This window comes from Paraburkholderia sp. J8-2, assembly GCF_905220195.1.
In the GTDB taxonomy this organism is placed as follows: Bacteria; Pseudomonadota; Gammaproteobacteria; order Burkholderiales; family Burkholderiaceae; genus Paraburkholderia.
On sequence record NZ_CAJMZA010000028.1, the window covers coordinates 1 to 96,889 of the forward strand.

A 96,889-nucleotide genomic window follows, 5' to 3' on the forward strand; every position below is an offset into this window, starting at 1 on the left:
CTCGTGAAATCCGGAGAAACGCGTAAGTGCAATCGCCTCAAACGTGGCGTTGCATGACGCGTTCGACGAGCTGCAGATAGTGGTCGAGGCCCGGCGTCGGTTTGCCGGCCACCTTCGCGAGATCGTCCCAGCGGCGCAGGCGCACCGCGTCCTCCGCGTGAGGGCGCGCAGCGAAATCGCGCGCCTCATCTGCACTGAAGATGCCGCCCTGCAATTCGAGGCTGCGCACCGAATCTGCCGAGAGGCAGCCGAAATACGCTTCATCGACTGCGCAAAGATAGCGCTTCGCATCGACGTGCAGGCGGATCGGCTCCAGCACGCTATCTGGCAACACGGGCCGCAGGAACGGCAGCGCATAGTACTGGTGCAGATCGTCGATGCCGCGTTCGGTCGGCGTTTCGCCCTGACGATTGAGCAGGTGACCCAGATCGTGCAGGAAGGCCGCCGCGGTCAGCTCTTCGCTCGCCCCGTCTTCTTCCGCCAGCGCGCCGCTTTGCAGCGCGTGCTCGAGTTGCGTGACCGGCTCGCCGCTATAGGCCAGCGCGCCGTACGTCTCGAACAGCCCACGAATGTCCGCGAGGCTCAGTGCCATCTTCTACTCCTCAACTATGTGAATGCGGCGACGGCCCGCACCGGGCCGCCACTCATCGTTCCTGCCGCGCTCAGTCGCCACAGGATTCGCGCATGCGATTGGCCGATTCATCGGCGGCGCGCGAGGCGAGCGCGCTCAACAGCGCCCGATGCCCCGCGTACGATGCGTCCATTGCGCTGTGCGCCGGCGCGGCACACTGCAACGAGAGCCGCAATTCGCTCACGGTGCGCTCATAGGTCTCGCGCAACCTGGCGTTGCCAGCCGCCGTGACGAGCGACCCGCGAAACGCGTCGCGCGCTTGCAGGAAGGCCTCCGCCTTCTCGGCGACCACCGCGTCCCGCATCGCGTTCAGGTGCTCGCGCAACTCGGCGACCTGCGCCGCGTCGATGCGCGGCGCGAGCATCCGGCACGCCGCTTCGCGCAATGCCGCGCACACCTCACCCAACTCCTGGGCCTCCGCCGCGCCAACGCTGCGCACGAACACGCCACGATGCTTCTCGTTGCGCACGAGGCCCGCCTGCTCGAGCGCGCGGAACGCCTCGCGCACGGGTCCGCGCGATACGGCCAGACGAGCCGCCCAGTCGGCTTCATTGAGTTTGTCGCCGGGCGCCAGCACGCCTGCCGCGATGCGCCGCTCGATCTCGTCGCGCACCAGCGCCGTGAGCGAATGCTGGCGCACCATCGCAAGCGGCGTCGTGTCGGACAACGCCTGAGGATCGCGGCCCATATCGCCCGCAGCGCCACTCCCCTGCTCATTGGTCATCGAATCTTGCACGTCCCGCCTTGCACGTCTGTTACGCGCCTGCGGCGCATGGAACCGCATGGCATCCACCCACTCAGTCCGGCCGCCGGCGCGGCGCACGCGCTGCGATGAGCAGCAGCGCCGCCAGCGAAACGAGCAACAGGACCAGCGAGAGCGCCGAAGCCGGCAGGTAGTACCCACGCTCGACCGCGCCCACCACGACGATCGGCACCGTCGCAAAGCCCGGCGGATACACCGTGAGCGTTGCGCCCAGTTCGCCGAGCGACAGCGCGAAACCGAGCGCGAGACTCGCACGGATGGCCGGCACGAGTTGCGGCAGCACCACGCGGCGCAGCACCATCGAAGGCGGCGCGCCGAGACTCGCTGCCGCTTCGCGCAGCACGGTCAGCTCGGGCCGCAGCGCTGCGGCCGCACATCGATAGCAAAACGGCAGTACAAGTGCGAGCTGCACGAACACGACGATCGCAGCCGAACTCGACAGATCCACCGGTGCCTTGTGATAAGCGATCAGCACCGCGAGGCCAAGCACCACGCTCGGCACGCCGTTGGGCACCATCGCAAGCGTGTCGACGACCGCGCCCAGACCCCGCCGGTCGCGCCCTTCGAGCGCGAGTGCGAGCCACAGCCCGAGCGCCGTGCCGAGCACTGCGACGCCGAAGCCGATTTCGAGACTCGTTGCGAGCGCATCGAAGTCGGAGGAGCCGAGGCGCTCAAACCAGCGCGTGCTGAAGCCATCGGGCAAGATCGTGCCCGACCAGTGCGATGCGACGCTCGACAACGCGACGACGATCACCGGCAACACGAAGAGCCAGAAGCACAACAGCGCCGCGAAGCCAAGCAATGCCGCGCTAGCAAAACGCGCAAAGAGGCTGCGCTCCACGGGCCGCGCACGAAGATGCTTGGGCGGCAGCGCGATGCGTTCGGAACCGGCGGCAGGATTAGTTGACATTGCGCGCGCCTCCATGACTGCGGCGATTCACGCGCCGATACAGCGCATACAGGGAAAGCGACATGGCAAGCATGACCACGGCGCCAGCCGCGGCCGTCGGCAGATCGAGATCGACCGTGGCCGAGCTGTAGATCGCCACCGGCAGCGTGATGAGGTGCGCGCTGCCGAGCACGAGCAAAATGCCGAACTCGTTGAACGTCAGCAGGAAACACAGGATCGTGCCCGCGGCGATGCCCGGCCACGCGAGCGGCAGGATCACGCGCAGGGCGACCATCCGTGTGTTCGCGCCGAGACTGCGTGCGGCTTCGATCAGGCGCATGTCGAGCAGCGCGAACGCAGCGAGCGTCGGGCGCACGACAAATGGCGCGTAAAACACCACTTCGGCGAGCACGACCCCGCCGATGCCGAACAGGAAGTCGAGCGGCGGCGCCTGCAAATGAAAGAGCCGCTGCAGTCCGATGCTTACGGAGCCCTGCGAGCCATACAGAAAGATCAGCGTGAAGGCGACGAGAAACGACGGGAACGCCACGAACAGTTCCAGAAAGCGCGTGACGAGCCCTGCGCCCGGAAATGGCTTGAAGAACAGCAGCGCCGCAAGTGCGACACCAAGCACGGAAGCGAGACCGGCACTCAGAAACAGAATCCACAAGGTCGTGGCGATCACGCCGCGCGAATCGGGATTGCCGAAGAACGTCTCGTACGCGTGGAAGCTCAGGCCGTGCGCGCCCGAAAGACTCAGCAGCACGAGGCGCACGAGCGGATAGACGACGAGCGGCCCGAGCACGAACACGAGCAGAAACGCGATATGCCATTGCGCGCGCCGTTCGCGGCGGCGCACGGCGGCCGCGTGCGCTTCGGCGCCGGGCAGCGCCAGGGAGGAATCAGGGGTTGATAAGGACGACATCGTCAGCCTCGTAACGCAGGGACACACGCATGCCTTTCGCCGGCGTCATGCCGTGGCCGCGCTGCATGGTGACGAGCACCGGTTCGTTCGGCATCGCGTCGAGCAGCACCGGCACCGAAAGCACGGAGCCATACCATTCGACCGATTCGATCGTGCCGTGCAGCGAGCCTTCGCCGAGCGGCACGACGCGCAGGCTTTCAGGCCGCAGGCACGCGAGCTTGTCGCGCACGCCGTGGCGCGCGTCACCCACCGGGAACGCGACGTTCGGCGGCAGCAGGTTCGCCGCGCCGAGATAACGCGCCACGTAAGCGTCGTTGGGCGTGTCGTAGAGTTCCTGCGGCGTGCCGAGCTGCGCGATGTGACCATCGCGCATCAAGAGCGTGCGGTCGGAGAGCACGAGCGCGTCGTCCTGATCGTGCGTTACGCACACGATCGTCAGATCGGGCAAGCGCTCGTGCAGCGCCTTCAATTCGGAGCGCACCGAAGCACGCAGATTGGCGTCGAGCGCCGAGAGCGGTTCGTCGAGCAGGAGCACGTCCGGCTCGATCACGAGCGCTCGCGCGAGCGCCACGCGCTGCTGCATGCCGCCCGAGAGCTGCGCGGGCATGATGTGCCCCGCGTCGCCGAGCTGCACGAGCTTGAGGGCCTCAGCCACGCGGCGCGCGATGTCGCGCGACGGCACGCGGCGCGCCTTCAAGCCGAACGCGACGTTCTCGAACACCGAGAGATGCGGAAAGAGCGCATAGCTCTGGAACAGCAGACCCAGGTTGCGCTGATGCGGCGGCACATGGGTCAGGTCGCGGCCCGCCACGGTGAGCGAGCCCGCGAGTCCATCGGCTTCGATGAACCCGGCGATGAAACGCAGCAAGGTCGTCTTGCCGCAGCCGCTGCGGCCCAGCACGGTCAGCAGTTCGCCGCGGCGGATCGTGAGCGACAGATCGTCGAGGACAGTGCGCGCGCCGAAGCGCACGCTCAGGTGGTCGATCTGCACGCCCGCGGCGCCGGGCGCGTCCGTGGCATCAGTCAGTCCGGACGCATCCGGCAGCGCGCGGGCCATGCCGGCCGGCGCGAGGCTTGCGGTATTCACCGGGTTCATCTCCTGCAAGTACGGTTGCTTACTTCGGCTTCACGACTTCGAGCTGCTTGTCCGACGAGCCGATCACTTCGCTCTTCCAGCGCGCCGTCCAGTCGGCCTTCTTCGCCATCACCTGGTTCCAGTCCACCGGAATGAGCTTCACACCCTTGATGGCCTGCTTGACCGCTTCGCCGTTCTTGCCCGTGAGCGGCACGTCCGTGCGGCCCGGAATGCCGAAGATGTCCGGGACCTTCGACTGCACTTCCGTCGACATCAGGTAGTCGATCAGCTTCTTGCCTTCCGCCTGGTTCGGGCCGTTCTTGATCAGGCCGATGGCGTACGGCAGCTGGAACGTCGTGGGATGACCGCCAGCGTCGGCCGCGAGGAAGATCGGCTTGAGCGAGAGGCCGCCGTTGGCTGCGTCGTCGAGATCCATCTGCAGGTCGCCGTTGGCCACTGAGATTTCGTTGCGCGAGAGCAGCACGTCGAGGTAGCCCGTGCCCTTGGTGTGGAACTTCGCGCTCTGTTCGAGCTTCTTGAGGTAGTCGAACGCCTTGTCTTCGCCCATCAGCGAGGTCGTGAGGATGATCACGGCCATGCCGTCGCCAGCCGTGGCCGGGTTCGAGTACGCGACCTTGCCCGAGTAGTCCGGGTGCAGCAGGTCAGCAAACGTCTTGGGCTCGTTCTTCACGACATCGGGATTGATCGCGAACGAGAAGTAGTTGTTCACGAATGTGGCCCACGAACCGTCCGTCGCCTTCGCGATCGCCGGCACGTTCTTGTAGTTCACGCTCTGGTACGGCTGCAGCAGGCCGCTTTGCTGCGCCGTCTGGATGAACGGCGGCAGCGTGACGATCACGTCGGCCTTCGGCGAGTCCTTCTCGACGTTCGCGCGGTTCACCACTTCGCCGCTGCCCGCCGTCACGATGTTGACCTTCACGCCTTCCTTCTTTTCGAAGGCCGGCAGCACGTCCTTGTAGAGATTTTCGAGGCCGTCGGCCGTGTACAGCACGACGGCGTCGGCGGCGTGCGCGCTCGCGGCTGCGCCCAGCAGCGCCGCGGCGGCCGCGATCGGCAACAGCTTGCGTGCAAAACCCGCGCGATGGGAATTCGTGTGGTTCATGTCACTCTCCGAAGGCAAAACCAGATGCTCGGGATACCCGATGCGTTTGTGATTGAATGGATCGAACTGAGCTGAACAATCCGAACTTCGGCGGACTGCGCCGCCTGTCATTGCCCGCCTCCCGGTGGTCTCGCGTCGCGGATTGCAGATTGTCTACAATCCGACACTTTCCACCTGAACCAGCTGGCCTGGCGAAGGCTTGGCGTTGCCGCTCGCCTCGCTGACCGGCCCATCTGGACGGGCCCCGCAAGAATCACAGGTTTTGATGACACGCGCATGACGATTGTGGCGTTTGTCAAAAAATTCCACAATTCGCCAATATTCGACAAGCCACATAGCCGAGCAGATTCCGCCGCTCGCGCGTTGGTGGCTGGCATAGGCTTTGTCTACATGTGCAAAAACAAACGCGGCGCGCGCGGCGCCGCAAGAAAACTCAGGCGATGACGAGTTCGGGCCCGCGCGCCGTGATGGCGCGAGCGACGCTCTTTTCGGGCGCCAGCTCGGTGATGACGTAGCGCGCCTGCTCGAAGCCGTTGATGCGCACGGGCGTCACGCGCCCGAACTTCGAATGGTCGGCGACGACGATCGCGCAGGCCGTGGCCGCCAGCATGCGGCTGCGCACCTCGGCGACCATGCGCGAGTAATCGGTGAGCCAGCCGTCGGCGGTGATGCCGCCCGCGCCGACGAACGCGAAATCGGCGTGGTACTGGGCGAGCTGCTGAACGGTGTCGAGACCGAAGGTCGCTTCCTCGTGATCGGACAGCTCGCCGCCGAGCAGCGTGACGCGGTTCTCGTTGCGGCGGCCGAGCAGGAGCGCAATGCGCCAGTCGTTGGTGTAGACCGTGAGCCGATGACGGTCGGTGAGCGCACGCGCGAGCGCATGCGTGGTGCTGCCCGAATCGATGATGACCGAGGCGCCGTCGGGCACGAACTCCGCCGCCCGTTCGCCGATCGCGCGCTTGGCGCTCGCGTTGGCGGCTTCGCGCACGTCGAGATCGGGCTCGCGGCGGTCGCTGGAGAGCGCGCCGCCATGAGTCGTGACGAGCAGTCCGCGCTCCGCGAGCGTGTTGAGGTCGCGCCGGATCGTCTCGCGGGAAACGCGCAGTTCGCGCACGAGATCCGCCACGGAAAGCGCCCCCGTCCGGTTCACTTGCGAGAGGATGTATTGGTGACGTTGTTCAGCGAGCATCTCGGTGGGCGCGGGTCGTGCGTGGATAAAGACGCGGGTAATCAAGTGAATCCGGCGTGCATTCGAAGTGCATCCGACGCGAATCCGGAAAAGCCGCCGTATTGTATTACGCATGCGCGCAACGAGCCTGCGCTGCCATCCCGCGAGCATCCCTGCTAATCTCGTGGAGACCGCGCGCTCACGCGACGCCCGCTTTGCCGACCATTGGAATTCATGCGTTCACGACTTCGTCAATTGCGTCTGCTGTTTTGTGCACTGCGTTATGGCTTCAGGCTGATCTGGCTCGCAGCGCCGGAGCATCACAAGCTGCACTGGTTCCTCACGCTCGCCTCGAGCCTGCACGGCGACCCGCGTCTCGCCTCGCGCCTGCATGGTTCGCTGCCGCGTCTCGCCCCGCTCGCCACGGCCTTCGCGCAAACGCTCGCCACGCGCCCCGAACTCGCGGGCGCGACCTTGCATGACGCGATCGACGCCATCGAGCATTTCGAAGAACCCCTCGCGGGCGAGGCGCTCAACACCACGCTGCGCGCCGCGCTCGGCAAGCCGCCTGAAACAGTGCTCACGTGGATCGACCCCGCGCCGGCCCACAACGGCTGGTGCGAGCAGACGCACCTCGCGCGGCTCGCGCTGCCGGTGAACGGCCACCAGACCATCACGCTACGCGTGCTGCGCACGAAACAGGTCCAGGAAGTCGACGATGACGCCGCGCTCCTGTGCGGCGTAGCCCGCTGGATCGAGCGCTTTTCGCGCGCCGCGCGCAAGCTGCAGCTGCACGCGCTCGCGCAGGCGCTGCGCGAGGATCTGCAGCGGCGCTTCGATCTGCGCGCCCAGGCCGCGAACCTGAGCCAGAGCGGCCACCAGCTCGGCGACGACCCGCGTATCGTCGTGCCCGACGTGATCTGGGACCTCTGCACCCCGCAGACGCTCGCGGTGCAGCACATCGACACCGTGCGCGCGACCGATATCGCCGGGCTTGCCGAGCATCACATCAACGTCACGCAGGTGGCGGCGCATCTGATCGAAGTGGTCACGCGCCAGGCGTTCGAACACGGCTTCTTTCATGCGGCCCTCGACGCGAGGCGGGTCGCGGTGAGCGTCGAGCCGCAGACGCGCGGGCGCCTCGTGCTCGCGGGCGCGGCGCTGATGACGAGCCTTTCCTCACCAGAGCGCGAATTCTTCGTGCACGGCGCAACCGCGCTGTTCGAACAGGACTATGGCCGGCTCGCGACGCTGCATCACGTGGCGGGCCACGTGCCCACGCACGCGCGCACCGAACAGATCGAGGCGGAATTGCGTACGCGCAGCGAAGCGCATTTCGCGAGCGACACCGACGAGCGCAGCGCGGGCGCGCTGTTCCATCATCTGCTGCATTCCGTGCAGCCGTTCGGAGGCGAAGTCTCACCGCGACTCGTGGCGGCGCAGCGCGCGTTCGGCCAGGCGGAGGAACTGGCGCGCTCGATTCATCCAGGCGTGGATGCGTGGGGCATTGCACGTCACACGCTCGCCGACATCGCGCGCCAGGATCTCGGTCATCACGGCTGGATCCGGCGGCTCTCACAGGAGTTGCCACACCTCGCACAAATTGCACCTCGCGTGCCGCAGATGGTGTTCCGCTTCCTCGAGCACCACGCGAAGCCCGGGCACGGCAGCGCTTCGGGACACGCCGCGCAGCAGGCCGCGTTGCTCGATGCGTGGCGCCGCGAGCATCGGCGCACGCGCGCACTGCTGCTCGCCTGCGCGGTCTGCGGCGGCTTGATTGGCGTGACGGCGGTGTTGTTTGGAAGCTAGTTGCTGCTAGCGTGTCCGGTTACGCGTGGTTTGCGTTCGCGGTTGCCGATCGGGCCAGGCGGTTAGTTGCATTCGATACATCGATCGGCACGCCCCCAAGCGAGTGCAGTCCTGAACAAGACTGCAACCTGCGCATCGCGCGATACTCCGGGCCTTTCGTGTTTCTCAGGCGTTGCGCCAGCGCGCCCTTTTCGACACCGATGCTCGCCACTCTTGCCCCTGCCCTTTTCGTCGTCCTGTGGTCGACGGGTTTCGTCGTCGCGCGCGCCATTGCGCCCTACGCCGATCCCAACCTCTTCCTGCTGGCGCGCTTCACCGGCACGGCAGCGCTGTTTGCGATCGTCGCGCTGGCGATGCGCGCGCCCTGGCCGCGCGGACGCGAAATCGGCAAGCATCTCTTCGCTGGCGCGCTGCTGCAAGGCGTGTATCTGGGCGCGGGCTACTGGGCGGTCGCACAGGGCTTGAGCGCGGGCGTGATGGCGCTCCTCGGCGCGCTCCAGCCGCTCCTGACGGCCGCCATCGCGGCGCGCATGTTCGGCGAGCGCCTGCCGCCGCGGCGCTGGTCGGGCATGTCGCTCGGCCTCGCAGGCGTCGTGCTCGTGCTGAGCCCGAAGCTGTATGCCGCCATGCACGCGGCCGGTGGCGCGATCGCCGACGCCGCTGCGGCTGCCGCCGCCACGCCGTCCCACACTCACGTGAATCCGCTGCTCGTGGTGGTGGTCGCGGTGGTATCGGTCGGATCGATCACGGCGGGCACGCTTTACCAGAAGACCTCGCTCGCGCAAGCCGACATTCGCAGCGCAAGCGCCGTGCAGAACCTGGGCGCGGCCATTGTGGCCGCGGTGCTCGCGCTCGTGCTCGGCGAGACGCGCTGGATCGCCACGCCGACGCTGTGGTTCTCGCTGGCGTGGGGCATTGCGATGCTTTCCGGCGCGGGCGTGACGTTGCTCGTGTGGATGGTGCGCCACGGCGACGCCGCCCGCGCCACGGCGCTGCTCTTTCTCGCGCCGCCGCTCGCGGCGCTCGAAAGCTGGCTGCTGTTCGGCGAAACGCTCACGCCCATGCAGATAGCGGGCTTCGGCATCGCGCTCGCAGGCGTGCTGATTGCGCGGCGCGCCTAGCGCGCTTCAATCGTGCGCGGGGGCCGCGCCCCCGCCGGATCGCGCGCTCAGTCTGCGGTGTCGGCGCCGGCCGGCACCTTCGCGCGCGCCTTGCCGCCTGGCGCGGGCGACCACGCCGGGCGCGTCTTGCGCTCCGAATCGACCACGACGATAAAGCGTCCCGCCCACGGCGTGATCTCGCGATCCGAGTGGAGCACCCATAGCGACTTGCCCGAGTCGACCAGCGCCTGGTATTCGGCGTCGATGATCCCGTTGTGGTCGATGAACGCATTGAGTGTGGCCGGAATCCGCACGCAGCCCTTCGAGTGGCGGATGCCGAGCAGCGGCTCGAGGCGGTCGGGGTCGGTGGCGTGCATCTGGAAGCGCATCTGCGAATAGCCGCCCTTGCCCCAACCGCGTTCGCCGTCCACCCAGCCGAGGTCATAGATGCGCATGTCGCGCCGGCCGTACCCGCGTATGTTGTTCTGGTTCATGGTGCCTTCCGCGCGGAAGTCCATGTTCTGCGGGGTGTGCTCGAACACGCCGAGCGGCGTGAGGAAGTGGTCGAACTCGCCGGGACGTCCGGTCGCGACCGGCGACGCGCCAATCATGAGCCAAGGCTCGTTGGGCATGGCCCGGAAGTAGATGAAGAGCGCCTGCACATTCGCGCTGCGATCGACGAGGATGACGAACTCGCCCGCCAGCGCGCCGAGGTCCTTCTCTTCGAGCGCCGCCTGCAAACGCTGGCCGTAGGCGCGCTGGTCGGCGAGCGGCACACGCAGACGCCGGTTGACGTCGCGCGCGAAGCGCTTGCGCATTTCGAGCGCACCGCGGGTTTCTTCGGCGGCCTCCTCTGGCGTGAGCGTCCGGTGAACGGGTAGCACGAGCGCGGGCGGAGCGGATGCAGCTAACGCGGCGGAAGCCGAGGAAGCAGAAGACGCGGTCGACGCCCCCGAAGCGCCCGAGGCTGCCAATGCGGGCGCTGGCCCCGAAGCGGCGGAAGCGGCTTGGGCAACAGGCCGAGCCGCAGACGCGCCCGACGCTGCGGATGCGCCCGAAGCGACAGGCTTCGACGCTTCCCGCACCGGCGCGCTATGCAAGGCGCCGGAAGCAACGTGCGTGCTGGAGGCCGTCACGCCGTCGGCGGCGTAAGCCGTGCTTGCCGCCCACACAACGCAAAACGAGGCGCAGAGCGCGGCCACCACTGCGCGGTGCGCCTGCGCGCCAAACCACTGCGTTCTATGATGGGGAAGGTTCGAGGCGTCGCCCCGGACGCCGTCTCGCAAGCGAGCGCCCATGCGCCGCAAAAATTCGTCGTTCATCGTGAGTCCGGCTGATTGTGCGTCTTCTATGAAGTCGGATACGTCGAGCGCCGTGCTATGCGGCGTCGCTGACAGCGCCACGACGACCCGACATTAAACCAGACAACGCAGACAGCGCGCGCAAGTCGCGTGCGCAGCCAATTGAGGAACCGCCCATGGCCGCCAAACCGGATGCCCAACCGGACACCAATGCCGAAGCCGACCGCCTCGCCCGCCAGCAACGCATCATCGCCGAACTGGACGTCGCGGAGCATTTCGACGCGCAAGCCGAAATCGGGCGCCGCGTGCGTTTTCTCGCGCAGCGCCTTCAAGCGAGCGGACTGCAGACGTTCGTGCTCGGCATCAGCGGCGGCATCGACTCCGCGACGGCGGGCCGCCTTGCGCAACTGAGCGTGGAAAGCCTGCGTGCGCAGGGCCAGACGGCGGCACGCTTCATCGCCATGCGTCTGCCCTACGGCACGCAACGCGATGAAGCGGACGCGGCCGCCGCGCTTGCCTTCGTCGCCGCCGACGAAACCCTGACCGTCGACATGCGCCCCGCCGCCGACGCGATGCTCGCCTCGCTCGCGGCGAGCGGTCTCGCGTTCGCCGACGAGAGCGCGCAGGACAAGGTTCACGGCAACATCAAGGCACGCGAGCGGATGATCGCGCAGTACGCGGTGGCAGGCGCGCGCGCGGGACTCGTGATCGGCACGGATCACGCGGCGGAATCGTTGATGGGCTTTTTCACGAAGTTCGGCGACGGCGGCGCTGACGTGCTGCCGCTCGCGGGCCTGAACAAGCGACGCGTGCGTGCGCTCGCGCGTTTGCTCGGCGCACCGGCCACGCTGGTGGACAAAACGCCCACTGCGGATCTGGAAACGTTGCGCCCGCTGCATCCTGACGAAGACGCCTACGGGATCGGCTATGACGAGATCGATGACTTTCTGGAAGGCAAGCCGGTGAGCGAACACGCGTACGAGACGATCTTTCGCTTCTACGAGGCGACGCGCCACAAGCGCTCGCTGCCCTACACGCCGTACGAGGCGCGCTGAAGCTCAGTTGCGGGGGCGATCAGTTGCGTGGGTGTTTCGGCGGCTCGTCGTCTTCGAACGGCGGCGCGCTCACCTTTAGCGCGACGCCTGCGAGGCGGCGGGATTGAAGTTCGTGCGCCACGGCGTCGGCCACATAGGGCAGGTCGGAGTCAAGTTCGAGGTCCGCGTGCGCGTTCGGCGTGCCCGCGTCATAAACGGTAATGCCCTTGGCGTACTTGCCGAGTTCGCGCTCGAAAAAACTGCGCACGTCCTGCTCGCTGCAGGATTCGGGAACATTCCAGACGGTCACGTGCATGGCGGCCTACCTCGCGAGAACTTCGGACCTGGCGTGCCGCGCTCAGCGGAACCGGCGCGGTTGCGACGCGCGAACGCGTACGGGCTGCAGGCTCGCGCGAGCGCGCGAACGGGTCCACGCCACCTGGCCGAGCACGGCAGCGACGCCAAGCAGCAAAAGGCTGGAAGTAAGCATTGTTGTGACTCCCTTTTTTGTTGATGAATGTCAGCATAGTCGCATTTGCTGAGCGGTGTGCTGCGGCATATTGTCTGGCAGCGGACGAGCAACGGATTGCCCACCGCGCACGCCCGACCCGGTTCGCAATCAGCGTGCCCGAGGAGGCGCTGATCGCGAACCGGTTTGGCGCTTCAGGACCCGTCGTCGCGGCTCGCCGAGGTCGTGTCGTCGGCGGATCCGCCGCAGTCCATGCGGGTGAGGCGATCGTACTGGTGCACCCAGTTGCCGGTGATTGCAGCCTGCGCCTCGGCGAGCGTCATGCGCCCCGCGCACACGCAACGCTTCAGGCGTACGGTCAGCAGCGACTTGCGCCGCTCGCCGGTATGGCCGCCCCACGGAATCAGGTCGAAATTGGCCGTGGCGTCCGGTGACCCGCCAAGGACGATCGGCACATGCCGGTCGAGCGCGTAGCCCACGCCGTCGTCGGCGTCGATGCCGCGCGCGGCGAGCATGCGGTCCTTCAGCGCCATGGTCTGGTCGAACGGCGGCGCCACGGTGTCAGCATAGCCCGGGCGGCAGATCGTGTCAGTCACCGACTCTTGCGTGACACGTGTATCGAGAAGCCGTGGATCTTGCGCGAATGCGCCCTGCGCCACGCTGCCCGTTGCGAGCGCCAGCAGCGTAATGCGCAGCACTCGAGTGCGCCACTGCGGCGCGCCAGTGCGACAAACAATGCCTTCTGCCATGCGGCGCGCGATGCGGCGTATTGCTGCCTTTTCTGCGTTCATGGTTGAGCGCATCGTGCTGCACGATGCGGAAAGGATGGTTGGTCCGGGGTTATTAGACCACAATCAATATTTATCGGGGCAATTGCGCACATCGGCAAAGAGGCGCGCAGTGTCGCGCGTCGCGCGACGGCTCGCACGCCCTCCCCGCGAGCGCTCGCAAACTCAACGCTTCACAAGAAATTTTTGATCTGTAATCCCAGGTAATCTATGCGACCGGCGAAGATGCCCTGGCCGTTAGGCCGATGGCAGCACGCGACGCGATAGCGCATAATGGGCCGCCCGGTCAGCTCCAAAGCGGAGCGCATCGCGCGCATTCGAAGAAACGAGGAAACCCCATGTCCATTTCCATGTATCAAGCATCGGTGCCCGTGCTCGTGCGCGGCCTCACCAATCTGCAGAACATCATCGGCAAGGCGCAGGCACACGCGGCGGAAAAGCAGATCGACCCCTCCGTGCTGACGGGCGCACGGCTCTTCCCCGACATGCTGCCGCTCACGCGCCAGATCTACATCGCCACCGACACGGCAAAGGGCTGCGCCGCGCGCCTCGCCGGTGTGGAGCCCCCGAAGTTCGAAGATGTCGAAGTCACGTTCGACGAGTTGCACGCGCGTATCCAGAAGACCATCGACTATCTGAATACGTTCAAGCCGGAGCAGATCGACGGCACGGAAGCGCGCAGCATCACGCTTAAAATGCGCACCGGTCCGATCGAATTCACGGGCCAGAGCTATCTGCTGGGCTTCGTGCTGCCCAACTTCTTCTTCCATGTCACCACGGCCTACGACATCCTGCGCCACAACGGCGTGGAGCTGGGCAAGCTCGACTACCTGGGCGCGCGCTAACGCGCGGCGCTAAAACGCGAGCCATAAAAAAGCGTGCGGCGCCTTGCGCGCCGCACGCCTTCACACGACCGTCCTGCACGCCAGAAGCATCAATCGAGCGAGAGCCGCAGCGCGAAGCCGATCAACGCGGACGAGAACGCCCACTTCTGGACCGTTTGCGCGAGCGGATGGCGGCGCAGCCATACGGCGATGCGCGCGGCGCCCAGCACGTAGATCACGTCGAAGAGCGCACATACGGCCACCAGCAACACGCCCAGCACCGAAACCTGCAGCCAGACCGAGCCCGCCTCCGGCCGGATGAACTGCGGCAGCAACACCGAGCAGAACAGCAGCGCCTTCGGGTTCAGCAGGTTCGTTAGCAACCCCTTGGTGAAATCGGCACGGCGCGGCCGCGCCACGGCCACCCCTTCCTGTTCCGGCATGGCGAACGCCGGCGCGCGGAAGATCTGCACGGCGATCCATGTGAGATACGCCGCGCCCACGTAGCGCACCACTTCATAAAGCCACGGCGCGTTGCGCAGCAAGGCCGCGAGGCCGCAGGCGGAAAGCGTCACGTGGGTCGCGCGTGCGAGCGCGAGGCCGCAGGCCGCCGCGAAGCCGCTGCGCGTGCCGCGGCTCATGCTGGTCTGCATCACGAGCGCCATGTCGGCGCCGGGCAGCGCGCAGACAATAATCAGGGCGACGATGAACATCAACAGCAGGTGGGCGGAAATCATGTTTGCCTCGCGTGAAAGAGGCTCTATCTTGCCGCTACATGCAGAGCGATTTCTGGCGTTTTTCATTCCGTACACACCAGAGATTGGCGGAATACGCTAAGATTTCCGAATCCTCATCAGAACTCCCCTCCCCGCCATGAGCGACCTCGACAAACTCGACCGGGCGATACTCGGCGCGCTGCAAACCGACGGTCGCATGCCGAACGCGCGGCTCGCCGAAACCGTCGGCCTGAGCGAAACGCCCTGCGCGCGGCGCCTCAAGCGTCTCGAACAGGACGGCTATATCGAGCGTTACCGGGCCGTGCTCTCGCGCCGTGCGCTCGGCTACGGCGTGGTGGGATTCGTCTCGGTGCGCTTTGCCGTGCACGACCGCGCGCTTGCCGACCGCTTCGAGCGCGAGGTGCTGGCGATCGAGCGCATTCTGTCGTGCCACAACGTATCCGGCACGGCGGACTATATTTTGCAGGTGGTGGCCCGCGATCTCGACGACTACGGCACCTTCATGCGCGACCAGTTGCGCAGCTTGCCCGGCGTCACGTCGGTCGAATCGGCGCTGTCGCTGCGCGAAGTGAAGGCGGAGGGCGGACTGCCCCTGCCCTGAACACACCCAACATCAAACACGTAAGAACGGAGCTTTCGATGAACCCAGAACAGGCACGAGCCGAAGAAGCCGCCGCCATGGAGCGCGTGCTGACCGCGACCCAGCGCGTGAAGTCGGCGTTTACCTCGCTGCAGTCGCAGTTTCCGCCGGAAGGCGACGGCCGTCCGTCGCAATTCGCGCTGCAGACCTTCGACATGGCGCTCCAGGAACTGGAAGACGCCCAGGCCGCCTTCGACGAAATGCTCAACGACCTGCTCGACGGCGAGCGTTGAATCGGCACGGGTTCGCTGCGCGCCCCGCAAGTTTGACGAGTGCGCAGCGAACGATCGATTTCCCCAACAATTCGGATTCCCAATCAATATCCGCAGAACATGACTGATGACATCGGCGTTGCCGTCACCGTGCTCGGCGTGGGCGTCGTCGTACGCAACGGCGATGCGTGGCTGCTCGGCCTGCGCAAAAGCACATGGGGACGCGACACGTGGGCCTTCCCGGGCGGCAAGGTCGACCCCGGCGAAGATCCGCTCGCCGCGGCCGCGCGCGAGCTGCGCGAGGAAACCGGCCTGGAACTGATCGAGGCGCACGCAGCGGGCTGGGCCAGCGGCTGGCTCGAAGCCGGCCGCGTGCGCCATGTGACACTGTTCGTCGAGGCTGCCGCGGCGGGCACGCCGGCTGTCGCCGAGCCCGATAAGTGCGCGCGGTGGGCGTGGTTCACGCGTGACGCGTTGCCTGCCGAACTATTCGAGCCCACCCGCCTGTACTTTGAAACCCGCTGCGAAGCCCGCTAGCGCGCCGCGGCGGCAGCGCGCTCCTGCACAAAGGCCGCAATACGCTCACAGGCCTCGACGAGCCTCGCTTCGTCCACGACGAAACCCAGCCGCACATAGCCGTTTGCGGTTTCCCCGAACGCGCTCGCGTCGAGCACGGACACCTTCTGCGCCTCGAAAAGCTGCCAGGTGAACGCCTGCGTGTCGAGGCCCGTGCCGCGAATGTCGATCATCATGAACATGCCCGCTTCCGGCAACAGGCACTTGAGTCCCGGCACGCCCGCCAGCCGCTCGTAGACGATGTCGCGCCGGCGGCGATAGATCTCGCGCATCTGCGCGACAATCTGCGCACGGTTGTCGAGCGCCGTGATTGCCGCCTCCTGAATGAAGCCGGGCAGCCCGTACAGCATGCAGAGCGCGAGCCGCGCCAGATGCGCGATCATCGTTTCCGGCGCGATCACCCAACCAAGGCGCCAGCCCGGCATGGCATGCGACTTCGAGAGGCTGCCGAGCGTGACCGTACGCTCCGCCATGCCGTCGAGCGCGGCGATGCTCACGTGCTCGCGCTCGAACGTGAGGTCGGCATAAACCTCGTCGGAGAGCACCCACAGGTCGTGCCGCCGGGCTAATTGCGCGACGCGTTCGAGGTGCGCGCGCGGCATCACCGCGCCGGTGGGGTTGCACGGCGTCGCGAAGAAGATCGCGCGAGTGCGCGTCGTGACGGCGGCCTCGAGTCCGTCGCAGTCGAGATGAAAGCCGGTCTCCGGATCGACGGGCACCGGCACGAGCGTGGCGCCCGACGCGCGAATCGCGGCCTCGTAGGTCAAGTACATCGGCTCGGGCACGAGCACTTCGTCGCCGGCTTCCAGCAAACAGAGCGACGAGGCGAACAAACCGTTCTGCGCCCCCGCGCAGAGAATCACGTTCTGCGCACCGACCGCGCGCCCGCTTTGCAGTGCGTGCTCGCGCGCAATCGCCTCGCGCAGCGGCTCGCGGCCCATGATGGCCGAGTAGTGCGTATCGCCTTCGCGCAGCGCGGCCACGGCGCGCTCGACGATGGGCGCGGGCGTGCCGAAGTCGGGGTCGCCCACGCTCAGCACGATCACGTCCTCGCCCCGCGCAGCGGCCTGCACCGCCGCGTGATGGATCTCCCACGCCGTCGTGCGACGGCCCTGCAACCGCTCGACCAGATTCGAATACTTCATCTTCCGCGACTCTCCCGAACATGCGGCGCGCATCGCGCGCCTGGGCATTCAAACCGTTCCTGTTGATTCGTGTGTGCAACGCGTCTGCAACGATACCAAGGAACGATGCCGCTGAGAAATGTCGACGCGCTCATGCACGTGTCCAACGTGATGTTAGTATTTCCAGCCTGCTGGATGATCTTATTTGCGGCGCGCAGCTCCATGTCCTCACCTTACGAAGTCCCGGCGCTGCGGCGCATACACGATATTCTCGACGTGCTCGCGCACGCAAAAGGCCCGATGCGCGCGGCGGCCATCGCGCAGGCCACCGGCCTTTCGCGCAGCACGCTCTACCTGATGCTCGACTCGCTCGAACGCCGGCGCTGGATCGAAAAACGCGCCGACGGCTATATCGTCGGCCTCACGCTGTTCGAACTCGGCAGCGCCTACGTGCGGCACGACCGGCTCCAGGAAGTGTTCCGCCAGGAGGCGACCGTGTTCGTCGCGACGCATAACGAAGTCGTTCAGCTTGCCGTGCTGGATGGCGCCGAAGTCGTGTATCTCGCGCGCGAAGACCCCGCGCGGCCCGTACGTCTCATCTCCGATCTCGGCTCGCGGCTGCCCGCGCACTGCTGCGCGCTGGGCAAGGCGCTGCTCGCCAGCCTGCCAGATGAAGAGGTCGGCGCGATCCTGCCGCGCCAGCTTCCCGCCGTGACGGCCAACACCATCACGCGCAAGCCGGACCTGCTTGCGGCGCTCGCCGCGATACGCCGCTCCGGCCTTGCGCACGAGCGGGAAGAAGTGACGGCGGGGATTGCGTGTTTCGCGGCGTTCGTGGGCGTGACGGCGCTCGGCAAGCGCGTGGCGGTCAGCGCGAGCCTGCCGCTGGAGCGGCTTGATACGCACCGCGAAAAGCGCCTGGCCATCGCGGTGGTCGAGATGGCGCAGCGCATCGCCAAGGGGCTGTGACGACGCTAACGCTGCCGCGCGCTCGCGTGCTCAAGCGCTCTGGCGCGGCACGACCGTGTATTGAATGCGCGTTTTCACGGGATGCTGCGCGCTCGCACCGTCCGCTGCCGCGAGGGCGGCGACGATCGCCTCGCCCGTGCGCTGGCCAATGCCGTAGGCATCGACCGAAATCGTGGTGATCGCCGGATAGCAGCACTCCGCGATCTCGAAGTTGCCGAAGCCCGCGACCGCCATATCGCGGGGCACGCTCAGGCCGCGCCGCTGGCACTCCATAATCGCGCCGAACGCCGACATGTCGCTCACGCACATCACGGCCTCTGTGTCGGGCCAACGCTCGAGCAGCTCGGCCATGGCAGGCGCGCCGTGGCTCATCGTGACCGGCGAGCCGCCCAGTTGCACGACGCGGTGCCTGTCGAGCCCGAGCGCCTTCATCTCCATCTGATAGCCCTTGAGGCGGTCGAGGCCGCGCCGGTCCAGATCGCCCGCGCCACCAAGAAAACCAATGCGGCGATGGCCCTTGTCCGCGAGATAGCGCACCATCTCGCGCGCCGCGCTCACGTTGGAAAAGCCCACGGCCATGTCGATCGGCTCCGCGGGCAAGTCCCACATCTCGACGACCGGCACGCCCGAGCGCTGCAGCAGCGTGCGCGTGGCGTCCGTATGCTGCGCGCCCGTGAGCGCAATGCAGCGCGGCTGGTGGCGCAGCATCTGGCGCACGAGTCGTTCCTCGCGGTCGAGGAAGTAGTCGGTGTCGCCGATCAGCAGTTCGAGCCCCTGCGGCTCGAGCACGGCCGTAAGGCCGCTCACGGTGTCCGAGAAGTTGGAACTCGAAAGCGACGGCACGAGCACGGCGACAAACGACGAGCGCCCAGAGGAGAGCGCGCCGGCCGCCGCGTCGGCCACGTAACCCAGTTCGTCGATGGCGCGCTGCACGCGCTCGCGTGTCGCCTCCGACGCGCTGCGCCCAGCCATCACGCGGGACACCGTCATCTTCGAAACGCCCGCAAGACGGGCGACATCGGACATGCGGGGCGGCGAGGCTTTCGGAGCGCTGGTTTTGGACATCGCGGCTGGACGGCAAAATAAAAAGAACGCATATCATAACGGCTGCGCCTTTCTTTTCCTCGTTTCGCGCCGCTGAATGTGATCGTTTTCGTAGGCGTTCATTTAATTCGCCATCCTGATCTTTACACGAACTTGCTGTGCAAGCGTGTGCCGCCCGACTCGGAAATCCGTAAATTCGGTCACAATCGAAGACCGGCGCGACAGAATGCGCATTCCCGCGCACACGCCCGCCGCCCACCACGAGCCAGGAGGAGACTTGCCATGTCAGGACCCGCCCGCACCATTGCCGAGAAACGCGCCGAATTTCGCGCACTCCATGCCGCCGGTTGCTTCGTACTGCCGAACCCGTGGGACGTGGGCAGCGCGCGCTACCTCCAGGGCCTCGGCTTCAAGGCGCTCGCGACCACCAGCTCCGGGTTCGCATGGTCGCGCGGCCATGCCGACAACACCCTGCCGCGCGACGCGATCCTCGCGCACCTGCGCGAGATCGTCGCGGCCACCGACCTGCCTGTGAACGCCGACTTCGAAAGCGGCTTCGGCGCAGATCCCGCAGGCGTCGAAACAAGCGTGGGCCTCGCCGTCGAGACCGGTGTCGCCGGGCTTTCCGTGGAAGACTCGACTGGCGACGACGCAGCACCGCTGCTGCCGATCGAGGTGGCTGTCGAGCGCATGCGGGCCGCTCGCCGCGCTATCGATGCGCGTGGCGGCGACACCTTGCTCGTTGGCCGCGCCGAGAACTTCGTGGCGGGCGTGCCCGACCTCGACGACGCCATCGCGCGCTTGCAGGCGTATGCAGCGGCGGGCGCGGACTGCCTCTACGCGCCCGGCATCCAGACACGCGAGCAGATCGTGGCCGTCGTGAGCGCAGTCGCGCCGAAGCCGGTGAACGTGCTGATCGGTGCGAAGTCGGCCTTCACGCTGGACGATCTCGCCGCACTCGGCGTGCGCCGCGTGAGCGTAGGCGGTGCGCTCGCCCGCACCGCATGGGGCGCTTTCATGCACGCGGCTCAACGGCTCACCGAAGGGCGTTTCGACGGCTTCGAAGGCGCGGCGCCCGGCGCGACGCTCAACGCCGCCTTCCGCAGCGAGGCCTGACTACGCTGCGTGCGCGATGTGGGCGATGTGGGCTATGCACGCGGCTTGCGCGCGGAACGACGAACGCGAGGTGACACCGGCGCCGCCCGCGTGCCGGTGACGTTGCCCGCCCCGCCAAAGCACGCCAGCGCCCACGCCACGAACGCGCGCTGCTTGGGCGCCTGCGCGCGGCGATCCGCGTAAAGCAGATGCATGGGCCGCACCGGCGCGGCGTACGCCTCGAGCAGCGGCACGAGCCGCCCCGCCGCCACCGAAGGCGCCAGGTTCGGCTCGCCCGCGAGCACGATGCCCACGCCTGCTTCCGCCGCCGCGATCAGCGCGCGCGTGTCGTTGCTGCGCAGCTGGCCGCGCGGCTCGACTTCGATCTGCGTGTCGCCGTCCTTGAAGATCCACGTTTGGGGCGCCGGAAAGCTGTCGAACGCGTAATCGAGGCACACGTGCTGCGCGAGTTCGCGCGGATGCGCCGGCGTGCCATGCGCGGCGAGATAGGACGGCGCGGCGCACGGCACGAGCCGATAGGGCGCGAGCGCTCGCGCGACCAGTTGCGAATCGGGCAGCGCGCCAATGCGAAACGCGACATCGAACCCGTCCTGCAAGAGATCGAACTGCCGGTCACTCAGCACGAGATCGACTTTCACGTCCGGGCAATCCGCGAGAAAGGCCTTGATTTCATGCGCAAGCCGAAAAGCGCCGAACGAAACGGGCGCCGTCACGCGCAGCGTGCCTTGCGGGTGGGCGGTTTGCGCGAGCGCGACGGCATCCGCCGCCGCCGCCTCGTCGAGCACACGCCGGCAGGCTTCGAAATAGGCGCGGCCCGCTTCCGTGAGTGCGTGCTTGCGCGTCGAGCGCTGGAGCAGGCGCACGCCTAACGTCTTTTCCAGCGCGTCGACGTGCTTGCCCGCCATCTGCGGCGTCATCGCGAGCATGCGCGCCGCCGCCGTGAACGAACCGGATTCGGCCGTCTTCACGAACACGGTCATGCTGGTCAATTTGTCCACGATTAGAAACCCGCCATTTCAAGTGTTTCGCCTGGATAGCCGATTATCGCACGGGAGTTTCGGCGCTACGCTGAGGTCTCCATGACGAAACTCGGGGATTCCCATGAACGAACATCGTGAACATCGATTGGCTGTCGGCATTCTCGGCGCGGGCGAGATCGGCTCGACGCTAGGCAAACTGCTCGTGCAGGCGGGGCATGAGGTCATGCTCTCGTCGCGTCATCCCGAGGCGCGCACGGAAGAGGCGGCAGCGCTGGGTTGCCGTATCGGCACGCTGGAGGAGGCCACTGCCTTCGGCGAGATCGTGATCGTGGCGCTGCCGCTGTCCGCGCTCGGCGAGATACCGGTCGAAACACTCGCCGGTAAAGTCGTCATCGACACCATGAACTACTACCCGGCGCGCGACGGCGCCATCGCCGCGTTCGACGAATACCGCGCCGCCACGAGCGAGCACGTTGCGCAGCACCTGAATGGCGCACGTGTGGTCAAGGCGTTCAATGCGATTCTCGCGTACGACCTGCCGCGCGAAGAGCGGCCGCCTGTCGAGGGCGGGCGCCGCGCGCTGCCCGTTGCCGGAGACGATGGGCAGGCGAAGGCGCTCGTGGCCGCGTTGCATGCGCAGCTCGATTTCGACGCGCTCGACACGGGTGCGCTCGCCGACAGCTGGCGCTTCGAGCGCGCCAAACCGGCTTATTGCATTCCACTGAACCGCACGCAACTGCGCGCCGCGCTTGCCGCCGCCGAGCGCGACAAGGAACTGCCGCATGGCTCATGGCGACGCAAACCGCGGCCGGAATGACGCATGCTGAAGTCTTGACGATTGCCTGGCATAACGAATCAAATGGCACGAAGGCGTCATCACCCGGCATGCGGATGACGTCAGGCTCAAGCCAAGAGGAAGTGACGCGCGGGCCAGAACGGCCCGGCGTGCGCCACCGGATGCGGCGGCGCGAAACAACGAGGCGCAGCAGCCGCTGCGCCTTGCAAGCTGTGCTTAGTCGTAGTGACGGTGCTTGTGGCGCTTGCCGTGATAGCCGCGCGAATAGTCGTCGGCGTAGGAGTTCGAACGCGAGATATTGCCGCCGAGCGCCGAACCTGCGCCGCCGCCCACCGCTGCGCCAATCAGGCCGCCGGTGCGGCCGCCCATGGCGTTGCCCGCCGCCGTGCCCGCGCCGCCGCCGAGCGCGCCGCCGATGATGGCGCCCGTGCGCTCGCGACGATTCGAAGTGACCGCGCCACCCGCGCCGCCACCCACCGCGCCGCCGATCACGGCGCCGGTGCTGCCGCCCACTGCGCCACCCAAAGCCGCGCCGGCGACGCCGCCAAGCGCGCCACCCAGTGCGTTGTTCATATCGCCGGCCAGCGCCGGCAGCGAGGCCGCAGCAGTCAGCGCAGCAACGGCAACCATCTGGATGAGTTTCTTCGACATAGTTGTTCTCTTACGTTTTTGAGACGGAACCGAGTATAGCGGCCAATGTGAAAGGTCTTTGTAACGCCACTGGCCAAGCGCCGTAAGAGGTGTAACAAAATAGTCCGACGGAACGGACCCCTGCTCGAACTTCGCGGTCGCGCCCCGAAAATGCGACGCGATGTGGCACTCAATCGAGCCTGAACACCTGGACCGCGCTGGCGAGGAGTTCGGTCTGGCGATGCTGCTGCCTGACCTGCTCGACGGTGTCGGCAACGTGCGCCGCGTTCTCGCGTATCGCCACGTCGATACCGGCGATGTTCTCGCCCATCTGGTCGATGCCCGCGCGCTGCGCGCCGGCGGCAGTCGCCATCTCGTGAACGATGGACGACAGCCGTGTGACGCCCTCGAGCACCTGGCCCACCGTGTTGCCCGCGCTTTCGACGAGGCCATTGCCCGTGCGCGCGCGCTCGACCGACTCGCCAATCAGCGCCCGGATCTCCTTCGCGGCGGCGGCGCTGCGCTGAGCCAGCGTGCGGACCTCCTCCGCCACCACGCCGAACCCTCGCCCCTGATCGCCCGCGCGCGCGGCCTCGACCGACGCGTTGAGCGCAAGAATGTTGGTCTGGAACGCGATGCCGTCGATCACGCCGATGATGTCGGTAATGCGGTCGCACGAGCGATAAATGTCGCCCATCGTATCGATCACCGCCTTGATCGCCCCGCGCCCGCGGGACGCGACCTCGCTCGCCGAGTCCGCCAGCGCGCTGGCCGCCATGGCGTGATCGACGCTCTCGTGCACGCTTTGCTTGAGCTGCTCCATGGCCGCGACCATGCTTTCGAGCGAACGGCGCTGCTGCTCGGTCCGATCCGAAAGCACGGCATTGCGCGCGCTGGTGCCGGCTACCGACTCCGAAACCTCACCCACGCTGTCACGCACCTGCAGCAGCGTCTTGCGCACGGCCGCCAGCGTGGCGTGAAAAGCGCCGGCCACGTCGCTCGACGGCCGGCTCGCTTGCTCGCCCAGCGTGATGTAGCCCGACGCCTGCCCGATCCCCTCCGACATGGCCGCGAGTTCGCCCGCGATATTGGCGTCGCGCTCCTGGCGCGCCGAAATCGCCGCGATAAACAAGGTTTGAAGCCAGAGAAACGCCCAGTGCTGCGCCACGACGTCGAAACCCGTTTGCGAAAAGACCCTGACGGGCCAGCCCCACGCCTGCAAGTAGTTGAACGCGAGTTGCTGAACGGAGATGAAAGCGGTCGCGAGCAGGACGACCTGCACGTCGCGATACGCGAGCAGCAGCGAAAGGAGGATGAACGCCACGAAGTGAAACTCGTCCTGCCCGCCTCCCACGTCGATCAACAGGGCCGCGCCGCCCATGAAGGTCAGTGCGGAACCCATTCTGGTGATCTTGAGGCCTGGCACGGCAAGCGCGAGCACGGTGGAAACGAGCGCGAGCGGCAGCCCGACGACGAGCACGGGCGCGAGTGCGTTGAAGTGCCAGCCGACACCCAAGGCCCCCGCCAGAAGAATCCAGTTGACCAGCGCGCAAGCGCGATCGGCGCGTTTGCGCGCATTCATGAGCGGGCTCTCGACGACCGCTGCCCGGCGGGCGGCACTGGCCGGAGCGTACGCCCCGTCGAACGGGGCTTCTGCGAAACTGCTGGACATGGGATTTCCGACTCCTGATTGACAATTCAACTTACGACTGGGGCGCAGCAGACAGATCGAATCACATCCTCGCAGTTATCGGCTGGCTAATTGATGTCTACATAAGGGAAATCCATTGAGCATTTATGGTTGACTTATCATCTACATTCATTTTTGAAGGCCGGCGTTGTAACGAGGCCTAACAAAACCGCACTCGCGGGAGACGCTCCGCAGCGGCATTTTTGTGGCAGGCTTTGTCGATCCGACCTTTAAAAGGCCTCGACCATGTCCCGAACTCCGCACTCTGTTTCTGCGTTTTCCTTCGCAGCCCCGGCATACAGCCTGACGCTGCGCGTGCTGCATTGGCTGACCGCGCTTTGCATGTTCGTGGTGATCCCGGTGGCGTGGTACATGACGACGATGGACCGCCACGACCCGTCGCGCGGCAGTTGGATGACTTTCCACAAATCGATTGGCATGACCGTCCTGCTGCTCACGCTGATCCGCGTGGTGACGCGGCTTTCGGGCACCGCACCGCCGCTGCCGCAGCGCATTCCGACCTTCGAGCGGAAGCTCGCGCATATTGGCCATGGCTTGCTGTATTTGATTCTCTTAGCCATGCCGATCAGTGGATATCTCAACTCGTATGGCGGCGGCCATCCGGTGAACTGGTTCTGGCTGTTTCAGGTGCCCGCCGTCGTGCCGGCAGACAAGGCACTCGGCCATCTCGGCTCGAAGGTTCACTACTGGCTCGCGTATCTCACGTACGTGCTGATCGCCGGGCACGTGCTAGCGGTGATTTACCATCAACTGGTGCAGCGCGTGGACATCCTAGGCCGCATGACGGGGCGCGCCGGAAAGCGCTGATGCCCCGAGTCCTCACAGCGCTTGTTCGATCGCCGCGATCAACGCGCTTAGCACACCTTCGACAGGGCGTGATAACCGCCGCTCGCGCATCGTCATCACGCACAGATTGCGCTGGTTGAGCGTCGGCTCGTCGAAGCGCTTCGCCACGAGCGAAAGATCGTCCGCGAGGCCCGCAAGCGAAAGCCGGCTGCCGAGCGTGATCGCACCGGCCAGCGCCGCGAACGCATGTAAGGCGCTCGAATTGTTGCTCGTGAGAATGGGCTCGAGCTTGATGCCATGGCGCGCGCAGCACTCGTCGAATAGCTGCCGCGCCGTGTTGCCGCGTTCGAGCAGCGCGACGGGATACTCGCGCAGGTCCGCGAGCGTCAGCGAGTCGCGTTGCGCGAGCGGATGCCCCGGATCGAGCAGCGCACAGACCGGCGCCTGCGCGCTGTACTGCACGTAGACCTTCGCCGGATCGCCGCTCGAAAACGCGAGCCCCAGATCGGCCTCGCCCATGGCGACCCACTGCTCGACCTGCGACGGCGTGCCCGAGCGCAGATTGAAATGCACGTGCGGCGCCGTGGCGTGATGTTGCGCGAGCACGTGGGGCAGGAACGAGCGCGTAAAGCCCTCCGTGCAGCCGATGCGCACGATGCCGTGCCCGAGCGCCTTGGCCGTGGCGATCTCGGCGAGCACCGCGTCGCCCTCCAGCAGCGCGCGCCGCGCGTGCTCGGCCAGCCGTTCGCCCGATTCGGTCAGCACCATGCCGCGCGGCATGCGCTCGAAGAGCGCCGTGCCCACGTCCTCCTCCAGCTTGCTGATCTGGCGGCTGATCGCCGAAACGGCGACGTGCAGGTTTTCCGAAGCCGCCGCCAGCGACCCCGTGCGCGCGACCTCGACGAAGTAGCGCAAGGCGATTCCATGAAGCATCGGCTTATCCGTTCAGTGCTCGTTGCGTTGCCATTTTGGCAATGCTATCCGCAAATTTTGAAATTGTTGCGAATTTTTGGCGTTCCTAGACTGCTTTCATTCCCCGCACCCAGGCATGAGAGGAGCCCTTTTGAACGAGACCCGACAAACCGCCATCGACCGCGCCTTGCGCGCTTACGACTCCGGCGCGTTCTTCACCGACCTCCAGCGCCGCGTGGGCTTTCGCACCGAAAGCCAGAATCCCGAGCAGGCCCGTGCGCTCGTCGCCTATCTCGCGGACGAGGTAATGCCTTCCCTCACGCCGCTCGGCTTCACTTGCCGCGTGGTCGAGAATCCCGCCAGTTCGCGCGCGCCGTTTCTGATCGCCGAGCGCATCGAAGACCCCGCGCTGCCGAGCGTGCTGACCTACGGCCACGGCGACGTCGTGCGCGGCTACGACGAACAGTGGCGCGAAGGTCTCGCGCCCTGGAGCGTCACCGTGGAAGGCGACCGCTGGTATGGTCGCGGCACAGCCGACAACAAGGGCCAGCACTCGGTGAACTTCGCGGCCCTCGCCGCGGTGCTGGACGCGCGCGGCGGCAAGCTCGGCTACAACGTGAAGCTGATCTTCGAAACCGGCGAGGAAATCGGCTCGCCGGGTCTCGACGCCGTGTGCGCCGCCAATCGCGAAGCACTCGCGGCAGACGTGTTCATCGCCTCGGACGGCCCGCGCGTGCTGGCCGAGCGGCCCACGCTCTTCCTCGGCTCGCGCGGCGGCGTGACGTTCGAACTGCTTGTCGATCTGCGCAAGGGCGCGCATCACTCGGGCAACTGGGGCGGCGCGCTGCGCAATCCGGGTGTCGTGCTCTCGCACGCGATCGCGAGCCTTGTCGACCGGCGCGGCGCCATCGTCGTGGACGGGTTGCGTCCGCCGCCGGTGCCGGCCAGCGTGCGCGAAGCACTCGCCGACATTGTGCTCGGCGGCGACGACGACGCCCCCGCGATCGATCCCAACTGGGGCGAGCCCGGCCTCACGCCCACCGAGCGCGTGATCGCCTGGAACACGCTCGAAGTGCTTGCGTTCAAGACCGGCAATCCCGATGCGCCCGTCAACGCGATCCCACCCACGGCCAAGGCCACCTGCCAGTTGCGCTTCGTGGTGGGCACGGACGCCGCGCGCGTGGGCGAGCATCTCGAAGCGCACTTCGCGCGGCTTGGTTTTGACGACGTGCAAGTGCGTGTCACGCAGACCTCCGCTGCCACGCGGCTCGACCCCGACGACGCCTGGGTGCACTGGGCGCTCGACTCGCTGCGCGCGTCGACGGGCAAGAAGCCCGCGCTGTTGCCGAACCTCGGCGGCACGGTGCCCAACGACGTCTTCGCGTACACGCTCGGACTGCCGACGCTGTGGGTCCCGCACTCGTATCCGGCTTGCGCGCAGCACGCGCCGAACGAACACCTGCTCGGCTCCGTCGCGCGCGAGGCGCTCGCGGTGATGGCCGGACTCTGGTGGGACCTGGGCGACGACGCCGCGCGTCTCGCCAGGACGCGCGCATCGACGCAACCCACCGACGCCCTCGCCTGAAGACCACATAAAGGTGCCCGCCGCCATGTCAGCAAAGCAACCCGTGAGCCTTGCGAGGCTCGTCATCGCCACCTCCGCCGGCAACGCGCTCGAATGGTTCGACATCGCCATTTACGGGTTCTTCGCGGCGTACATCGGCAAGCACTTCTTTCCGGCCGTCAACGAAACCGTGTCGATGCTGCTCACGTTCGGCACGTTCGGCGCGTCGTATCTCGTGCGCCCGCTTGGCGGCGCGGTGCTCGGCGCCTATGCCGACCGCCGCGGACGCAAGGCCGCGCTGATGCTCTCGGTCAGCCTCATGATGGTCGGCACGGCGATCATCGCGCTGATACCCGGCTACGAAACGATCGGCGTGACCGCGCCGCTCGCGGTGTTTGCCGCGCGGCTCATCCAGGGCTTTTCGGCGGGCGGCGAGTTTGGCGCCTCCACGGCCATGCTGATCGAGCATGCGCCACACCGGCGCGGCTTTCTCGCCAGCTGGCAGTTCGCCACGCAAGGGCTCGCCACGCTGCTCGCGGCCTCGTTCGGCTATGGTCTCGCCCGCCTCATGGCGCCTGCCGACCTCGCAGCCTGGGGGTGGCGTCTGCCGTTCTTCTTCGGACTGCTGATTGGCCCGGCGGGTCTCTACCTGCGCCGCTACATTGAAGACGCCGAGGACTTCAAGCACGCCGAGCGTACCGAAACGCCCGTGCGAGAAGTACTGGGTCACCAAAAGCGGCTCGTGCTCACGGCAATCGGCTTGATGACGGTCTCGACAGCGGTCAACTACCTGCTGCAGTACATTCCCACGTTCGCCATCCGCCAGTTGCATCTGCCTGCGGCAACCGGATTCGCGGCGACTATGGCTGGCGGCGTGATTCTCACGGTCGTCACGCCGTTCGCGGGGCATCTTTCCGACCGTATCGGACGGCGCACACAGATGACCTGCGTCGCGCTCCTCTTTCTCGTGAGCGCCTACCCGGGCTTCGCCTGGGCGACCAGCCACGCGAGTGCGGTGCCGCTCTTCGTACTGATTGCGTGGCTGGCGCTGCTGAAGTCGATCTATTTCGGCGCCGTGCCCGCACTCATGGCGGAGATTTTCCCAGCCGCGACGCGCGCCACCGGCATGTCGATCGGCTACAACATCGGCGTGACCGTATTCGGCGGCTTCACGCCGGCCATCGTCACGTGGATGCTGAGTGCGACCGGCGACAAGAGCGCGCCGAGCTACTGGCTGATCGCGACCGCCATGATCAGTTTGTCCGCGCTGGCGTACGTGAGCCGCGTGAAGGTCGCGGCCACGGTTGCACAGCGGGCGACCGCGTAAAAAGCGCTACGCGCGCGCGATATGCTCGACAAGCCGCGCCAGCATCGCATCGCAGCGGCCGAGTTGATCGACGCTCACGAACTCGTCGGGCTTGTGGCCTTGCTCCATGCTGCCAGGCCCGCATACGACGGTGGGAATGCCCGCGCGCGTAAATAATCCGCCCTCGGTGCCGAACGCAACCGTGCCGAAGTCGCGCAGCTCGCTGATCACGGCGAGCAGCTGCGCCGCCTCGCTATCCGGCGGTGTTGCCAGGCCAGGATAAGCGTTCAAGGGCTCGAAGCGGATATCGGTATCGGCGTGCACCTTGCGCATTTTCGGCAGCAGTTCCGCCTGCGCATACGACTCGATCCGCTCAGCCACCGTTTGCGCCTCGAAGCCCGGCACCGAGCGCACTTCGAAATCGAACTCGCACTCGGCAGGCACGATATTCAGCGCGCGTCCGCCCGTGACGACGCCCGTTTGCACCGTCGAATACGGCGGATCGAAACGTTCGTCGTGATGTTCGGGCTGGGCGAGTTCTTCGCCGATATTCTCCAGCCGATTGATGAGTCGGGCCGCGTATTGAATGGCATTCACGCCATACGGCGCGTACGCCGAGTGACACGCCGCGCCCTTCACGCGGCAGCGCATGGCGAGCTTCCCCTTGTGGCCGAGCACAGGCTTCATTTCCGTCGGCTCGCCGATGATGCACAAACGCGGCTTGTGAGCGCGCTTTTCGAGCTCCGCGAGCATCGGGCGCACACCGAGGCAGCCCACTTCTTCGTCGTATGAAAACGCGATATGGACCGGCACGTTCAGCTTGCGCTCGGCGAACCTGGGGACCGCCGCGAGCACGCATGCCAGAAAGCCCTTCATATCCGCGCTGCCGCGCCCGTAAAGCCGTCCGTTCTTTTCTGTGAGGCGGAACGGGTCGACGGTCCATGCCTGGCCCTCGACGGGCACGACGTCTGTATGACCCGACAGCACGACGCCGCCCTTGTCGCGCTGACCGATAGTCGCATAGAGGCTGGCTTTCGTGCGCTCGGCGTTATGAAACAGCTCGCATTCGACACCAAGATCCGCGAGATAGCGCTGCACGAACGCGATCAGTTCGAGATTCGATTCGCGGCTGACGGTCTCGAAGCCGATCAGCCGTTCAAGCAGCGCGCGGCTGGAGCGATCACTCATCGCCTGGCACTCCATAGCTTGGGGCCGCGGTCGGGTTCAACGCGCGCGTGACGTAGTCCTGCATCTGCGGGAGATACGCTTTCCACAGCTGCGCGAGTTGGCCGATGGGATCGTCGTCGGCCCAATCGACTCGCAAATCCACGATTGGCCAGACCTGCGTGTCGACGACCTTGAGCGCGGCCGAATGGACCGGGCCCGCTTCGCCGCCCGCCTCCACCGCGGCATGCATTGCAGCGAGCAGACGCTCGGCAAGCAGCCCTTGAGTGCGCTCGAATGTACGCACCATCGCATCAATGACTTGCGGCGCGGCGAGCATATTGCCCGCTGCAACACATTGATCACCGGCCGAAGCATGATGCACCCCGAGCGCGTTCTCGCCTGTGAAGTACGCGGTGCGGCCCTGCGCGTCGATCACCGTGACTTGCCGATACGCGTTGAACGCATCGGCATCGCGGGCCTGCTTCAACGCGATATGCGGCGCAAGCTCCTGCCGCTCCATCAGATCGAGGATTCGGGGCCCAAGCGCGGGCAGCGTGACATTCTGCGTCGCGACCGCGCCGACGCCTGCTCGCACCCAGGGGCAACGCGCGCCCACGGCAATACTCGAGGAACTGATGGCAATACCCAGTTGGCCGGTTTCCCGGCAACGTCCGACGATCGAGAATGTCATGCGCCGCTCCTTATGCCTCGCGAGGCGTCCAGTTCTCGGGAATCACCGCGATCACGTCGATCTCCATCAGCCATTGCGGCTGGCCGAGCGCACTCACGCACAAGCCAGTCGAAATCGGGTACACGCCTTTGAGCCACTTGCCGACTTCCTGATAGACCGGTTCGCGATAGCGCGGATCGATGATATAGGTCGTCGTCTTGACGATGTGCGACAGGTCGCTGCCCGCTTCTTCGAGCAACTGCTTGACGTTCTTCATCGCCTGCTCGGCCTGCGCGCGCGGGTCGCCGAGGCCGATCAGCTTGCCGTCGAAGTCGGTGCCGACCTGACCGCGCACGTAGACGGTGTTGCCCGCGCGTACGGCCTGACACAGATCGTTGTCGAGCGTCTGGTTTGGATAGGTGTCCTTCGTGTTGAACATGCGGATGCGGGTATGGGTAGGCATCAGTTCACTCCGATTTCGTTGAGGGTGCTTGCGTGCGATTCGTCGCACGCCTTGTTCGTGGCGAGCGCCACGCGTTCGCGTTGGGCTGCATCGCGATAGTCGAGGTACTTGCGCTGCGTGCCGATGTGATCGGCAATGTGCTTCGCGTCGTGCCACACGCCCCAGATGAACGACGAGCCTCGCCGCGACAGCCACGGCAAGCCGAGAAAATAAACACCCGGCTCCGTCGAGACGCCGCGCTGATGCTTCGGCTTGCCTTGCTCATCGAACGCGTCGACATGCAGCCAGCTGTAATCGACGGCATAGCCGGTTGCCCAGATGATCGTCGTCACGCCGGCCGCGGCGAGATCCAGTTCGCGCAGTGGATGCGCAACGCACTCGGGATCGGCCGGGATGTGGCGTGCCTCAGGATCGTTCGGCAGGTCGATGCCGTTGCGCTCGACATAAGCATCGGCAGCGTCGAGCAGCGACATCAGGTTCTCGTCGCCGCGCTTGAGATTGGCCACCAGATCCTGCTCGAACGTCACGACGCCGTTGTCGAACGATTTCGTGACGCCGACGAGCGTCATGCCTTCATGCGCGAGCCGGCGAAAATCGATGGTCTGGCCGCCATATGCGCCGCTCACGGCAATCGTCACGTGCTCGCGCCCGGGCCCTGCCACCTCCTTGTCCCATTCGCCGAGCACGCCGAGCCACCAGCAGAAGTCGCGGTTGCGATAAGCGCGCGGCGGCCGATCGTGCGGCCCGACCGACAGGTACACCGTGCGGCCCGAACGACGCAGTTCGTCGGCGATCTGCGTACCCGACGAACCTGCACCTACCACCAGCACCGCGCCGGCGGGCAACTGCGCCGGATTGCGATAGTCGGCCGAGTGCATCTGCGTGAGACGTGGGTCCTTCGGTGCGATGGCGGGAATCACCGGGCGCTGAAACGGCCCCGTGGCCACGACAACCCGATTCGCTTCGAACGTGCCGCTATTCGTCTGCACTGCGAAGCCCGGGCGTCCCTGAAGGCGTTCGACGCGCGTCACCTCCACGCCCGTGCGGATGGGCGCATTGAACTTCCTGGCATACGCGACGAAGTAATCGGCGACCTGCTCCTTGCCCGCGAACGCGTCGGGGTCCAATCCTTCGAATTCCATGCCGGGAAAACGGTCGTGCCAGGCGGGACCGTTGGCGACCAGCGAATCCCAGCGGCCCGTGCGCCAGCGCTCCGCAATGCGATCGCGCTCCAGCACGAGATGCGGCACGCCCGACTTGCTGAGATGCTCGCTCATCGCCACGCCCGCCTGACCGGCGCCGATGACCAGTGTGTCGATGGACACGTTGTCAGCCTTCATGGCTGTTCTCCTTCAAATTTGCGAATGACGTCCTGCTCGTCGAAACAAACTCTACGCGCGACGCAGGATAGGAAAAACTATTAAAATAAAATCCTCTGCATCGGATTTACCTATGCAACCGGGTGTGAACTATCGGCCGCCCAGGTTGCGCCTTTACGAGAGATTCCTTGAAATGGACGGCGTATCGATTCGCTACTCACTGCGCCAGTTGCGCTATTTCATCGCGACTGCGGAAACCCTTTCGTTCACCGCTGCGGCGAAGCGCCTGCACATCTCGCAGCCTTCGATCTCGACCGCGCTGGCCGAACTAGAGTCGTCGTTCGGCGTGCAATTGTTCATCCGCCATCACGCAAGCGGGCTCTCGCTCACCCAACCGGGCCGCGATCTGCTCGTGCATGCGCGCAGCCTCCTCAAGAGCGCCGAGGAACTGCAACTCACGGCACAAGAGCTCGACGGCGGCGTATCCGGCACCGTCTCGCTCGGCTGCCTCGTTTCGCTTGCGCCGCCGCTCATGCCGTCGCTCATCAGCGCGTTCCTGCGCGAACATGCGTCGATCACGTTCATCACGAAGGAAGCGCATCAGGACGGCCTGCTGAGCGGGCTCAGCGACGGCTCGCTGGATATCGCACTCACGTATAGCCTCGACATTGCGGAAGGCATCGCCTTCGTGCCCGTCGTCTCGCTGCCGCCTTACGTGATCCTGCCGAAAAATCACCGGCTCGCACGCGCAGCGAAGGTCTCGCTGAAGGACTTGCTGCCGGAGCCTTACGTGATGCTCGATCTTCCGCACAGCCGCGAATACTTCTCGACGCTTTTCGACGCGGCAGGCAGCCGCCCGGTCGCCGCGTTCCGCTCCGCGCAGCCCGAAGTCGTGCGCGGCATGGTGGCGAACGGTCTGGGCTACAGCATTCTCAACTTCCCGCTAGAGTCGTGCCGCACCGTGGATGGCGAGGAATTCGTCGTCAAGCGCTTCAAGGAGGCCGTTCCCGCAACGACGCTCGGCATTGCAACGTCGAGCACCGTGCGGCAACGCGAAGTGGTGAAGCGCTTCGCCGCGTTCTGCGAAAGCTATATCCGGCGCTTGCGCTTCAAACATTGATCAGTCGAAGGCGGCGATCCGCGCGATTTACTGCACCTGCGCGGACGGCTGGTTGAGCCGGCGGCGGTACGCCGTGTCGCGCGTGGCGAGCCACAAGTAAAGCGGCGTCGTGACGATGATGCCGACGAGCCAGGACAGGTCCGCGCCGTCCAGATGCGCCGAGAAAGAACCCACGTACATCGGCGTATTCATGAACGGGATCTGCACGAGAATCCCGACGGCATAGGCGATCAGCGCTTGCGGATTGAACCGCCCGTAAATGCCGCCATCGACGCGGAAGATCGACTGAACGTCGTAGTCGCCCTTGTGAATCACATAGAAGTCGATCAGATTGATTGCCGTCCACGGCACGAGCACGACGAGCAGCGCGAGCACGAGATCGACGAAATGCCCGACGAAGTCCTTCGACGCGCCCACCGCCGCAAAGCAGCACGCGGTCAGGATGATGATCGAGAGCACCGCGCGCGACTTCGCGGTAGGAATCCAGCGATATGCGAACGTCTGCAGCGACGTGATGACCGAAAGCACGGCGCCGTACAAATTCAACGCGTTGTGACTAATCACGCTCAGCAGGAACAACACGAGCATGAACGGGCCGATAGCGCCGGTCGAGGCCTTCACCGCATCCATCGTGTCGGCGCCGGCCGGAACCGCGAGCACGGCCACCGCGCCGAATACGAACGCGAGCGTCGAGCCGAGCACGCAGCCGAGGTACGTTGCCCAGAACGTCGACGCGACGCCCACATTCTTCGGCAGGTAGCGCGAATAGTCGGAGACATACGGCGCGAACGCGATTTGCCACAGCGCGGAGAGCGACACCGTCGCGAGCCAGCCGGCAAAGTTGAAGCCGCCGCGCGTGAGGAAATCCGTCGATTGCACGTGCGTGACGATATAGCCGAAGCCCACGGCGATCCCGATGCCGAGCACCCACGTGCCGATGCGATTCAGCACGTGTATGAAGCGGTATCCGATGATGCCGATGAGCCCCGACCCGAGCGCGCCGATCACGATGCCGGCGGGCACGGGAATCGACGATTGAATGCCGTGCAGCGACTTGCCTGCCAGCACGATATTCGAGGCGAAGAAGCCGACGTACATGATGCCGGCGATGACCGTGACGAGCAGCGCGCCGCGCGAGCCGAACTGCGCGCGGCTCTGGATCATTTGCGGAATGCCCATTTGCGGGCCTTGTGCCGAATGCAGCGCCATGAGAATGCCGCCCAGCGCCTGGCCGACGATGATCGCGACAATGCCCCACATGAGATTGAGGTGATAAAGCTGCACGCCGAGCGCGCCGGTGACGATCGGCAGCGGCGCGATATTGCCGCCGAACCAAAGCGTGAAGAGATCGCGAACCTTGCCGTGCCGCTCGTTCTCGGGCACGTAGCCGATCGTGTGCTTCTCGATCAGGGGAACCGCGTTGCGGTTGTCTGCCATAACAATCTCCATTGGCTCGCCTGCGTGTTTATGAAATCGGCACGCGCGACGAAGGTGCAAAACAAGTGCAGGGCCAGGGCGAAACGACCGCCCCACTCGAAACGTTGAGCGCATTAACTGACGACAAATTTCGACTGCCAAGCATTGTTTCCCGATGTTTTGCATAGGCCAAAGCTATGCAAAAGCGGGGAAGGAGAGCGCGATGTACAGCGACAACCCTATTGAAAAGAGTGTCATCGCCCATATCGTATAATTCCGATATATGATTCGGACAGTTACGATGCAACCGCAATGAAGAACCGCACAACCCCTGCACCCCTGGATGTCGACGCGATCTGCAAGGCGCTCTCCAATCCCGTGCGCCGCGAGATCCTCGCGAGCCTGCGTGAGCCGCAGGTGCATTTCGGCGACCAGGAGCTGCCGCTCGAAAACGGTGTCTGCGCAGGCAAGATCGACGCGCATTGCCAGCTTTCGCAATCCACGGTGTCCGCGCATCTGGCCGTGTTGCAGAAGGCCGGGCTCGTCACGTCCAAACGCGTGGGGCAGTGGGTGTTCTTCAAGCGCAACGAGCCGGTCATCGAGGCGTTTATCGCCCATATGAACGCGCAGTTGTGACGCCGCGGTTGTGATGCTTCAGCGACCAACATCCGCTGAAGCCGCATCGTCCGTTTCGATTCCTGTATCGCTTTTCAGCCCGCGGGCCGCGCCCGCAGACAAGGTGACCCTACATGGCAACGCTTTTCGACCCCATCCAGATCGGCGACCTCACGCTGCCGAACCGCATCATCATGGCCCCGCTCACGCGTCAACGCGCGGGCGAAGTACGCGTGCCCAACGCACTCATGGCGAAGTACTACGCCGAGCGCGCGACGGCCGGCCTCATCATCAGCGAAGCGACCTCGGTCACGCCGCAAGGCGTCGGCTATGCCGAAACGCCGGGCATCTGGTCGCAAGAGCAGGTGGAAGGCTGGAAGATCGTGACCGACGCGGTGCACGCCGCGGGCGGCCGCATCTTCATGCAACTGTGGCACGTGGGCCGTGTGTCCGACCCCGTGTTCCTGAACGGCGATCTGCCGGTGGCGCCGAGCGCCATCGCGCCGCAAGGCAACGTGAGCCTCGTGCGTCCGCAACGCGGCTTCGTCACGCCGCGCGCGCTCGCAACCGAAGAAATCGCCGGTGTGATCGCCGCGTTCCGCCAGGGCGCGGTCAACGCGAAGGCGGCCGGTTTCGACGGCGTGGAAATTCACGGCGCGAATGGTTATTTGATTGACCAGTTCCTGCAAGACAGCACCAACCAACGCACGGACGCCTATGGCGGCTCGATCGAGAATCGCGCGCGCCTGCTGCTCGAAATCACCGACGCGTGTATCGACGTGTGGGGCGCGAATCGCGTGGGCATGCATATCGCACCGCGCGGCGACGCGCACACGATGGGCGATTCGAATCCGGCGGCGACGTTCGGTTATGTGGCGCGCGAACTCGGCAAGCGCAAGATCGCGTTCGTCTTTGCGCGCGAATCGCTTGGCGATAACCGTCTCGGGCCACAACTGAAGGCCGAATTCGGCGGTCCGTTCATCGCGAACGAAAAGTTCTCGCTGGAATCGGCTCAGGCCGTGCTCGCGGCAGGCGAAGCCGACGCGGTCGCGTGGGGCCAGCTCTTCATCGCGAACCCCGATCTGGCGCGCCGTTTCGAATTGAACGCGCCGCTCAACGCGCCGAATCCCTCGACGTATTACGCGCGTGGCGAAACGGGCTACACGGACTATCCGTCGCTCGAAAGCGCAGCGTAAACATGGCATGTGTGCGGCTCATGGCCGCACGCTAACTGGCGGCCACGGCGCAGGCATTCCGCCTCGCGGTGGCCGTTTTTTACTGGAAGGCCTGAAAATGCGGGAGCGCGCGCAAGCCGCCGGTAAAGTTCACACAGATCCCTGAGTCGACACACCCGCGACACTAGCGCCCGATAGGCGGATTCAATTGGTATCCCGCGCGCGGATATCCTTGAATTCAAACCCTGCCTGCCAACCCCTCCTCGCTGACCGGAGCCAAGTCATGACGAAGACCGCCGATGTTGCCGAGATCGTTCATACCATCGCCGAAGAAACCAACACGCCGGAGGAAACGGTCGCGCGCATCTACGCCGACACGCTCAATGAATATCGCGCGCAAGCACGCATCCAGGACTATCTGCCGCTGTTCGCCGCGCGCAAGACGCGAGCGACGCTCCGGCAAAATGGCACGAAGCACTAGTCGCCCATACTAGCGGCGTGCACTGGCTGCCCGCGCTAGCCACCGTCTTTCAGATTGTCTTTACGCCGGGCGAGCGAGGCCGGCTGCTCCACCCGCGTCTTTCTGAGCGGTGCGCGCCCACAGCGGGCACGCACCGCTGCCCCCATTGGCCCTACCCGCCGCACTCGTCGCTCAGCGCCATCTCTTAAGGTTGGTTTAATTCTTTGCTGCAACCATAGGCTCAACCCCTGTTGAGCCGCCGGAACATCGGCGGCGTTTTTTTGTGCGGCAAGCCTAGGAGGAGCGAGGTCATGGTTGAAGACGATGTACTGGTGCACCTGCAGTCCCTGCTGCGCGACGGCGCGGCTTCGACGGTGGCGTCATGCCGGGTCTCCACACCGCTGCAGCATCCGTGGGGCCGCGCCTACCGGCTCGTCGAATGGACGACGCCGCTCGACGACAGCGCGCGCCGCCAGGTCGTGCCCGCCGAGAGCACAGCGCTCGATATCGCTCGCCTCGTCGCGCAGCACGTGCCCGGCCGCCGCATTCTGCTGAACGGCGAACCCGCTGCAGTCGAACGGCCGCGCACGCGCCGCCGCCGAGCATCGAGCGCCACGAACGCACGCGCGGCGCGCTAGAAGCGCCGCTTTCGGGCGGCGCGCACGCCGCATCTCATCTCGTCACGCCGCCGTCCCGCATGGACAGTGCCGCACGGGAAGTGCCGCACGGGAAGTGTCAAATCACGAGCCGCGCGAGCGACTCCTCCAGTTCCCCGCTCACGCGCGTCATCGGCGCGCGCAGTTCATTGCGGATCAACCCGCACGCTGCGAGCCCCGCTTTCACCGGCCCCGGATTCGGCTCCGCGAACGCCGCGCGCACGAGCGGCACAAGCGTGTGCCAGATCGCGCGCGCATCGGCGAGACGCCCTTCCTGCAACGCGCGCGCCATCGCCACGAAACGCTCCGGCCGCCAATGCGCCGACGCCGCGATCGCCCCGCTCGCGCCCGCGCACATCGCGCCGAACATGTCGATGTCCTCGCCGCAGAGCACCTGCAAACGGCCGTCGAGAATCAGCGCGAGGGTCTTGTCGAGCGAGCCGCCACAGTCCTTCACCGCGACGATACGCTCGTGCGCCGCGAGTTCGAGCAGGCTCGGCAACTCGATGCGCACGCCCGTGCGCGCGGGGATGTCGTAAATGATCAGGGGCTTGCGGCTCGCATCGGCGAGCGCGGCGAAGTGGCCGATCACGCCCGCCTGCGCCGGACGGATGTAGTAAGGCGCCGCCGCCAGCACGCCCGCGATGGGCCGCTCATTGAGCGCTGCGATGCGTTCGCACACCGCCGCCGTGTGATTGCCGCTCACGCCCGCCACGACCGGCAGGCCGCCGGCCGAGGCCAGCACGGTGGCGAGTACGTCGTCGGCTTCTGCGTCGCTTAGGGCGGCGGGTTCACCGGTCGTGCCGAGCGCGACAAAGCCGGCCACGCCGGCTTCGACGTAATGGCGCACGAGCGTGTCGAGCGCAGCATGATCGACCGCGCCGGCGTTGAACGGCGTAATGAGCGGAATCCAGATACCCGAAAACTCAGACATGACTTTCCTTTGAACTCGACCGTATGGAAGGTCCGCTCAGCGGTGCGCAGGAGGGAAGCAAGCCGGGAGTGAGGCGGAAGGCCGGGCGCCTTCGACTGGCTGTTCCGTCGCACATCTGACGGAACAGCAGACTCCGGTCAGATGAGCGGCTGTTTTTTGGATTTGGCTTTCAGCCACACCGATGCGGCCTGCGCGAGCGACGACACCGCGCGCGTGGCGGCGGTGACATTCGGCAGATCGTGACGGAGCGGGTGACGTGGCATGTCGCGCAGTGTAACCGAGATCGCGCATTTGCGGGCGCGCGGTTCGTACTCACTCGCGCTCACTCGCGCTCACTCGCGCTTACTCGCGCGGCAGGACCTCGAACTGGGGCGAATCGAGCAGCAGGCTCTGCATGTCGCCGCTATCGCTGCTACTGCCGGGATCGCGCTTGGTGAGCTTGCCGTCCACCGAAGCGCCGCAGTCCATCTGCAACTGCTGGTAGTAGATGTTGCCGACCACGTGCGCGTTCGGTTGCAGTTCGACGAAGTGATCGGCGATCACGTCGCCCTCTATGCGCCCGTTCACCACGATGTCGTAGCCGTGCACGTTGCCCTCGATCGCGCCGCGCTCGCTCAACACGAGCAACGTTTTCGCGCCGGGCTTGCTGGACACGTTGCCGTGCACGCGGCCGTCGAGGCGCAGCCCGTCGGCGTATTCGAGGTCGCCCGTGATCGCGATGTCCTGTGCGATCAGCGTCGCCAGCTTGGTTTGCTCGATGCCGGCTTGCGGCTTTTTCTTGTTGCTGAACATGGAAAGCTACCGTGTGGTGTGAGTGTCGATGAAGATGTGCGGCGCTCGTCGAGGCTCAGCGCGAACCGGCGCCATGGTTTCGCAGGAACACGAGTTCGGCCTGCAGCTTCGCGATGGTGGCCTGCGCGCCTTGCGCCGTGGTTTGCAGCGCGGCGCGCGCGGCGCGCTCCTGCTCGAGCCGCAATTGCGTGTCGCCGAGTTCGCGGCTCAAGGCGTCGGGCGCGACCACGGGGCAACTCGGCTCGGCTTGCGGCTTGAGCAGCCACGCCGTCACGCCCGCACCGGCCGTCGCGGCGAGCACGGCCCAAAGCGTCGCGCCACCCACGCGCCACGCCAGCGAGCGCACCGGCTGCAATTCGTAAGCGCGATCGGCATTCGTATGCGTGCGCGGGGTACGTCGCGGATCAGCCATTGATGGGCGCAACGAAGAGTGCAAGATAGTCGGCGGGATTGACGGGCTGCCCGTGCACGAGCACTTCGAAGTGCAGATGCGGGCCCGTCGAGCGGCCCGTCGAGCCCACGTCGGCGATATGCTCCTCGGGCAGCACGATCTGGCCCACCCGCACGTCGATCTTCGAGGCATGGCCGTAACGCGTGACGAAGCCGTTGCCGTGGTCGATCTCGACGGCATTGCCGTAGCCCGCTTTCGGACCCGCGAAGATCACGCGGCCGCCCGCCGCGGCGAGGATCGGCGTGCCAGTCGGCGCAACGAGGTCCATGCCCGGATGAAAGCTTAGACGCTGCGTGAACGGATCGATGCGATTGCCGAACGGCGAGCCGTTGCGGCCGCCATCGAGCGGGCGGCGGCCCGGGAACGCGTCCCATGCCGCCTCGTGCTCGGCGGCGGCCTGCTCGAGTGCGGAGAGCGTCGCGGCCATGCAGTCGATTGCGCCGTTGACGGCCTTGGCGTTCGCCTGCGCGGCGGACGCCTCCACGCAGCGGCGCGGCGCGAGCGCGGGGCCGCCCTCACCGTCGGCGTCGTTGCCTTCGTCGCCCGAGCGCGCGGGCGCGGGTGCCGTTGCAGCGCCGCGAGCCGGTTGCGCGCGCAGCCGCTGGTCGAACTGGCGCAATTGCGCGAGTTCTGCCGCGAGCCGCTCGATGCGCGGATCGAGCAAGGCGATGGAGGCGTCCATGCGCCCGATTTCACCGACCACGTAGTGATGCTGATTCGCCCCGGCGGGACCGGACGCGACCGGAGCGCGCGCGAAATGGCCGATGGCCACGCCGCCGGCGAGCGCAAGCACGGCCGCCGCGCACGCCGAGGCGATCGCAGCGCGCCGCGCTGTCTCATGCGTGACGAAGCGGACGTCGCCCTTGGTGAGATCACCGGCAGAGCTGGACCACGGCAATTTCATGGCTGGCTCCGTGAGGACCGTGCGAGTCGCACGCTCGCACAGCGGGAGCGCAATGCGGGAGGTAAAGCGGACATCTTTGGCTGCCACGGCCGGCGGACGCCGGCCCGGAAAAATTCAAAACGTCGATTATCGTGGCGTCGCAAAAAGCGCTATCCCAAATTAAGGGCCACACGGCTTGACCGGCGATTTTGCGGGCGCGGCAACGCCCCTCGAGCGCTCTTCCGACAAAAGAACTTGACTTCTCGCACCGCCGAACTAATATACGCACCGCGTACATCAACCAGAACTCACGGGTGCCAGCATGAGCGTTCCGCAACAAGCCTTCCTCCGTGACGCCATGCGGCGTCTGAACATGACCCGCGACGCATTCGCGAGCCGCATCGGCGTATCGCGTCGCGCGCTCGACACCTGGCTCTTGCCCGAGGAGTCGCAGGAATCGCGCGCCATGCCGGAGATCGTCGAGCGCTTCGTTTCGGAAATCGTCGGCAACGGCGAGCCGCGCGAAGACTATACGCAAAGCGTAGATTCGCGTTCGCTCGCGAGCCAGATGCAGTTCGAAGGCAAGCCGCAGCTGCTTTCCGTGGACCAGTTCTCGCGCGACTCCGTCGAAGCCCTGTTCCGCGTGGCCGACATCATGCAGCCCATCGCGCGCCGCCGGAAAATCTCGCGCGTGCTCGAAGGCGCGGTGCTCGGCAACCTGTTCTTCGAAGCCAGCACGCGTACGCGCGTGAGCTTTGGCGCCGCGTTCTGCCGCCTGGGCGGCTCGGTGTGCGACACGACCGGCTTCACGTTCTCCTCGATGGCCAAGGGCGAATCGATTTACGACACGAGCCGCGTGATGGCCGGCTACGTGGACGCGATGGTGATTCGGCATCCTGATCAAGGCTCGGTGGCCGAATTCGCGCGCGCGGTGAACATTCCCGTGATCAATGGCGGCGACGGTCCCGGCGAACACCCGAGCCAGGCGCTGCTCGACCTCTACACGATCCAGCGCGAGTTCTCGCGTCTGGGCAAGATCGTCGACGGCGCGCATATCGCGCTCGTGGGCGACCTCAAGTACGGCCGTACGGTGCACTCGCTCGTGAAGCTGCTCGCACTGTATCGCGGCATCAAGTTCACGCTCATTTCGCCGCCGCAGCTCGAAATGCCGGCGTACATCGTCGACAAGATCTCGACCAATGGACACGTGGTCGAGCAAACGCACGACCTGCGCGCAGGTCTGCGCGGCGCGGACGTGGTGTACGCCACACGCATCCAGAAGGAGCGCTTCGCCGACGAGTCGTTCGAAGGCTACACGCCCGAATTCCAGATCAACCAGGCAACCATGGACGAGTGCTGCAGCCCCGAAACGCTCGTGATGCACCCGCTGCCGCGCGACAGCCGCCCGGGCGCCAACGATCTTTCGACCGATCTGAACCACGATCCGCGCCTCGCGATCTTCCGCCAGACCGACAACGGCATTCCGGTGCGCATGGCGATCTTCGCGGTGCTGCTGGGCGTGGAAAATCTCGTGCAGCACTCGATGCGCGACGCAGTGTGGCGTCCGCCCGCCTACCTCGGCCCGGACGACGCCGTGTTCCACGGCATCGACTAACACTCGTTGCACTCGCAACGAAATCGGCCCGCAAGCGTCAGTCGCGCTTGCGGGCCGATTGGCTTTGGGAGCGTGTGCGCTTTACGACGTGCACACCGCAACGCACGTGAGCCCTTCGGCCTTTTCCGCCGCGTCGATCGCGGTCTCCAGCGCATCGAACGCGTGGCGCTCCACTTCGATCGCATCGAGCGGCAACTGGCCCGACTGCACGAGCGCGATCAGCGCGCGGTAGTCCGCGCCGCTGTACATGAAGTGACCCATCAACTCCCAGTTGTTGAGCATCATCTCCCCATACTTGATCGGCAAGTCCACCTCCATGCTGCCCATCAGCACCATGCGGCCATTGCGGCGCAGACTGCGCAGCGCCGATAGCGTGGCGCCCGGGTCGGTGGCGTGGCCGACCATGTCGAAGGCGAGATCGGCGCCGCCGTTCGCGGCGGCGCGGATGGCCTCCACGTCGCGCGCCATCTCGCCGCTGAGCGCCACCGTCACCACGCGACCGCCGCCGAGCTTCTCGAGCGGCGCCAGCGCCGCGGCGCGCCGGCCGAGCGCCACGACACGGCCCGCGCCGAGCGCGAGCGCATCGAGCACGGCGGCCGAGCCAAACGCGCCGGCTGCACCGTTCACCACCACGGTTTCACCTGCCGCGAGCCGGCCTCGGCGCAGCCCGCCGAACGGCACCACGAGCTTGCCGAGCGCCGCGAGCCGCGCCGAAGGTACGTGATCGAGGCCGTCGAGCGGGAACACCGTCGAGGCCGGAAACTCGACCGCCTCGCGCAGCGTGCCGTGCGGGAAATCGCCGAGCATGGGTGCGCTGTCAGGGCTGATCGCCGTCAGCCCGATCAGCGCCTGAGCGGGCTCGCGCAGCGCTTCGTCGGCAATCCAGTAGGGGCTCAGCGCCACGCGCTGGCCTGCGCGATAGCCATACACGCCTTCGCCGACCGCAAGCACCCGGCCGATGGCGTTGGTCCCGGGCGAAAACGGCCCCGGCGGGTAGCCGTAGGGCAGCTTGCCCTGCACGTACTGGCGCGTGTAGCTCAAGAGCGGCACGGCCTCCACGCCCAGCAGCAGCGCGCCGCGGCGCGCTTCGGGTTGCGGCACCTCGCACAGCGCGAGCGGCTGGCCCGGTTGATCGAGCATCCATGCTTTCATGACTTCTCCTGGTGGAAAGGGTGTTCACGGCTGATCTGACGGATTGAACTCTAGGCGAGCGAGACGTATTCTTGAAATCAATCGCCGACATTCCACCTATCACCGTGATTGATCTCTCTGGCATCGATCTGAACCTGCTCGTGTCGCTCGACGCCCTGCTCGCCGAGTCGAACGTGACGCGCGCCGCCGCGCGCCTGAATCTCACGCAACCGGCCGTTTCGGCACAACTCGCGCGACTGCGCCAGTTCTTCGACGACCCACTGCTCATTCCCGCCGCCACTGGCCGCGGCATGACGCCCACGGCGCGCGCGCTCGAACTAATGGAGCCGCTGCATGCGGCGCTCAAGACGCTCGAAACCGTGGTGCGCCGCGAGCCGGCCTTCGATCCGCTCACGGGCACGCGGCGCTTCGTGGTCGCCGCGAGCGACCAGTGCGTGGCCGTGCTCGGCCTGCCGCTGATGATCGAATGGCCGCGCGTGGCTGGGCCCGGGCTGCAGCTGGCGTTCATCGCCATTGAATCCGGTTCGCTCGCGGAGCGTTTCGAGCGCGGCGAAATCGACTTGCTGCTCGGTTCCGCGCAGCAGGTGCCGCCCACGCTGAAGGCCAGAAAGCTCTACGACGAACGTTTCGTCGTGGCGCAGCGCAAAGGGCACCCGCGCGGCGGCACCGCCTTCGACCTGGACAGCTATTGCGCACTCGAGCACGTGCTCGTTTCAACGAGCGGCGCGAGCTTCTTCGGCTTCATGGACGAGCATCTCGAAGCGCTCGGCCGCCGCCGCCGCGTGGCGCACTCGGTGCAGCACTTCACGCTCGTGCCGGAGGTGCTTGCACGCACGGATTACGTGGCGACGCTGCCTTACCGGCTCATCGCGCGCTACCGGGACCGCGTGGACCTGTTCGAGCTGCCGTTCGAGGCACGCGGCTTTTCGATGCATGCGGCATGGCATCCGCGCAATCACGCCGACCCCGCGCTCGTGTGGCTGCGCGAAACCGTGGCTGCGCTGACTACCGGCGACATGGTTAGCGATCCTCTCGATTGAAACGCGCGCGCAATTCGTCAGTCGATTGATTCGACGAACAACCAGGCGAACCCAGGAATACCCAGGAAACCCCAGGAAAGCGACCGCATGCGCGCCAGCTATACTGCATGAGACGTCAAAAAAACGGCCGCGCCGCCACACCCAGGCACGGTCCTCACGCCGCTGTCCCATCGTCGTTTCCTGCTTGCCCGCTACTTGCGAAGCCATGCTGACTCCAGACGAAATCCGCGCGGTCCCGCTTTTCTCCACGCTCCCCGAAGCCGAACTCGAACGCCTCGCCCAAACCTCCGCGGATCTGCATCTGAATCCCGGCGAATACGCCGTGCATGAAGGCGGCGAGCGCGCGCTGTATGCCGTGCTGTCCGGCAAGATGGAGGTCGTGAAGCTGTTCGACGGCGTCGAGCGCACGCTTGGGTGGCGCTTGCCCGGCACGATCTTCGGCGAGGTGCCGCTCGCGCTCAGCTCGCCCTTTCCGGGCGCGTATCGCGCGGCCCTGCCCTCGCGCGTCATGCGCGTGGATGCGCAGCACTACTACTCGCTGGCCGCCGCCTCGTCCGACGTCGCCACGCGCATGGGCGCGCTCGCGCGCGAACGCATAGGCGGCTTGCAGGGCCTTTCCGCTGAGCCGCCGAAAACGCGCGTGACGCTCGTGGGCGCGCGCTGGGACCCGGCCTGCGCGAATCTGCGCCAGTTCCTCGCGCGCAACCAGATCAGCTGCGAGTGGATGACGCCCGATGCGCCCGAACTCAAAGCGCGCTGGAGCGGGCCGTGCCCCGAAGAGCAGGACTGCCCGACGTTACGTCTCGCCGACGGCACGCTGCTAAGCCGCCCCGCGACGCGCGACCTCGCGGAACGCCTCGGGCTGCAAACCCAGCCACGCCTCACGGAGTACGACACGCTGATCATCGGCGGCGGCCCGGCCGGGCTTGCCGCCGCTGTCTATGGTGCGTCGGAAGGACTCCGTACCATTGTGGTGGAGCGTGAAGCGCCGGGCGGCCAGGCCGGCACCTCGTCGCGCATCGAGAATTATCTGGGCTTTCCTGGCGGCATTTCCGGCGACGAACTGGCGAGCCGCGCATTGCAGCAAGCCAGGCGGCTCGGCGCGGAGATCCTCGTCACGCGCGCCGTCGCGCGTGTGGATACCGCCGCGCGCGAAGTCCATCTCGACGGCGGCGACATGGTGCGCGCGCACACACTCATTCTCGCGACGGGCGTCACGTGGCGGCGCCTGGCGATCGAGGGCTTCGACCGCTTCATCGGCAAGGGCATTTATTACGGCGCGGCGCGCAGCGAAGCGAGCGGAACGCACGGACTCGACGTGTATCTGATCGGCGGTGGCAATTCGTCGGGACAGGCCGCGCTGTACTTCGCCAATCATGCGCGCGCCGTCACGCTCGTCGTGCGTGGCGAATCGCTCGAGAACAAGATGTCGCGCTATCTCGTCGAGCAGTTGGCCGGCAAGGAGAATGTGCGCGTCGAGCTGAATTCCGAAGTGGTCGGCGTGCACGGGGAGACGCATCTCGACGCCATCGACGTGCTCGACACGGCCAGCGCAAGCGTGAGCCGGCGCGAATGCGGCGGCCTGTTCGTGTTCATTGGCGCCGACGCGGAAACGGGCTGGCTGCCGCCCGAGATTGCCTGCGATAAACGCGGCTACGTGCTGACCGGCGACGATGCCGTGAAAGCCGGGCGCTGGTCGCACCGCCGCGATCCTTACCTGCTCGAATCGAGCGTGCCCGGCATCTTTGCCTGCGGCGACGTGCGGCTGAGCCCGGTCAAGCGCGTGGCCTCCGCCGTTGGTGAAGGCAGCATGGCGATCGCCTTCGTGCATCGCTACCTCCAGGAAGACCGCGCGTAGTATCTCGCCGAACAGATCGCCGCTCGCGATCTTTCAATACGCTTTTTCCCTCTTGCAGCACGGCATTTCTGTCCACTGCGCCAGCTTCGCGCCGGGCTGGCGTCAGTCATGGGACAGCGTTGCGCCATCAAGCAATGTGCAGCGAAAAATTCACACGCAAGCGCTTTACTTTCGGGTTCGAGAAGTGCAATTTGCAGTTCTGCCATGCCCGGCTGAGCGGCCGCGGCATTGGAATTGCTGCACGAAAGACGCACCCCGCTGCGCGAAGAAACCCTGCGCAACCCCGCGCGGCCGGCGCCTGAAGTCCCGCGTTTGAAGTCCCCGGTTCACGTTCCGTCTTCATTCTGGATTCCGCAGAACGCCATGTCCAACGAACGTCCCCTCGATGCGCCGTGCGATAGCGACGACGCCTCCCAGGCTTCCCCCTCGCGCGCGCCCGCCGACGTCACGCGCCGCCGCTTCCTGCAATCGGCCGCTGCCGCTGCCGCACTGAGCGCAACGCCTCATCTGCATGCGCAGAACGCGCCACCGGCCACCGCCCCAACGCAAGCTCCGCCGCCTGCACCCGCGCAACCGGTCAGGCTCGATATCAACGGCCGCGAATATGCGCTGCATATCGAACCGCGCGTTACGCTGCTCGATGCGCTGCGCGACTATGCGGGTCTCACCGGCACCAAGAAAGGTTGCGACCGCGGCCAGTGCGGCGCATGTACGGTGCTCGTGGAAGGACGGCGCATCAACAGTTGCCTCACGCTCGCGGTGATGCACGAAGGTCAGCGCATCACCACAGTCGAAGGGCTCGCGGGCGCGGCCGCGCTGAGTCCTGTGCAGCGTGCCTTTGTCGAACACGATGCCTTCCAGTGCGGCTTCTGCACGCCGGGCCAGTTGTGCTCGGCAACGGCATGCCTGAGCGAATTCACAGCAGGTACGGCGAGCGCCGCCACGCCCGACGTGCGCACACGCCCCGCGCAACTGAGCGACGCCGAAATACGCGAGCGCATGAGCGGGAACATCTGCCGCTGCGGCGCCTATGTCAACATCGTGGCCGCCGTGCGCGACGCGCACACGGCCAGCGCCTGAGTCACGGAGGCACGAACATGGATGCCATCTCGTACCAGCGCGCCGCCGACGTGAACGGCGCGATCGCCGCCGCGCAGCGACCCGGCGCGGTGTTCATCGGCGGCGGCACGAATCTGCTCGATCTCATGAAAGGCGGCATCGCGCATCCGGTGACGCTCATCGACATCACGCGCATCGAGACGCTCGATCAAGTCGAAACGCTGCCCAACGGCGGCCTGCGCATTGGCGCGCTCGTGCGCAACAGCGACGCGGCCAATCACACGCTCGTGCGCACGCAATACCCGCTGCTCTCGCAGGCGCTGCTCGCAGGCGCTTCGCCGCAACTGCGCAACATGGCGACCGTGGGCGGCAATCTCATGCAACGCACGCGCTGCGCGTACTTTTACGACACCGCTTTCTCCCAATGCAACAAGCGCGCGCCCGGCAGCGGCTGCGCGGCGGTTGGCGGCTTCAACCGCATGCATGCGATCCTCGGCGCGAGCGCGCAATGCGTGGCCGTCAATCCATCCGATATGAGCGTCGCGCTCGCGGCGCTCGACGCCACCGTGCAGGTGAGCGGGCCGCGTGGTCAACGTTCGATTCCGTTCGCCTCATTTCATCGCTTGCCTGGCGACCGGCCCGATCTCGACACAATGCTTCAGTCAGGTGAACTGATCACTTCGGTCGACTTGCCCCCGCCCTTGTTCAGTGAGCACTCGCACTATCTCAAGGTCCGCGACCGCGCGAGCTATGCTTTCGCGCTCGTCTCCGTCGCGAGCGCGCTGCAACTCGACGGCCACCGCATACGCACGGCGCGCATCGCGCTGGGCGGCGTCGCGCATCGGCCCTGGCGCGCGAGCGTGGCGGAGCAGCATCTCGCAGGAAAAACACTCAGCGCGACGACGCTACGCGAAGCCGCAGCGGCGGAACTCGCCCAGGCGAGACCGCTGAGCGGCAATGCCTTCAAGGTCGGGCTCGCGCAGCGCGCAATCATTCGCTCGACGCTGCTCGCCGCAGCCGGCACGCAAGGTCAAAACACCGGAGAGATTGCATGAGCACGCTGACCGGACAACCGATGGACCGCATCGACGGCATGCTCAAGGTCACGGGCGGCGCCCTCTACGCGAGCGATTTCCCGCAAACGCGGCTTGCCCATGCCGTGCTCGTCACCAGCACGATGGCGAGCGGCACGATCGCGTCGATCGACGCGAGCCGTGCGCAGTCCATGCCCGGCGTGCTGCTCGTCATGACGTACCAGAACGCGATGCGCCTGCCCAACGGCGGGCGCTCGCCGCTCAAGCCGCCCGCCGGACGCCACCTCACGCTGCTGCAGGACAACGTCGTGCGCTACAGCAACGAGCCTGTCGCGGTCGTCGTGGCCGACACGCTCGAACACGCGACGGATGCCGCGCGCCACCTCGACATCGCCTACTCGCCAACGCAGGCCACGCTCGACTTCAACCGCGCGAAGGGCGACGCGCACGCGCCGCCAAGCCCGATGGGCCGCCCGGTCGAATCGACGCGCGGCAACGTCGAGGCCGGCATGAACGAAGGTGCGGTGCGGCTCGACGCGGTCTACACGACGCCCACGCAGTTCCACAACCCGATGGAGCCGCACGCGACGTTGGCCCATTGGGACGGCCCCGACCTCACGCTCTACGACGCCACCCAGGGCGTGAGCGGCGCGCGCAACGCAGTGGCGGCCGTGTTTGGCATCGCGCCGGACAACGTGCGTGTGATCTCGCCGTTCCTCGGCGGCGGCTTCGGCTCCAAGGGGTCGTCGTGGTCGCACGTGAGCCTGTGCGCAATGGCCGCGAAGCAGACCGGGCGCCCCGTGCGCCTCGCGCTCGCGCGCCCGCAAATGTTCGGCTCGGTCGGCTCGCGCCCGCACACGGAGCAGCATCTCTCGCTCGCCGCGCGCGCGGATGGCACGCTTTCGGCCCTCCGCCACGACACGTTCGCCCACACGTCCTCGTTCGAAGACTGGCTCGAGATGTCCGGCCTCATCACACGCATGATGTACGCGGTGCCCAATTGCAGCACGAGCCATCGTGTCGTACCCCTGAATGTCGGCACGCCGACCTTCATGCGCGCGCCCGGTGAAACCACGGGCTCATTCGCGCTCGAATCCGCCATGGACGAACTGGCATGGCAGCTGAAGATGGACCCGGTTGCGTTGCGCCTGAAGAACTACGCCGAAAGCGAGCCGCAGGACGGCAAGCCGTGGTCGTCGAAAGCGCTGCGCCAATGCTATGAAACGGGCGCGCAACGCTTCAACTGGTCGCGGCGCATCGCCACGCCGCGCGCCATGCGCAACGGCAATACGCTCATCGGCCTTGGCATGGCCAGCGCGACCTACCCCGCGAATCGCAGCGAAGCCGCCGCCGTGGCGCGTATCTTGCCCGACGGCACTGCGATGGTAGCGTCGGGCACTCAGGACATCGGCACCGGCACTTACACGGTCATGACCCAGGTGGCCGCCGACGCGCTCGGCTTCCCGCCCAGTCGCATCCACTTTGCGCTGGGCGATTCGACCTTGCCGCAAGCGCCGGTTTCGGGCGGCTCGCAGTCGGCGGCAAGCGTCTCGCCCGCCGTGCAGGCCGCCTGCACCGCCGTGCGCGACAAGCTCGTCGCGCTCGCGCGCGCGGACCGCGGCTCGCCCGTCTACGGTCTCGCCAACGACGACGTGAGCGTGCAGGACGGCTGGGTCGTGAGCCGCAGCGACAGCTCGCGCCGCGATCCGGCCGCCGCCGTCATCGCACGCGCGGGCGGACAGCCTTTGGAGGCGCAGGTCGCGACCAGGCCCGGCGCGGAAAAGCAGCAGTACGCGTTTCACTCATTCGGAGCGGTGTTCGCCGAAGTGCATGTCGATGCCGATACGGGAACGATGCGCGTGGCGCACATAGTCGGCGCGTACGACGTAGGGCGCGTGCTCAACGAAAAGACCGCGCGCAGCCAGTTGATGGGCGGCATGGTGTGGGGCGTGGGCACGGCCCTGCACGAAGAGGGGCTTTTCGACACGCGCATGGGCCGCATTGCGAACAACAATCTCGCGGAGTATCACGTGCCCGTGAACGCGGATATCCGCGAGCTGGACGTGCTGTTCGTGGGCGAGCCGGATCTGCGCTTCAATCCGCTCGGCGTGCGCGGCATCGGCGAGATCGGCATAACCGGCGTGCCTGCGGCCATTGCAAACGCCGTGTATCACGCCACCGGCGTGCGCGTGCGCGATTTGCCGATCACGCTCGACAAGGTCGTTCCGCAGATGAATTCGCTCGTATGACCGGCACTGTGCGGCCTGCAATGACGATCCTGCACCCGCATAGTGCATGAGCGGCTAATCCTTGCGGCGCAAGGCAAATAGCGCGGGCGGGGCTTGCCTCGCGCGCGCTTGCGCCGCACAATCACTGCTCCCCCTCTTCGCGGGCGTTCACACCCATGGCCTATGCTTCGTTCGCCACCGGCGTGTTGCTCGCCGCCGGCACCGGCTCGCGCTTCGATCCCAACGGTCTGCGCAACAAACTCCTCGCCCCTCTCCCGGAAGGCACATGCGTCGCGCGCGAGTCCGCGCAACGGCTGCTGCGTGTCGTGCCCAAAGTGATCGCCGTGGTGCGTCCCGGGGCGGAAACGCTCGCGCACGTGCTCAACGACGCGGGCTGCGACGTCGTGTTCGCGCCCGACGCCGCGCGCGGCATGGGCGCGAGCCTCGCTGCCGGCGTGGAAACCGATCATGACGCGGAAAGCTGGATCGTCGCGCTGGCCGACATGCCCTGCATTGCCGTCGCATCGATCGAAGCTGTGGCGCGTGCGCTGGACGACGGCGCGTCGCTCGTCGCACCGTTCTATCGCGGGCAGCGCGGACATCCCGTGGGCTTCGGCTACCCGCATCGCGCAGCGCTCGTCGCGCTCGATGGCGACGCGGGCGCACGCGCCCTGCTGAATGCGCACCCGCTCACGCGAGTCGAAGTCGACGACCCCGGCATTCTGCGCGACGTCGACACGCCAGCCGACCTCAACGGGCTTTGATTCGGCGCCCCCCGCGCTGAGATGGTTCGATTGTTCAATTGCGAGTGCCTGGCATGCAAACGATCGCCTAGGCTATAAGCTGACGCGCACCTTCCAGCCGTCCGCTTTAGCGCAAGAGGACCTCGCGATGATCTGCTCGCACACGAACCCGCTTCCCGATCCGCTCGCCGATCCGACACGGGACCCCGAACGCGACCCGCTCAGCCCGCCGGCGCCGGGCCATCACAACGACGAACCCCAGCAGCCCGAGGGACCGCCGGACAAGGACCCCGTCTGACCGGCTGATGGCACGCCCGGCCGCCAGCGCCTGGCGTCTCACCTCACGGCCGTAACGGCGCTCGCGACGACGGCTCGCAAGCGCCGCGGCGCTTCCTGCGCGCCCCGCCTTTCTTCCGTCCCCATATCCCTGCCTTTCGCAAAGCTTGCGCCTTCGACGGTCGATCCGTAGAATGCAAACGATTCCTATTTGCAGTATTTTTCAAGATTGCCGTGAGCCCAATCGTCATCGTGTTCGCCCGCGCACGCTGGCGGGCGAGCCGAGGTTTCGCATGAGACCGCTGCTGGTCCGCCTGCACCGCTGGTTCGGTCTTGGCACCGCCGCCTTCCTGTTCCTCGCCGGACTCACCGGCGCGGTGATCGCGTGGGACCACGAACTCGACGCGCTGCTCAACCCGTCGTTCTTCCGTAGCGCGACGCCTGGCACGCCGCTGCCTGCGCTCGAACTCGCCAAGCGCCTCGAGGCCGAAGAACCGCACGCGGTCGTAACCTTCATGCCGCTTGCCGTCGAGCCCGGCCATACCTGGATCGCGCTGGTGGCGCCGCGCGTCGATCCTGCAAGCGAGGCGCCCTACGCGCTCGACTTCAACCAGGTCGCACTCGACCCCGTAACGGGTGAAGAACAAGGGCGCCGCATGTGGGGCAAGGCATCGCTTGCGCGCCAGAACCTGATTCCGTTCCTCTACCAGCTCCACTACACGCTGTTCATGCCGACGAAGATGGGCATCGACTTCGGCGTCTGGACAATGGGCGTGGTGGGGATCGTGTGGCTGCTCGACGGCTTCATCGCGATCGTGCTCGCTTTCCCGAGCCTGAAAAGCTGGCGCAAGTCGCTCGCGTTTCGCGTGAAGCGCGGCGGTTATGCGCTCACCTTCGACCTGCACCGCTCGGGCGGCGTGTGGCTGTGGGGACTCCTGATCGTCGTGGCTGTCACGTCCATTTCGATGAATCTCGGCGCGCAGGTCGTGCGCCCGGTGGTGTCGGTTTTCTCGACACTCGCGCCGGACCCGTTCCGCATCGTGGCACCTGGCCCCGCGCTCACGCCCGCAGAGGCCACGACCGCGCGCGAACGTATCGTGAGCGAAGCCGCCGACGTGGGGCGCCGCGAAGGCATCACGGCGCCGCCGGGCGGACTCTTCGGGCTGCCCACGTCCGGCGTGTATGGCGTGGGCTACTACGCACCCGGCATGGATCACGGCGACGCGGGCCTCGGCAACGCCTGGCTCATGATGAACGCGCGCACGGGCGACGTGCTCGGCAGGCAGATTCCCGGCAAAGGCAGCGCAGGCGACATCTTCCTTCAGGCACAGTTTCCGTTGCACTCGGGTCGCATCGCCGGGCTGCCGGGCCGTATCGCCATCAGCTTCACCGGTCTCGTCGTGGCGATGCTCAGCGTGACCGGCGTACTCATCTGGCTCAAGAAAGCGCGTGCGCGGCGCAAGCCCGCGAAGCAAGCCAGGACGGCCAGTACGATCGGCACGCGCGAGCGCGCCACGAACTGATCCGCAAACAAACGCGCGTGACAAAACAAAAGGCCTTGCAACGATCACTCGCTGCAAGGCCTTTTTTTGGACGGGCGCGAAACCGCTCGCTCGCCATGCTTACGTTCAGCGCGTCACTTCATCGAACGCCGCGAGCAAGCGCTCGACATCGGCGGCGTGAATGTCGCCCATCGTCGAAATGCGGAACAGTTCCGCCGACAAGCCGCCCTGCCCCGCATAGATCACGAAGCCGCGCGCCTTGAGCGCGTCATGCAGCAACGGATAATCGACGCCTGCGGGCAGGCGGAACGCGCGCAGCACGACCGACGATTCATCTTTCGGCAGCACGCTCTCCATGCCGCGTGCGGCGAGCCCCGCACGCACCTGCTCCGAAAGCGCCGCATAGCGCGCGTGACGCGCCTGCCAGCCGCCCTCATCGGCGAGTTCGCGCAGCGCCTCGACGAGCGCGTAATACGCGTGCACGGAAGGCGTGAACGGCGTGTTGCGCTGATCCTGCAGCGTGGCAAGACGCTTGAGGTCGAGATAGTACGTGCGGCTATGCGCCTGTGCGAGCGCCGCGCGGCGCACCACCACGAAGGCCGCGCCCGGCACGCCGTGCAGGCACTTGTTCGCCGTCGCGGCCACCGCCGCGATGCTCGCGTCGCCGAAATCGATCGCTTCGGAACCGAAGCTGCTCACGCCGTCCACAAGCATTTGCACGCCGCGCGCGCGGCACGCTTCGCCCAGCGCGCGCAGATCGTTCAGGCGGCCCGTAGTCGTTTCGTGATGGATGATCGCAACGTGCGTGATCGCCTTGTCGGCGTCGAGCGCGGCCGTGATGCGCGCGAGGTCCGGCGCCTGCATCCAGTCGTGCTTGACGACCTCATGCGCAATGCCGTACTGCTTCGCGATGGCCGTAATGCGCTCGCCATACACGCCGTTTTCGACGATCAGCAGCTTGCCGGTCGCAGGCACGAGTGTCGAGATCATGCTTTCGACCGCAGCCGTGCCAGAACCCGTCATGAGCACGGCCTGCCACTGCGCGGGGTCGAGATCGTAGACGCCCACGAGACGCGTGCGCGCCTCTTCCTGCACGTCGAAGAACTCGCTTTCGCGATGGCACAGGTCTTCCTGGAGAAGGCTCTGGCGCACGCGTTCGGTCAGCGTGACCGGGCCGGGGTTGAGCAGCAGCATCGTGAATTCCTTATTTGGCAGACTCGTAAGCGAGCGCGCCGATGTGGCGCATGAGGCGCGTCTTCACATCGGGCGGCGTGATCGTGGGGCGCGGCAGGCCGTCGGGCGTGCCGCGGCGAATCGTCAGGCGTACGAAGCGTGTGCCTGCGACACCCGAAGCGCCCTTCGCGCGTTCGCGCGCGGCGGCGAGCACGCTGTCGAGCGTGGTGAGGTCGTCGCCTTCCACGGCGTCCGCGTAACCGCACGCGGCAGCCACGTTCGCGAACGACACCTGCCCCGACACGGTGGCCTGGCCACCCGTCGAGTCGTGCGCGCCGTTGTCGAGCAGCACGTGCGTGAGGTTCGCGGGGCCATAGGCGCCGAGCGTGGCGAACACGCCCATGCGCATGAGCGCCGCGCCGTCGCCGTCTAGCGCAACCACGTTCAGGTCGGGCCGCGCGAGCGCGAAGCCGAGCGCGAACGGCGTGACGCAGCCCATCGAGCCCACCATGTAAAGCTGGTTCGAGCGGTCGTCGAGCGCGTAGAGTTCGCGGCCGCAGAAACCCGTCGAGGCGACGACCACCGTCGACTCGGCAGGCGTCGCGGCGATCACGCGCTCGAGCGCCTGCTGACGCGTGGCCAGTTGATCAGGCGTCTTTCCGGTCCACTTTGTCTGCGCGACGGGCAGCGCATGCTTTTCCGGCATGGCGCCGCCGCCCTTGAGTTCGTAGGGCGCGACGCTCCCCTTCTGCATGACGAGCGCATACGGGCGGCCCGTTTCGTCCATGTGCCTGATGGCGCGGTCGAGCGCCGCCGCGATCTGATCCGCTTCCGTGGGGAACGTCTCCCACGGAATTTCCATCGTTTCCAGCATCTGCGGCGTAACAGGGCCCATCAGCGCGTGCTGCGGTTCGTCGCTGACGCCCGGCTGGCCGCGCCACGTCACGATCAGCAGTTGCGGCAGGCGGAATGTCCACGTGAGCGAAGTGAGCGGGCTCACGGCGTTGCCGAGGCCCGAGTTCTGCATCATCGTGATGCCGCGCTTGCCCGCGAGCGCCACGCCCGCGATGACCGCGACCGCGTCGCCTTCGTTGGCCGCGCTCACGTAGTGCAGCGAGTCGTCTTGCAGCACGTAGTTGATGAACGGCGTGAGGTACGAGCACGGCACGCCGGCGTACCACTCGAAGCCGCGCGAGCGCGCCGCTTCGACGAACTGTGCGGCTTCGATCATGCCTGGCCCTCCGCGCCCAGCGGCGTTTGCGCATGGGCGAAATCGCCCGCGCGGCGGAAGTCTTCGAGATCGTTCACACCGCGCCAGTGGCCGTGCACGTATTGCACTTCGACTTTCTCGCCGTCTGCGATCAGCGCGTTGAGCAGCGCGGGCATGTCGAGCGTATCGAAGTCGGCGCGCGTTTGCAGTTGCGCGAGCTTCTTCGCGAGCTTCGCGCGGCCCGCGCCACGCACGTTCACGAGACCGATCCAGCGGCCATGCGCCGCCGAGCCGTTCGCGGCCGGTTCGCTCGCCACCCGCTCGAGGAACACCTTGTTGCCGAACAGGTCGCGCTCGTCGGCGGCCGAGCACCACGCGAAGTCGCGCGTGCTGCTGTTCTCCGAGTCAGGCGACGAATCCACCACCACGCTGAAGTCCGCTTCGCTTTCCACGAGATCGCGCAGGATGTAGCTGCGGAACACGAGGTCGCCGTACGAAATGACCGTGTCGTTGTCGAGCGCGCCAACCGCGCACGCGAGCGAAGCGAGTTCGTTCGTCTGTGCGAAACGCTCGTTGCGCACGAGCTTGATGCCCGCGGTGTCGATGGCCTCGGCCTTGTAGCCGCCCACCACGGTGATGTCGTTGACCGACTGCTTCTTGAACGCATCGACGAGCCAGCGCAGCAGCGGCTTGCCCGCCACGGGCAGCATGACCTTGGGCTTGTCTTCCGTGTAGGCGTCGAGGCCCGAACCGCGGCTCGCGGCCAGCACGATCGCCGAGCCCGCGCCGCGCGACGAAGCGGAAAGGTAACGGTCTTCGGCTTCCGAGTATTCGTCGGCGTCCTGCAGGCGGAAAATTTCGTTGACCGTAGCAATACGGTCTTCGACATCGACGAGCGTTTGCGTTTCGTAAATCGTCTTCGTGACGGCCTGCATGGCCGAAACAGCCGCGCGAATCTGATGGTTCGCCCAGATCACCGTGCTGATGCCCGCCTTGCGGAACACGTCGGTCGGCGTGCTGTAGTACTTGGTCGGCACGATCACGAGCGGCCCGCGGCCCGCCCACTCGCGCGCGAACGTGAGAATCTCGTCAGCTTTCGAAAGCTTGCTGTGGATGAGGATCGCGTCCGCGCCAGCCTGCCGATACGCCTCGGCGCGCTTGAGCGCTTCGTCCATGCCCCAGCCCGCGATCAGCGCCTCCACACGCGCGACGATCGAGAAGTGCTCGTCGGTTTGCGAGTCCTTGCCGGCCTTGATCTTGCCGCAGAATTCGTCGATGTCGGCGAGCGGTTGCGCTTCGCCGCCGATGAAACTGTTGGTCTTCGGGAACACCTTGTCTTCAATGCAGACACCGGCGATGCCGCGCTGCTCCAGCTTGCGCACGAGACGGCGCACGTTGTTGAAGTTGCCATAGCCGGTGTCGCCGTCGAGCAGGATCGGCAAGTCGCTCGCATCGGCCATGAACTCGAGGTTGTCGACCACCTGGGTCCAGCTCGCCTCGTTGTTGTCGCGCACGCCGAACTGCGCAGAGATCGAGAGGCCCGAGCCCCAGATCGCCTTGAAGCCCGCTTCGCGCGCGATGCGTGCGGAAAGGCCGTTGTGCGCTTCCATCAGGAATTCGAGTTCGTTGCTGGTCAGCATCTGGCGCAGCCGCGCGCTGCGCGACGTGGCGACAGCGGCGGGGACCAGGGCGGGTTCGCGTGCGTTCATTCTTGTTACTCCAGTGGACGTCATGAGGGCGGCAGCGGGGGCTGCGCCGTGCGCGTCGCATCGTTGGGAAAGGTCCTTCATCCCGGCCTCGTCGGGGCCTCGAAGTCGGGCCGGCCGGGTGCAAAGTCGCGACTATATCGGAAATGATTCCTATCCGCAGTCGATCACCGCAAAGAGTGGCAAATCATGGAGATACAGTGAAATTTGTGGCTTTTATCGGCGTTTTCGCGTGGGTTTCAGCGCGGCGTCACATGCGCCCTTATGCGCCAGATCAAAGATCGTTGATTCGTATGAAGAAACGCTGCCTAAGCAGGGTTCCCCCTGGGTCTCGCGCACGTTTGCGGGGGCCGTAAACACACACAGACGGCCTCGTTTCTCCCCCTGCGTTGTGCCCGCCGTGCAGCCTCTCTGGAATACCCGACCGACCATGCAGAAGATGACACTCAACAAGAAGCTCCGCTCGATGATCGCGATCCTCTGGATCGGCCTGCTGCTGATCGTCGCCTTTGGCGCCTGGCAAAGCCGCGAGGCGATGGTCCGCGAGCGGCGCGCGCAACTCACGACGCTCGTTGAAGAAGCGATGAGCGTGACGAACTACTACTACGGCCTCTCGCAACGCAACGTCATGCCCGAAGCCGACGCGCAAAAGCAGGCGCTCGCCGTGATCGGTTCGATCCGCTACGGCTCGGACGGCTATCTGAGCATCAACGACTCGAATGCGGTCATGCTGATGCACCCGATCAAGCCGGAGCTGAACGGCAAGAAGCTCACCGACTTCACCGACCCGGCCGGCACCCACGTCTTCACCGAACTCGTGAGCGCGGCGAGCGGCCCGAACGGCGGCTTCCTCGACTACCTGTGGGCCAAGCCCGGCCATAGCGAGCCGGTGCCCAAGACGAGCTACGGCCGACGCTTCGCGCCGTGGGACTGGGTGATCGTGACGGGCATGTACATGGACGACGTACGCGCCGAGTTCTTCGACAGCCTGCTGCGCTGGCTTGGCGTGACCTTCCTGCTGGGTGCCGCCGCCACCGCGGTGATGGTGCTCGTGGTGAAGAGCGTGCGCAGCAGCATCGGCGGCGAGCTGGAAGGCGCAGTGGACGCAGCCAACCGTATCGCCCAGGGCGACCTCACGCTGCGCCTGCAGGTGCAGGGCACGAACGAGGCGAGCCTGATGCGTGCGCTCGCAACGATGCAGACGGCGCTCGTGCAAACCGTCTCGCGCGTGCGCAGCGGCGCGGAAAACATCAACGTGGGCGCGAACGAGATTGCGGCGGGCAACACGGATCTCTCGCAGCGCACCGAGGAGCAGGCGGCGGCGCTCGTGCAGACCGCATCGAGCATGGATCAGATGACGGCGAACGTGCGCCAGAACGCGGATAGCGCCCAGCATGCGGCGTCGCTCGCGAGCCAGGCCGCCGACGTCGCCACGCGCGGCAGCGCCGTGGTCGACGACGTGGTGCGCACCATGGGTGACATCACGACGAGCTCGCAGCAGATTGGCGACATCATCGGCGTGATCGACGGCATTGCGTTCCAGACCAACATCCTCGCGCTGAACGCGGCCGTGGAAGCGGCGCGCGCCGGCGAACAAGGCCGCGGCTTCGCGGTGGTGGCCGCCGAAGTGCGCAGCCTCGCGCAGCGCTCCGCCACCGCCGCCAAGGAGATCAAGGCGCTGATCGAAAAGTCGACCGGCACCGTGACCGAAGGCCAGCAGCTCGTGACCAACGCGGGCTCGACGATGACCGAGATCGTGCAGTCGGTGCGACGCGTGCACGAGATCCTCGAAGAGATCAGCAACGCGTCGCGCGAGCAGAGCGCCGGCATCGAGCAGGTCAACCGCGCCGTGGGCGAGATGGATCAGGTGACGCAGCAGAACGCGGCGCTCGTGGAAGAGGCCGCCGCCGCCGCCCATTCGCTCAAGGATCAGGTGAGCGTGCTGCGCGAGTCGATCGCGAGCTTCCGCTTGCCGATGCACGCTTAACTCGTTCTGCCCGCCGCGGCGCCACTTCGCCGCCTGTACCTCTCCCTTCCCACCGGGCCGCTTTCGCGGCCCGGTTCGCTTTACGCCCCTCCCGCTCTCTCCCAACGTTCGCGCCGCATGACGGCGCGCAACGCGCGCCCAATCGTCTCGTGGCCGTGCGCACCTATCATTTCAATTAAATTACACAATGTTTACAATATAATTCTGTCAAGCCACCCCGCCTTGCCGATGATCCGCTCCAGGAAACCGCCGCGCGACCCGCACGCGGCCGCGACCCGTCACCCGATGCTTGCGCCGCGCCTGCCCGCGTGGCGCTCGAAGTTCATTGTGTTCATCACGTTCGCGGCGTTCGCGGCGCTGGCCGGGCGCGCGTTCTGGATTCAAATCGCCAATCACGGCTTTTACGTGAAGCAGGGTCAAAAGCGCTACCAGCGCACGCTGGAGCTCGACGCCATGCGCGGGCGCATCGTCGATCGCAACGGCGCGCTGCTGGCCGTGAGCCTCGCGACCTTCGAAGTCTGGGTGAACCCGCGGCTGCTCGACGCCGCCGCGCACGCGCCGCTCGCGCGCCTGCTCGACATGCCGCTCGCGGAGCTGGAGCGGCGTGTGGCCGGCGACCGCTCCTTCGTGCTGCTCAAGCGCCAGGTGGACGCCAGCACCGCCGAGCACATCGACGAGATGGGCACCGGCGGCATCACCCTGATCGCCGACTCGAAGCGCTATTACCCCGAAGGCGAATCGGCCGCGCACGTGGTGGGCTTCACCGATATCGAAGACGCCGGCCAGGAAGGCATCGAACTTGCGGCGAACGCGCGCCTGCGCGGCACGCCGGGGCAGCGCGAGGTGATCCGCGACCGGCTCGGGCGCGTCGTCTCCGAGCCGCGCGAGCGCGTGCAGCCGCGCAACGGCGACACCGTGCAACTCACCATCGACCGCCGCGTGCAGCAGCTCGCGTACACGCAGCTCAAGGCAGCCGTGGCGAAAAACCATGCGGAAGCGGGCAGCGTCGTCGTGCTCGACGCACAGAACGGCGAGATCCTCGCGCTCGCGAACTGGCCGTCGTTCGACCCGAACGATCGCGCGCGTCTCACGGGCAAGCAGCTGCGCAACCGCGCCGTGGTCGACACGTTCGAGCCCGGCTCGACCATCAAGCCCGTGGTCGTTTCGCTGGCCATGGACCTGCGCAAGGTCAACGCGAACACGATCATCGACACCTCACCGGGCACTTACCGCATCGGCCCCGCGACGGTCCACGACACGTCCAATCATGGCCGCATGACCGTGGCCGAAGCGATCCAGAAGTCGAGCAACATCGCACTCGCCAAGCTCGCGCTGAATCTTCCCGCGCAAACCATCTGGGACAAGTATCAGGAGTACGGACTCGGGCAGAAGCCCGGTGTCACGTTCCCGGGCGTGGCGCCTGGCCGCGTGCGGCCGTGGGCGCGCTGGCGCCCCATCGAACAGGCGACGATGGCGTATGGCTACGGCCTTTCCACTTCGCTGCTGCAGATGGCGCAGATCTACACGGCCTACGCCGGCGACGGCACGCTGCATCCGGTCACGCTGCTGCGCGATGCGCCAGCCGGCGCGGGCGGTTCAACGGCGTTGGCCACGCGCGCGGTCACGACCCCGGCCACGGCCGCCGCCATGCGCAAGATGCTGGAAATGGCGACGAGCGACGGCGGCACGGGGCGCGCGGCGAACGTGGATGGCTATCGCGTGGGCGGCAAGACGGGCACCGCGCGCAAGCAGATCGGCGCGGGCTACGCGAAGAACCGCTATCGCGCGCTCTTCGTGGGCATGGCGCCGATGAGCGCGCCGCGCGTGATCGTGGCGGTGATGATCGACGATCCCGCGGGCAAGGCGTTCTATGGCGGCACGGTCGCGGGACCGGTGTTCTCCGGTGTGACGGCAGGCACGCTGCAGTTGCTCGGCGTGCCACCCGATGTCGCGGCCGCACCCGAGAGCGCCAAGGGCGCGAACGGCGCGAAGCCTGGCTCTGGGCGCGGTTAGCGTCGCAATCAATGGTGGCGATAAGCGGGCGGCGGCTCGCTGCCTGACACCGCGGCGGCCGCACCGGCTTCGCCGTTCTGCGCAGCCGGCGCACCGTAACCCGACTGCGCGACCTGTTCTTGCTGCTGGCGCGCCTGCGCGAGGCGCGCTTCGTTGGCGCGTTTTTCCGCAAGCCTGTGCATGGCGCTTTGTACATCTTCCGGATAGTTGACGTCATTCGCCGAAGCCGGGTTGTAGCCCACCGACTCCAGATCGACCAGTTCCTGCAACACCTGGGCGCGCGTCACCGGGCCGTTTTGCGCGGTGTTTTGCGCGCCGTTTTGCGTACTGTTGGCCTGGGCAAACGACACCGCCGGAACGATCGCCATCATCGAAACCAGCGCCACGCGTAGCATTGCGTTCTTCACCTTGCTCTCCGTATGAACTCGATGAGCAAAGTCTACGTAGCGCGGCCACGCATAAAAACCGGCTTACGCAGGAGAGAGTCTTCTATTCCTCGCAAGATTGATAAGGACTTCTGCGGTCCTCAAATCTGGTCGCGGCCAAACGCGCGCAGCCCGTCGAGATCGAGCACGTCCACGCGGTTATAGGAGAGCGCGACGAGCCCCCGGCGCTCGAGCGTCTGCAGGGCCTGGTTGATCCGTTGCCTCGACGCGCCCGCCAGCATGCCGATCTCCTCCTGCGAGATGTCGAGCGCGCGCCCCGTTTCGGGGTAAAGATCGGGATTGAACATCTGCGCGAGCGACTGCGCAACGCGCGCGTCGACGTCCAGCAGACGGCTGTTCTGGATCAGCGCAATGAACTCGCCCATGCGATTGTTGAGCTGATGGATCACGAAGCGGTTGAACGGCAGGCTGCAGTCCATGAGGCGGTGGAACGTCTCGGTGGCGACGGCCATGACGAGCGAAGGTTGCAGCGCAATCACATCGTACTTGCGCGGCTCGCGCTTGATCACACTCCCCTCGCCGAACCAGCCGCCATGCGGCACACCCGAAAACGTGCAGCCGCGCCCTGAAGCATTGAAAATCGCCAGCTTCACGAGGCCCGAACTCACGCCGAGCCACCAGTCCGAGGGGGCTTCGCGCGCGGCGACGATCGCGCCCGCGGCATAACCCTGGGCATGCGAGGACGCCAGCACCCACTCGCGATGCTCGGGCGCAAGCGCGCGAAACCACACGCAGCGCTCGAACAAGGCGGCGAGGCGCGCCATGTTCGCTGCGTCGATGCGCTCGCCTTCGCGCCACGAATCGCGGGCGGGCGGTGTCCCGTCCGGGGGCATAATGGATTGCGACATCGCGCTTTCCTGGAGTTAGGTCAATCTTTGGGTCGATATTGTCGAGCGGATCGTGAGTTGCAGCGCTCTCGCGACCCGCTCTGTCGCGCCGGCGACAGACTGGCGTGCGCGGCCCTGCTACGGTAGCGCGAATCATACCTACAAACCTGCGACACGCCGCGGCACGGCTTTCGAGCTGGCATCGGCGATCGACACCGGAGACACCGCCATGTTGCACCCGTACGAAGAAGGGCTCGCACAACGCGAAGCCAACTATGTGCCGCTCACGCCAATCGATTTCATCGCCCGCGCGGCCGAAGTCTATGGCGAGCGCCTCGCCGTGGTCCATGGCGACGTCCGCCGCACCTGGCGCGAAACGTATGCGCGCACGCGGCGGCTCGCGAGCGCGCTCGCGAGGGCGGGCATCGGCCGCGGCGACACGGTGGCGGCGCTGCTGCCCAATATCCCCGCAATGGTCGAGGCGCATTTCGGCGTGCCCATGCTCGGTGCGGTGCTCAATACGCTCAACACGCGGCTCGATGTCGCAACCATGCTGTTCATGCTGCGCCATGGCGAAGCGAAAGCGCTGATCGTCGATACCGAATTCGCGGCGCTCGCGCAACGTGCGGCGCTCGAATTCCCGAACCTCAAGATCATCAGCGTGGCCGACATCGCGCCCGCCGACCCCGAGTTCTTCCCGCGCGCGACCGACTACGAAGCGTTCCTCGAACAGGGCGATCCCGAGTACGCCTGGGTGACGCCGAGCAACGAATGGGACGCGATTGCGCTGAACTACACCTCGGGCACGACGGGCGACCCCAAGGGCGTGGTCTATCACCATCGCGGCGCGTACCTCAACGCGGTGAGCAACATCCTCGAATGGGACATGCCCAAGCACGCCGTGTACCTCTGGACGCTGCCGCTCTTTCACTGCAACGGCTGGTGCTTCGCGTGGACCGTCGCCGCGCGCGCGGGCGTCAACGTATGCCTGCGCAAGTTCGACGCGAAGCTCGTGTTCGACCTCATTCGCAGCGAGCGCGTCACGCACTATTGCGGCGCGCCCATCGTGCAGGGCGCGCTTGCCGACGCCCCCGCCGAGTATCGCGATGGCATCGCGCACACCGTGCGCACGATGGTCGCCGGCGCGCCGCCCCCACCGGCCGTGATCGCGAAGATGAAGGCGATCGGCATCGAGCTTACGCATGTGTACGGTCTGACCGAGGTGTACGGTCCCGCTGCCGTGTGCGCGGTGCAGGAGCGCTGGCAGACGCTGCCCGAAGAGGAACAGGCGCGCCTCGCCGCCCGCCAGGGCGTGCGCTATCACCTGCAAAGCGGCGTGAGCGTGCGCAATGCGCAGACGATGGAGCCCGTGCCCGCCGACGGCGAAACGCTCGGCGAGATCATGTTCCGCGGCAACATCTGCATGAAGGGCTATTTAAAGAACGAGCGCGCGACCGAAGAGGCGTTCCGCGGCGGCTGGTTCCATACAGGCGACCTCGGCGTGATGACGCCCGACGGCTACGTGCGCATTACCGACCGCAGCAAGGACATCATCATCTCGGGTGGCGAGAACATCTCGAGCATCGAAGTCGAGGACACGCTGTATCGCCACCCTGCCGTCGCGCTCGCCGCCGTCGTGGCGATGCCCGACCCGAAGTGGGGAGAAGTGCCTTGCGCGTTCGTCGAATTGCGGCCTGGCGCGAGCGTCACGGCCGAGGAAATCATCGCGCACTGCCGGCTCTTTCTCGCGCACTTCAAGGTGCCGCGCGCCGTGCGCTTCGGCGAACTGCCGCGCACGGCCACGGGCAAGATCCAGAAATATGAGTTGCGCGCGCAACTAGGTTCGCAAAGCGCCATCGATCTGGCCGGCACGCAAGACGCGCCGAAAACACCTCGGTAAAAACGACACCGGCACTCGCCGGCCGGTACAGGTGACGCATTCGGGCGGCGCGCGCCGCCCGAATGTAACGCCAGTTGACAACGCGACCGTGCGGGACCTGTTTGCGATTGTCAGTCGTGGCGCTTAATCCTTTTTGCATCAAGGGCCAACTGTCAAAACGGCCCTTCGGGCATGAAGAATCGTATGAAACGAAAGCTTACAAGGTGTCACGTTTTCCTCCGCTTCGGGCCGATAAGCTTTGATCCGTGGTCGCAACACAAAGGCATCCCGATGCCGCGTGACTGACGACGCAACCAAAGAGGAGGTAACTCATGAATACCAAGAGCTGGAAGACCCCCGCCCGCGCCATCGCCGCAGCACTGATCGCCGGCGGCGCATTGATGGGCGCATCGAGCGCCTTCGCTCAATCCGCACCGTATGGGCTGCGTGCCGAATCGACGCCGCAATACGGCCAACCGCACATGATGCCGGTGGACGCGCATGTCTCGATCGGCTGGCACGATGACCGTTATTGGGACGGCCACCGTTACTGGGCGCACGACGAGTGGATGCACCATCATCCGCACGATCCGGGCCCCCCGCACTATCGTGACGGCGACCATCGTCCGCCGCCCCCGCCGCGTTACTGATAACGTACGCCTGATCGACGGGCCGCCTTCCCTGGCGGCACCGGAGGTGGCACACCGAGGCCGGTCTTCCCGAGGGGAGATCGGCCTCGGCGCATTTCAGCACCTTACTCAGCCATGTGCGCACTCAGGCGCAAATATCGTTCGGCATGCGAAATAATTTTCCGACAATGCCCGCCACACGGCCATTCCAGCCCGCCGCGCCGGGCGCCGGGCGCAGCCAGAAAGGCATACGTCAGTAATTGAAGGTAATGCGAAAGTGTTGCCGGTCGCACGGCCCGCTAGTAACGTTGTCGGGCGTTTCGTTCCCCGGAGCGCACGGTGTATTCTCATTGCCCGGCCAGCGATGGCCGGGATTTTTTTTGGCACCCGTGAGACCACTAGCGCGCGCCGAACGCGAAGCGCACCAGGTTTTTTTTCCGATTGCGGACGCAATTTTGCGGACGTAATGTGGGATTGCCTCTTGAGAACAGGCGAGCCTTGTGACCCCCGGTCGTGACTCAGTCCGACCGGGGATTTTTTTGGCTTCTGTGCGCTTGGGGATTCGCGTCGGCCGCAACGGCGCCGCGAGAGAAAGGACTATGACGGATCACCGAATGAGGAGTTCGGCTTCGCTCCAGCCAGAGCTAGATCCGTCATGCCGAGCATTATCCGGCCTGAAAGCCAGGGCGTCACTAGCATCCCGCGCAAAGATCCATTACACAAACTGGCAAGATATGGGGCCGGACGTCGAAATCCGGTCGGTGCGCATCGGCTAACATGGTGGTTTCGCCTGCCGTGCCAACCCGCCTGTGCCGACTTTCACCCTCGCCCATCCCGTCACCGCGGAACTCGAGATCCGCAAGAGCCGCTTCATCGCGCACGCCATTCCCGTGGCCGACCGTGAAGCGGCCATGGCTGAAATCCGCCGTCTGCGCGACGAACATCCCACTGCCACGCACGTTTGCTGGGCCCTGCTCGCGGGCGGCCAGTCCGGCATGTCCGACGACGGCGAGCCCTCCGGCACCGCCGGGCGCCCGATTCTCGAAGTGCTGCGCCATCACGACCTGGACGGCGTGCTCGCGGCCGTGGTGCGCTACTACGGCGGCGTGAAGCTCGGCGCCGGCGGCCTCGTGCGCGCCTATACCGACGCCATCGCCACCGCCCTGCAGGGGGCCGCGCGCGTCGAGCGCATTGCGCAGGCGCGCCTCACGGTCGAACTCGGCTACCCCGACGAAACCCGCGTGCGTCACTGGATCGACCAGGAGCAGTTCACGCTCGTGGAAAGCCAATACGCCATGACCGTGCGCCTCACGATCCAGCTGCCTGCCACCGCCGTGGACGCCGCGCGCAGCACGCTCACCGATCTCACGCAAGGCCGCTCGGGCTTCCCCGAGCACGTCTGAGGCGGGCGCCCGGCCGCCGCCGCGAGGGCGGGGCAGAACTTTTCAAATTCTTTTCAAATCTTTCATTAAGTTTCATGAAAGCTTGCCGTAATGAAAGCATGGCCGCGCATTCGCGCGCTCCGTCGACTCGACGCACCGGAACGAACGGACTTCTTTCATGGCAAGCACGATCACGAACACCACCGCCAGCGCGAACAGCGCGCTGAGCGACGCCGCCCAGTCGATCATCAGCGGCGCGACCAACTCCACGCTCGACGTCAACCAGCTCGTCAAGGCGCTCGTCAACGCGAAGATCGCGGGCCCAAGCGCCATCCTCAGCGCGAAGCAAACGGCCAGCAACACGACGCTCTCAGCGCTCGGCACGCTGAAGTCGGCGCTCGCTTCGCTCCAGAGCGCACTCGAGCCGTTCAAGGACGGCGCCGCGCTGCAACGCTTCACGGTCACGACGAGCGAAAAGGACAAAGGGTTGAGCGCGGTTGCCGGCAAGAGCGCGGTGGCGAGCAGCTTCACGGTCGAGGTCGATCACCTGGCGAGCGCGCACAAGCTCACCTCGGATAGCTTCGCCACGGGCGAGACGCTCGGCGAGGGCAGCCTCGACATTTCGATGGGCGGCAAGTCCATGCATCTGACGATCGCCGCGGGCAGCAACAAGCTCACCGATGTCGCCGCGGCGATCAACCGGGCGAAGGACAACCCCGGCGTCACGGCGTCGATCGTCAATGGCGCCGACGGTCAGCACCTCGTGCTGAGCGCGAACAAAACCGGCGCGGCCAACGCGATCGACGTGCAGGCGGGCACGGGCGTCGATACGCGCCTCGCTTCCTCGCAGATGCGCGAAGTCGAGCCAGCCGGCGACGCAGAACTGCACATAGACGGTACGCGCGTCACGAGCGCGAGCAACACGCTCGAGGGCGTGGTGAGCGACATCACGATCAAGCTCGAAAGCGCTTCGGTGGGCACGAAGCAAACGCTCACCATCGCCCCCGACACCGAAGCGACAGGCACGTCCATCCGCGACTTCGTGAAGGCGTACAACAGCTACGTGGACGCCCTGAACGGGCTGACCTCCTACACGGCCGCCACCGGTACGAGCAGCGCACAAGCGGGCGCGCTGCTCGGCGACTCGATCGCGCGCACGCTCGCGTCGAGTTTGCCGGCCGCCGTATCGGCGGGCGTGAAGGGCAACGACGGCGTAACCCACTCGCTGGGCGAGATCGGCATCAAGCTCGACAAGAGCGGGAAGCTGGAGATCGACGACGATACGTTCAAGAATGCGCTGCAACCGGGCAATCGCGCGATTGCAGCGCTGTTTGGCAGCAGCGGCATGACCGCGAAACTGAGCAGCGCCATCACGCCCTACGTGCAATCGAGCGGCATCATCGAGCGGCGCAGCACTGCCATCAACAAGGAACTCGACGACATCAAGAAGCAGTCGTCGTTGCTCGAGGCGCGCGCCACCCAGCTCACTGCGAAATTCAACAGCCAGTTCACCGCGCTCAATAACCTCATGTCGATCATGAACAACAACCAGCAATATCTGACGCAGCTTTTCGGCGGCGCGAACAGCGCGGGCGCGCTCGCGACCAATCACAAATAAGGCTTGAATGCGCGCGGCTCGACGCTAGCAAACGTCGAGGGCAGGCAAAAAAAAGGCCGCCGAACGAATCGGCGGCCAACAGGGGACGTGAAGAACAACCGCGAATCGAACTATCAAATCGACCCGACGGCTCCATCATCGCGAGCGAAAATTAAGCCAAACTTAAACCTGCGCAAAAAGCGATCGGGTATTCCGGCGCGATAGCGTGCAGGCAAATGAAAGAACGCGTAATAATGGGCTGGCTATACTTGAACTGTGCGTGAACTGGTCAGGGCCGCTCATTCAATCGTGCCCGCATGACCGACTTCTACCCAACCCGGAAGAGCCGCCATGTTTGATCGACTGCATCGATTTATGGAAGGCGCAGGTCCCGAGCGGCGCCATCGCGTCTGGAGCAAGATGCGCATTTTCGTGGCCGCGATGGGCACGCTCGGCTCCGCCGCCGGCATCGCCATCGCGGTGGTCGGCCTCATCAACTTCGACCACCAGAAGGTGATTACCGGCGTGGCCGTCATCATCGTCTGCACGGCGATCTACGTCACGATCCTCGTGCGCGACCGCAATCGCGTGGACTAGCGCCCTTGCCTGGCACGCCGCCCACGCGTCATTGCCTCACTGCAGTTTCTGGCCGTCGCGCGTGACCTGCACCGCCGTCGCGCTCACATAGTCGGCGCGAATGCTGTCGCCCACCTTGATCGATTCGAGCGGCACGTCCGGCGGCGCGACGACCACGACCGTGCGGGTCGGTCCGCGCAACGCGACCTTGCGACTCTTGCGGTCGATCTTCTGCACCGTCGCAACCACCTGAACGCTGTGCGCCGTGGCCGCCACGCCACCGGAAGCGGGCGTGGTAGCGACCGTATCGACGCGCGAACGGATACCCCTCGTCGCCACCTTTTCGGCGCGCAGCAGCAATGCCTCCTTGTAGAGGATATTCACGTGATCGCCCGGCTTGAGCTTGCTCACGTCGCCGATGGTGGGATCGACCGCGACCGTCACCAGGTTGCGCCGCGCACCGCGCAGCGTGACCGAATTGGTGGCCGCGTCGATGCTCACGACCGTGGCCGTGGTCTGAACCTCGCCGATCTGCAGCTGGGCGTTCGGCGCGCTTTCAGGCGCGGCATCGGATGCCGTCTGCGCAAGCAGCGGCGTCGACACGCCGAGGGCAAACACGAGAACAGCGCCGAGCAGCGGCGCGGAAGAACGATTGCGCGTGGACATGTGGCAACTCCTTTTCGTGGATCGTCAATGGCAAGAGAACGACGCGGCACCGCTCGCGCGGATCACACGCCGTTCATGCAGGCTTCTTCGGCAGCACAGCGCAGATAGTGGGCATACACGCGCTCGCGTTCCTCGTTCGCAAGCTGGCGTTTTTCGGCGAGCCGCAGCATCCGGTGCCGGTCCGCGCCGAGCGTCGCGTAATAGCGCTCGGCATGCAGGCGCTTGAAGCGCGTGTAGAAGTCCGGCCCGGGCAGGCCCGAATCGGTCGAGAGCAGCGACGCATAGTCGGCCTCGCTCGGCTCGCACAACGCGGCCGCGGCCGCCTCGAGCTTTTCGTAACGCTCGCGCAACGGCACGTCGCCCGCGAACAGGGCGTGAAACGCGCCATACGGCACGAGCGAGCGGCGGCTCGCGGCGCGGCGCAACAAACGACCTACCTTTTCATCGAGTTCTTTATTCATCCGCAGCGGCCAGAAAGCGGGCCGCCGCCCATGCCGCGCGTCGCTTGACGAAAAGCGCGCGCATTTGGCGGCCCGACAGGATTCAGGGACCCGTTTCGCTACGCGATACGTTGCGCGGCAAATCCGGCATTCTGCATTCGTTCATTCGAATCCAATCCGCATTCGAATCGATTCGAAATGTTTGCGAAAAACATTCTGCACAAAAAAATCAAATCACTCCCTGAAATTGCCCCGCTGACATCGTCACTCATGCCGGGCGGCGGTGATTTTTACCGGACAGCAGCCTGAAACGCTAACAAACATCTCCAGCCACCACTCCCGCGATTTAATCCATATTGAATAGAGTCGATCCGGCGAAATATCCGCCGAACGGTGAATTAATCATACAAAACAGCGCACAATGTTGCTTTTCAATGATTGAGCAAATAAGTCAGGTTATCTTGCTGCAATGGGAGCAAACTTCGCATTGCGGGATCAATGCGAAATGCCAGCCCCCATTGTTGAGCAACGCGAACCGGTTGTTTTTTCCCATTAGTTCAGGATTATCCACAAGTCAAGCAGACTATTTTTCCGCTAGCTATACACATTCCCTACAAAAACAATTATTAATATCCGCTGCGGAACACCGAGGCGTTTCGCAACAAGCGCCCTTCACCGGGCGTCGATTTCGCCGTCCGTCATGGCTCTCGCGTCACCGCACCGGCGCCGGGGTTCATGGCAAGCGACAAGACCCGCTTGCAGGAAGGGTTACAGGAGCGGCACATCCGCAATGCCGCGTGTCCGGAATCTTTCGTCGACGAGTGAACACATGCTTACCCGAACCGAGAACCTGCCGAGCGTCGCGAGAAGAATGGCCGCCGGCCAGATGTTGATGGAAGGCGCGACCGTGAATAGCGTCGCCGACTCACTCCACCTCTCCGCCCAGACGGTGAGGCGCTACAAGTCCATCGTCGAGGACGGCGGACTGGCCGCGCTCCAGCAGATGAGCGTGGGCGGCCGTCCCTCTGTGCTCGATCAGGCCGCGCTAGGCTGGATCGCGAGCGCCCTGCACGGCTCCGCTCGAGAGCATGGCTTCGCGAGCGATGCGTGGACCAACAGCCGCGTGCGCGAGTTGATCGGCCGGCAGTTCGGCGTGCACTATTCGCGCGTCTATACGTGGCAGATCGTCTCGAACCTGGGCCTCGGCCACCGGCTGTCGAAATCCGCGCGCTGAGCGGCATGGAGGGCGTCGCGCGCCGCACGAGATGCCGGCGCGCTTCAGCCCCGGGTTGCGGGCGCATCACGGCCTCGGGTTCCGGCCTCGGAATCCACCAGCGGCTGCGCTCCCTCTCCCGTCCATTGCTGCGACCGGACCTGGTTGCGGCCGGCTTCCTTGGCCTCATACAGCAGGCGGTCGGCGGCGGCCAGCAGCTTCGCGCTGCTGCCGCCCTCCGGCGGATTGCAGCTCGCACACCCCGCGCTCACCGTCACGCACCCATGGTGCGTACCACTTAGCGTGAGATTGTCCGACTCGATGCGTTTGCGGATCTTCTCCGCAACGCGCGTTGCGGCGTCGAGCGCCGTGCCCGGCAGCACCACTGCGAACTCTTCGCCGCCAAAGCGCGCGGCGAGGTCGGTTGCGCGCCGCGACCCCGAAGCGATGCGCCCGGCCACGAAGGCCAGCACCTCGTCGCCGGCGGCGTGCCCGTAGGTGTCGTTGAAGAGCTTGAAGTGATCGATATCGAAGAACAGCACGGAAAGCGGCGTGCGCTCGCGCACCGCGTGATGCCATTCCGCCGCGAGACGGCTGTCGAGCGCGCGCCGATTCGCAAGACCCGTGAGCGGGTCGGTAACCGCCAGGCGCATGAGTTCGCCCTCGGCCACCACCTTGTCGCGCAGCGCGAACGCAAGCACCCATGACACGGCGACCCACGCGCCGCCGAACACCGTGGTCACCACCAGCGCGATATAGCTGCGCCGCCGCCAGCCGGCGAGCACGTCGTCCACGGCGGGCGCCACAACGACGATGAACGGCGAGTCGCCTACGTGCGCAAACGTGTAGATGCGCTCCACGCCGTCGAGCGCCGAGCGCAGCGAATCGCTGCCGGCGGCGCGACGGGAAAAGACCGCGAAATTCGGCAGGTCCGCATAGTTCGATCCGGCGCCGCCCAGCGACGGCGGCTGACTCGCGAGCACCGTGCCGTCGCGCATCAATATGAAGAGGTGACCGCCCGGCCCCAGATTGATGCGCTCCAGAAGGTGCTGAAAGTAGTCGAGACGCACCCCGAGCAGCGCGACGCCCGCGAACGAGCCGTCGGGCGCATTGATGCGGCGGGTGAGGCCGAGGGTGAGCACGCCGCCGCGCAGGCGCGAATGGTACGGCTTCGAAAAGAACAGGCCAGCTTGCGGGTCGCGCTGCTGCGCAATGAAGTAATCGCGATCGGCAAACGAAATGCCGGCTTCCGAAGCATTCAGGGCGTTGCTGCGCGCGGCCTTCACATGGCCCGTGGCGTCGATCACATAAGCGCCGCCCAGCCTCGACGCCGCCGTCGCGCGGTCGAACAGCACGCGCTGGCGCAGCGCCTCGGGCAAATTCCAGGTTTGCGCCTGCTGCGCGGCCGTGACCACGGCCTGCAGCGACAGGTCGTAAATCTCGACGTTGCGGGCGATGTCGTTGCTGATGAGTTGCACGAGATTGTGCGAATTCTCCTGCGCGTGGCGCAGTTCTTCGGCGCGGCCCTCGTAGAGCGCCGCGTAGGTCAGGATCGCCATCGCCGTCGCGATGAGCGTGCCGGATAACCCTGCGAAAAAGGGATAGTTGCCGATCAGGCGTGTCGCCGCCTTCGCCCGAACGACGGCCCAGCGGCGCACCCGCAGGCGCAACGAAAGAACCCGTTTTTGCATCAACGCAATCCTCTTACCGATGGCGCGTGTGGACAGGGCGCCGATCCATCGGACATGCGTCGGGCATGGCTGGCACAAAACCGTCATCAAACGGACACCTGGGCGGTTCAGGATCGAAGGCGAAACCTCTGCCCCCTCCCTCCCCCAGGAGCCCGCCCGCCATGCCAGAATTTTCCCTGTCACCGCAACCGGGCACTGCCCCCGCGCGAGGGCGCAATGTCAGCCTGCTCGCATTTCTCATTGTCATCGCCATCGGCGCCGTGTACGTGGGGATGCATCTCGCCGACGACCTCTCGCCGGTGCGCGAAAGCTCGGCGATGCCCTGGGTACTGCTCGGCATCGCGCTCATCATCGCGCTCGGCTTCGAGTTCGTGAACGGCTTCCACGATACCGCGAATGCGGTCGCAACCGTCATCTATACGCACTCGCTTTCACCCAATATCGCGGTGATCTGGTCGGGCGCCTGGAATTTTCTCGGCGTGCTCACCTCCACCGGCGCGGTGGCCTTCGGCATCCTGCAGCTGCTGCCCGTCGAACTGATCCTGCAGGTGGGCAGCAGCGCGGGCTTCGCCATGGTGTTCGCGCTGCTCATTGCCGCGATCATCTGGAACCTCGGCACGTGGTACTTCGGCCTGCCTTCGTCGAGCTCGCATACGCTGATCGGCTCGATCATCGGCGTGGGTCTCATGAACCAGCTCATGCACGGCGCCAACGGCACGAGCGGCGTGGACTGGAGCCAGGCGCTCGGCGTGGGCAAGTCGCTGCTCTTTTCGCCGATCGTCGGCTTCTTGCTGGCGGGCCTCCTGCTGCTCATCCTGAAGGCGGTCGTGCGCGTGCCCGAGCTCTACTCCGAGCCGAAGGGCAAGGAGCCGCCGCCGTTCTGGATCCGCTCGCTGCTCATTCTCACCTGCACGGGCGTGTCGTTCGCGCACGGCTCCAACGACGGCCAGAAGGGCATGGGCCTCATCATGCTGATCCTGATCGGCACGGTGCCCACCGCCTACGCGCTGAACCGCGCCGTGACGGCCGAGCAAACGCAGACCTTCATCGCCGTCGCACACGACGCCACGCGCGCGCTCGAACGCTACACGAACGGCGTGGCCGCGCCCGCCGTGCCGCGCGCCGAAGTCGAGCGCTTCATCGGCAGCCGTACGATCTCGAGCACGACGGTGCCCGCGCTCGCCGCGCTGTCGAACCAGGTGGCCGACCAGGTGCACGGCTATGGCTCGCTCGCGGCGGTGCCGCAATCGGTCGTCGATAACGTGCGCAACAACATGTACGTGATTTCCGAAGCGATCCGCCTGCTCGACAAACAGAAGGCCGTGGCCTTTTCTGCCGACGACGCGAAGGCCATCAACAACTTCCGCAGCCAGATCGACCACGCGACGAAATTCATCCCGACGTGGGTGAAAGTGGCCGTGGCGATCGCGCTGGGTCTCGGCACGATGGTGGGCTGGAAGCGCATCGTGGTCACAGTGGGCGAGCGTATCGGCAAGCAGCACCTGAGCTACGGCCAAGGCGGCTGCGCGGAAGTCGTGGCGATGGTGACGATCGGCGCGGCCGACGTGTACGGCCTGCCGGTCTCGACCACGCACGTGCTCTCCTCGGGCGTGGCGGGCACGATGGCCGCAAACGGCTCGGGCCTGCAATGGAACACCGTGCGCAGCCTCGTGATGGCGTGGGTGCTCACGCTGCCCGCATCGATCGTGCTGGCGGGCGCGCTTTACTGGGTGTTCAAGCACCTGTTCTGAGTGCGAACGGACATGAAAAAGCCGGGCTCCCCTTGGGGAGTCCGGCTTTTTTTCATCGAATGTCTGAATTCAGACGATCGAGATGATCAGCGTCTTGCCGCACGCCTGCGCGTATTTGCGCAATGTGTCGATCGAAGGCGAGTGCTCGCCTGATGCCAATGCGCGTTCGAGACGTGTAATTGCCGGCGCTTTCGTACCCATGCGCTCGGCGACCTGTGCCTGGCTCAATCCTGCTTTATGGCGGGCAGCCAGCATCTGGTCGAGCAGCGCAAATTCTTCGCGATTCAACCGGTCGTATTCCGCCCGCGCCTCGGGATCAGCGAGGACTCGCTCGCGCATTTCCCTAAAGGTTCCCACTTTTTACCTCCTGGTGCCGCTTGCACGCAATTTCCAGTTCCTTGTGCTGCGTCTTCTTCACATAGCAATGAAGCATCACGACACGACGATCCACCATTGCGCAGTAGAACACCCTTGCAAGACCTTCCGCCGCTTTGAGGCGGAGTTCGAACAAGCCGTCACCCTTCGCTTTGGTGTGCGGCTCTCCAAGGTTCGGACCGTGTTGCTCCATGCGCTCGGCAAGCGCCACAAAGCGCACCGCGAGCATTTTCGGCAGCGCATAGATGCTGCGTTCGACGCGCTCACTGTAAAAGTCGAGCCGGCATCCCATGGCGAAGTAACAAATATGTTACTTCGCCATGGGCACCCCAAAATCGTCGCGTTTACTTTCGATCAGGCCAAAAGCGGGCAACCCGTCAATAAATCTCCGGAATGATCATTTGCTCTGCGACCGGCTGGCGAATGTAATCCGGATGATGCACGCGCGCCGGCAGCGTGACTTGCGGATGCTCGATCTCGTGATACGGCACCTGGCTCAGCAAGTGGTGGATGCAGTTCAGGCGCGCGCGCTTCTTGTCCACGCCCTGCACCACCCACCACGGCGCCTCGGGAATGTGCGAGCGCTGCAGCATCACTTCTTTCACGTGCGTATAGGCCTCCCAGCGGCGGCGGCTTTCGAGGTCCATCGGCGAGAGCTTCCACTGCTTGAGTGGATCGTCGATACGGCTCTGGAAGCGCACTTCCTGCTCGTCGTCGGTAATCGAGAACCAGTACTTGACGATCTGGATGCCGCTCCTCACGAGCATCTTTTCGAATTCCGGCACCGAGCGGAAGAATTCTTCGTATTCGTCGTCGGTGCAGAAGTTCATCACGCGCTCCACGCCCGCGCGGTTGTACCAGCTGCGGTCGAACAGCACCATCTCGCCGCCCGCCGGCAAATGCTGCACGTAGCGCTGGAAATACCATTGCGTGCGCTCGCGGTTGTTCGGCGCGGGCAGCGCGGCCACACGACACATGCGCGGGTTCAGGCGCTGCGTGATGCGCTTGATGACGCCCCCCTTGCCCGCTGCGTCACGCCCTTCGAAGATCACGACGAGCCGGTGCCCCGTGCTCACGATCCAGTCCTGCAGCTTGACGAGCTCGCCCTGCAGCCGGATCAGCTCGCGGAAATAGACGCGTCGCAGCGCGCGCGCCTCGTCGCTGATCTGCAGGCCGCTTTCCTGCAACCGGTCGTCGACCTCCATTTCGAGCTCTTCGTCGTAGGCGTCGATGAGTTCCTCATCCAGACGGCGGCGGCGGTGCCGTTCGGCCTCCTGCTGCTGCGCATCCTGTTGTTCGGCGTCCATCGTGCGGTCGAATTCATTCATGGCGACTCTCTCCTTGGTCGATATGCTGGCAACTCGCGCCACTATCGGCGCAGCGAGTGTCACGAATATTTCAAATGCATTGGGCCGGCTCAGGGGAGCGGCCGGGCGAAGCTCAACTCATGGCCGTCCGGATCGACGAGATGGAAATAGCGCTCGCCCCACGGCGCGTCGCGCGGTGCGAATTCGGGCTTCGCGCCGGCCGCCAGCGCGCGGGCGTAGAAGGCGTCCACGTCGGCGACGTAGAGAATCACGCGCCCCCAGCCGTTCACCGCGCCGTGCGGCCCCTCGAGCAGATTCAGATAGCAAACGCCCGCCGCACCGCCGCCCAGCTCGAACGACGCGAAGCCCGGTATTACGGCTCCGGCTTTCTGCACGAAGCCGAGCGCCTCGTAAAACGGCACCGACCGCGCGATATCGCTGACGGTCAGCGTCACGGCGCTCAACGCCACGATTTGCGCGGCACTCTCGTTCATCGGCTCCTCCTGCTGGTGTGGCTATGCACGGCGTGCGTTCCTGGAATGAGGCCCGTCGACCCAATCAGCCGACTTTAGCAGCGTTCGCGCGCCGGGCGCGGGCCGCTGGCTTTGGCTCCACGCGGCCCGGCGCCTTGCGGGTGGACTTGCGCGCTGTCTTACCCGCTGCCACGGCGCGCTGCGCATCGTCACTGGTTGGACCACTTTCCGGCCAGCCGATCTCCTCGCCCACCCGCGTGCGCACGAAGTCGATATGCGTCTGCATGGCCGTGCGCGCCTCCTCGGGACGCCGCGCGACGATCGCATCGCAAAGCGTTCGATGCTGCAGCAGCAACTGGTCCGGCGCGTCCTCGTTCTGCACGCGCAGCCCCGTGCCGTTGATCGTGATGTGCTCGCGCAGCACGCCCAGCACGCTCGTGTGCAGATGCAGGAACATCGCGTTGTGGGAAGCCTGCGCGATCACTTCGTGCAGCTTCGCGTCGGTGTCGGCCTCGGCGGCCTTGTCGTCCACTTCGCGCGTGCGCTCCAGTTCCTGCATCAGCGCGCGAATGCGCGCGATGTCCTCGTCGCTCGCGCGCAGCGCCGCGAAATACGCGGTCGCGCCTTCCAGCACGCGGCGAAACTCGAGGATGTCTTCGCGCAAGGCCGGATGATCGGCCACGAGTTGCCCCCAGGGCGACGCAAAGCCCGTGCGCAGCTGGTCGGTCACGAACACGCCCGCTCCCGGCCTGCTTTGCACGAGGCCGCGCGCGGCCAGGCGCTGGATCGCCTCGCGCACCGTGTTGCGCGCCACGTCGTACTCCAGCGCGAGCACCCGCTCGGAGGGCAGCTTCGCTCCCGCGCGCCACGTGCCGTCGAGCAGCGACGTCTCCATGCGGCGCATCACGGTTTCCACACGCCCGCGCGTACCCGCCCTGTCCCTGATTGCCATCCCCGTGCCACCCCCGTGCCATCCCGAGTCTCGTTGTCGCTTGCGGCGGGTGGTCCAACCAGTTTGAACCACTCGCCCGAAGCGGGAATTATGCGCCCAAACCCGCGCTTGTCTTCAACCTTCACGGCCCCCCTGGCCCGCGAGGGCAGATCGCGAAAGCGCGCAAGACACCGAGCGAGACATGAAGCCACGGCAATACCCCACCGAGCGCCCCACCGACGTCTATCTGTTCGCCACCTGCCTCGTCGACCTGTTCGTGCCGCAAGCCGGTCTCGACGCGGTCAAGCTGCTCGAACGCGAGGGCCTCACGGTCCATTTCCCGCGCAGCCAGAGTTGCTGCGGCCAGCCCGCGTACAGCAGCGGCAACCCGCGCCAGGCGCGCGAGGTCGCGCTCGCGCAGCTGGGTCTCTTCGAAAAGCCGTGGCCCGTGATCGTGCCTTCGGGCTCGTGCGCAGGCATGATGCGCCACCACTGGCCCGCGCTGTTCGACGACGACGCCGCAAACGCCGCGCGCGCCCAGGGACTCTCCGAGCGTGTGTACGAACTCACGGAATTCCTCGTGCGCGTGCTGAACGTCGATTTCAACGCGTATGGCGCGAAGGGCTCCGTCCAGCAGTCCGAAGAGCGCGTCGTGCTGCATACCTCATGCGGCGCGCGGCGCGAGATGGGCACGCGCGTGCACGGCGTCGAAGTCATCGATGCGCTGCCGGGCGTCACGCGCATCGACCACGAGCGCGAATCGGAATGCTGCGGCTTTGGCGGCACGTTCTCGCTCAAGCACCCCGACATTTCCGGCGCGATGGTCGCCGACAAGATCGCCTCGGCCTGCGCCACGGGCTGCGAGCGCCTCGTTTCCGCCGACTGCGGCTGCCTGCTCAACATCGGCCACGCGGCGGCGCACAAGGGCGCGCCGCTCGCCGTGGAGCACCTGGCCTCCTTCCTCTGGCGCCGCACCGGCGGGGAGGCCGCATGAGCGTCGATTCGATGAGCGCGCGTGCGCGCATGCTGCAACGCCTGCGCGCCCATGCACCCGCCGCGCCCGCCACGTCGGTCGAAGCGCTCGGTGCACGCATCGACGCGCATTTCGCGGAGCGCCGCGCACACGCGCCGCTTGCGCTGAACGAACGCGTCGCGCAGTTCCAGCGCATGCTCGAGGCCGCGCACGCCGAGGTGATCTGCGCGAGCGCCGCCACCTGGGCCACCGATCTCGCCGGGCGCCTGGCAGCAGCCGGCGCGCGCAGCCTGCTGCTCGACACCACATGCGCCGAAGGGCAAGCGCTCACGGCAGCGCTCCCGCCTGCCGTGCAGGCGCGCAGCTATGCGCAGCCGATCGAGCAATGGAAGAGCGAACTCTTCGACACCATCGACGCGGGCTTCACGGTCGCGCGCTCAGGCCTCGCGGCGACGGGCACGCTCGTAGTCGTGCCCGACGCGAACGCGCCGCGCACGGTCTCGCTCGTGCCGCCTTTGCACGTCGCGCTGATCCACGCGCACACGCTGCATGCGGACCTGCACGCCGCTGTGGCGGCCGAACGCTGGAGCGGCGGCATGCCCACCAATCTCGTGATGATTTCGGGGCCTTCGAAGACCTCGGACATTCAGCAGACCACCGCTTATGGCGCGCACGGCCCGCGCGCGCTGTGGGTCGTCGTCGTAACGGATGAGGATCACGCAACGTGTGCGCAGCACGGAGCCGCCCAATGAGCACGAACACGCAAACGCCCCAGGAAAACACGCTGCATTTCGTCCCGACCGCGCAATTCCGCCAGCGTGCACGCACGGCGCTCGACGACCCGCAGTTGCGCAAGAGCTTTCGCGGTGCGATGGACTTCCTGCAAGGCAAGCGCGCCGCACAGTTTCCTGAAGCGGACGAACTCGAAGCCCTGCGCGACCTCGGCGAAGCCGTGCGCCAGCACGCGCTTGCGCGCCTGCCGGAATTGCTCGAGCAACTGGAAACGACACTGCGCGCGAACGGCATTCAGGTGCATTGGGCCGAGACCGCCGACGAAGCCAACCGCATCGTCCACGGCATCGCGCAGCGGCACGCAGCCACGCGCGTGATCAAGGGCAAGTCGATGGCGAGCGAGGAAATCGAGCTCAACCATTACCTCGCGGCGCGCGGAGTCGACTGCATCGAATCGGACATGGGCGAGTACATCGTGCAGCTCGCGGGCGAAAAGCCCTCGCACATCGTCATGCCCGCGATCCACAAAACGAAGGGCGATATCGGGCACCTGTTCGAAGAACACATTCCCGATACGCCCTTTACGGAAGACGTCGACACGCTCATTCAAACGGGCCGCCGCGCGCTGCGCCGTGCCTTCGTGGATGCGCAGATCGGCCTCTCCGGCGTGAACTTCGCCGCCGCCGACACGGGCACGCTCTGGCTCGTGGAAAACGAAGGCAACGGCCGCCTTTCCACCACGGTGCCCGACGTGCATATCGCGATCATGGGCATGGAGAAGGTGGTGGCGAAGCTCGAGCACATCGTGCCGCTTTCGAGCCTGCTTACGCGCTCGGCCACGGGCCAGCCCATCACGACGTATTTCAACCTGATCAGCAGCCCGCGCCGCGAAGGCGAGAAAGACGGGCCGCGCGAAGTGCATCTCGTGCTGCTCGACAATGGCCGCAGCCAGGCTTACGCCGACGAGCAATTGCGCGCCACGTTGCAATGCATTCGTTGCGGCGCGTGCATGAATCACTGCCCGGTGTACACGCGCATTGGCGGGCATGCGTATGGCACGACGTACCCGGGGCCGATCGGCAAGATCATTTCGCCGCATCTGCTCGGGCTCGACGCGACCGCCGAGTTGCCCACGGCTTCGAGCCTGTGCGGCGCGTGCGGCGAAGTCTGCCCGGTGCGCATTCCGATTCCGCAACTGCTCGTGCGCCTGCGCACCGAAGCGAACCGCGACCCCGAGGAAAGCGTCGCGCATCCGCTTCGCGGCCAGGGCGCGAATCACAGCAGAAGCGAGCAATTCATCTGGCGCTTCTGGAGCGGCGCATTCGCGCATCCGCGCGCATACCGCGCGCTGCGCTGGGCCGTGACGCGCCTGCGGGGCCTCGCCCCCACACAGCAGATGGGCTGGACGCAGCATCGCACGCCGCTCAAGCCCGCGCCACGCAGCCTGCACGACCTGCTGCGCGAACGCGATCAGCCGCAATAGCGTTCATGTCGTCAGGCATGCGAAATAAATCGTAAATGCGCGCCTGACGAACTGACATATGTTTTTTACCCGTATCGTCGGAGGAGACCGTAGTGCAACCCTGGTATCAGATCTACACACCGCTTGGCAGTTTGTGGCTATCCGCGTTCGTCGCCGCCATCCCCATTCTGTTTTTCTTCGTCGCGCTCGCGGGCCTGCGCATGAAGGGCCATGTCGCCGCCGCGATCACCCTGCTGCTCGCGCTCGCCGTGGCAATCTTCGAGTACGGCATGCCCGTGCGCCAGGCGCTCATTTCCGCGGGCTTTGGCTTTGCCTATGGCATCTGGCCGATCGCGTGGATCATCGTCACCGCGGTGTTCCTCTACAAGATCGTCGTGAAGACGGGGCAATTCGAAATCATCCGCGCCTCGGTGCTCTCGATCACCGACGACCAGCGCCTGCAACTGCTGCTGATCGGCTTCTCGTTCGGCGCGTTCCTCGAAGGCGCGGCGGGCTTCGGCGCGCCGGTGGCGATCACCTCGGCGCTGCTCGTCGGCCTCGGTTTCGAGCCGCTCTACGCCGCCGGTCTGTGCCTCATCGCCAATACCGCGCCGGTCGCGTTCGGCGCGATGGGCATTCCCATCATCGTCGCGGGTCAGGTCACGGGCATCGATCCGTTCCTGATCGGCGCAATGGCTGGCCGCCAGCTGCCGTTGCTTTCGCTCTTCGTGCCGTTCTGGCTCGTCTTCATCATGGACGGCAAGCGCGGCGTGAAGGAAACGTGGCCCGCCGCGCTCGTGGCCGGCGGCAGCTTCGCTGTGACGCAGTACTTCACGTCGAACCACATCGGGCCCGAGCTGCCGGACATCACCTCGGCGCTCGTGAGCCTCGTTGCGCTCGCCGCGTTTCTCAACGTGTGGCAGCCGCGCCGGGCTGCGCAAGGCACGAGCGTGAAGGTGAGCGGCGGTGCGGCTGCGCTGGGCGGCTTTGGCGGCGGCGCAGGCGGTTCGCGCGCGGCCGCTTCGGGCCGCCAGGCTTCGCCGTACAGCATCGCGCAAACCGTGCGCGCGTGGTCGCCGTTCATTTTGCTCACGGCCATCGTGACCGTGTGGAGCGTCAAGCCGTTCAAGGCGCTTTTCGCGGCGAAGGGTCCGCTCGCGGGCACGATTCTGAGCCTGCACGTGCCGGGTCTCGATCAGCTCGTCGTGCGCACGGCGCCGATCGTCGCTACGCCCAAGCCCTATGAAGCCGTATTCAAGCTCGACTGGCTCTCTGCCGTGGGCACCGCGATCATGATCACGGCGATTCTCTCCGTGATCCTGCTGCGCATGAAGCCGCGCGCCGCCGTGGCCGCTTTCTTCGAAACGCTCGGCGAACTGCGCCGCCCCGTGCTTTCCATCGGCCTCGTGCTCGCCTTCGCGTTCGTCGCGAACTACTCGGGTATGTCGTCCACGCTCGCCCTCGCGCTTGCGGGCACCGGCGCCGCGTTCCCGTTCTTCTCGCCGTTCCTCGGCTGGCTCGGCGTGTTTCTCACGGGCTCCGATACCTCGTCGAACGCGCTGTTCTGCTCGCTGCAGCACACCACGGCGCATCAGATCAACGTGTCGGACACGCTGCTCGTCGCGGCCAACACCTCGGGCGGCGTAAGCGGCAAGATGATCTCGCCGCAGTCGATCGCGGTGGCTTGCGCGGCAACGGGTCTTGTCGGCAAGGAGTCGTCGCTGTTTCGCTTCACCGTGCGTCACAGCCTGTTCTTCGCGGCTGTGGTGGGCGTGGTGACGCTGATTCAGGCTTATGTGCTGACGGGCATGATTCCGCAGTGACGATGTAAGCGCCGTCATGAAATCACGAAGGCCGTTTTCCGCCGTGCGCGGGCAACGGCCTTCTTTGCATCCGGCGTGAAAAGCGCTGGCTTTAAGCGACTTTTAAGCCGCCCTGCCTACCCTCGATCCGTCCGGCACACGCGACACGCGTGCCGGCATCCGGTCAACGAATCGATGGAGGTGGAAAATGAAAGCACGCTCAACTCCGTGGATCGGCGCGGCGCTCGCGCTCGCTGTGGTGTTCGGCGCGCCGGGTGCGTGGGCGGCAACCCCGGCAGCAGACAATGCGGACATCACAGCCGCAACGGCGGGCGTGCTGCCGCCCGCCCAGCGCAGTGGCGAGATTGCGTATCTGTCCGGCGGCGTCGGCAGCGACCAGTCGGCGGCGTTCAAAGCCGCGATGCATCGCTATCCGCTCTCGCTCGAATTCGCGCGGCAATCCGCCGACGGCAATGAATATCTCGCGGACGTCCCCGTAAAGATCGCCGACATGCACGGCACACCGCTCCTTTCCACGCGCACGCGCGGCCCGTTCATGCTCGTTTCGATTCCGGACGGCCGCTATGTGATCACCGCGAGCCATGGCGGCAACACGGAGCGGCGTACGGTGGACATCGGCAAGGCGACACGCGCTCACGAAACCTTCGTCTGGCCGATGTGAAGGTCATTGACGAGCCCTCCAGTCAGCGGCGCTGACGCACATGTCTTTCGCATGACACCCTGCGGGTGCATTCATGCCACATGAATGAACTCCGTCCCCGTTTGCGGCTATGATCGTGAACTGCGGCGCGCCGGCCCGGCGCCCAGCCGGATTCACGGGGGAGTGTCGAATGGCAATGGGGTGGCTCGTCGTCTTACCGTTCGTCGCCGCGGCGCTCGTCGCGTTCGCGGGGCGTCACGCGCCTGCCTCCGGCACCTGGATTGCATTCGCGGCCGCGCTCTTCGGTCTCGGGGTGCTGGGCAGCGAACGCGTAGGCATGGCCACCCATGGCGTGCTGCACTGGCAAGCCGACTGGATCCCGCAAATCGGCCTTTCGTTTGCGCTGCGTCTGGACGGCCTCTCGTTCATGTTCGCGCTGCTCGTGCTCGCGATCGGCCTGCTCGTTTTCGTCTACGCGCGCTACTACCTCGCCGGCAGCGAGTCGCTGCCGCGCCTCTACGCGCTGCTGCTGCTTTTCATGGGCGCGATGCTCGGCGTCGTGCTGTCGGACAACCTGCTGCTGCTCGTGATCTTCTGGGAACTCACGAGCATCGTGTCGTTCCTGCTGATCGGCTTCTGGCCTTCACGCCCCGAAGCGCGGCGCGGGGCGCGCATGGCGCTCACCATCACGGGCGCGGGCGGCCTCGCGCTACTGGCCGCCGTACTGCTGCTTGGCCACGTCTGCGGCAGCTATGACCTCGACGTCGTGCTCGCGCATGCGGGCTTCGTGCAGCGCGATCCGTTGTATCCCGCCATTCTCCTGCTCATTCTTTTCGCGGCCTGCACGAAGTCGGCACAGTTCCCGTTTCACTTCTGGCTGCCGCATGCCATGTCGGCGCCCACGCCGGTTTCGGCGTACCTGCATTCGGCGACGATGGTAAAGGCCGGCATCTTCCTTATCGCGCGCTTTTACCCCGTGCTCGAAGGCACTGGCTGGTTCTTCTACGTGACGAGCCTGATCGGGCTCGTCACGCTCACGGGCGGCGCGGCCATGGCGCTCGTGCAGCGCGATCTCAAGGGTCTGCTCGCGTATTCCACCATCAGCCATCTCGGACTCATCGTGCTGCTGTTCGGCCTCGACACGCAGCTCTCCACCGTCGCCGCGCTCTTTCACACCTTCAACCACGCGGTCTTCAAGGCCTCGCTCTTCATGGCCGCGGGCATCATCGACCATGAAACGGGCACGCGCGATCTCGGCCGTCTGCGCGGCCTGCGCCGCTTCATGCCGCATACCGCCGCGCTAGCCGCCGTGGCGTCGCTCGCCATGGCGGGCGTGCCGCTGCTCAACGGCTTCCTCTCGAAGGAAATGTTCTTTGGCGAAACGCTCGCGCAAGGACTGCTCGGCGACTTCAACTGGATCATTCCCGCGCTCGCCGTCATTGCGGCGGGGCTCTCGGTGGCGTACTCGCTGCGCTTCGTGTGGGGCGTGTTCTTCGACGGCGAAACGCCGCACGACCTGCCGCACTACCCGCCGCACGAGCCGCCGCGCTTCATGAAGCTGCCTGTCGAGATTCTCGTCGTGATCTGTCTGCTCGTCGGGCTCGTGCCGGAGCAGACCATTGGCAAGATGCTCGAATCGGCGGCTTGGTTCGCACTGGGCGGCGTCGTGCCCACTTACAGCCTGAGCTTGTGGCACGGCATCAATCTGCCGCTGCTGATGAGCTGCGTGTCGTTCGTGGGCGGCGCCCTGCTGTTCTTCTATCGCCGCGACGCGTTCCGCCACCATCGTTCGGTGCTCTCCGAAATGAACGCGAGCGAAGGCTTCGACCGTTTCGTGCAGCAGCTCGAAAAGGCCGCGGGTTACGTGGTGAATCTCTTTGAAACGCGTTCGCTGCCGTCGTATCTCGCGTGGATGGTTGCGGCAATGCTGATCGTGCCCGGCGCGGCGCTGCTCGCCCTGCCGGCGCTCGACGGCGCGTACCGCTCGGCGCCACTCGACGCGATGACGCTCGTCGGCCTCGTGCTGATGGCGCTGATGGCGGTGGGTGTCGTGCTCGTACGCGCCAATACGCTCTATGCACTCGTGATGCTGAGCACGTGCGGCTTGCTCGTCACGCTCGCGTTCGTGCGTTTTTCCGCGCCGGACCTCGCGCTCACGCAAATCTCCGTGGAAGTGGTCACGGTGCTGCTGCTCGTGCTCGCCATCTACTTTCTGCCGGTCGTGCAGCGCGCGGAACAGCCTCCGTTCACGCGGGCGCGCAATGCGGTGCTCGCACTCGCGGGCGGAGCGCTAATTGCTGGCGTGGCATATGCGGTGATGACGCGCGCACCGATCGACGGCATCGGCCAGTACTTTCTCGCGAATGCGCTGCCGGGCAGCGGCGGCCACAACGTCGTGAACGTCATCCTCGTGGACTTCCGGGGCTTCGACACGATGGTCGAGATCAGCGTGCTCGTGGTCGCGGGGCTCGCCGTGAAGGCACTGCTGCGCGGCCTGCGCCTGAAGTCGCCCGACACGGGGCCGGGCGGCCTGCCGTGGTCGTCGCAATCGCATCCGTTGCTGCTGGCCATTCTTGCGCGCCTCATGTTGCCGCTCACCATCCTCGTCGCCGTATTCATCTTTTTGCGCGGCCATAACTTGCCGGGCGGCGGCTTCATCGCCTCGCTCGTGATCTCCATTGCGCTTCTGCTGCAGTACGTGGCGAGCGGCGTGCTGTGGACCGAGTCGCGCATCCGCATCAACTATCGTGCGCTCGCGGGCTTCGGCATTCTCGTTGCGGCCGCAACGGGCGTGGGCGCGATCGTGTTCGGCCAGCCCTTCCTCACCAGCGCGTTCGGCCATTTGCATGTGCCGCTGATCGGAGAAGTCGAATTGAGCACAGCCATGCTGTTCGACCTCGGCGTGCTTGGCGCAGTGGTCGGCACGACGCTCACGATCGTCTCGCACCTGGGCGTACGCGACAAGGACATGCAATCCGTGGAGAAAAGCTGATGGAAGCCGCCTTCGCCATTACGCTCGGCGTACTCTGCGCGAGCGGCATCTACCTGCTGCTGTGCGCGCGCGTGCTGCCGGTGATCCTCGGCATCACGCTCTTCTCGTACGCGATCAACCTGTTCCTGCTCGGCATGGGGCGGCTCTCCACCGGCAGGCCGCCCGTGATCGCGCCGGGCGCCCAGTATGCGGACCCCGTGCCGCAGGCGCTCGTGCTCACCGCCATTGTGATCGGCTTCGCCATGACGGCCTTCACGGTCGTGCTCGCGCTGCGCGCGCTCGCGATCGACGGCACCGACCATGTCGACGGCGACAAGGCGCACCGCAAGGGCCTGGAGATGCGCAGCGAATGAACCACGCTCTCATTCTCCCTATCCTCATTCCGCTTTTTGCGGCCGGTGCGATCGTCGCGCTGCCGCTGCGCGCGAAACGCCTGCAGCGCGCGATCAACGTGATCGCTACACTCGCGCTGCTGCCAATCGCGGTGGCGCTCGCCGAATTCGCGGCGCAGGGGCAGATTGCGAGCTATGCGCTCGGCGCGTGGCCCGCGCCGTTCGGCATCGTGCTGCAGATCGACCGGCTCGGCGCGCTCATGCTCGTGCTGACCGCGCTGCTCGCGTGCTGCTGCCTGCTCGGCACCACGAGCGCCGACGCCCGGCGCGGGCGCTACTATCGCGCGCTCGTGCAGTTCGAGCTGATGGGCCTGAACGGCGCATTTCTCGCGGGCGATCTCTTCAACCTGTTCGTGTTCTTCGAACTGCTGCTGATCGCCTCGTACGCGCTGCTGCTGCACGGCGGCGGGCGCCGCCGCGTGCGCAACGGCCTGCACTACATGCTGCTGAACCTCGTGGGCTCGTCGTTCTTCCTGATTGCGCTGGGCGTGCTCTATGGCCTCACGGGCACCCTCAACATGGCCGACATGGGCGAGCGGCTCGCGCATCTGGACGCCGCATCCCTGCCGCTCGCGCAGTTCGCGGGCGCAACGCTCATGCTCGTATTCGGCCTCAAGGCCGCCGTGTTCCCGATGTCGTTCTGGTTGCCACAGGCATATCGCAGCGCAATCGGTCCGGTGGCCGCGCTGTTCGCGATCATGACCAAGGTGGGCATCTACGCGATGCTTCGCTGCGACGCGCTCGTGTTCGGCGCGGCGGGCGGCGTGCTCGACGCGTTCCTGCATCAATGGGCGTGGTGGCTCGCCATTGCGACGATTATCTATGGCGCGCTCGGCGCGCTTGCGGTATCGAGCCTCAAGACCACGACAGGCTTTCTCGTGCTGGTCTCGGTCGGTCTGCTGATTGCCGCCGTCACGCTGCAAACCGTGCTCGCGTGGAGCGCGCTGCTTTACTACCTCATCAGCACGACGCTGTGTACGGGCGCCCTGTTCATGCTCGCCGATACACTGGAGTCCGAAACAACCGAATCCCCGACCGCGCCCGCTGTAGCCGAAACGCGCGAGCCCGCCTCGCTCGAATCGCTCGACGACGCCACCGCGCCCGCCATCACGCCCGAAGCGGATGGCGAGCCGGTTGCAACGCCTTCCACGGCCGCGCCCCCTGAAAGGCGTCCCGCACCCTGGCCTTCGAACCTCGCTGGCGTGCTCTATCTCGCGGCAGCCGTGGGCGCGGTTGGACTGCCGCCGCTCTCGGGCTTTCTCGGCAAGGCCATGGTGCTCGCCGCCACGCCGCTTTCGCAGGCTGTCGTGCTCTGGCCCGCCGTGCTGATCGCGGGACTGCTATCGATCGTCGCTTTGAGCCGCACGGGCACGCGTTTGCTGTGGGCGATACCCGCCGCCCGCGCCTACGACGGCGCGCCCGCCGCCGCGCCGCGCGGCAGTCGCGCCAAGCTCGCCGCCTGCGCGCTGCTGCTCGCGGGCGTCGTGGCCGCTACGGTGTTTGCGGGACCGCTCAAGCAGTATCTCGACGCCACCGCGGCGCAGTTGCTCGATCGCGAAGCCTACGTTCACGCGATCCTGCCTGCGCAAGCGCCGCAAACATCACAGGGCGGAGGAAGCTGACATGCTCAAGAGGCTCTTTCCGCACCCCTGGCTCACGATCGTGCTGCTCGTGTGCTGGGTATTGCTGATGAACGACGCAACGCCTGGCAACCTGCTGCTCGGCTTCGTACTCGGCACTGTGATCGCTTTCGCCGTGGGCGAAGGGCTGTGGCTCGCGCCCGTGCGCTTCGGCAAACCGTGGCTGCTCGTGCGGCTCCTCGGACACGTGCTCTACGACATCCTCGTGGCGAATCTCGAAGTCGCGCTGCTCGTGCTCGGCCCGATGAAACGCCTGCGCCCCGCCTTCATCGAAGTGCCGCTCGACAGCACCCACGAAATCGCGCTGGCGTCGCTCATCAGCATCGTCTCGCTGAGCCCCGGCACGCTGTGCGCCGAACTCTCCGACGACCGCACGCGCCTCGTCGTCCACGTGCTCGATCTCGAAGACGAAGCCGCGCTCGTCGCCCTGATCAAGTCCCGTTACGAAGCCCCGCTCATGGAGATCTTCGCATGCTAGCCATCGTCATTCCGGTGTCGTTCGCGATCCTCGGGCTCGCGTTCCTGCTCACGCTCGTGCGCCTCGTGCGCGGGCCTTCGCTGCCCGACCGCCTCGTCGCGCTCGACACGCTCAATATCAACGCGATCGCGCTGATCGTCGTCTACGGCATCATGCTGCGCTCGACGGTCTTCTTCGAAATCGCGCTGCTCATCGCGGTGATGGGGTTCGTGGCGACCGTTGCGTTCACGAAGTACCTGCAGCGCGGCGACATCATCGAATTGAACTAGGGCGACTTCGTCATGCAAACGGTTATCGAAGCGATTGTCTGTGTGCTGCTCCTGCTCGGCAGCGCGTTCACGCTGATCGGCGCAATCGGTCTCGCGCGCCTGCCTGACTTCTACATGCGCCTGCACGGGCCGACCAAATCGACCACGCTCGGCGTGGGCGGCGTCGTGCTCGCTTCCGTGGTCTACTTCAGCGTGCACAACAATTTCGCGAGCCTGCATGAAGTGCTGATACCTGCGTTCCTGTTTCTTACCGCGCCTATTAGCGCGCATATGCTCACGAAGGCAGGCATTCAGCAACGCGTAGCCGTTTCGTCCGCCACCCGCGGGCGGCCGGACGCCACCGTCAACCGCGCGCAAGACGCGAGCCCGGACAACAACGCCGCACAGGATTCCTGAATACAGGCGTGGACTTTTACGCCGGTAAAAGCCGCCATCGAACGTCGCACACGGCGCGTGGGGCATGCTCGATGCAATATGCGCCTCTCACGCGTCCGCACCGCGCCCCGTCTTGCGTGCCTCGCCCAGCACATAATCGATGAAGGTGGACGCCGCCCGCGTGTGATGCCGGTTCGGCATGTAGAGCATGTACATGTACGTGCCGAAAATGCTCAAGCGCCAGGCATCGAGCGACGTGACAGCAGCGCCCTGGCGAATGTCGTCGTGCATCACATAGTCGGGCACGATGCCCACGCCGAGTCCCGCCAGAATCGACTGCCGCAAAAATAGAAAGTTTTCCGAAATGATCGAAGGCTCGAGTAACACCTCGTGCCGGTCCTCGTTCAAATAGCCTGCCAGCCGCAATTGCCGCCCCACCACGGTTGCCGTGATGACGGGTGCGCGCGCCAGGTCTTCCAGCGTTTGCGGCATGCCGTGCCTTTCGGCCCACTCCGTGCACGCGCACGCGATGTACTTCACCGGCCCCATGTCGCGCGCCACGAGGTTCTGCGGCGGCTCGTGCATCACGCGCACGGCGATATCCACTTCGTCGCGCAGCAGGTCTTCCACGCGATTTTCGAACATCACGTCGAGCACGATGCCGGGGTACATGCGCTTGAACTGAATGAGCCAGTCCGACATGACGAGCTGCCCGTAGCCGCTCGGCACCGAAAGCCGCACGCGCCCCTGCAGGCTCTGCCCGAGGGTGGAGACCGACTCGCGCGCAGCGAGCAGTGCGTTCTGGATCGAGCGGCCGTGCTCGTAAAGCTTCAGGCCGATTTCGGTCGGCTCGACACGGCGCGTGGTCCGGCGCACGAGCTGCAGGCCGATCGACTTCTCGAGGTGATTGAGGTGGTAGCTGACGTTCGCGCGGCTCATCTTGAGCCGGCGCGCCGCCTCGCTCAGATTGCCCGCGTCGAGAATCTCGACGAGCAGGGTCAGCGCGTTGACGTCCATGGCAACATTCACTGTCAAAGATATTTTGACAGTCTGTCAACGAGCGATGGGATTGTCAATTGCCCCTGACGCGCTGAGAATCGACGCGAACATGAAACATTGCCGCCCGGGCCACCAGCACGGCCCGCCAGTCCGGCCCTCATTATGGAGACAGCACCCCCATGGCATCCGATCCCGTGAACGCCTCCCCCGTTACTCACGAACTGCGCGGCAAGGTGCTGCTCGTCACCGTGGACAATCCGCCCGTGAACGCGCTGGGCGTGGACGTGCGCCGCGGCCTCGCCGCCGCCATCGAGCACGCCGAAGCGAACGACGCCGTGCAGGCTGTGCTGATCGTCGGCGCGGGGCGCAATTTCATCGCCGGCGCGGACATTCGCGAGTTCGGCAAGCCGCCGCAGCCGCCCGCGCTGCCCGACGTGTGCAACCGCATCGAGGCCTGCCACAAGCCGGTGATCGCCGCCATTCACGGCGCGGCGCTCGGCGGCGGCCTCGAAGTGGCGCTCGCGGCGCACTACCGCCTGGCCGTTGGCGGCGCGAAACTCGGCCTGCCCGAAGTGCAACTCGGCCTGCTGCCCGGCGCAGGCGGCACGCAGCGCACGCCGCGCCTGATCGGCGCGGAAGCCGCGCTTTCGCTCATGTTGAGCGGCCGTCACGCTAGCGCGCAGGAAGCGCACAAGCTCGGCCTCGTCGATCGCGTAGGCGCGAGCGACGACATTCTCGCCGAAGGCCTCGCCTACGCACAGGAACTGCTGGCTGGCCATGCGCACGTGCGCCGCACGCGCGACGCCCAGGCGCTCGCGGACCGCGCGCAAGCGCAAGCCGCAATCGATGCCGCGCGCGCCGACACCGCGAAGAAGTCGCATGGTCTCTTCTCGCCGCTGAAGATCGTCGATTGCGTGCAGGCTGCGCTCGATCTTTCGTTCGACGAAGGCCTGCGCTTCGAGCGCAAGCAGTTCCTCGAATGCCTCGAAAGCCCGCAGCGCGCGGGCCTCGTGCACGCCTTCTTCGCCGAGCGCGAAGTGCAGAAAGCCCCTGAAACGAAGAGCGCGAAACCGCGCGCGATCGAAACCGTCGGCGTGATCGGCGGCGGCACGATGGGCGCGGGCATTGCCGTGGCCGTGCTCGACGCGGGCCTGCCCGTGACGATGATCGAACGCGACGACGCCTCGCTCGCTCGCGGCCGCGCACATGTGGAAAAGGTCTACGACGGCCTCATCGCCAAGGGCCGCATGAAGCCCGAAGCGAAAGAACAGATCCTCGCGCGCTTCAGCGGCAGCACCTCGTACGATGCGCTCGCGAACACCGATCTCGTGATCGAAGCCGTGTTCGAGGACATGGCCGTGAAGCAGGCCGTGTTCGCCGAACTCGACCGCGTGTGCAAACCCGGCGCCGTGCTCGCGACCAACACGTCGTATCTCGACATCGACGCCATTGCGGCCAGCATCAAGCGCCCGCAGGACGTGGTGGGCCTGCACTTCTTCTCGCCCGCCAACATCATGAAGCTGCTCGAAATCGTGGTGCCGAAGCAGGTGAGCGCCGACGTGGTCGCCACCGCATTCGAACTGGCGAAGAAGCTGCGCAAGGTGCCGGTGCGCGCCGGCGTGTGCGACGGCTTCATCGGCAATCGCATTCTCGCGGTATTCCGCACGGCTGCGGACCATCTGATGGAAGACGGCGCCTCGCCGTATCAGATCGACAAGGCCGTGCGCGACTTCGGCTTTCCGATGGGCCCGTACCAGGTCGTCGATCTTGCGGGCGGCGACATTGGCTGGGCCACGCGCAAGCGCCGCGCCGCCACGCGCGACCCGAAGGCGCGCTACGTGCAGATCGCCGACCGCATTTGCGAACGCGGCTGGTTCGGCCAGAAGACGGGCCGCGGCTTCTACCTCTACCCCGAAGGCGCACGCACGGGCACGCCCGACCCCGAAGTCGAATCCATCATCCGCACTGAGCGCGAGCGCGCCGGCATCGAGCCGCGCAGCTTCACCGACGAAGAGATCATGCGCCGCTACATGGCCGCGATGGTGAACGAAGGCGCGAACGTCGTGTTCGAGAAGATCGCGCTGCGCCCGCTCGACGTGGACGTCACGCTGCTCTACGGCTACGGCTTCCCGCGCTATCGCGGCGGCCCGATGAAGTACGCCGATACCGTGGGCCTCGCCAACGTGCTCGCCGATATCCGCACGTACGCAAAGGAAGATCCGCTGTTCTGGCGTCCTTCGCCGCTGCTCGTCGAACTCGTGGAGCGCGGTGAGAATTTCGCGAGCCTCAATCAATCGGCTTGAAAGTGCAATAAGGGTGCAATAAGGAGCTTTTCACACATGGACCTCAAATTCACCGCCGAAGAAGAGGCGTTTCGCAGCGAAGTGCTCGCGTTCCTGAAGGAGCGCCTGCCGCAGCGCGTCGCGAACAAGGTGAGCAACGGCCGCCACCTCACCCGCGACGACATGGCGCAATGGCACGCCATCCTGCACGAAAAAGGCTGGCTCGCGAATCACTGGCCGAAGGAATACGGCGGCCCCGGATGGAGCGCCGTGCAGAAGTTCATCTTCGAGAACGAATGTGCGATTGCCGGTGCGCCGCGCATCGTGCCGTTCGGCGTGAACATGCTCGGTCCCGTGCTCATCAAGTACGCGAGCGAGGCGCAAAAGCGCTACTGGCTGCCGCGCATTCTCGACGGCTCCGACTGGTGGTGCCAGGGCTACTCGGAACCGGGCGCGGGCTCGGACCTCGCCTCGCTGCGCACCACAGCGGTTCGCCACGGCGACCACTACGTGGTGAACGGGCAGAAGACGTGGACCACGCTCGGCCACTACGCGAACATGATCTTCTGCCTCGTGCGCACCGCAACCGACGTGCGCAAGCAGGAAGGCATCAGTTTCCTGCTGATCGACATGAACACCCCGGGCATCGAAGTCCGCCCCATCGTCACGCTCGACGGTGAACATGAGGTGAACGAAGTGTTCTTCACCGACGTGCGCGTGCCCGTGGAAAATCTCGTCGGCGAAGAAAACAAGGGCTGGACCTACGCGAAATATCTGCTCACGTACGAACGCACGAACATCGCGGGCGTGGGCTTTTCGGTGGCGGCGCTCGCGCGTCTGAAGCGCGCCGCGCAGAAAGTCACGCGCAACGGCAGGCCGCTTGCCGACGATCCGCAGTTCGCCGCACGTCTTGCGAAAGTCGAGATCGATCTGGAAAACATGAAGACGACGAACCTGCGCGTGATCGCAGCCGTCGCGGGCGGCGGCGTGCCCGGTGCGGAAAGCTCGATGCTCAAGATTCGCGGCACCGAGATCCGCCAGGAGATTTCGTCGCTGCTGCGCCGCGCGATGGGGCCGTATGCGGCGCCGTTCGTCGAGGAAGCGCTCGAAGAAGGCTATGCGGGCGAGGCAATCGGCCCGGACGAAGCCGCCAGCGCTGCAGCGCAATACTTCAACAACCGCAAGCTGTCGATTTTCGGCGGCTCCAACGAAATTCAGAAGAACATCATCTCCAAGATGATTCTCGGTCTTTGAGAGGCACGCCATGGACTTCCAGCACACAGAAGACCGCCGCATGCTTGCGGATACGCTCAACCGCTTCACTACGGAGCAATACGGCTTCACTACGCGCGATACAATCGCGCGCTCCACGGAAGGCTTTAGCGCAGACATGTGGCAGCGCTTCGCCGAACTCGGCGTGATCGGCGCGCTGTTCGACGAGGCCGATGGCGGCTTTGGCGGCGCTGGCTTCGATATCGCGGTGGTCTTCGAAGCGCTCGGGCGCGCGCTCGTGGTCGAGCCGTTCCTCGATACGCTGATCGTGGGCCGTGCGCTCGCGCATGCGGGCAGCGAGGCGCAGCGCGCTCGCATTGCGTCGTTTATCGACGGTACGCAAATCGCCGCGCTCGCGCACGACGAGCCGGGTTCGCATTACGAGGACGCGCGTGTTACGACGCGTGCCGAGAAAAGCGGCGATGGCTGGGTGCTGCAAGGCGCGAAGGGCGTCGTGCAGCATGCGGAACACGCAAACATGCTGCTCGTTTCGGCCCGCACCTCGGGCAGCGAATTCGACGAAGCGGGCATCTCCCTCTTTCTCGTGCCACGCGATGCAGCGGGCGTGAGCGTGCGCAGCTACGCGAAGATCGACGGCGGCCGCGCAGCGGAAGTAACGCTCGACAACGTGAAGGTGAACGCCGACGCGCTCGTCGGCGCGCAAGGCAGCGGCTTCGCGACGCTCGAACACGCACGCGGCTACGGCATCGTGGCACTCGCGTCGGAAGCGGTGGGCGCGATGGAGATCGCACGCGACTTCACGCTCGAATACCTGCGCACCCGCAAGCAGTTCGGCATGCCCCTCGGCAGCTTCCAGGCGTTGCAGCATCGCATGGCGGACGTGCTGCTCGAAATCGAGCAGGCGCGCTCTGCGGTCATCAACGCGGCGGCTGCAATCGACGCACCGCGCACGCAGCGCGAGCGTGCGCTTTCGGCGGCGAAGTACACGATCGGGCGCATTGGCGCGCGCGTGGCCGAAGAAGCGATCCAGCTGCATGGCGGCATTGGCATGACGTGGGAGTTGCCGCTCGCGCACTATGCAAAGCGGCTCGTGATGATCGATCATCAGCTCGGCGACGAGGATCATCATCTCGCGCGCTACATCGCATTGGGGCACGAGGCGGCGTAAGCCATGAAGGGGCGAGCGCGAAGCGCCGCCCCAACAACGAATCAGGAGTGCCTGTTGATGGAGACGGACAAAAGCAGCTTGCCGCTATCGGGCGTGCGCGTACTCGATCTTTCGCGTGTGCTGGCCGGGCCGTGGAGCGCGATGGTGCTCGGCGACCTCGGCGCGGAAGTCATCAAGATCGAGCATCCCGACCGCGGCGACGACACGCGCGACTGGGGCGTGCGAGTCGGCAAGACCGAGACGGCGTATTTCAACAGCGTGAATCGCAACAAGCGTTCGATCACGCTCGATCTGCAAACGCCCGAAGGCCAGCAGATCGTGCGCGATCTGGCGAAAACCAGCGACATCGTCGTGCAGAACTTCAAGTTCGGCGGCATGGAAAAGCTCGGGCTTGGCTATGAGCAGTTGAGTGCTGAGAACCCGCGTCTCATCTATTGCTCGATTTCGGGCTACGACCGCACGGGACCGGAAGCAAAACGCCCGGGCTACGACCTCGTCGTGCAGGGCGAAACAGGCCTCATGGCGATGAACGGCGAGGCCCACCAGCCGCCGCTCAAATTCGGCGTGGCGGCCGTGGATCTTTTCACGGGCATGTATTCGGCGCAGGCAATGCTCGCCGCGCTGTACGAGCGCGAGCGCACGGGACGCGGACGCCATATCGAAATGGCGCTGTTCGACTGCGGCCTCATGATTACCGCTTACTACGGCCTCGAAGCGCTGCTGATCGGCGAAGACCCGCCGCGCTACGGCAACGCACATCCGTCGATCGTGCCGTATGGCGTGTTCGATGCGGCCGATGGTCCGCTCGTCATCACCGTGGGCAACAACGCGCAGTTCGAGCGCTTCTGCCGCGAAGTGATCGAGCGCGCCGATCTCGCCGACGACGCGCGCTACAAGACCAACATCCTGCGCGGTCAGAACCGCGACACGCTCGTGCCGGAACTCACGCGCGAGCTGGGCAGCCGTGGGCGCAAGCTCCTGCTCGAACGCCTCGCGCGTGCGGGCATTCCGTGCGGCGAAGTGGCCGGCTTGCGCGAGGCGCTGCTTTCGCCGCGCGCGACGCAGGGCGGGCTCGTCACGCAGCAGCCGCATCCGCATACCGAAAGCGGCACGACGCCCGTGCTCGCGCCGCCGTGGCGCTTCGACGGCGAACGCCTGCCCGTGCGGCACGCGCCGCCGCAACTGGGCGAAGGCACACAGGAGGTCCTGCAGTCGCTGCTCGGTTATTCGGCGCAGCAGGTGGCCGGGTTGAAGGATAAAGGCGTTATCTAGTTCCATGTGGATGGAGGCATGAAGTGAAGATACTTGTACCTGTTAAGCGCGTAGTCGATTACAACGTGAAGGTTCGTGTGAAGTCGGATGGCACGGGCGTCGATATCGCCAACGTGAAGATGTCGATGAACCCGTTCGACGAAATCGCCGTGGAAGAAGCGGTGCGTCTGAAGGAAGCGGGCGTGGCGACGGAAGTCATCGCCGTTTCCGCGGGCGTGACGCAAGCGCAGGAAACGCTGCGCACGGCGCTGGCGATT

The 96,889-nt window shown here is 65.9% G+C and carries 90 protein-coding genes and 2 pseudogenes; 51 read left to right on the plus strand and 41 right to left on the minus strand.

Features of this window, described 5'->3' with window-relative positions; translation table 11 throughout:
• Positions 1-37: 37 nt before the first annotated feature.
• From U5A52_RS34430 to U5A52_RS34460, 7 genes are all read right to left on the minus strand, one after another.
• The gene (locus U5A52_RS34430) at positions 38-592 is read right to left on the minus strand and encodes a phosphonate degradation HD-domain oxygenase (protein ID WP_321916004.1); all 555 of its coding nucleotides are present in this window, start codon (positions 590-592) and stop codon (positions 38-40) included.
• Between the two features lie 70 nt (positions 593-662).
• The gene (locus U5A52_RS34435) at positions 663-1,319 is read right to left on the minus strand and encodes a GntR family transcriptional regulator (protein ID WP_321938511.1); all 657 of its coding nucleotides are present in this window, start codon (positions 1,317-1,319) and stop codon (positions 663-665) included.
• A gap of 109 nt (positions 1,320-1,428) precedes the next feature.
• Positions 1,429-2,304 (minus strand): 2-aminoethylphosphonate ABC transport system, membrane component PhnV, encoded by an 876-nt coding sequence (phnV, locus tag U5A52_RS34440; RefSeq protein WP_321938445.1) that lies wholly within the window; start codon positions 2,302-2,304, stop codon positions 1,429-1,431.
• Positions 2,294-3,208: a 2-aminoethylphosphonate ABC transporter permease subunit gene (locus U5A52_RS34445; protein ID WP_321916006.1), complete on the minus strand. Its 915-nt coding sequence runs from the start codon at positions 3,206-3,208 to the stop codon at positions 2,294-2,296. The genes phnV and U5A52_RS34445 overlap by 11 nt, the downstream gene beginning before the upstream one ends.
• Positions 3,186-4,295 (minus strand): 2-aminoethylphosphonate ABC transport system ATP-binding subunit PhnT, encoded by a 1,110-nt coding sequence (phnT, locus tag U5A52_RS34450; protein WP_415764330.1) that lies wholly within the window; start codon positions 4,293-4,295, stop codon positions 3,186-3,188. Before phnT ends, U5A52_RS34445 begins: the two co-directional genes overlap by 23 nt.
• Before the next feature lie 28 nt (positions 4,296-4,323).
• A complete protein-coding gene (gene phnS / locus U5A52_RS34455) occupies positions 4,324-5,406 on the minus strand; it encodes a 2-aminoethylphosphonate ABC transporter substrate-binding protein (RefSeq protein ID WP_321938446.1) in 1,083 nt (360 codons plus the stop codon).
• Between the two features lie 433 nt (positions 5,407-5,839).
• Positions 5,840-6,595 carry a DeoR/GlpR family DNA-binding transcription regulator gene (locus U5A52_RS34460; protein WP_028202504.1) on the minus strand — a complete coding sequence of 252 codons (756 nt, stop codon included), beginning with the start codon at positions 6,593-6,595 and terminating at the stop codon, positions 5,840-5,842.
• A 213-nt stretch (positions 6,596-6,808) separates the two neighbouring features.
• On the opposite strand from U5A52_RS34460, the gene U5A52_RS34465 reads away from it, so the two are divergent.
• A complete protein-coding gene (locus tag U5A52_RS34465; RefSeq protein WP_321938448.1) occupies positions 6,809-8,383 on the plus strand; it encodes an ABC1 kinase family protein in 1,575 nt (524 codons plus the stop codon).
• A 200-nt stretch (positions 8,384-8,583) separates the two neighbouring features.
• Entirely contained in the window at positions 8,584-9,504 is a 921-nt protein-coding gene (locus U5A52_RS34470; RefSeq protein ID WP_321938449.1) for a DMT family transporter, read from the plus strand.
• A 47-nt stretch (positions 9,505-9,551) separates the two neighbouring features.
• Here U5A52_RS34470 and U5A52_RS34475 read toward each other — a convergent pair whose 3' ends face one another.
• The gene (locus tag U5A52_RS34475; protein ID WP_415764692.1) at positions 9,552-10,781 is read right to left on the minus strand and encodes a L,D-transpeptidase; all 1,230 of its coding nucleotides are present in this window, start codon (positions 10,779-10,781) and stop codon (positions 9,552-9,554) included.
• A 179-nt stretch (positions 10,782-10,960) separates the two neighbouring features.
• Here U5A52_RS34475 and nadE point away from each other — a divergent pair, with 179 nt between their 5' ends.
• Entirely contained in the window at positions 10,961-11,839 is an 879-nt protein-coding gene (gene nadE, locus U5A52_RS34480; protein ID WP_321916011.1) for an ammonia-dependent NAD(+) synthetase, read from the plus strand.
• 19 nt (positions 11,840-11,858) lie between these two features.
• Here nadE and U5A52_RS34485 read toward each other — a convergent pair whose 3' ends face one another.
• Positions 11,859-12,134: an RNA-binding protein gene (locus tag U5A52_RS34485; RefSeq protein WP_321916012.1), complete on the minus strand. Its 276-nt coding sequence runs from the start codon at positions 12,132-12,134 to the stop codon at positions 11,859-11,861.
• A 347-nt stretch (positions 12,135-12,481) separates the two neighbouring features.
• The gene (locus U5A52_RS34490) at positions 12,482-13,078 is read right to left on the minus strand and encodes a hypothetical protein (protein WP_321916014.1); all 597 of its coding nucleotides are present in this window, start codon (positions 13,076-13,078) and stop codon (positions 12,482-12,484) included.
• 335 nt (positions 13,079-13,413) lie between these two features.
• On the opposite strand from U5A52_RS34490, the gene U5A52_RS34495 reads away from it, so the two are divergent.
• Positions 13,414-13,920, plus strand: a complete 507-nt coding sequence (locus U5A52_RS34495) for a DUF1993 family protein (RefSeq protein ID WP_158759413.1) — start codon at positions 13,414-13,416, stop codon at positions 13,918-13,920.
• Between the two features lie 89 nt (positions 13,921-14,009).
• Here the strand turns inward: U5A52_RS34495 and U5A52_RS34500 are convergent, their stop codons facing one another.
• A complete protein-coding gene (locus U5A52_RS34500; RefSeq protein ID WP_201697519.1) occupies positions 14,010-14,636 on the minus strand; it encodes a LysE family translocator in 627 nt (208 codons plus the stop codon).
• A gap of 136 nt (positions 14,637-14,772) precedes the next feature.
• On the opposite strand from U5A52_RS34500, the gene U5A52_RS34505 reads away from it, so the two are divergent.
• The 3 genes from U5A52_RS34505 to U5A52_RS34515 all read left to right on the plus strand — a co-directional run bounded on the left by U5A52_RS34505 (position 14,773) and on the right by U5A52_RS34515 (position 16,025).
• A complete protein-coding gene (locus tag U5A52_RS34505; protein WP_254320690.1) occupies positions 14,773-15,237 on the plus strand; it encodes an Lrp/AsnC family transcriptional regulator in 465 nt (154 codons plus the stop codon).
• A gap of 38 nt (positions 15,238-15,275) precedes the next feature.
• Entirely contained in the window at positions 15,276-15,509 is a 234-nt protein-coding gene (locus U5A52_RS34510) for a hypothetical protein (RefSeq protein WP_321938453.1), read from the plus strand.
• 99 nt (positions 15,510-15,608) lie between these two features.
• Positions 15,609-16,025 (plus strand): nucleotide triphosphate diphosphatase NUDT15, encoded by a 417-nt coding sequence (locus tag U5A52_RS34515; RefSeq protein WP_321938454.1) that lies wholly within the window; start codon positions 15,609-15,611, stop codon positions 16,023-16,025.
• Here U5A52_RS34515 and U5A52_RS34520 read toward each other — a convergent pair.
• The gene (locus U5A52_RS34520) at positions 16,022-17,209 is read right to left on the minus strand and encodes a pyridoxal phosphate-dependent aminotransferase (protein WP_321916019.1); all 1,188 of its coding nucleotides are present in this window, start codon (positions 17,207-17,209) and stop codon (positions 16,022-16,024) included. The genes U5A52_RS34515 and U5A52_RS34520 overlap by 4 nt on opposite strands.
• 201 nt (positions 17,210-17,410) lie before the next feature.
• Here U5A52_RS34520 and U5A52_RS34525 point away from each other — a divergent pair, with 201 nt between their 5' ends.
• Positions 17,411-18,157, plus strand: a complete 747-nt coding sequence (locus U5A52_RS34525; protein ID WP_321938456.1) for an IclR family transcriptional regulator — start codon at positions 17,411-17,413, stop codon at positions 18,155-18,157.
• Positions 18,158-18,187: 30 nt separating this feature from the next.
• On the opposite strand, the gene U5A52_RS34530 is transcribed toward U5A52_RS34525, so the two are convergent.
• On the minus strand, positions 18,188-19,183 hold the full coding sequence (locus tag U5A52_RS34530) for a LacI family DNA-binding transcriptional regulator (RefSeq protein WP_321916021.1): 996 nt from the start codon (positions 19,181-19,183) through the stop codon (positions 18,188-18,190).
• A gap of 300 nt (positions 19,184-19,483) precedes the next feature.
• Here U5A52_RS34530 and U5A52_RS34535 point away from each other — a divergent pair, with 300 nt between their 5' ends.
• Complete coding sequence (locus U5A52_RS34535; protein ID WP_321938458.1) at positions 19,484-20,317, plus strand: isocitrate lyase/phosphoenolpyruvate mutase family protein; 834 nt, start codon at positions 19,484-19,486, stop codon at positions 20,315-20,317.
• Positions 20,318-20,349: 32 nt separating this feature from the next.
• On the opposite strand, the gene U5A52_RS34540 is transcribed toward U5A52_RS34535, so the two are convergent.
• Positions 20,350-21,315 carry a LysR family transcriptional regulator gene (locus U5A52_RS34540; protein WP_321916023.1) on the minus strand — a complete coding sequence of 322 codons (966 nt, stop codon included), beginning with the start codon at positions 21,313-21,315 and terminating at the stop codon, positions 20,350-20,352.
• Positions 21,316-21,418: 103 nt separating this feature from the next.
• Between U5A52_RS34540 and U5A52_RS34545 the strand changes: the two genes are divergently transcribed.
• Positions 21,419-22,114, plus strand: a complete 696-nt coding sequence (locus U5A52_RS34545) for an NADPH-dependent F420 reductase (protein WP_321938460.1) — start codon at positions 21,419-21,421, stop codon at positions 22,112-22,114.
• A gap of 195 nt (positions 22,115-22,309) precedes the next feature.
• Here the strand turns inward: U5A52_RS34545 and U5A52_RS34550 are convergent, their stop codons facing one another.
• Complete coding sequence (locus tag U5A52_RS34550) at positions 22,310-22,744, minus strand: hypothetical protein (protein ID WP_321916025.1); 435 nt, start codon at positions 22,742-22,744, stop codon at positions 22,310-22,312.
• Positions 22,745-22,913: 169 nt separating this feature from the next.
• Positions 22,914-24,395 carry a methyl-accepting chemotaxis protein gene (locus U5A52_RS34555; RefSeq protein WP_321938462.1) on the minus strand — a complete coding sequence of 494 codons (1,482 nt, stop codon included), beginning with the start codon at positions 24,393-24,395 and terminating at the stop codon, positions 22,914-22,916.
• Positions 24,396-24,659: 264 nt separating this feature from the next.
• Between U5A52_RS34555 and U5A52_RS34560 the strand changes: the two genes are divergently transcribed.
• Positions 24,660-25,241, plus strand: a complete 582-nt coding sequence (locus U5A52_RS34560; protein ID WP_321938464.1) for a cytochrome b — start codon at positions 24,660-24,662, stop codon at positions 25,239-25,241.
• Between the two features lie 12 nt (positions 25,242-25,253).
• On the opposite strand, the gene U5A52_RS34565 is transcribed toward U5A52_RS34560, so the two are convergent.
• A complete protein-coding gene (locus U5A52_RS34565; RefSeq protein WP_321938466.1) occupies positions 25,254-26,153 on the minus strand; it encodes a LysR family transcriptional regulator in 900 nt (299 codons plus the stop codon).
• A gap of 130 nt (positions 26,154-26,283) precedes the next feature.
• On the opposite strand from U5A52_RS34565, the gene U5A52_RS34570 reads away from it, so the two are divergent.
• Positions 26,284-27,717: a M20 family metallopeptidase gene (locus tag U5A52_RS34570; RefSeq protein WP_321938467.1), complete on the plus strand. Its 1,434-nt coding sequence runs from the start codon at positions 26,284-26,286 to the stop codon at positions 27,715-27,717.
• Between the two features lie 25 nt (positions 27,718-27,742).
• The gene (locus U5A52_RS34575; protein WP_321938468.1) at positions 27,743-29,023 is read left to right on the plus strand and encodes an MFS transporter; all 1,281 of its coding nucleotides are present in this window, start codon (positions 27,743-27,745) and stop codon (positions 29,021-29,023) included.
• Between the two features lie 6 nt (positions 29,024-29,029).
• Here U5A52_RS34575 and argE read toward each other — a convergent pair whose 3' ends face one another.
• The 4 genes from argE to U5A52_RS34595 are packed head-to-tail and all read right to left on the minus strand — an operon-like array spanning position 29,030 to position 32,642.
• Entirely contained in the window at positions 29,030-30,190 is a 1,161-nt protein-coding gene (argE, locus tag U5A52_RS34580; protein WP_321938469.1) for an acetylornithine deacetylase, read from the minus strand.
• Complete coding sequence (locus tag U5A52_RS34585; protein WP_321916032.1) at positions 30,183-30,860, minus strand: DUF1028 domain-containing protein; 678 nt, start codon at positions 30,858-30,860, stop codon at positions 30,183-30,185. The genes argE and U5A52_RS34585 overlap by 8 nt, the downstream gene beginning before the upstream one ends.
• Before the next feature lie 10 nt (positions 30,861-30,870).
• The gene (locus U5A52_RS34590) at positions 30,871-31,302 is read right to left on the minus strand and encodes a RidA family protein (RefSeq protein WP_321916033.1); all 432 of its coding nucleotides are present in this window, start codon (positions 31,300-31,302) and stop codon (positions 30,871-30,873) included.
• A complete protein-coding gene (locus U5A52_RS34595) occupies positions 31,302-32,642 on the minus strand; it encodes an NAD(P)/FAD-dependent oxidoreductase (protein WP_321938471.1) in 1,341 nt (446 codons plus the stop codon). The genes U5A52_RS34590 and U5A52_RS34595 overlap by 1 nt, the downstream gene beginning before the upstream one ends.
• Before the next feature lie 172 nt (positions 32,643-32,814).
• Here U5A52_RS34595 and U5A52_RS34600 point away from each other — a divergent pair, with 172 nt between their 5' ends.
• Complete coding sequence (locus tag U5A52_RS34600) at positions 32,815-33,741, plus strand: LysR family transcriptional regulator (protein WP_321938473.1); 927 nt, start codon at positions 32,815-32,817, stop codon at positions 33,739-33,741.
• A gap of 27 nt (positions 33,742-33,768) precedes the next feature.
• Here U5A52_RS34600 and U5A52_RS34605 read toward each other — a convergent pair whose 3' ends face one another.
• Complete coding sequence (locus tag U5A52_RS34605) at positions 33,769-35,178, minus strand: cytosine permease (RefSeq protein WP_321938475.1); 1,410 nt, start codon at positions 35,176-35,178, stop codon at positions 33,769-33,771.
• A gap of 291 nt (positions 35,179-35,469) precedes the next feature.
• Between U5A52_RS34605 and U5A52_RS34610 the strand changes: the two genes are divergently transcribed.
• From U5A52_RS34610 to U5A52_RS34625, 4 genes and pseudogenes are all read left to right on the plus strand, one after another.
• Positions 35,470-35,793, plus strand: coding sequence for a metalloregulator ArsR/SmtB family transcription factor (locus U5A52_RS34610; RefSeq protein ID WP_321916037.1), 324 nt, complete (start codon positions 35,470-35,472; stop codon positions 35,791-35,793).
• Between the two features lie 113 nt (positions 35,794-35,906).
• Positions 35,907-36,968 (plus strand): alkene reductase, encoded by a 1,062-nt coding sequence (locus U5A52_RS34615; RefSeq protein ID WP_321916038.1) that lies wholly within the window; start codon positions 35,907-35,909, stop codon positions 36,966-36,968.
• A gap of 262 nt (positions 36,969-37,230) precedes the next feature.
• Entirely contained in the window at positions 37,231-37,428 is a 198-nt protein-coding gene (locus U5A52_RS34620; RefSeq protein WP_158760939.1) for a DUF3562 domain-containing protein, read from the plus strand.
• A gap of 290 nt (positions 37,429-37,718) precedes the next feature.
• Positions 37,719-37,949 (plus strand): annotated as a pseudogene (locus U5A52_RS34625) (DUF2866 domain-containing protein); the annotation flags it as partial.
• 193 nt (positions 37,950-38,142) lie between these two features.
• Here U5A52_RS34625 and dapA read toward each other — a convergent pair.
• The 4 genes from dapA to U5A52_RS34645 form a co-directional block, all read right to left on the minus strand.
• On the minus strand, positions 38,143-38,997 hold the full coding sequence (dapA, locus tag U5A52_RS34630; RefSeq protein ID WP_321916039.1) for a 4-hydroxy-tetrahydrodipicolinate synthase: 855 nt from the start codon (positions 38,995-38,997) through the stop codon (positions 38,143-38,145).
• A 342-nt stretch (positions 38,998-39,339) separates the two neighbouring features.
• Positions 39,340-39,789 (minus strand): polymer-forming cytoskeletal protein, encoded by a 450-nt coding sequence (locus tag U5A52_RS34635; RefSeq protein WP_321916041.1) that lies wholly within the window; start codon positions 39,787-39,789, stop codon positions 39,340-39,342.
• A gap of 55 nt (positions 39,790-39,844) precedes the next feature.
• The gene (locus U5A52_RS34640) at positions 39,845-40,201 is read right to left on the minus strand and encodes a hypothetical protein (protein ID WP_321916042.1); all 357 of its coding nucleotides are present in this window, start codon (positions 40,199-40,201) and stop codon (positions 39,845-39,847) included.
• Positions 40,194-41,144: a M23 family metallopeptidase gene (locus U5A52_RS34645; protein WP_321916043.1), complete on the minus strand. Its 951-nt coding sequence runs from the start codon at positions 41,142-41,144 to the stop codon at positions 40,194-40,196. The genes U5A52_RS34640 and U5A52_RS34645 overlap by 8 nt, the downstream gene beginning before the upstream one ends.
• 301 nt (positions 41,145-41,445) lie before the next feature.
• Between U5A52_RS34645 and U5A52_RS34650 the strand changes: the two genes are divergently transcribed.
• A complete protein-coding gene (locus U5A52_RS34650) occupies positions 41,446-42,738 on the plus strand; it encodes an aspartate carbamoyltransferase (protein WP_321916044.1) in 1,293 nt (430 codons plus the stop codon).
• Positions 42,739-42,819: 81 nt separating this feature from the next.
• On the opposite strand, the gene U5A52_RS34655 is transcribed toward U5A52_RS34650, so the two are convergent.
• Positions 42,820-43,890 carry a zinc-binding dehydrogenase gene (locus tag U5A52_RS34655; protein WP_321938477.1) on the minus strand — a complete coding sequence of 357 codons (1,071 nt, stop codon included), beginning with the start codon at positions 43,888-43,890 and terminating at the stop codon, positions 42,820-42,822.
• 71 nt (positions 43,891-43,961) lie between these two features.
• Here U5A52_RS34655 and U5A52_RS34660 point away from each other — a divergent pair, with 71 nt between their 5' ends.
• From U5A52_RS34660 to U5A52_RS34690, 7 genes are all read left to right on the plus strand, one after another.
• The gene (locus U5A52_RS34660; protein ID WP_321938479.1) at positions 43,962-44,930 is read left to right on the plus strand and encodes a LysR family transcriptional regulator; all 969 of its coding nucleotides are present in this window, start codon (positions 43,962-43,964) and stop codon (positions 44,928-44,930) included.
• Between the two features lie 205 nt (positions 44,931-45,135).
• Positions 45,136-46,788 carry an FAD-dependent oxidoreductase gene (locus U5A52_RS34665; RefSeq protein WP_321916047.1) on the plus strand — a complete coding sequence of 551 codons (1,653 nt, stop codon included), beginning with the start codon at positions 45,136-45,138 and terminating at the stop codon, positions 46,786-46,788.
• Between the two features lie 363 nt (positions 46,789-47,151).
• The gene (locus tag U5A52_RS34670) at positions 47,152-47,868 is read left to right on the plus strand and encodes a (2Fe-2S)-binding protein (RefSeq protein ID WP_321916048.1); all 717 of its coding nucleotides are present in this window, start codon (positions 47,152-47,154) and stop codon (positions 47,866-47,868) included.
• Positions 47,869-47,885: 17 nt separating this feature from the next.
• Entirely contained in the window at positions 47,886-48,902 is a 1,017-nt protein-coding gene (locus U5A52_RS34675) for a xanthine dehydrogenase family protein subunit M (RefSeq protein WP_321938481.1), read from the plus strand.
• Positions 48,899-51,130: a xanthine dehydrogenase family protein molybdopterin-binding subunit gene (locus U5A52_RS34680; RefSeq protein ID WP_321938483.1), complete on the plus strand. Its 2,232-nt coding sequence runs from the start codon at positions 48,899-48,901 to the stop codon at positions 51,128-51,130. The genes U5A52_RS34675 and U5A52_RS34680 overlap by 4 nt, the downstream gene beginning before the upstream one ends.
• Positions 51,131-51,285: 155 nt before the next feature.
• Complete coding sequence (locus U5A52_RS34685; protein WP_321916051.1) at positions 51,286-51,873, plus strand: nucleotidyltransferase family protein; 588 nt, start codon at positions 51,286-51,288, stop codon at positions 51,871-51,873.
• A 548-nt stretch (positions 51,874-52,421) separates the two neighbouring features.
• Complete coding sequence (locus U5A52_RS34690) at positions 52,422-53,651, plus strand: PepSY-associated TM helix domain-containing protein (RefSeq protein WP_321938484.1); 1,230 nt, start codon at positions 52,422-52,424, stop codon at positions 53,649-53,651.
• Positions 53,652-53,756: 105 nt separating this feature from the next.
• Here U5A52_RS34690 and U5A52_RS34695 read toward each other — a convergent pair whose 3' ends face one another.
• The 3 genes from U5A52_RS34695 to aepX are packed head-to-tail and all read right to left on the minus strand — an operon-like array spanning position 53,757 to position 57,722.
• Positions 53,757-54,824, minus strand: a complete 1,068-nt coding sequence (locus U5A52_RS34695; protein WP_321916053.1) for a 2-aminoethylphosphonate aminotransferase — start codon at positions 54,822-54,824, stop codon at positions 53,757-53,759.
• A 10-nt stretch (positions 54,825-54,834) separates the two neighbouring features.
• The gene (gene aepY / locus U5A52_RS34700) at positions 54,835-56,034 is read right to left on the minus strand and encodes a phosphonopyruvate decarboxylase (RefSeq protein ID WP_321938486.1); all 1,200 of its coding nucleotides are present in this window, start codon (positions 56,032-56,034) and stop codon (positions 54,835-54,837) included.
• Positions 56,031-57,722, minus strand: a complete 1,692-nt coding sequence (aepX, locus tag U5A52_RS34705; RefSeq protein ID WP_321916055.1) for a phosphoenolpyruvate mutase — start codon at positions 57,720-57,722, stop codon at positions 56,031-56,033. Before aepX ends, aepY begins: the two co-directional genes overlap by 4 nt.
• A gap of 436 nt (positions 57,723-58,158) precedes the next feature.
• Between aepX and U5A52_RS34710 the strand changes: the two genes are divergently transcribed.
• Positions 58,159-59,706 (plus strand): methyl-accepting chemotaxis protein, encoded by a 1,548-nt coding sequence (locus U5A52_RS34710; RefSeq protein ID WP_321916086.1) that lies wholly within the window; start codon positions 58,159-58,161, stop codon positions 59,704-59,706.
• A gap of 228 nt (positions 59,707-59,934) precedes the next feature.
• Complete coding sequence (locus U5A52_RS34715) at positions 59,935-61,719, plus strand: penicillin-binding protein 2 (protein ID WP_321916056.1); 1,785 nt, start codon at positions 59,935-59,937, stop codon at positions 61,717-61,719.
• Positions 61,720-61,727: 8 nt separating this feature from the next.
• On the opposite strand, the gene U5A52_RS34720 is transcribed toward U5A52_RS34715, so the two are convergent.
• Entirely contained in the window at positions 61,728-62,126 is a 399-nt protein-coding gene (locus U5A52_RS34720) for a DUF4148 domain-containing protein (RefSeq protein ID WP_415774094.1), read from the minus strand.
• A gap of 119 nt (positions 62,127-62,245) precedes the next feature.
• Positions 62,246-62,998 carry a Crp/Fnr family transcriptional regulator gene (locus U5A52_RS34725; RefSeq protein WP_321916088.1) on the minus strand — a complete coding sequence of 251 codons (753 nt, stop codon included), beginning with the start codon at positions 62,996-62,998 and terminating at the stop codon, positions 62,246-62,248.
• A 223-nt stretch (positions 62,999-63,221) separates the two neighbouring features.
• On the opposite strand from U5A52_RS34725, the gene U5A52_RS34730 reads away from it, so the two are divergent.
• The 5 genes from U5A52_RS34730 (at position 63,222) to U5A52_RS34750 (ending at position 69,076) form a co-directional block, all read left to right on the plus strand.
• Entirely contained in the window at positions 63,222-64,892 is a 1,671-nt protein-coding gene (locus U5A52_RS34730; RefSeq protein ID WP_321916057.1) for an acyl-CoA synthetase, read from the plus strand.
• A gap of 311 nt (positions 64,893-65,203) precedes the next feature.
• Positions 65,204-65,521 carry a hypothetical protein gene (locus U5A52_RS34735; protein ID WP_321916058.1) on the plus strand — a complete coding sequence of 106 codons (318 nt, stop codon included), beginning with the start codon at positions 65,204-65,206 and terminating at the stop codon, positions 65,519-65,521.
• A gap of 788 nt (positions 65,522-66,309) precedes the next feature.
• Entirely contained in the window at positions 66,310-66,903 is a 594-nt protein-coding gene (locus U5A52_RS34740) for a YigZ family protein (protein WP_321916059.1), read from the plus strand.
• Between the two features lie 157 nt (positions 66,904-67,060).
• Complete coding sequence (fliD, locus tag U5A52_RS34745) at positions 67,061-68,500, plus strand: flagellar filament capping protein FliD (RefSeq protein ID WP_321916060.1); 1,440 nt, start codon at positions 67,061-67,063, stop codon at positions 68,498-68,500.
• A gap of 330 nt (positions 68,501-68,830) precedes the next feature.
• Positions 68,831-69,076, plus strand: a complete 246-nt coding sequence (locus tag U5A52_RS34750) for a DUF2964 family protein (RefSeq protein WP_321916061.1) — start codon at positions 68,831-68,833, stop codon at positions 69,074-69,076.
• A 36-nt stretch (positions 69,077-69,112) separates the two neighbouring features.
• Here U5A52_RS34750 and U5A52_RS34755 read toward each other — a convergent pair whose 3' ends face one another.
• The gene (locus U5A52_RS34755) at positions 69,113-69,721 is read right to left on the minus strand and encodes a hypothetical protein (RefSeq protein ID WP_321916062.1); all 609 of its coding nucleotides are present in this window, start codon (positions 69,719-69,721) and stop codon (positions 69,113-69,115) included.
• 62 nt (positions 69,722-69,783) lie between these two features.
• Complete coding sequence (locus U5A52_RS34760) at positions 69,784-70,182, minus strand: hypothetical protein (RefSeq protein ID WP_321916063.1); 399 nt, start codon at positions 70,180-70,182, stop codon at positions 69,784-69,786.
• An 808-nt stretch (positions 70,183-70,990) separates the two neighbouring features.
• Here U5A52_RS34760 and U5A52_RS34765 point away from each other — a divergent pair.
• Positions 70,991-71,395, plus strand: a complete 405-nt coding sequence (locus U5A52_RS34765) for a helix-turn-helix domain-containing protein (RefSeq protein ID WP_028202557.1) — start codon at positions 70,991-70,993, stop codon at positions 71,393-71,395.
• A 44-nt stretch (positions 71,396-71,439) separates the two neighbouring features.
• Here U5A52_RS34765 and U5A52_RS34770 read toward each other — a convergent pair whose 3' ends face one another.
• Positions 71,440-73,065, minus strand: coding sequence for a diguanylate cyclase (locus U5A52_RS34770; protein ID WP_321938488.1), 1,626 nt, complete (start codon positions 73,063-73,065; stop codon positions 71,440-71,442).
• A 161-nt stretch (positions 73,066-73,226) separates the two neighbouring features.
• Here U5A52_RS34770 and U5A52_RS34775 point away from each other — a divergent pair, with 161 nt between their 5' ends.
• Positions 73,227-74,816 (plus strand): inorganic phosphate transporter, encoded by a 1,590-nt coding sequence (locus U5A52_RS34775; RefSeq protein WP_321916065.1) that lies wholly within the window; start codon positions 73,227-73,229, stop codon positions 74,814-74,816.
• Positions 74,817-74,885: 69 nt separating this feature from the next.
• Here the strand turns inward: U5A52_RS34775 and U5A52_RS34780 are convergent, their stop codons facing one another.
• The 5 genes and pseudogenes from U5A52_RS34780 to U5A52_RS34800 form a co-directional block, all read right to left on the minus strand.
• A complete protein-coding gene (locus tag U5A52_RS34780) occupies positions 74,886-75,155 on the minus strand; it encodes a helix-turn-helix domain-containing protein (RefSeq protein WP_415764697.1) in 270 nt (89 codons plus the stop codon).
• Positions 75,156-75,159: 4 nt separating this feature from the next.
• On the minus strand, positions 75,160-75,483 hold the full coding sequence (locus U5A52_RS34785) for a type II toxin-antitoxin system RelE/ParE family toxin (protein WP_321938490.1): 324 nt from the start codon (positions 75,481-75,483) through the stop codon (positions 75,160-75,162).
• A gap of 85 nt (positions 75,484-75,568) precedes the next feature.
• Entirely contained in the window at positions 75,569-76,498 is a 930-nt protein-coding gene (gene ppk2 / locus U5A52_RS34790; RefSeq protein WP_321916089.1) for a polyphosphate kinase 2, read from the minus strand.
• A 110-nt stretch (positions 76,499-76,608) separates the two neighbouring features.
• Positions 76,609-76,992 carry a VOC family protein gene (locus U5A52_RS34795; RefSeq protein WP_321916068.1) on the minus strand — a complete coding sequence of 128 codons (384 nt, stop codon included), beginning with the start codon at positions 76,990-76,992 and terminating at the stop codon, positions 76,609-76,611.
• A 220-nt stretch (positions 76,993-77,212) separates the two neighbouring features.
• Positions 77,213-77,875 (minus strand): annotated as a pseudogene (locus U5A52_RS34800) (FadR/GntR family transcriptional regulator); the annotation flags it as partial.
• Positions 77,876-78,104: 229 nt separating this feature from the next.
• Between U5A52_RS34800 and U5A52_RS34805 the strand changes: the two are divergent.
• The 11 genes from U5A52_RS34805 to U5A52_RS34855 all read left to right on the plus strand — a co-directional run bounded on the left by U5A52_RS34805 (position 78,105) and on the right by U5A52_RS34855 (position 89,699).
• Positions 78,105-78,896: a (Fe-S)-binding protein gene (locus tag U5A52_RS34805; protein ID WP_321938492.1), complete on the plus strand. Its 792-nt coding sequence runs from the start codon at positions 78,105-78,107 to the stop codon at positions 78,894-78,896.
• A gap of 11 nt (positions 78,897-78,907) precedes the next feature.
• Entirely contained in the window at positions 78,908-79,627 is a 720-nt protein-coding gene (locus U5A52_RS34810) for a LutC/YkgG family protein (RefSeq protein ID WP_321938515.1), read from the plus strand.
• Positions 79,624-81,090: a LutB/LldF family L-lactate oxidation iron-sulfur protein gene (locus tag U5A52_RS34815; RefSeq protein ID WP_321916070.1), complete on the plus strand. Its 1,467-nt coding sequence runs from the start codon at positions 79,624-79,626 to the stop codon at positions 81,088-81,090. The genes U5A52_RS34810 and U5A52_RS34815 overlap by 4 nt, the downstream gene beginning before the upstream one ends.
• A gap of 92 nt (positions 81,091-81,182) precedes the next feature.
• Positions 81,183-82,892: a lactate permease LctP family transporter gene (locus U5A52_RS34820; protein ID WP_321916071.1), complete on the plus strand. Its 1,710-nt coding sequence runs from the start codon at positions 81,183-81,185 to the stop codon at positions 82,890-82,892.
• 187 nt (positions 82,893-83,079) lie between these two features.
• Positions 83,080-83,553, plus strand: coding sequence for a carboxypeptidase regulatory-like domain-containing protein (locus tag U5A52_RS34825; protein WP_321938494.1), 474 nt, complete (start codon positions 83,080-83,082; stop codon positions 83,551-83,553).
• Positions 83,554-83,722: 169 nt separating this feature from the next.
• Positions 83,723-86,524 carry a monovalent cation/H+ antiporter subunit A gene (locus tag U5A52_RS34830; RefSeq protein WP_321938496.1) on the plus strand — a complete coding sequence of 934 codons (2,802 nt, stop codon included), beginning with the start codon at positions 83,723-83,725 and terminating at the stop codon, positions 86,522-86,524.
• Positions 86,524-86,877 (plus strand): Na+/H+ antiporter subunit C, encoded by a 354-nt coding sequence (locus U5A52_RS34835; RefSeq protein WP_321938498.1) that lies wholly within the window; start codon positions 86,524-86,526, stop codon positions 86,875-86,877. The genes U5A52_RS34830 and U5A52_RS34835 overlap by 1 nt, the downstream gene beginning before the upstream one ends.
• Entirely contained in the window at positions 86,874-88,538 is a 1,665-nt protein-coding gene (locus U5A52_RS34840; protein WP_321938500.1) for a monovalent cation/H+ antiporter subunit D, read from the plus strand. The genes U5A52_RS34835 and U5A52_RS34840 overlap by 4 nt, the downstream gene beginning before the upstream one ends.
• Position 88,539: 1 nt before the next feature.
• On the plus strand, positions 88,540-89,034 hold the full coding sequence (locus U5A52_RS34845; protein ID WP_321916076.1) for a Na+/H+ antiporter subunit E: 495 nt from the start codon (positions 88,540-88,542) through the stop codon (positions 89,032-89,034).
• On the plus strand, positions 89,028-89,303 hold the full coding sequence (locus tag U5A52_RS34850; protein ID WP_069261755.1) for a K+/H+ antiporter subunit F: 276 nt from the start codon (positions 89,028-89,030) through the stop codon (positions 89,301-89,303). The genes U5A52_RS34845 and U5A52_RS34850 overlap by 7 nt, the downstream gene beginning before the upstream one ends.
• 12 nt (positions 89,304-89,315) lie before the next feature.
• A complete protein-coding gene (locus U5A52_RS34855; RefSeq protein ID WP_321938502.1) occupies positions 89,316-89,699 on the plus strand; it encodes a Na+/H+ antiporter subunit G in 384 nt (127 codons plus the stop codon).
• An 87-nt stretch (positions 89,700-89,786) separates the two neighbouring features.
• On the opposite strand, the gene U5A52_RS34860 is transcribed toward U5A52_RS34855, so the two are convergent.
• On the minus strand, positions 89,787-90,695 hold the full coding sequence (locus tag U5A52_RS34860) for a LysR family transcriptional regulator (RefSeq protein WP_321938504.1): 909 nt from the start codon (positions 90,693-90,695) through the stop codon (positions 89,787-89,789).
• A gap of 161 nt (positions 90,696-90,856) precedes the next feature.
• Here U5A52_RS34860 and U5A52_RS34865 point away from each other — a divergent pair, with 161 nt between their 5' ends.
• The 5 genes from U5A52_RS34865 to U5A52_RS34885 all read left to right on the plus strand — a co-directional run.
• Positions 90,857-92,980 (plus strand): 3-hydroxyacyl-CoA dehydrogenase NAD-binding domain-containing protein, encoded by a 2,124-nt coding sequence (locus U5A52_RS34865; protein WP_321938506.1) that lies wholly within the window; start codon positions 90,857-90,859, stop codon positions 92,978-92,980.
• A 36-nt stretch (positions 92,981-93,016) separates the two neighbouring features.
• The gene (locus U5A52_RS34870) at positions 93,017-94,213 is read left to right on the plus strand and encodes an acyl-CoA dehydrogenase family protein (protein ID WP_321938508.1); all 1,197 of its coding nucleotides are present in this window, start codon (positions 93,017-93,019) and stop codon (positions 94,211-94,213) included.
• Positions 94,214-94,223: 10 nt separating this feature from the next.
• Positions 94,224-95,360, plus strand: a complete 1,137-nt coding sequence (locus U5A52_RS34875; RefSeq protein WP_321916081.1) for an acyl-CoA dehydrogenase family protein — start codon at positions 94,224-94,226, stop codon at positions 95,358-95,360.
• A gap of 57 nt (positions 95,361-95,417) precedes the next feature.
• On the plus strand, positions 95,418-96,632 hold the full coding sequence (locus U5A52_RS34880) for a CaiB/BaiF CoA-transferase family protein (RefSeq protein WP_321938509.1): 1,215 nt from the start codon (positions 95,418-95,420) through the stop codon (positions 96,630-96,632).
• A 23-nt stretch (positions 96,633-96,655) separates the two neighbouring features.
• Positions 96,656-96,889, plus strand: a 234-nt coding sequence (locus U5A52_RS34885; protein WP_415774095.1) for an electron transfer flavoprotein subunit beta/FixA family protein, incomplete at its 3' end; no start/stop codon positions are given.

Excerpts from the sequence above, each read along its gene's own strand:
- U5A52_RS34430 (WP_321916004.1), bottom strand. The coding sequence starts at position 592 with ATGGCACTGAGCCTCGCGGACATTCGTGGGCTGTTCGAGACGTACGGC.
- U5A52_RS34435 (WP_321938511.1), bottom strand. The coding sequence starts at position 1,319 with ATGGGCCGCGATCCTCAGGCGTTGTCCGACACGACGCCGCTTGCGATG.
- phnV (WP_321938445.1), bottom strand. The coding sequence starts at position 2,304 with ATGTCAACTAATCCTGCCGCCGGTTCCGAACGCATCGCGCTGCCGCCC.
- U5A52_RS34445 (WP_321916006.1), bottom strand. The coding sequence starts at position 3,208 with ATGTCGTCCTTATCAACCCCTGATTCCTCCCTGGCGCTGCCCGGCGCC.
- phnS (WP_321938446.1), bottom strand. The coding sequence starts at position 5,406 with ATGAACCACACGAATTCCCATCGCGCGGGTTTTGCACGCAAGCTGTTG.
- U5A52_RS34460 (WP_028202504.1), bottom strand. The coding sequence starts at position 6,595 with ATGCTCGCTGAACAACGTCACCAATACATCCTCTCGCAAGTGAACCGG.
- U5A52_RS34465 (WP_321938448.1), top strand. The coding sequence starts at position 6,809 with ATGCGTTCACGACTTCGTCAATTGCGTCTGCTGTTTTGTGCACTGCGT.
- U5A52_RS34470 (WP_321938449.1), top strand. The coding sequence starts at position 8,584 with ATGCTCGCCACTCTTGCCCCTGCCCTTTTCGTCGTCCTGTGGTCGACG.
- U5A52_RS34475 (WP_415764692.1), bottom strand. The coding sequence starts at position 10,781 with ATGGGCGCTCGCTTGCGAGACGGCGTCCGGGGCGACGCCTCGAACCTT.
- nadE (WP_321916011.1), top strand. The coding sequence starts at position 10,961 with ATGGCCGCCAAACCGGATGCCCAACCGGACACCAATGCCGAAGCCGAC.
- U5A52_RS34485 (WP_321916012.1), bottom strand. The coding sequence starts at position 12,134 with ATGCACGTGACCGTCTGGAATGTTCCCGAATCCTGCAGCGAGCAGGAC.
- U5A52_RS34490 (WP_321916014.1), bottom strand. The coding sequence starts at position 13,078 with ATGAACGCAGAAAAGGCAGCAATACGCCGCATCGCGCGCCGCATGGCA.
- U5A52_RS34495 (WP_158759413.1), top strand. The coding sequence starts at position 13,414 with ATGTCCATTTCCATGTATCAAGCATCGGTGCCCGTGCTCGTGCGCGGC.
- U5A52_RS34500 (WP_201697519.1), bottom strand. The coding sequence starts at position 14,636 with ATGATTTCCGCCCACCTGCTGTTGATGTTCATCGTCGCCCTGATTATT.
- U5A52_RS34505 (WP_254320690.1), top strand. The coding sequence starts at position 14,773 with ATGAGCGACCTCGACAAACTCGACCGGGCGATACTCGGCGCGCTGCAA.
- U5A52_RS34510 (WP_321938453.1), top strand. The coding sequence starts at position 15,276 with ATGAACCCAGAACAGGCACGAGCCGAAGAAGCCGCCGCCATGGAGCGC.
- U5A52_RS34515 (WP_321938454.1), top strand. The coding sequence starts at position 15,609 with ATGACTGATGACATCGGCGTTGCCGTCACCGTGCTCGGCGTGGGCGTC.
- U5A52_RS34520 (WP_321916019.1), bottom strand. The coding sequence starts at position 17,209 with ATGAAGTATTCGAATCTGGTCGAGCGGTTGCAGGGCCGTCGCACGACG.
- U5A52_RS34525 (WP_321938456.1), top strand. The coding sequence starts at position 17,411 with ATGTCCTCACCTTACGAAGTCCCGGCGCTGCGGCGCATACACGATATT.
- U5A52_RS34530 (WP_321916021.1), bottom strand. The coding sequence starts at position 19,183 with ATGTCCGATGTCGCCCGTCTTGCGGGCGTTTCGAAGATGACGGTGTCC.
- U5A52_RS34535 (WP_321938458.1), top strand. The coding sequence starts at position 19,484 with ATGTCAGGACCCGCCCGCACCATTGCCGAGAAACGCGCCGAATTTCGC.
- U5A52_RS34545 (WP_321938460.1), top strand. The coding sequence starts at position 21,419 with ATGAACGAACATCGTGAACATCGATTGGCTGTCGGCATTCTCGGCGCG.
- U5A52_RS34550 (WP_321916025.1), bottom strand. The coding sequence starts at position 22,744 with ATGTCGAAGAAACTCATCCAGATGGTTGCCGTTGCTGCGCTGACTGCT.
- U5A52_RS34555 (WP_321938462.1), bottom strand. The coding sequence starts at position 24,395 with ATGTCCAGCAGTTTCGCAGAAGCCCCGTTCGACGGGGCGTACGCTCCG.
- U5A52_RS34560 (WP_321938464.1), top strand. The coding sequence starts at position 24,660 with ATGTCCCGAACTCCGCACTCTGTTTCTGCGTTTTCCTTCGCAGCCCCG.
- U5A52_RS34565 (WP_321938466.1), bottom strand. The coding sequence starts at position 26,153 with ATGCTTCATGGAATCGCCTTGCGCTACTTCGTCGAGGTCGCGCGCACG.
- U5A52_RS34575 (WP_321938468.1), top strand. The coding sequence starts at position 27,743 with ATGTCAGCAAAGCAACCCGTGAGCCTTGCGAGGCTCGTCATCGCCACC.
- argE (WP_321938469.1), bottom strand. The coding sequence starts at position 30,190 with ATGAGTGATCGCTCCAGCCGCGCGCTGCTTGAACGGCTGATCGGCTTC.
- U5A52_RS34585 (WP_321916032.1), bottom strand. The coding sequence starts at position 30,860 with ATGACATTCTCGATCGTCGGACGTTGCCGGGAAACCGGCCAACTGGGT.
- U5A52_RS34590 (WP_321916033.1), bottom strand. The coding sequence starts at position 31,302 with ATGCCTACCCATACCCGCATCCGCATGTTCAACACGAAGGACACCTAT.
- U5A52_RS34595 (WP_321938471.1), bottom strand. The coding sequence starts at position 32,642 with ATGAAGGCTGACAACGTGTCCATCGACACACTGGTCATCGGCGCCGGT.
- U5A52_RS34600 (WP_321938473.1), top strand. The coding sequence starts at position 32,815 with ATGGACGGCGTATCGATTCGCTACTCACTGCGCCAGTTGCGCTATTTC.
- U5A52_RS34605 (WP_321938475.1), bottom strand. The coding sequence starts at position 35,178 with ATGGCAGACAACCGCAACGCGGTTCCCCTGATCGAGAAGCACACGATC.
- U5A52_RS34610 (WP_321916037.1), top strand. The coding sequence starts at position 35,470 with ATGAAGAACCGCACAACCCCTGCACCCCTGGATGTCGACGCGATCTGC.
- U5A52_RS34615 (WP_321916038.1), top strand. The coding sequence starts at position 35,907 with ATGGCAACGCTTTTCGACCCCATCCAGATCGGCGACCTCACGCTGCCG.
- U5A52_RS34620 (WP_158760939.1), top strand. The coding sequence starts at position 37,231 with ATGACGAAGACCGCCGATGTTGCCGAGATCGTTCATACCATCGCCGAA.
- dapA (WP_321916039.1), bottom strand. The coding sequence starts at position 38,997 with ATGTCTGAGTTTTCGGGTATCTGGATTCCGCTCATTACGCCGTTCAAC.
- U5A52_RS34635 (WP_321916041.1), bottom strand. The coding sequence starts at position 39,789 with ATGTTCAGCAACAAGAAAAAGCCGCAAGCCGGCATCGAGCAAACCAAG.
- U5A52_RS34640 (WP_321916042.1), bottom strand. The coding sequence starts at position 40,201 with ATGGCTGATCCGCGACGTACCCCGCGCACGCATACGAATGCCGATCGC.
- U5A52_RS34645 (WP_321916043.1), bottom strand. The coding sequence starts at position 41,144 with ATGAAATTGCCGTGGTCCAGCTCTGCCGGTGATCTCACCAAGGGCGAC.
- U5A52_RS34650 (WP_321916044.1), top strand. The coding sequence starts at position 41,446 with ATGAGCGTTCCGCAACAAGCCTTCCTCCGTGACGCCATGCGGCGTCTG.
- U5A52_RS34655 (WP_321938477.1), bottom strand. The coding sequence starts at position 43,890 with ATGAAAGCATGGATGCTCGATCAACCGGGCCAGCCGCTCGCGCTGTGC.
- U5A52_RS34665 (WP_321916047.1), top strand. The coding sequence starts at position 45,136 with ATGCTGACTCCAGACGAAATCCGCGCGGTCCCGCTTTTCTCCACGCTC.
- U5A52_RS34670 (WP_321916048.1), top strand. The coding sequence starts at position 47,152 with ATGTCCAACGAACGTCCCCTCGATGCGCCGTGCGATAGCGACGACGCC.
- U5A52_RS34675 (WP_321938481.1), top strand. The coding sequence starts at position 47,886 with ATGGATGCCATCTCGTACCAGCGCGCCGCCGACGTGAACGGCGCGATC.
- U5A52_RS34680 (WP_321938483.1), top strand. The coding sequence starts at position 48,899 with ATGAGCACGCTGACCGGACAACCGATGGACCGCATCGACGGCATGCTC.
- U5A52_RS34685 (WP_321916051.1), top strand. The coding sequence starts at position 51,286 with ATGGCCTATGCTTCGTTCGCCACCGGCGTGTTGCTCGCCGCCGGCACC.
- U5A52_RS34690 (WP_321938484.1), top strand. The coding sequence starts at position 52,422 with ATGAGACCGCTGCTGGTCCGCCTGCACCGCTGGTTCGGTCTTGGCACC.
- U5A52_RS34695 (WP_321916053.1), bottom strand. The coding sequence starts at position 54,824 with ATGCTGCTGCTCAACCCCGGCCCGGTCACGCTGACCGAACGCGTGCGC.
- aepY (WP_321938486.1), bottom strand. The coding sequence starts at position 56,034 with ATGATCGAAGCCGCACAGTTCGTCGAAGCGGCGCGCTCGCGCGGCTTC.
- aepX (WP_321916055.1), bottom strand. The coding sequence starts at position 57,722 with ATGAACGCACGCGAACCCGCCCTGGTCCCCGCCGCTGTCGCCACGTCG.
- U5A52_RS34710 (WP_321916086.1), top strand. The coding sequence starts at position 58,159 with ATGACACTCAACAAGAAGCTCCGCTCGATGATCGCGATCCTCTGGATC.
- U5A52_RS34715 (WP_321916056.1), top strand. The coding sequence starts at position 59,935 with ATGATCCGCTCCAGGAAACCGCCGCGCGACCCGCACGCGGCCGCGACC.
- U5A52_RS34725 (WP_321916088.1), bottom strand. The coding sequence starts at position 62,998 with ATGCCCCCGGACGGGACACCGCCCGCCCGCGATTCGTGGCGCGAAGGC.
- U5A52_RS34730 (WP_321916057.1), top strand. The coding sequence starts at position 63,222 with ATGTTGCACCCGTACGAAGAAGGGCTCGCACAACGCGAAGCCAACTAT.
- U5A52_RS34735 (WP_321916058.1), top strand. The coding sequence starts at position 65,204 with ATGAATACCAAGAGCTGGAAGACCCCCGCCCGCGCCATCGCCGCAGCA.
- fliD (WP_321916060.1), top strand. The coding sequence starts at position 67,061 with ATGGCAAGCACGATCACGAACACCACCGCCAGCGCGAACAGCGCGCTG.
- U5A52_RS34750 (WP_321916061.1), top strand. The coding sequence starts at position 68,831 with ATGTTTGATCGACTGCATCGATTTATGGAAGGCGCAGGTCCCGAGCGG.
- U5A52_RS34755 (WP_321916062.1), bottom strand. The coding sequence starts at position 69,721 with ATGTCCACGCGCAATCGTTCTTCCGCGCCGCTGCTCGGCGCTGTTCTC.
- U5A52_RS34760 (WP_321916063.1), bottom strand. The coding sequence starts at position 70,182 with ATGAATAAAGAACTCGATGAAAAGGTAGGTCGTTTGTTGCGCCGCGCC.
- U5A52_RS34765 (WP_028202557.1), top strand. The coding sequence starts at position 70,991 with ATGCTTACCCGAACCGAGAACCTGCCGAGCGTCGCGAGAAGAATGGCC.
- U5A52_RS34770 (WP_321938488.1), bottom strand. The coding sequence starts at position 73,065 with ATGCAAAAACGGGTTCTTTCGTTGCGCCTGCGGGTGCGCCGCTGGGCC.
- U5A52_RS34775 (WP_321916065.1), top strand. The coding sequence starts at position 73,227 with ATGCCAGAATTTTCCCTGTCACCGCAACCGGGCACTGCCCCCGCGCGA.
- U5A52_RS34780 (WP_415764697.1), bottom strand. The coding sequence starts at position 75,155 with ATGCGCGAGCGAGTCCTCGCTGATCCCGAGGCGCGGGCGGAATACGAC.
- U5A52_RS34785 (WP_321938490.1), bottom strand. The coding sequence starts at position 75,483 with ATGGGATGCCGGCTCGACTTTTACAGTGAGCGCGTCGAACGCAGCATC.
- ppk2 (WP_321916089.1), bottom strand. The coding sequence starts at position 76,498 with ATGGACGCCGAACAACAGGATGCGCAGCAGCAGGAGGCCGAACGGCAC.
- U5A52_RS34795 (WP_321916068.1), bottom strand. The coding sequence starts at position 76,992 with ATGAACGAGAGTGCCGCGCAAATCGTGGCGTTGAGCGCCGTGACGCTG.
- U5A52_RS34805 (WP_321938492.1), top strand. The coding sequence starts at position 78,105 with ATGAAGCCACGGCAATACCCCACCGAGCGCCCCACCGACGTCTATCTG.
- U5A52_RS34810 (WP_321938515.1), top strand. The coding sequence starts at position 78,908 with ATGAGCGCGCGTGCGCGCATGCTGCAACGCCTGCGCGCCCATGCACCC.
- U5A52_RS34815 (WP_321916070.1), top strand. The coding sequence starts at position 79,624 with ATGAGCACGAACACGCAAACGCCCCAGGAAAACACGCTGCATTTCGTC.
- U5A52_RS34825 (WP_321938494.1), top strand. The coding sequence starts at position 83,080 with ATGAAAGCACGCTCAACTCCGTGGATCGGCGCGGCGCTCGCGCTCGCT.
- U5A52_RS34830 (WP_321938496.1), top strand. The coding sequence starts at position 83,723 with ATGGCAATGGGGTGGCTCGTCGTCTTACCGTTCGTCGCCGCGGCGCTC.
- U5A52_RS34835 (WP_321938498.1), top strand. The coding sequence starts at position 86,524 with ATGGAAGCCGCCTTCGCCATTACGCTCGGCGTACTCTGCGCGAGCGGC.
- U5A52_RS34840 (WP_321938500.1), top strand. The coding sequence starts at position 86,874 with ATGAACCACGCTCTCATTCTCCCTATCCTCATTCCGCTTTTTGCGGCC.
- U5A52_RS34845 (WP_321916076.1), top strand. The coding sequence starts at position 88,540 with ATGCTCAAGAGGCTCTTTCCGCACCCCTGGCTCACGATCGTGCTGCTC.
- U5A52_RS34850 (WP_069261755.1), top strand. The coding sequence starts at position 89,028 with ATGCTAGCCATCGTCATTCCGGTGTCGTTCGCGATCCTCGGGCTCGCG.
- U5A52_RS34855 (WP_321938502.1), top strand. The coding sequence starts at position 89,316 with ATGCAAACGGTTATCGAAGCGATTGTCTGTGTGCTGCTCCTGCTCGGC.
- U5A52_RS34860 (WP_321938504.1), bottom strand. The coding sequence starts at position 90,695 with ATGGACGTCAACGCGCTGACCCTGCTCGTCGAGATTCTCGACGCGGGC.
- U5A52_RS34865 (WP_321938506.1), top strand. The coding sequence starts at position 90,857 with ATGGCATCCGATCCCGTGAACGCCTCCCCCGTTACTCACGAACTGCGC.
- U5A52_RS34870 (WP_321938508.1), top strand. The coding sequence starts at position 93,017 with ATGGACCTCAAATTCACCGCCGAAGAAGAGGCGTTTCGCAGCGAAGTG.
- U5A52_RS34875 (WP_321916081.1), top strand. The coding sequence starts at position 94,224 with ATGGACTTCCAGCACACAGAAGACCGCCGCATGCTTGCGGATACGCTC.
- U5A52_RS34880 (WP_321938509.1), top strand. The coding sequence starts at position 95,418 with ATGGAGACGGACAAAAGCAGCTTGCCGCTATCGGGCGTGCGCGTACTC.